The sequence below is a fragment of the Bacillus sp. G16 genome (assembly GCF_021282335.1).
Lineage (GTDB): Bacteria > Bacillota > Bacilli > Bacillales > Bacillaceae > Bacillus > Bacillus inaquosorum.
Genome location: NZ_JAJSOZ010000007.1, coordinates 111,492 through 225,974, shown reverse-complemented (window position 1 = coordinate 225,974; position 114,483 = coordinate 111,492). Strand labels below are relative to the sequence as shown.

122 protein-coding genes, 3 pseudogenes and 7 riboswitches (3 of these 132 only partly in view) are annotated in these 114,483 nt (G+C 43.8%); of the genes and pseudogenes, 37 read left to right on the top strand and 88 right to left on the bottom strand.

Annotated features, from left to right (window positions below):
• The 4 genes from ptsG to papB form a co-directional block, all read right to left on the bottom strand.
• Positions 1-1,612, bottom strand: partial view of a PTS glucose transporter subunit IIABC gene (gene ptsG, locus LWH95_RS11615; protein WP_232919637.1) — the 5' portion only. Its footprint begins 488 nt before the window's first position; only the first 1,612 of its 2,100 coding nucleotides appear in the window; it begins with the start codon at positions 1,610-1,612; the stop codon falls past the left edge of the window.
• Positions 1,613-1,840: 228 nt separating this feature from the next.
• Positions 1,841-2,686, bottom strand: a complete 846-nt coding sequence (glcT, locus tag LWH95_RS11610) for a glucose PTS transporter transcription antiterminator GlcT (RefSeq protein ID WP_003238961.1) — start codon at positions 2,684-2,686, stop codon at positions 1,841-1,843.
• Positions 2,687-2,770: 84 nt separating this feature from the next.
• Entirely contained in the window at positions 2,771-3,736 is a 966-nt protein-coding gene (locus LWH95_RS11605) for a LacI family DNA-binding transcriptional regulator (protein WP_232919636.1), read from the bottom strand.
• A gap of 281 nt (positions 3,737-4,017) precedes the next feature.
• Positions 4,018-5,112, bottom strand: coding sequence for a di/tri-peptidase (gene papB / locus LWH95_RS11600; RefSeq protein WP_003238963.1), 1,095 nt, complete (start codon positions 5,110-5,112; stop codon positions 4,018-4,020).
• Between the two features lie 164 nt (positions 5,113-5,276).
• On the opposite strand from papB, the gene LWH95_RS11595 reads away from it, so the two are divergent.
• Positions 5,277-5,480, top strand: a complete 204-nt coding sequence (locus LWH95_RS11595) for a hypothetical protein (protein ID WP_133487657.1) — start codon at positions 5,277-5,279, stop codon at positions 5,478-5,480.
• A gap of 37 nt (positions 5,481-5,517) precedes the next feature.
• Here LWH95_RS11595 and pfeT read toward each other — a convergent pair whose 3' ends face one another.
• The 5 genes from pfeT to LWH95_RS11570 all read right to left on the bottom strand — a co-directional run bounded on the left by pfeT (position 5,518) and on the right by LWH95_RS11570 (position 10,795).
• Entirely contained in the window at positions 5,518-7,431 is a 1,914-nt protein-coding gene (gene pfeT, locus LWH95_RS11590; protein WP_232919635.1) for a metal-transporting ATPase PfeT, read from the bottom strand.
• A gap of 238 nt (positions 7,432-7,669) precedes the next feature.
• The gene (stoA, locus tag LWH95_RS11585) at positions 7,670-8,167 is read right to left on the bottom strand and encodes an endospore biogenesis thiol-disulfide oxidoreductase StoA (protein WP_232919634.1); all 498 of its coding nucleotides are present in this window, start codon (positions 8,165-8,167) and stop codon (positions 7,670-7,672) included.
• Positions 8,168-8,217: 50 nt separating this feature from the next.
• A complete protein-coding gene (gene ykvU, locus LWH95_RS11580) occupies positions 8,218-9,555 on the bottom strand; it encodes a sporulation protein YkvU (RefSeq protein ID WP_019258247.1) in 1,338 nt (445 codons plus the stop codon).
• 117 nt (positions 9,556-9,672) lie between these two features.
• Complete coding sequence (locus tag LWH95_RS11575; RefSeq protein WP_019258246.1) at positions 9,673-10,302, bottom strand: cell wall hydrolase; 630 nt, start codon at positions 10,300-10,302, stop codon at positions 9,673-9,675.
• A 298-nt stretch (positions 10,303-10,600) separates the two neighbouring features.
• On the bottom strand, positions 10,601-10,795 hold the full coding sequence (locus LWH95_RS11570) for a hypothetical protein (protein ID WP_003238971.1): 195 nt from the start codon (positions 10,793-10,795) through the stop codon (positions 10,601-10,603).
• Positions 10,796-10,959: 164 nt separating this feature from the next.
• Between LWH95_RS11570 and LWH95_RS11565 the strand changes: the two genes are divergently transcribed.
• A complete protein-coding gene (locus LWH95_RS11565; RefSeq protein ID WP_003232446.1) occupies positions 10,960-11,145 on the top strand; it encodes a YkvS family protein in 186 nt (61 codons plus the stop codon).
• A 123-nt stretch (positions 11,146-11,268) separates the two neighbouring features.
• Here LWH95_RS11565 and LWH95_RS11560 read toward each other — a convergent pair whose 3' ends face one another.
• From LWH95_RS11560 to LWH95_RS11520, 9 genes are all read right to left on the bottom strand, one after another.
• Positions 11,269-11,559 (bottom strand): DUF3219 family protein, encoded by a 291-nt coding sequence (locus tag LWH95_RS11560; RefSeq protein WP_148981661.1) that lies wholly within the window; start codon positions 11,557-11,559, stop codon positions 11,269-11,271.
• A gap of 284 nt (positions 11,560-11,843) precedes the next feature.
• Positions 11,844-12,779 (bottom strand): glycosyl hydrolase family 18 protein, encoded by a 936-nt coding sequence (locus tag LWH95_RS11555; RefSeq protein ID WP_148981660.1) that lies wholly within the window; start codon positions 12,777-12,779, stop codon positions 11,844-11,846.
• 93 nt (positions 12,780-12,872) lie between these two features.
• A complete protein-coding gene (locus LWH95_RS11550; RefSeq protein WP_003238974.1) occupies positions 12,873-13,100 on the bottom strand; it encodes a LysM peptidoglycan-binding domain-containing protein in 228 nt (75 codons plus the stop codon).
• A gap of 15 nt (positions 13,101-13,115) precedes the next feature.
• Positions 13,116-14,315, bottom strand: coding sequence for a glycosyltransferase family protein (locus LWH95_RS11545; protein WP_060398503.1), 1,200 nt, complete (start codon positions 14,313-14,315; stop codon positions 13,116-13,118).
• Between the two features lie 348 nt (positions 14,316-14,663).
• On the bottom strand, positions 14,664-15,161 hold the full coding sequence (gene queF / locus LWH95_RS11540; RefSeq protein ID WP_133487669.1) for a preQ(1) synthase: 498 nt from the start codon (positions 15,159-15,161) through the stop codon (positions 14,664-14,666).
• A 17-nt stretch (positions 15,162-15,178) separates the two neighbouring features.
• Entirely contained in the window at positions 15,179-15,910 is a 732-nt protein-coding gene (gene queE, locus LWH95_RS11535) for a 7-carboxy-7-deazaguanine synthase QueE (protein ID WP_003238976.1), read from the bottom strand.
• The gene (gene queD / locus LWH95_RS11530) at positions 15,903-16,352 is read right to left on the bottom strand and encodes a 6-carboxytetrahydropterin synthase QueD (RefSeq protein ID WP_080010786.1); all 450 of its coding nucleotides are present in this window, start codon (positions 16,350-16,352) and stop codon (positions 15,903-15,905) included. Before queD ends, queE begins: the two co-directional genes overlap by 8 nt.
• The gene (gene queC / locus LWH95_RS11525) at positions 16,345-17,004 is read right to left on the bottom strand and encodes a 7-cyano-7-deazaguanine synthase QueC (RefSeq protein WP_232919633.1); all 660 of its coding nucleotides are present in this window, start codon (positions 17,002-17,004) and stop codon (positions 16,345-16,347) included. The genes queD and queC overlap by 8 nt, the downstream gene beginning before the upstream one ends.
• A 127-nt stretch (positions 17,005-17,131) precedes the next feature.
• Positions 17,132-17,176: riboswitch (PreQ1 riboswitch) on the bottom strand.
• A 140-nt stretch (positions 17,177-17,316) separates the two neighbouring features.
• On the bottom strand, positions 17,317-18,360 hold the full coding sequence (locus LWH95_RS11520; protein ID WP_133487672.1) for a YkvI family membrane protein: 1,044 nt from the start codon (positions 18,358-18,360) through the stop codon (positions 17,317-17,319).
• Positions 18,361-18,726: 366 nt separating this feature from the next.
• Here LWH95_RS11520 and clpE point away from each other — a divergent pair, with 366 nt between their 5' ends.
• From clpE to motB, 3 genes are all read left to right on the top strand, one after another.
• Positions 18,727-20,826: an ATP-dependent protease ATP-binding subunit ClpE gene (clpE, locus tag LWH95_RS11515; RefSeq protein WP_232919632.1), complete on the top strand. Its 2,100-nt coding sequence runs from the start codon at positions 18,727-18,729 to the stop codon at positions 20,824-20,826.
• 384 nt (positions 20,827-21,210) lie between these two features.
• The gene (gene motA, locus LWH95_RS11510; RefSeq protein WP_003238984.1) at positions 21,211-22,023 is read left to right on the top strand and encodes a flagellar motor stator protein MotA; all 813 of its coding nucleotides are present in this window, start codon (positions 21,211-21,213) and stop codon (positions 22,021-22,023) included.
• Positions 21,995-22,780: a flagellar motor protein MotB gene (gene motB, locus LWH95_RS11505; protein ID WP_019258238.1), complete on the top strand. Its 786-nt coding sequence runs from the start codon at positions 21,995-21,997 to the stop codon at positions 22,778-22,780. The genes motA and motB overlap by 29 nt, the downstream gene beginning before the upstream one ends.
• Before the next feature lie 39 nt (positions 22,781-22,819).
• Here the strand turns inward: motB and mhqR are convergent, their stop codons facing one another.
• Positions 22,820-23,257, bottom strand: a complete 438-nt coding sequence (gene mhqR, locus LWH95_RS11500; protein WP_003232475.1) for a MarR family transcriptional regulator MhqR — start codon at positions 23,255-23,257, stop codon at positions 22,820-22,822.
• Positions 23,258-23,449: 192 nt separating this feature from the next.
• Here mhqR and kinD point away from each other — a divergent pair, with 192 nt between their 5' ends.
• Complete coding sequence (gene kinD, locus LWH95_RS11495; protein ID WP_232919631.1) at positions 23,450-24,970, top strand: sporulation kinase KinD; 1,521 nt, start codon at positions 23,450-23,452, stop codon at positions 24,968-24,970.
• Positions 24,971-24,997: 27 nt separating this feature from the next.
• On the opposite strand, the gene LWH95_RS11490 is transcribed toward kinD, so the two are convergent.
• Both LWH95_RS11490 and spo0E read right to left on the bottom strand, forming a co-directional pair.
• The gene (locus tag LWH95_RS11490; protein ID WP_019258237.1) at positions 24,998-25,429 is read right to left on the bottom strand and encodes a hypothetical protein; all 432 of its coding nucleotides are present in this window, start codon (positions 25,427-25,429) and stop codon (positions 24,998-25,000) included.
• An 85-nt stretch (positions 25,430-25,514) separates the two neighbouring features.
• A complete protein-coding gene (gene spo0E / locus LWH95_RS11485) occupies positions 25,515-25,772 on the bottom strand; it encodes an aspartyl-phosphate phosphatase Spo0E (RefSeq protein WP_003218598.1) in 258 nt (85 codons plus the stop codon).
• A 202-nt stretch (positions 25,773-25,974) separates the two neighbouring features.
• Here spo0E and LWH95_RS11480 point away from each other — a divergent pair, with 202 nt between their 5' ends.
• Complete coding sequence (locus LWH95_RS11480) at positions 25,975-26,295, top strand: YkvA family protein (RefSeq protein WP_003238991.1); 321 nt, start codon at positions 25,975-25,977, stop codon at positions 26,293-26,295.
• Positions 26,296-26,335: 40 nt separating this feature from the next.
• On the opposite strand, the gene mtnD is transcribed toward LWH95_RS11480, so the two are convergent.
• From mtnD to mtnE, 5 genes are all read right to left on the bottom strand, one after another.
• Positions 26,336-26,872 carry an acireductone dioxygenase gene (gene mtnD, locus LWH95_RS11475; protein WP_232919630.1) on the bottom strand — a complete coding sequence of 179 codons (537 nt, stop codon included), beginning with the start codon at positions 26,870-26,872 and terminating at the stop codon, positions 26,336-26,338.
• A gap of 14 nt (positions 26,873-26,886) precedes the next feature.
• A complete protein-coding gene (locus LWH95_RS11470; RefSeq protein ID WP_232919629.1) occupies positions 26,887-27,516 on the bottom strand; it encodes a methylthioribulose 1-phosphate dehydratase in 630 nt (209 codons plus the stop codon).
• Positions 27,474-28,181, bottom strand: a complete 708-nt coding sequence (gene mtnX / locus LWH95_RS11465; RefSeq protein ID WP_232919628.1) for a 2-hydroxy-3-keto-5-methylthiopentenyl-1-phosphate phosphatase — start codon at positions 28,179-28,181, stop codon at positions 27,474-27,476. Before mtnX ends, LWH95_RS11470 begins: the two co-directional genes overlap by 43 nt.
• The gene (gene mtnW / locus LWH95_RS11460; RefSeq protein ID WP_232919627.1) at positions 28,178-29,395 is read right to left on the bottom strand and encodes a 2,3-diketo-5-methylthiopentyl-1-phosphate enolase; all 1,218 of its coding nucleotides are present in this window, start codon (positions 29,393-29,395) and stop codon (positions 28,178-28,180) included. The genes mtnX and mtnW overlap by 4 nt, the downstream gene beginning before the upstream one ends.
• Before the next feature lie 84 nt (positions 29,396-29,479).
• A riboswitch (SAM riboswitch) is annotated at positions 29,480-29,580 on the bottom strand.
• A 41-nt stretch (positions 29,581-29,621) separates the two neighbouring features.
• Positions 29,622-30,815 (bottom strand): methionine-glutamine aminotransferase, encoded by a 1,194-nt coding sequence (mtnE, locus tag LWH95_RS11455; protein ID WP_003238996.1) that lies wholly within the window; start codon positions 30,813-30,815, stop codon positions 29,622-29,624.
• 94 nt (positions 30,816-30,909) lie between these two features.
• Here mtnE and LWH95_RS11450 point away from each other — a divergent pair, with 94 nt between their 5' ends.
• From LWH95_RS11450 to mtnA, 3 genes are all read left to right on the top strand, one after another.
• Positions 30,910-31,689, top strand: coding sequence for a carbon-nitrogen family hydrolase (locus tag LWH95_RS11450; protein ID WP_232919626.1), 780 nt, complete (start codon positions 30,910-30,912; stop codon positions 31,687-31,689).
• Between the two features lie 83 nt (positions 31,690-31,772).
• A riboswitch (SAM riboswitch) is annotated at positions 31,773-31,928 on the top strand.
• Between the two features lie 105 nt (positions 31,929-32,033).
• The gene (gene mtnK / locus LWH95_RS11445; protein ID WP_232919625.1) at positions 32,034-33,227 is read left to right on the top strand and encodes an S-methyl-5-thioribose kinase; all 1,194 of its coding nucleotides are present in this window, start codon (positions 32,034-32,036) and stop codon (positions 33,225-33,227) included.
• 7 nt (positions 33,228-33,234) lie between these two features.
• Entirely contained in the window at positions 33,235-34,296 is a 1,062-nt protein-coding gene (gene mtnA, locus LWH95_RS11440) for an S-methyl-5-thioribose-1-phosphate isomerase (RefSeq protein ID WP_232919624.1), read from the top strand.
• A gap of 33 nt (positions 34,297-34,329) precedes the next feature.
• Here the strand turns inward: mtnA and LWH95_RS11435 are convergent, their stop codons facing one another.
• From LWH95_RS11435 to kinE, 3 genes are all read right to left on the bottom strand, one after another.
• Entirely contained in the window at positions 34,330-34,455 is a 126-nt protein-coding gene (locus LWH95_RS11435; RefSeq protein WP_003239001.1) for a hypothetical protein, read from the bottom strand.
• A gap of 89 nt (positions 34,456-34,544) precedes the next feature.
• Complete coding sequence (locus LWH95_RS11430) at positions 34,545-35,042, bottom strand: methylated-DNA--[protein]-cysteine S-methyltransferase (protein WP_232919623.1); 498 nt, start codon at positions 35,040-35,042, stop codon at positions 34,545-34,547.
• Entirely contained in the window at positions 35,039-37,255 is a 2,217-nt protein-coding gene (kinE, locus tag LWH95_RS11425; protein WP_232919622.1) for a sporulation two-component system sensor histidine kinase KinE, read from the bottom strand. The genes LWH95_RS11430 and kinE overlap by 4 nt, the downstream gene beginning before the upstream one ends.
• A 252-nt stretch (positions 37,256-37,507) precedes the next feature.
• On the opposite strand from kinE, the gene LWH95_RS11420 reads away from it, so the two are divergent.
• Complete coding sequence (locus tag LWH95_RS11420; protein WP_060398489.1) at positions 37,508-38,530, top strand: acyltransferase family protein; 1,023 nt, start codon at positions 37,508-37,510, stop codon at positions 38,528-38,530.
• Between the two features lie 42 nt (positions 38,531-38,572).
• Here LWH95_RS11420 and LWH95_RS11415 read toward each other — a convergent pair whose 3' ends face one another.
• From LWH95_RS11415 to htpX, 4 genes are all read right to left on the bottom strand, one after another.
• Positions 38,573-38,743 carry a hypothetical protein gene (locus tag LWH95_RS11415; RefSeq protein ID WP_003239006.1) on the bottom strand — a complete coding sequence of 57 codons (171 nt, stop codon included), beginning with the start codon at positions 38,741-38,743 and terminating at the stop codon, positions 38,573-38,575.
• 2 nt (positions 38,744-38,745) lie between these two features.
• A complete protein-coding gene (locus LWH95_RS11410) occupies positions 38,746-38,901 on the bottom strand; it encodes a hypothetical protein (RefSeq protein WP_232919621.1) in 156 nt (51 codons plus the stop codon).
• A gap of 155 nt (positions 38,902-39,056) precedes the next feature.
• Positions 39,057-40,406 (bottom strand): TrkH family potassium uptake protein, encoded by a 1,350-nt coding sequence (ktrD, locus tag LWH95_RS11405; RefSeq protein ID WP_232919620.1) that lies wholly within the window; start codon positions 40,404-40,406, stop codon positions 39,057-39,059.
• Positions 40,407-40,569: 163 nt separating this feature from the next.
• On the bottom strand, positions 40,570-41,466 hold the full coding sequence (htpX, locus tag LWH95_RS11400; RefSeq protein WP_148981558.1) for a protease HtpX: 897 nt from the start codon (positions 41,464-41,466) through the stop codon (positions 40,570-40,572).
• A 168-nt stretch (positions 41,467-41,634) separates the two neighbouring features.
• On the opposite strand from htpX, the gene htpK reads away from it, so the two are divergent.
• Complete coding sequence (gene htpK / locus LWH95_RS11395) at positions 41,635-42,336, top strand: transcriptional regulator HtpK (protein WP_003239009.1); 702 nt, start codon at positions 41,635-41,637, stop codon at positions 42,334-42,336.
• A gap of 121 nt (positions 42,337-42,457) precedes the next feature.
• Complete coding sequence (gene sspD / locus LWH95_RS11390; protein WP_003218568.1) at positions 42,458-42,652, top strand: acid-soluble spore protein SspD; 195 nt, start codon at positions 42,458-42,460, stop codon at positions 42,650-42,652.
• Positions 42,653-42,662: 10 nt separating this feature from the next.
• Here the strand turns inward: sspD and LWH95_RS11385 are convergent, their stop codons facing one another.
• The 4 genes from LWH95_RS11385 to LWH95_RS11370 form a co-directional block, all read right to left on the bottom strand.
• On the bottom strand, positions 42,663-43,808 hold the full coding sequence (locus LWH95_RS11385; RefSeq protein WP_232919619.1) for an anti-sigma factor domain-containing protein: 1,146 nt from the start codon (positions 43,806-43,808) through the stop codon (positions 42,663-42,665).
• Positions 43,805-44,560 carry an RNA polymerase sigma factor SigI gene (sigI, locus tag LWH95_RS11380; RefSeq protein WP_003239011.1) on the bottom strand — a complete coding sequence of 252 codons (756 nt, stop codon included), beginning with the start codon at positions 44,558-44,560 and terminating at the stop codon, positions 43,805-43,807. Before sigI ends, LWH95_RS11385 begins: the two co-directional genes overlap by 4 nt.
• 264 nt (positions 44,561-44,824) lie before the next feature.
• Entirely contained in the window at positions 44,825-45,619 is a 795-nt protein-coding gene (locus LWH95_RS11375) for a TerC family protein (protein WP_003239012.1), read from the bottom strand.
• Between the two features lie 259 nt (positions 45,620-45,878).
• A complete protein-coding gene (locus LWH95_RS11370) occupies positions 45,879-46,514 on the bottom strand; it encodes a DedA family protein (RefSeq protein ID WP_032732166.1) in 636 nt (211 codons plus the stop codon).
• Positions 46,515-46,729: 215 nt separating this feature from the next.
• Here LWH95_RS11370 and LWH95_RS11365 point away from each other — a divergent pair, with 215 nt between their 5' ends.
• From LWH95_RS11365 to LWH95_RS11355, 3 genes are all read left to right on the top strand, one after another.
• Entirely contained in the window at positions 46,730-49,132 is a 2,403-nt protein-coding gene (locus LWH95_RS11365; protein WP_232919618.1) for an EAL domain-containing protein, read from the top strand.
• A gap of 88 nt (positions 49,133-49,220) precedes the next feature.
• Positions 49,221-50,105: a non-homologous end joining protein Ku gene (ku, locus tag LWH95_RS11360; protein WP_442860842.1), complete on the top strand. Its 885-nt coding sequence runs from the start codon at positions 49,221-49,223 to the stop codon at positions 50,103-50,105.
• Positions 50,106-50,108: 3 nt separating this feature from the next.
• A complete protein-coding gene (locus LWH95_RS11355; RefSeq protein ID WP_232919616.1) occupies positions 50,109-51,944 on the top strand; it encodes a DNA ligase D in 1,836 nt (611 codons plus the stop codon).
• A 23-nt stretch (positions 51,945-51,967) separates the two neighbouring features.
• Here LWH95_RS11355 and LWH95_RS11350 read toward each other — a convergent pair whose 3' ends face one another.
• Positions 51,968-52,981, bottom strand: a complete 1,014-nt coding sequence (locus LWH95_RS11350) for a glycosyltransferase family 2 protein (RefSeq protein ID WP_133487702.1) — start codon at positions 52,979-52,981, stop codon at positions 51,968-51,970.
• A gap of 12 nt (positions 52,982-52,993) precedes the next feature.
• Positions 52,994-54,688 carry a DUF6044 family protein gene (locus LWH95_RS11345; protein WP_133487703.1) on the bottom strand — a complete coding sequence of 565 codons (1,695 nt, stop codon included), beginning with the start codon at positions 54,686-54,688 and terminating at the stop codon, positions 52,994-52,996.
• A 196-nt stretch (positions 54,689-54,884) separates the two neighbouring features.
• Between LWH95_RS11345 and LWH95_RS11340 the strand changes: the two genes are divergently transcribed.
• Entirely contained in the window at positions 54,885-55,697 is an 813-nt protein-coding gene (locus tag LWH95_RS11340) for a metallophosphoesterase (RefSeq protein ID WP_019258215.1), read from the top strand.
• Between the two features lie 27 nt (positions 55,698-55,724).
• Here the strand turns inward: LWH95_RS11340 and LWH95_RS11335 are convergent, their stop codons facing one another.
• A complete protein-coding gene (locus LWH95_RS11335; RefSeq protein WP_032732168.1) occupies positions 55,725-56,276 on the bottom strand; it encodes a YkoP family protein in 552 nt (183 codons plus the stop codon).
• Between the two features lie 91 nt (positions 56,277-56,367).
• On the opposite strand from LWH95_RS11335, the pseudogene LWH95_RS11330 reads away from it, so the two are divergent.
• Positions 56,368-57,497 (top strand): annotated as a pseudogene (locus tag LWH95_RS11330) (MGDG synthase family glycosyltransferase).
• A 4-nt stretch (positions 57,498-57,501) separates the two neighbouring features.
• Here the strand turns inward: LWH95_RS11330 and LWH95_RS11325 are convergent.
• The 3 genes from LWH95_RS11325 to LWH95_RS11315 form a co-directional block, all read right to left on the bottom strand.
• On the bottom strand, positions 57,502-57,966 hold the full coding sequence (locus LWH95_RS11325) for a MarR family winged helix-turn-helix transcriptional regulator (protein ID WP_003232536.1): 465 nt from the start codon (positions 57,964-57,966) through the stop codon (positions 57,502-57,504).
• A gap of 132 nt (positions 57,967-58,098) precedes the next feature.
• On the bottom strand, positions 58,099-58,281 hold the full coding sequence (locus LWH95_RS11320) for a hypothetical protein (protein ID WP_019258212.1): 183 nt from the start codon (positions 58,279-58,281) through the stop codon (positions 58,099-58,101).
• Between the two features lie 87 nt (positions 58,282-58,368).
• On the bottom strand, positions 58,369-58,524 hold the full coding sequence (locus LWH95_RS11315) for a hypothetical protein (RefSeq protein ID WP_003218545.1): 156 nt from the start codon (positions 58,522-58,524) through the stop codon (positions 58,369-58,371).
• A gap of 193 nt (positions 58,525-58,717) precedes the next feature.
• Between LWH95_RS11315 and tnrA the strand changes: the two genes are divergently transcribed.
• Entirely contained in the window at positions 58,718-59,050 is a 333-nt protein-coding gene (gene tnrA / locus LWH95_RS11310; protein WP_003239028.1) for a MerR family transcriptional regulator TnrA, read from the top strand.
• Positions 59,051-59,092: 42 nt separating this feature from the next.
• On the opposite strand, the gene mgtE is transcribed toward tnrA, so the two are convergent.
• The 7 genes from mgtE to ykoG all read right to left on the bottom strand — a co-directional run bounded on the left by mgtE (position 59,093) and on the right by ykoG (position 64,511).
• Positions 59,093-60,448, bottom strand: coding sequence for a magnesium transporter (mgtE, locus tag LWH95_RS11305; protein ID WP_003239029.1), 1,356 nt, complete (start codon positions 60,446-60,448; stop codon positions 59,093-59,095).
• 17 nt (positions 60,449-60,465) lie between these two features.
• The gene (locus tag LWH95_RS21615; protein WP_003239030.1) at positions 60,466-60,588 is read right to left on the bottom strand and encodes a hypothetical protein; all 123 of its coding nucleotides are present in this window, start codon (positions 60,586-60,588) and stop codon (positions 60,466-60,468) included.
• Between the two features lie 90 nt (positions 60,589-60,678).
• A riboswitch (M-box (ykoK) riboswitch) is annotated at positions 60,679-60,845 on the bottom strand.
• Between the two features lie 107 nt (positions 60,846-60,952).
• The gene (locus LWH95_RS11300) at positions 60,953-61,090 is read right to left on the bottom strand and encodes a transcriptional regulator SplA domain-containing protein (RefSeq protein WP_003218541.1); all 138 of its coding nucleotides are present in this window, start codon (positions 61,088-61,090) and stop codon (positions 60,953-60,955) included.
• Positions 61,091-61,171: 81 nt separating this feature from the next.
• Positions 61,172-61,687 carry a PepSY domain-containing protein gene (locus LWH95_RS11295; RefSeq protein ID WP_232919615.1) on the bottom strand — a complete coding sequence of 172 codons (516 nt, stop codon included), beginning with the start codon at positions 61,685-61,687 and terminating at the stop codon, positions 61,172-61,174.
• Between the two features lie 92 nt (positions 61,688-61,779).
• On the bottom strand, positions 61,780-62,460 hold the full coding sequence (locus tag LWH95_RS11290) for a PepSY domain-containing protein (RefSeq protein WP_133487705.1): 681 nt from the start codon (positions 62,458-62,460) through the stop codon (positions 61,780-61,782).
• Positions 62,457-63,821, bottom strand: coding sequence for a two-component system sensor histidine kinase YkoH (ykoH, locus tag LWH95_RS11285; RefSeq protein ID WP_003239033.1), 1,365 nt, complete (start codon positions 63,819-63,821; stop codon positions 62,457-62,459). The genes LWH95_RS11290 and ykoH overlap by 4 nt, the downstream gene beginning before the upstream one ends.
• A 3-nt stretch (positions 63,822-63,824) precedes the next feature.
• The gene (ykoG, locus tag LWH95_RS11280; protein WP_060398479.1) at positions 63,825-64,511 is read right to left on the bottom strand and encodes a two-component system response regulator YkoG; all 687 of its coding nucleotides are present in this window, start codon (positions 64,509-64,511) and stop codon (positions 63,825-63,827) included.
• Between the two features lie 102 nt (positions 64,512-64,613).
• A riboswitch (TPP riboswitch) is annotated at positions 64,614-64,725 on the top strand.
• A gap of 96 nt (positions 64,726-64,821) precedes the next feature.
• Here ykoG and LWH95_RS11275 point away from each other — a divergent pair.
• Genes LWH95_RS11275 through thiX form a run of 4 tightly spaced genes read left to right on the top strand, consistent with a single transcriptional unit; the run spans position 64,822 to position 68,394 of the window.
• Entirely contained in the window at positions 64,822-65,424 is a 603-nt protein-coding gene (locus LWH95_RS11275; protein WP_148981548.1) for a Ykof family thiamine-binding protein, read from the top strand.
• Position 65,425: 1 nt separating this feature from the next.
• Positions 65,426-66,025: an ECF transporter S component gene (locus LWH95_RS11270; protein ID WP_003239038.1), complete on the top strand. Its 600-nt coding sequence runs from the start codon at positions 65,426-65,428 to the stop codon at positions 66,023-66,025.
• Positions 66,012-67,655, top strand: coding sequence for an ABC transporter ATP-binding protein (locus LWH95_RS11265; RefSeq protein ID WP_232919614.1), 1,644 nt, complete (start codon positions 66,012-66,014; stop codon positions 67,653-67,655). The genes LWH95_RS11270 and LWH95_RS11265 overlap by 14 nt, the downstream gene beginning before the upstream one ends.
• The gene (gene thiX, locus LWH95_RS11260; RefSeq protein ID WP_232919613.1) at positions 67,630-68,394 is read left to right on the top strand and encodes a CbiQ family ECF transporter T component; all 765 of its coding nucleotides are present in this window, start codon (positions 67,630-67,632) and stop codon (positions 68,392-68,394) included. Before LWH95_RS11265 ends, thiX begins: the two co-directional genes overlap by 26 nt.
• A 32-nt stretch (positions 68,395-68,426) precedes the next feature.
• Here the strand turns inward: thiX and rsbRB are convergent, their stop codons facing one another.
• Positions 68,427-69,260, bottom strand: coding sequence for an RsbT co-antagonist RsbRB (gene rsbRB / locus LWH95_RS11255; protein WP_060398475.1), 834 nt, complete (start codon positions 69,258-69,260; stop codon positions 68,427-68,429).
• A 222-nt stretch (positions 69,261-69,482) separates the two neighbouring features.
• Here rsbRB and isp point away from each other — a divergent pair, with 222 nt between their 5' ends.
• Complete coding sequence (isp, locus tag LWH95_RS11250; protein WP_232919612.1) at positions 69,483-70,442, top strand: serine protease Isp; 960 nt, start codon at positions 69,483-69,485, stop codon at positions 70,440-70,442.
• A 131-nt stretch (positions 70,443-70,573) separates the two neighbouring features.
• Positions 70,574-70,729: riboswitch (SAM riboswitch) on the top strand.
• A 127-nt stretch (positions 70,730-70,856) separates the two neighbouring features.
• Positions 70,857-73,145 (top strand): 5-methyltetrahydropteroyltriglutamate--homocysteine S-methyltransferase, encoded by a 2,289-nt coding sequence (gene metE, locus LWH95_RS11245; protein ID WP_003239053.1) that lies wholly within the window; start codon positions 70,857-70,859, stop codon positions 73,143-73,145.
• 39 nt (positions 73,146-73,184) lie between these two features.
• Here metE and LWH95_RS11240 read toward each other — a convergent pair whose 3' ends face one another.
• Entirely contained in the window at positions 73,185-73,811 is a 627-nt protein-coding gene (locus tag LWH95_RS11240; RefSeq protein ID WP_232919611.1) for a histidine phosphatase family protein, read from the bottom strand.
• Between the two features lie 135 nt (positions 73,812-73,946).
• On the opposite strand from LWH95_RS11240, the gene LWH95_RS11235 reads away from it, so the two are divergent.
• On the top strand, positions 73,947-74,417 hold the full coding sequence (locus LWH95_RS11235) for a nucleoside deaminase (RefSeq protein ID WP_003239055.1): 471 nt from the start codon (positions 73,947-73,949) through the stop codon (positions 74,415-74,417).
• A gap of 5 nt (positions 74,418-74,422) precedes the next feature.
• Here the strand turns inward: LWH95_RS11235 and LWH95_RS11230 are convergent, their stop codons facing one another.
• Positions 74,423-75,526 carry a glycosyltransferase family 2 protein gene (locus tag LWH95_RS11230; protein WP_232919610.1) on the bottom strand — a complete coding sequence of 368 codons (1,104 nt, stop codon included), beginning with the start codon at positions 75,524-75,526 and terminating at the stop codon, positions 74,423-74,425.
• 124 nt (positions 75,527-75,650) lie between these two features.
• Entirely contained in the window at positions 75,651-76,061 is a 411-nt protein-coding gene (locus LWH95_RS11225; RefSeq protein ID WP_019258199.1) for an organic hydroperoxide resistance protein, read from the bottom strand.
• Positions 76,062-76,202: 141 nt separating this feature from the next.
• Between LWH95_RS11225 and LWH95_RS11220 the strand changes: the two genes are divergently transcribed.
• Entirely contained in the window at positions 76,203-76,646 is a 444-nt protein-coding gene (locus LWH95_RS11220; RefSeq protein ID WP_019258198.1) for a MarR family winged helix-turn-helix transcriptional regulator, read from the top strand.
• Positions 76,647-76,678: 32 nt separating this feature from the next.
• Here LWH95_RS11220 and LWH95_RS11215 read toward each other — a convergent pair whose 3' ends face one another.
• The 9 genes from LWH95_RS11215 to LWH95_RS11175 form a co-directional block, all read right to left on the bottom strand.
• A complete protein-coding gene (locus LWH95_RS11215; RefSeq protein ID WP_133487725.1) occupies positions 76,679-77,104 on the bottom strand; it encodes an organic hydroperoxide resistance protein in 426 nt (141 codons plus the stop codon).
• 128 nt (positions 77,105-77,232) lie between these two features.
• Positions 77,233-78,480: a glutamate-5-semialdehyde dehydrogenase gene (gene proA / locus LWH95_RS11210; RefSeq protein WP_232919609.1), complete on the bottom strand. Its 1,248-nt coding sequence runs from the start codon at positions 78,478-78,480 to the stop codon at positions 77,233-77,235.
• An 11-nt stretch (positions 78,481-78,491) separates the two neighbouring features.
• Complete coding sequence (gene proB / locus LWH95_RS11205) at positions 78,492-79,589, bottom strand: glutamate 5-kinase (RefSeq protein ID WP_232919608.1); 1,098 nt, start codon at positions 79,587-79,589, stop codon at positions 78,492-78,494.
• 361 nt (positions 79,590-79,950) lie between these two features.
• Positions 79,951-80,853, bottom strand: coding sequence for a formyltetrahydrofolate deformylase (gene purU, locus LWH95_RS11200; protein ID WP_003239062.1), 903 nt, complete (start codon positions 80,851-80,853; stop codon positions 79,951-79,953).
• 70 nt (positions 80,854-80,923) lie between these two features.
• On the bottom strand, positions 80,924-81,241 hold the full coding sequence (ykkD, locus tag LWH95_RS11195) for a multidrug efflux SMR transporter subunit YkkD (protein WP_003239063.1): 318 nt from the start codon (positions 81,239-81,241) through the stop codon (positions 80,924-80,926).
• Positions 81,241-81,579: a multidrug efflux SMR transporter subunit YkkC gene (ykkC, locus tag LWH95_RS11190; protein ID WP_003239065.1), complete on the bottom strand. Its 339-nt coding sequence runs from the start codon at positions 81,577-81,579 to the stop codon at positions 81,241-81,243. The genes ykkD and ykkC overlap by 1 nt, the downstream gene beginning before the upstream one ends.
• Positions 81,580-81,656: 77 nt before the next feature.
• Positions 81,657-81,768: riboswitch (guanidine-I (ykkC/yxkD leader) on the bottom strand.
• A gap of 33 nt (positions 81,769-81,801) precedes the next feature.
• On the bottom strand, positions 81,802-82,317 hold the full coding sequence (locus LWH95_RS11185) for a GNAT family N-acetyltransferase (protein ID WP_232919607.1): 516 nt from the start codon (positions 82,315-82,317) through the stop codon (positions 81,802-81,804).
• Positions 82,307-82,834 carry a DinB family protein gene (locus LWH95_RS11180; protein ID WP_232919606.1) on the bottom strand — a complete coding sequence of 176 codons (528 nt, stop codon included), beginning with the start codon at positions 82,832-82,834 and terminating at the stop codon, positions 82,307-82,309. Before LWH95_RS11180 ends, LWH95_RS11185 begins: the two co-directional genes overlap by 11 nt.
• Before the next feature lie 91 nt (positions 82,835-82,925).
• Positions 82,926-83,657 (bottom strand): DUF421 domain-containing protein, encoded by a 732-nt coding sequence (locus LWH95_RS11175; RefSeq protein ID WP_133487735.1) that lies wholly within the window; start codon positions 83,655-83,657, stop codon positions 82,926-82,928.
• 156 nt (positions 83,658-83,813) lie between these two features.
• On the opposite strand from LWH95_RS11175, the pseudogene LWH95_RS11170 reads away from it, so the two are divergent.
• A pseudogene (locus LWH95_RS11170) lies at positions 83,814-84,044 on the top strand (hypothetical protein).
• A 76-nt stretch (positions 84,045-84,120) separates the two neighbouring features.
• Here LWH95_RS11170 and hmpA read toward each other — a convergent pair.
• Positions 84,121-85,320: an NO-inducible flavohemoprotein gene (gene hmpA / locus LWH95_RS11165; RefSeq protein WP_232919605.1), complete on the bottom strand. Its 1,200-nt coding sequence runs from the start codon at positions 85,318-85,320 to the stop codon at positions 84,121-84,123.
• A gap of 247 nt (positions 85,321-85,567) precedes the next feature.
• Positions 85,568-86,086, bottom strand: a complete 519-nt coding sequence (locus tag LWH95_RS11160) for an acyl-CoA thioesterase (protein WP_032732170.1) — start codon at positions 86,084-86,086, stop codon at positions 85,568-85,570.
• 189 nt (positions 86,087-86,275) lie between these two features.
• On the opposite strand from LWH95_RS11160, the gene LWH95_RS11155 reads away from it, so the two are divergent.
• Together LWH95_RS11155 and pgl are read left to right on the top strand one after the other, a co-directional pair.
• Positions 86,276-87,136, top strand: a complete 861-nt coding sequence (locus LWH95_RS11155; protein WP_232919604.1) for a dimethylarginine dimethylaminohydrolase family protein — start codon at positions 86,276-86,278, stop codon at positions 87,134-87,136.
• Positions 87,137-87,225: 89 nt separating this feature from the next.
• Positions 87,226-88,275 (top strand): 6-phosphogluconolactonase, encoded by a 1,050-nt coding sequence (gene pgl / locus LWH95_RS11150; protein ID WP_003239074.1) that lies wholly within the window; start codon positions 87,226-87,228, stop codon positions 88,273-88,275.
• Between the two features lie 42 nt (positions 88,276-88,317).
• Here pgl and LWH95_RS11145 read toward each other — a convergent pair whose 3' ends face one another.
• The 10 genes from LWH95_RS11145 to proG all read right to left on the bottom strand — a co-directional run bounded on the left by LWH95_RS11145 (position 88,318) and on the right by proG (position 98,695).
• On the bottom strand, positions 88,318-89,307 hold the full coding sequence (locus LWH95_RS11145) for an ABC transporter ATP-binding protein (protein ID WP_148981533.1): 990 nt from the start codon (positions 89,305-89,307) through the stop codon (positions 88,318-88,320).
• 12 nt (positions 89,308-89,319) lie between these two features.
• The gene (locus LWH95_RS11140; protein WP_232919603.1) at positions 89,320-90,210 is read right to left on the bottom strand and encodes a C40 family peptidase; all 891 of its coding nucleotides are present in this window, start codon (positions 90,208-90,210) and stop codon (positions 89,320-89,322) included.
• Positions 90,207-91,307, bottom strand: coding sequence for a mandelate racemase/muconate lactonizing enzyme family protein (ykfB, locus tag LWH95_RS11135; RefSeq protein WP_232919602.1), 1,101 nt, complete (start codon positions 91,305-91,307; stop codon positions 90,207-90,209). The genes LWH95_RS11140 and ykfB overlap by 4 nt, the downstream gene beginning before the upstream one ends.
• Positions 91,304-92,263 carry a S66 peptidase family protein gene (locus tag LWH95_RS11130; RefSeq protein ID WP_232919601.1) on the bottom strand — a complete coding sequence of 320 codons (960 nt, stop codon included), beginning with the start codon at positions 92,261-92,263 and terminating at the stop codon, positions 91,304-91,306. The genes ykfB and LWH95_RS11130 overlap by 4 nt, the downstream gene beginning before the upstream one ends.
• Positions 92,264-92,350: 87 nt before the next feature.
• On the bottom strand, positions 92,351-94,000 hold the full coding sequence (gene dppE, locus LWH95_RS11125) for a dipeptide ABC transporter substrate-binding protein DppE (protein ID WP_232919600.1): 1,650 nt from the start codon (positions 93,998-94,000) through the stop codon (positions 92,351-92,353).
• Between the two features lie 2 nt (positions 94,001-94,002).
• Positions 94,003-95,010, bottom strand: coding sequence for a dipeptide ABC transporter ATP-binding subunit DppD (gene dppD / locus LWH95_RS11120; protein ID WP_084995051.1), 1,008 nt, complete (start codon positions 95,008-95,010; stop codon positions 94,003-94,005).
• A 4-nt stretch (positions 95,011-95,014) separates the two neighbouring features.
• Positions 95,015-95,977: a dipeptide ABC transporter permease DppC gene (gene dppC, locus LWH95_RS11115; protein ID WP_003239082.1), complete on the bottom strand. Its 963-nt coding sequence runs from the start codon at positions 95,975-95,977 to the stop codon at positions 95,015-95,017.
• A gap of 5 nt (positions 95,978-95,982) precedes the next feature.
• Positions 95,983-96,909, bottom strand: a complete 927-nt coding sequence (gene dppB, locus LWH95_RS11110; RefSeq protein ID WP_232919599.1) for a dipeptide ABC transporter permease DppB — start codon at positions 96,907-96,909, stop codon at positions 95,983-95,985.
• Positions 96,910-96,924: 15 nt separating this feature from the next.
• Entirely contained in the window at positions 96,925-97,749 is an 825-nt protein-coding gene (gene dppA, locus LWH95_RS11105) for a D-aminopeptidase DppA (protein WP_232919598.1), read from the bottom strand.
• A 127-nt stretch (positions 97,750-97,876) separates the two neighbouring features.
• Positions 97,877-98,695 carry a pyrroline-5-carboxylate reductase ProG gene (gene proG, locus LWH95_RS11100; RefSeq protein WP_232919597.1) on the bottom strand — a complete coding sequence of 273 codons (819 nt, stop codon included), beginning with the start codon at positions 98,693-98,695 and terminating at the stop codon, positions 97,877-97,879.
• Positions 98,696-98,866: 171 nt separating this feature from the next.
• On the opposite strand from proG, the gene htrA reads away from it, so the two are divergent.
• Positions 98,867-100,237 carry a serine protease HtrA gene (htrA, locus tag LWH95_RS11095; RefSeq protein WP_133487753.1) on the top strand — a complete coding sequence of 457 codons (1,371 nt, stop codon included), beginning with the start codon at positions 98,867-98,869 and terminating at the stop codon, positions 100,235-100,237.
• Positions 100,238-100,729: 492 nt separating this feature from the next.
• On the opposite strand, the gene LWH95_RS11090 is transcribed toward htrA, so the two are convergent.
• The 4 genes from LWH95_RS11090 to LWH95_RS11075 all read right to left on the bottom strand — a co-directional run bounded on the left by LWH95_RS11090 (position 100,730) and on the right by LWH95_RS11075 (position 105,101).
• Entirely contained in the window at positions 100,730-101,701 is a 972-nt protein-coding gene (locus LWH95_RS11090) for a glycosyltransferase family 2 protein (protein ID WP_133487755.1), read from the bottom strand.
• Positions 101,702-101,712: 11 nt separating this feature from the next.
• A complete protein-coding gene (locus tag LWH95_RS11085) occupies positions 101,713-103,896 on the bottom strand; it encodes a glycosyltransferase family 39 protein (protein WP_232919596.1) in 2,184 nt (727 codons plus the stop codon).
• Positions 103,897-103,903: 7 nt separating this feature from the next.
• Complete coding sequence (locus tag LWH95_RS11080; RefSeq protein ID WP_232919595.1) at positions 103,904-104,050, bottom strand: hypothetical protein; 147 nt, start codon at positions 104,048-104,050, stop codon at positions 103,904-103,906.
• 100 nt (positions 104,051-104,150) lie between these two features.
• The gene (locus LWH95_RS11075) at positions 104,151-105,101 is read right to left on the bottom strand and encodes a ring-cleaving dioxygenase (RefSeq protein ID WP_232919594.1); all 951 of its coding nucleotides are present in this window, start codon (positions 105,099-105,101) and stop codon (positions 104,151-104,153) included.
• Positions 105,102-105,486: 385 nt separating this feature from the next.
• On the opposite strand from LWH95_RS11075, the gene steT reads away from it, so the two are divergent.
• From steT to spoIISC, 6 genes are all read left to right on the top strand, one after another.
• Positions 105,487-106,803, top strand: a complete 1,317-nt coding sequence (gene steT, locus LWH95_RS11070; RefSeq protein ID WP_003239092.1) for a serine/threonine exchanger — start codon at positions 105,487-105,489, stop codon at positions 106,801-106,803.
• A gap of 275 nt (positions 106,804-107,078) precedes the next feature.
• The gene (locus LWH95_RS11065; RefSeq protein WP_003218470.1) at positions 107,079-107,696 is read left to right on the top strand and encodes a DUF47 domain-containing protein; all 618 of its coding nucleotides are present in this window, start codon (positions 107,079-107,081) and stop codon (positions 107,694-107,696) included.
• A gap of 12 nt (positions 107,697-107,708) precedes the next feature.
• The gene (locus LWH95_RS11060) at positions 107,709-108,710 is read left to right on the top strand and encodes an inorganic phosphate transporter (RefSeq protein WP_003239093.1); all 1,002 of its coding nucleotides are present in this window, start codon (positions 107,709-107,711) and stop codon (positions 108,708-108,710) included.
• Between the two features lie 109 nt (positions 108,711-108,819).
• Entirely contained in the window at positions 108,820-109,566 is a 747-nt protein-coding gene (spoIISA, locus tag LWH95_RS11055; RefSeq protein ID WP_232919593.1) for a toxin-antitoxin-antitoxin system toxin SpoIISA, read from the top strand.
• Positions 109,566-109,736 carry a three component toxin-antitoxin-antitoxin system antitoxin SpoIISB gene (spoIISB, locus tag LWH95_RS11050; protein ID WP_003239095.1) on the top strand — a complete coding sequence of 57 codons (171 nt, stop codon included), beginning with the start codon at positions 109,566-109,568 and terminating at the stop codon, positions 109,734-109,736. The genes spoIISA and spoIISB overlap by 1 nt, the downstream gene beginning before the upstream one ends.
• An 84-nt stretch (positions 109,737-109,820) precedes the next feature.
• Positions 109,821-109,958, top strand: coding sequence for a three component toxin-antitoxin-antitoxin system antitoxin SpoIISC (gene spoIISC, locus LWH95_RS11045; RefSeq protein ID WP_119913750.1), 138 nt, complete (start codon positions 109,821-109,823; stop codon positions 109,956-109,958).
• A gap of 36 nt (positions 109,959-109,994) precedes the next feature.
• Here the strand turns inward: spoIISC and LWH95_RS11040 are convergent, their stop codons facing one another.
• Positions 109,995-110,888, bottom strand: a complete 894-nt coding sequence (locus LWH95_RS11040; protein ID WP_232919587.1) for an N-acetylmuramoyl-L-alanine amidase — start codon at positions 110,886-110,888, stop codon at positions 109,995-109,997.
• A gap of 12 nt (positions 110,889-110,900) precedes the next feature.
• Positions 110,901-111,164 (bottom strand): phage holin, encoded by a 264-nt coding sequence (locus tag LWH95_RS11035; RefSeq protein ID WP_003239099.1) that lies wholly within the window; start codon positions 111,162-111,164, stop codon positions 110,901-110,903.
• Positions 111,165-111,176: 12 nt separating this feature from the next.
• Complete coding sequence (locus tag LWH95_RS11030) at positions 111,177-111,428, bottom strand: hemolysin XhlA family protein (protein ID WP_373695038.1); 252 nt, start codon at positions 111,426-111,428, stop codon at positions 111,177-111,179.
• Between the two features lie 89 nt (positions 111,429-111,517).
• Complete coding sequence (locus LWH95_RS11025) at positions 111,518-111,709, bottom strand: XkdX family protein (RefSeq protein WP_032732119.1); 192 nt, start codon at positions 111,707-111,709, stop codon at positions 111,518-111,520.
• Entirely contained in the window at positions 111,699-112,139 is a 441-nt protein-coding gene (locus tag LWH95_RS11020) for an XkdW family protein (protein WP_003239102.1), read from the bottom strand. The genes LWH95_RS11025 and LWH95_RS11020 overlap by 11 nt, the downstream gene beginning before the upstream one ends.
• A gap of 1,008 nt (positions 112,140-113,147) precedes the next feature.
• Positions 113,148-113,642: pseudogene (locus tag LWH95_RS11015) on the bottom strand (hypothetical protein); the annotation flags it as partial.
• 2 nt (positions 113,643-113,644) lie between these two features.
• Positions 113,645-113,917, bottom strand: coding sequence for a hypothetical protein (locus tag LWH95_RS11010; RefSeq protein ID WP_003239104.1), 273 nt, complete (start codon positions 113,915-113,917; stop codon positions 113,645-113,647).
• Positions 113,914-114,483, bottom strand: the 3' portion of a protein-coding gene (locus LWH95_RS11005) for a YmfQ family protein (RefSeq protein ID WP_003239106.1). It continues 9 nt past the right edge of the window; 570 of the gene's 579 nt are visible here — the last part of the coding sequence; its start codon lies beyond the right edge, outside the window — the gene reads right to left on this strand; its stop codon occupies positions 113,914-113,916. The genes LWH95_RS11010 and LWH95_RS11005 overlap by 4 nt, the downstream gene beginning before the upstream one ends.
• A protein-coding gene (locus LWH95_RS11000) for a baseplate J/gp47 family protein (RefSeq protein WP_232919575.1) crosses the window boundary here: on the bottom strand, positions 114,476-114,483 show its 3' end. The gene runs 1,039 nt beyond the window's last position; the window shows 8 of its 1,047 coding nt (coding positions 1,040-1,047); the start codon falls outside the window, past its right edge; its stop codon occupies positions 114,476-114,478. The genes LWH95_RS11005 and LWH95_RS11000 overlap by 17 nt, the downstream gene beginning before the upstream one ends.

Genomic DNA, 114,483 nt, shown 5'->3' with positions numbered 1-114,483 from the left:
CCTCCTCAACCTGCTGACCTACTTCCTCTTGAGCAGATGTTTTCGGTTCAGGTCTTGGTTTGCGTCCCGCAATGATGTCTTGCATTTGTGTTTTTAAACCGTCAGAACGCGGTCCGAAAATAGCCTGAATGTTGTTGCCGACTTCCAGTACCCCGGATGCCCCAAGCTGTTTCAGACGGTCTTTATCAACCTTTTTCTGATCGTTTACAGTCACACGCAGACGAGTGATACAAGCATCAAGGTGTTTGATGTTTTCCTGGTCACCCATTGCCTGAAGGATCTCATAAGGAAGATCTCCTGCTTCACCAGTTTTCCCAGATGCTGCTGTTTCTTCCGTAGCATCCTCGCGTCCAGGTGTTTTCAAATTAAATTTGCGGATGGCAAATCGGAATCCGAAGTAGTAAATGAGCGCCAGCCCTAAGCCGACAGGAATCACAAGCCACCATGCCGTCCGGTTCGGCAAAATACCGAATAGGAAGTAGTCAATTAAACCGCCGGAGAATGTCATACCAATCTTAACATTCAACAGCTGCATGACCATGAATGAAAGTCCCGCAAACACACAGTGAATCGCAAACAGGATAGGGGCAACGAATAAGAATGAGAATTCCAATGGCTCTGTGATCCCTGTTAAGAAGGATGTCAAGGCCGCTGAACCCATAATACCTGCAACGAGTTTTTTGTTTTGCGGCTTTGCTTCATGATAAATCGCAAGCGCCGCGGCAGGCAGACCAAACATCATAAATGGATATTTACCTGTCATAAACGTACCTGCTGTTAACTGTACGCCGTCTTTAATCTGCGCCATAAAGATACGCTGATCCCCGCGGATGATTTCCCCTGCTGCACTCTTATAGCTGAAGAATTCATACCAGAACGGCGAATAGAAAATGTGGTGCAAACCGAATGGGATAAGCGAACGTTCAATCACCCCGAAGATAAATGCAGCAAGGGTTGGATTCGCTTCCACTAATCCTGTTGAAAAGGCATTCAATCCATGCTGGATCGGAGGCCAGATCACTAACATAATAAGACCCAGAATCAGTGCAGAAATTGACGTAACAATTGGAACAAAACGTTTACCCGCAAAGAAACCAAGATATTGCGGCAGTTCAATTGTGTAAAATTTGTTGAACAATAATGCAGCTAACACACCGACGATAATACCGCCGAACACGCCTGTCGCCAAGGTAGGTATACCAAGCATGTTTACATATGCGGGATGGTTTTCCGTGAAGAACTTGGCTCTTTCGATTGAATCGGAAGGAATGGTTCCGTTTGCAAGAAGAACCGCACTCATGGACACGTTCATCACCAGATAACCGATAATCGCTGCAATCCCTGCAACTCCATCACCGTTGGCAAGCCCGATGGCTACACCTACTGCGAAAAGAAGCGGAAGGTTATCGAAAACAATCTGCCCAGCGCTTTCCATAACACCTGCTACGAGCTGAACATTGTCATTGCTCAAGAAATGCAGGACTTGAATCATGTCCTTATTTTGCATTGCATTTCCGATCGCAAGCAAAATACCCGCAGCCGGTAGGATCGCAACTGGAAGCATAAGCGCGCGCCCGATTTTTTGAAGAACGCCGAATAATGCTTTAAACATAAGAATTGACCTCCTCTTTTTACTAGTCTGACCTTACAGCTAAAAATCATGACAACGAATTCACAGGCGTAAGTCTTCCAGTTTAACCGTTTACATTTGCCCTTTTACACAACAAAAAAGGCATGAGCAAATTGGGTGCACAAAAGAACGAGAATAGACTTCCCGTTTTTTCCCCTCAATCACTCATGCCTGATCGGATCAGTAACACGTTATAAGGATAAACTGAATTTATGAAATTTTATTGGTTAATCGGTACAGATGAAGCGTTAGGTAAACCGCTTCCGCCTCATGAACTGGTTTCTTCAATGTTTGCTGCAAGATTTTAATCAATTTCCAAGCTGTATTGTAGCATAGTGGATATTCATTTTTCAATAACAACATTAATTTTTCTGGTTCTTTAGTCGGTTCTTCTTTTTTGATTCTCTCTATTGTAAATCTGATATGCCGGATCAGCCGCAAATAGTGGACACTTTCCTTATTTACTTTCATTTGAAATGAGTCTTCAATCACCTCAACAAGCTGCGCCATCAGCTGCGAGTGCTGATTGACTTCAGACAGCGGGCGGTTTGTCAGGGCTGAATGGATATGCAGGGCGATAAAACCGATTTCTCCTTCCGGAAGGCAAATTCCCGCTTTTTCATTAATCATATCGATAACTTCTTTGGCAATTTGGTATTCCTCCGGATACAGCGACTGAGTCTCCATTAAAAATGGATTTTTCATATCAAAGCCCTGCTGCTGCCTTTTGATCGCAAATGCGATATGGTCTGTCAGCGCAATGTGAATATGCTCATTTAATGAATGGTTTGTCCTATTGCTGATGTGGTAGATCACATCGTTTGAAATATCAACGAGCTTTTCATCAACATAGTCAAGGAGCTTTTTAAACTGCTTTTGTTCCTTCTCGTCCTTTAAAATGAACATTTTATCGTAGCCTTTATCTTCAATGACATCATCTTGTTTTTTTCCGAAACCAATACCTTTTCCGATTAAAACGACTTCGCTGTATTTATGATGAGAAGCAATTAATACGTTATTATTCAGTACCTTTTTCACTGTGAAGGACCCATTCACGATCCTCAGCTCCTTTTGTCATTCAATACCTCATATCGTACATAACGAACGGAATGCACGTCAAACCTTTTTTCGATGCTTTCACTAAACAGTCGATCTTTCGACGAGACGGTAATACAGAACTTTCCTTTCAATCGGCTGCCCTTGAATTCTTTTTTCCAGCATGGCAAATGCCTGCTTTCCCATTTCCTTTGTCTGAATATCGATTGTTGTGATACCAAGCGATTGGCTGATTTCATGGTTATCAACGCTTAAGATTGCAAGCTCATCCGGTACCGATACCCGCTGGGCTCTTGCTTCAAGTAAAAGCCCTGCTGACACTTGATCATTGGCAACAAAAATAGCTGTCGGCTTTTCCTTCCACTTTTGCCACTTATGAAAAAGCGCCTTGCCATCATTGATTGTAATCGCTTTCTCGATCACCCAGTCTTCACGAAATGCTTCTCCGATCTCTTCCAATGCTTCTTTATAGGCCTTGATTCGGAAATGGCTGTTCATGCCCTTTTTTCTTGCCAAACAGATGGCTATTTTTGTGTGTCCTTTGGCAATTAAATAGTCCAAGCCTTTCCGGAATGCTTGTTGGTGAGGAATGCTGATCGTTGGAAAACGGCTGATATCTGAATTCTGGCAAAGCAATATCGGTCCCTCCCATTCCATGAGTTTTTCATCAGCAAGCGCCTTTGAGCAAAAAATCAACCCGTCAACCTGACGCTGCTTTAATTGGGACAGCGCAAAGATTTCTTTCTGCACATCATAGTTTGTTTGGAATAAAGAGAGGTGAATCCCGGATTCCGCGGCTGCGTCAGCTATACCTGCGATCAGCTCTGCAAAATAAGGCAGATTAATCGTCGGCAAGACAACACCAATCATGTTTGAAAATCCTTTCGACAAATGAACAGCGTGGATATTTCTCGTGTACTCTAATGCTTCCATTGCCTCGAGCACTCTATTTCTTTTGTCTTCGCTGACGTAAGGATGATCGTTTATGACTCGGGAAACCGTTGTAACGGAGACACCGGCTTTTTCTGCAATGTCTTTAATATTAGCCATAGATTCCCTTCTTTCTAAATTCCCTTGATCTGGAATGCGTTTCATACAATATGATATGAGCGTACCAGACATATTTTGTGTTTTTAGCTGAAAGGAGAAGATCACATGGGTTTCTTCATTTTAATTGGATTATGTCTGACTGTTCTCGGCGGCAGCTGTCTTGCTGTAAAACCTCTCAACCAAAAACATGAAATTAAACCCTTTCGAACATTTGATGATTTTTTTATTTAATGCAGATAAAAAAGGACGATGTCGAGAACAAAGTCCTTTTTTATTTCCTGTTAAGGCAGTATGATTAATTCCTTCGGATATTGGGTCAGAGCAACCGCTCCGTCCTTTGTTACATGAACGTCATCCTCAATGCGCACGCCGCCGATCTCAGGCACATAAATACCCGGTTCGATCGTGTAGACCATGCCTTCCTGCAGCAGTGTATCGTTGGCTTGGCTCATAGATGGGTACTCATGGACGGAAATCCCGAGTCCGTGTCCCAGCCGGTGAGGAAAATAATCTCCGTATCCCGCTTTTTCAATGATCCCGCGGGCAGTTAAATCCAGATCTCCGATTCTGACACCGGGTTTGCTTGCCTCAATCGCAGCTTTTTCCGCTTGAAGAACGGTCTCATAAATCTCCTCTTGCTTCGGATTGATGGTCTTGTATGCAAACGTTCTTGTAATATCAGAGCAGTAGCCGTCAAGAATAACACCGAGATCAAATAAAACGAAATCACCTTTCTTCAATGTGGCTGTCCCTGGATTTCCATGAGGCTGGCCTGATTTTTCTCCGAATAGAACCATTGTGGAGAAAGACATGCCCTGAATTCCTTTTTTCTTCAGCTCATACTCGATTTGAGCGAGCACTTCCACTTCACTGATGCCTTCACGCAAAGCGGCTGTGCCGACTTCAACACCGAAATCAGCAAGCTTTGCCGCCTCTTTCAGCAAACGAATTTCATTGTCGTCTTTAATCAGGCGAAATTGATTGAGTGTTTCTTCTGCTGAAACAAATTGAGCCCCGCCCACCGAATGCTTCAGCTGTTCTGCGCGTGATAGTGAGATCGAATCTTTTTCTACCGCGAGTGTATGTATGCTGATATTTCGCTTTTTCAAGGCTTTCTCTATCAGCTCCCACGGATTTTCGTGATCGGCATAGCCAATGATTTCATGATTCCAGCCTGCGCTGCGTGCCTGACCTGCTTCCATTCCAGGACAAACAAAGAAAGGCTCCTCTTCTTGAAAAATAAATAAACCCATTAATCTTTCATGCGGCTCTGTGTAAAAACCGGTTAAGTAAAAAACATTTTCTTTCGTATGAATAAATGCGGCAGTATGCCCCGCTTCCTTCAGCCATGAAGAGACGCGTTGTATTCTATTCACTTCTTGTTCCTCCCTGCCATTTGCAATGCATTGTTCTGTCTTCCATTGTAACAGGTTTTACAGGTGTTTGCCTTTCGCGGCGCCTTCATTTTCAGATTCATTTTATTTCCTGCCCCCCATCCTGTATACTGACAGTAGAGTTCAATTGCAGGGAGTTGTTCCGTTTGCTGATGAATTTTTTCAGGCGAAAAGCAGTTATGCTCTTAACGATTTTGGGAATTTCCGCTCCTTTTATCGGTATGAAGATGGTCGGCTTTTATTATTACAGCTCTATCATCGGTTGTGCAGCAGGCTTCCTTTGCTGCATCCTCGCTCTCATCATGGTTACAAAAAGATCCGGTAAAGACAAAAAAGAAGAGAAAGCTTGATACATAAAAAACCAGCAGCCCGATTGGACTGCTGGTTTTATTTTAAAAGCCTTAACCCGTTTAATATTACTAAGATCGTACTTCCTTCATGACCGATCACGCCAAATGGCAATTCCATCACCTGCAAAAAGTTTGCACAAATCAGCAGGCAGATCACAGCTAGAGAGAACACGATATTTTGTTTGACAATCCTGTTCATTTTCCGAGACAAGCGGCACATGTTTACGAGTTTTTTCAAATCGTTTTGCATGAGTACCATATCAGCGGTCTCAAGAGCGACATCTGTTCCGCCGCCCATTGCAATGCCGACATCCGCCGCTTTAAGTGCCGGTGCATCATTGATTCCGTCACCGACCATTGCAATCGTTCCGAATTCTTCTTTTAACCGTTTGATTTCATTCACTTTTTGGTCAGGCAGGCATTCTGCCGCAACAGTTGTCATTCCGGCTTCCTTTGCTATCGCTTGAGCCGTGTCCTTATGATCTCCTGTCAGCATGGCCGTTTTAATCCCAAGCCGGTTCAATTCTTCCATGACCTCTTTTGCTTCGGGCCTGATTTGATCTTTCAGTGCGATACAGCCCGCTATTTGATCATCCTTTTTAACAAATACAATCGTATGGCCGCTTTGAATGACATCTGATGCTGTTTGTTTTATAAATTGTGCTGCCATTTCTTTGCCGATAAAATCTGCTTTACCAATCTTCCATTTCGCGCCAGAGACTTCTGCCATAACGCCAAATCCTGATGTTTCTTCTATAGATATGTAGCCTGACTGATTCACGCCGCGGCTTACAGCGTACGACGTTATAGCTTGAGCGAGCGGATGGCTTGATTGCGTTTCGATGGCGTAGACAGCCTCAAGAACCTCCGTTTCACTGAATCCTTCTGCGATTCTGACAGTCTCGACGGCAGGCTGGCCTTTTGTTACAGTGCCCGTTTTATCAAAGGCAATCATTTGCACAGAACCGAGCTGTTCAAGAAAGACGCTACCTTTTACAAGCATACCGTTGCGGGCGCCATTCGAAATCAAGGAAAGCGCCGCGGGCATAATAGAAGCGACAAGCGCACAAGGTGAAGCGACAACCATAAACACCATTGCGCGGTAGAAGGTTTCACTCCAGCTCCAGCCTAGCGCAAAGTGCGGCACGAATAACAAGAGCCCCACCGCAATCAGCACACCTTTTACATAAGCATTTTCAAATCGTTCAATGAAAGCCTGTGCGGGTGAAACACTGCTTTGCGCAGATTCAACCAGTTTGATAATTTTTCTGAATAACGAATCTTCATTTGCTTTCGTGACACGAACGGTCAAGGAGCCGTTGCGATTCACAGTTCCTGTAAATACAGCGTCGCCGGTGTTTTTTTCTACAGGCATTGATTCACCTGTTAATGCTGACTCGTCAAGGCTTGTTGAGCCCGATTCAATAACACCGTCAGCCGCTACGCGTTCTCCGGGTTTGATCACAATCATATCACCGGCCTGCAAGTCCGAAACCGGAACTCTTTTGGTTTCGCCATTGACCAACAGTGTTGCCTCTTCAGGCTCAAGCTGCATTAAAGATGTTAAATCTCTGCTGCTTTTATTCATCGTGTATGTTTCTAAAGCGCCGCTTAAAGAAAAAATAAATATTAAAATAGCACCCTCCGCCCAGTATCCGATCAAGGCGGAGCCGATAGCAGCAAAAATCATTAAAAGTTCTACATTCAGCGTTTTGGATTCGAGCGTTTCTTCGATTCCTTCCTTTGCTTTAGCAAATCCACCGATCACAAAAGCCAGCAAGTAAAGCGTTACTGATATTACTTGATGTCCGGATAAGAGCCAGCCTGCCAAAATAAGAGCGCCTGACACCAGTGCTGCGATAAGCTCAGCATGCTGTGCCCAGTTTTTATCTTTCTGTTCTGTTTTTAATGGCTTATGCGGATCGTGTTGAACGATAACTTGTTCATTCATATTTAATTCTCCCCTCTAATTGAGAACGTAAATCATCTTCATTTCCCTTATAAAAAACAAAATCGCCGCCCAAAAGGCAGCTTCATCGTTGTTATTTCATGATGTCTTCCTTAATTATAGCATGCGGGAAGAAAATTTCAATTATAATTATTTTAATTTCTTTTTGATAATAATTATCATTAACATCTGTTCACCTTTCATTATATGACAAAAAAAGCTGAAAGGCTACGCTCTCAGCTTATTCTTCCGTCCATTCTTTCAGTTGTTCCGCCGTCATCGGACCTATTTTTGTTTTTTCAATTTCTCCCTTTTCATTCAATAAAAACGAGGTTGGGATCGTGATGATGCGATACTCCTTCATTAATTCCCCTTTTGAGTCAAGAACAATCGGAAACGTCAGCTTGTTTGCTTTAATAAAGTCTTCAACGGCTTGCTGATTTTGTTCCGAGTTCACTAAATTCACCGTTACCAGCTTTACGTTCTCAGATTGATGGGCATCATAAAATGATTGAAATTGCGGAAGCTCTTTTTTGCAGGGCGGACACCATGATGTCCAAAAATGCAGGATGGTTTTTTGCCCTTTATTCGGGATCGAGATATCCTCCCCTTCTATCGTTTTCATAAGAAAAACAGCGGGAACGGCAGGCTGTTTATCGTCAGCAGCTGCCACATCAGGAGACCATGCAATCATCCCCAATAACATAAGGCATACAGTAAGCAAGCGCTTCGTCAACATGGAATCTTCCTTTCATGCTTTTCAATTAGCTTGCCCCTGCTTTTTCTTTATCATCCTTCAATTCGCGGCGTTCTGTTTCCTCCCGTAAGGAAAACTGATACCCCCAGCGCTTTGCAAATCTGTGTATAGTGAAGGCTCGTCAGCAAAATCATGCCGGTGTTCATCCCCAGGATGATCCCGAGCATTTGCAGATTCTCCATTGATCCCAGCACATACATCATACTTAGGGCAACGATATGGCTCCACACGTTGTGATAAAACGCTTCTTTCACAAACCCCATCCCGATTAAACACGCCTGCAGCGGCATGACAAACAGATGAAAGAGAAAGTAAGGCCATAACAGCTGCAAGTAATACTGCGCTTCAGGAGAGTGAAAAAACAGGTGGGTCAGAGGCTCCGCAAACTGGAACATGATCCAAACAGCCGGTATACCGTAACCAAATGTAATGAAAATCGACTGCTTCAGCCTTTTTAATACGATGTCATATTGTGAGAGCGCATAGGCTTCAGAAATACTCGGAATCATGACAACCATTAGCGAGTGGGCAATGAAAGCAGGAAACGATCCTATCGTCACAGCCACTCCGGCCAGCATTCCGTATTGATCGATCGCTGCCGTTCCGGCAACGCCCGCTGCCAAAAGCGCTCCTTTTACTAAAAAGGGTTCAATCGCGTTGACAACGGCATGAAAAATGCGCAGTCCTGTTGTAGGAATTGAAACGGCAAGCAGTCTTTTTCTTACATCCTTTCCGCGCAAATGAATGTGCTGCTGGCCGGACATAGCCCGCCTCGCCATGATAAATTGTGAATATAAATAAACAAGCACGACCACATCACTCACGACTAGGACAAACAAGGAAATCAGCACAGCCATGTCCAATTCAAATGAGTACCATTGAAAAAAGAGGAATAAGCACAAGAGCTGGATGATTTTTTTCAGCGCATTGGCGATTGCGATCTTCCCCATTTTTTGCACACCCATAAAGTAACCCCTGGCGATTGAAGTAAAGGCCACAACAGGAATTAAGCCGATGACAATCCCTTTAATAAACGGGTGGTATGTATCAAATACCGGAATAAACGGAAGCGCAATGCTGGCGGCGGCAGTAGAAAATGCTGTAAATATGGCTGTCATTCTGAAAGCGTGCCTCAGCATGCTTTCATGAAGCTTAGGATTTGATTCAGCAATGAATTTAGAAATCGAGATCGGCAGTTCCAGGCTTGCGATGACAATAATTAAAAAAATCGTGGGCAAAATACTCATGTAAAGCCCCATCCCATGCTCGCCAAGTTCCCGTGCCAAAATCATATTCACCACAAATTCAAGGCATTCAGCGAAAAAGGCGGCAATGGATAAAAGAATGATCCCTTTCACAAATCGATTCATGATGTCTCCCCTTGTCTCTTGTACTACCAACATCATATGAGACAAGTTCAAAAATTATTTTATTTTTACTCTTTATATGAAAAAAAGCACAGCTGAGACAAATTGTCTCTTCTATGCTTAGATGGCAAAAACGTGCCCGCCGATTCTTTCTACGATTTTTCTTGAGCGAATCCAATCATCCGACGCTGTTTTCGGATTATAAAAGAATATAGCATCTGTTTCTCTATTTTTTGAAGACAGCGCTTCTTCGGCAGCAGCAATTGATTCTTTATCAGGCTTTTGATTAATGCTTCCGTTTGCGACCGGTTCAAAGGCGTTTTTCTGATAAATAACCCCTCTTATTGTATCAGGAAAACCTTTTTTCTCCGTCCTGTTCAGCACAACGCTTGCAACAGCGACCTTTCCTTCATAGGATTCTCCCTTAGCCTCTGCGTGAACAAGACGGGAAAGCAATTCTTTTTCAGACTGTGAATATGTTTCTTCCTTATCATTCGTTTTCTTTGGTTTTTCTTCTTCTTTCTTTTCAGTGTTCGCTGATAGCTTGATCGGTTTTATTTTTTTCTTGTCCTTATCAGCAGACAGTGAAGAGAAAGATGTGTCTGTATCTTGATTTATATGTGTAAGCAGCTTAGCTTCTTCATGTTTAGTCTTCTTTGTGCTCAGTAGTGAAGCTTGTGTATGTTCAATTTTCGAAGCAGGCATGAAACAAAGAAGAAAAACAGCCAGAGCAGTAAATTTTGTCGTCATACAGTTTCCTCCTTAAAGTGCTCAAAAAACACTTCATAACCTTAACAAGAGAACAAATCATTTTCACGGAAAAAGATTTTCCAACTCTCCCAAACAGGTACCAGGATGGAATATACCGGGTGACGCGCTGGTTACTGGCAAAAAAACAGGCTGTTTTTCTATAAATCTTGTCAACAAAAAGCATATTTATCCATTTTTTCCGATTTACATTTTATTTACGAATGTTACAGCCAATGTAATAAAAGGATGTTTTTCTGTCATATATGATAACAAGGCTTCTCACTCATGAGAAACCTTGTTAACTTCTTGGCTGTTCTAAATATTGAAACACCACATCCCCGCCTTGCTGGGCTATGCCGCGGAAATACTTAAAATCGTCTTGTTTAGATAAAACGGCCCTGAAATCAAGAAAGTCTTCTTTTTGGACTCTCAGTTCCTTTATTTCGCCAGTGCGCAGCTGCTCAATCTGTTCTGTTATGTCTTCGGGACGCAATCAAAACTCCCCCTTTTTATTCTTTGGACGAAAAACAATATATCATCTTTATAGCGCCAGGACAAATCCTTAGGGAGATAAAACTCCTTATCGCTTTACTTCTCAATGAAAATACTGCAAAATACTTTCAAAAGGAATAATTATGTTTAAAGGAGAGGAAGCTTGTGAAAATCGCTAAGGTCGGAAACGTAATTGAATTTAAAAACGGGTTAACCGGTGTTGTAGAAAAAGTAAATGAGAATTCTGTTATCGTAGATGTTACCATTATGGATAACTATCGGGATCTTGAGCTAGATTCACTGACGGTTGTCAATCATAAAAATTACAAGATCATCAGAGACTCCTATTAAAACCTCCTTTCATCCACACACTTTCGCAAAAACTGCAAGACGAGAAATTAAACACCTTACATATCAAATTTAGCTTTCTCAAAAGCTGCCGCCCGGCAGCTTTTTCACATAAAAAAACACCGATTATGAATCGGCGCTCCCGTCTGTTTCCGTTATTTCGATATGGAACTCACTGACGGTTCCCGCTTCGTACAGGTTGGTCAATGACGTTGAATAATTTGTGATTTCCCCGCGGAAGGCAAGATTCTCGTCAGGAACCTCGACTTTAAACGTTTTTTCATATAACAGGACAGCGATATCATGATAAGTCTCACTTGTGACGTGTAAGGTGAAGGCAATTTTCCTCTTCGGCTCACTCTCTTCTTGATATGCAGCCATTTCTAACGTTACATCGTTTAAACGCAATGTTTTCACTCTGTACCACTCCTTATCAGTTCATGCATCTTAACATAACTTAGCTAACGTTTACAATGAATCTGTTCGGAGCAGTTATTTTAACCATTTCTTTAAAAAAGACGCCTTTACAAACATACGTTCGATGTTTTATAATGAAACAGACGAGCTGCCATCCAGCATCCCGTCTTTTCATTAGAAGGTGGCGAGTGGCATTCCCCCCGGATTCACTCGTCTTTTTTATGTATATAATCCCCTGCATTTTCGCAGGAGAAACTATATTAACGATTATCAGTCGTCTCCGCCTATATATTTTTAAACACTTTATTCCAGAATGACGAATCCTCTTGTCCAAGACTCCAGCTGCCAAGGCCTTTCAGATTATATTTTTGAATGAGTTTTATTTTTGCTCTGAGTGACTGTTCATTTTCAAACCATAATGTATATGCTCCTGGCGGTAATGGATCCTTCTTATCGTGTTTGATCGTAAAAACAGCTTTTGGAGATTGACTCTTTGTGTCAAAAATAATTGTCCCGTTATGCCTTTTTACTAGTGAGTTAACAAGGTAAAGGGAAATGGCTTGGGAGTTAGATTGGCCTTGCATCCAGCAACGGCCGTAGAATGGCAATCCTAAAACTAGTTTTTGGGGAGAGATGTTTTGGGTTAGAGCATATTGAATGGACTTTTCCACCCATCCTACACTTGCAGTAGGCCCAGCAAGGCGGCTTTCATCATAGGCCATAACCATTAGATAGTCCGCATGTTTAGCTAAATTCTCATAATCATATGATCCGTGCCAGCCCTTCGTCCAGCCAAAAGGATTTGCCGCCACTGCAACCGATACCTCTTTACGCTTAGGAATACCTTTTCTCACCAGTCTAACAAAATCCGTAAATGCCTGCCGATCTTTCTCTGTAAGGTTTTCTATATCGATATTGACTCCGTCTAGATCTAGTTCTTCTATTACATTAGAAATTTGTTGAGCCAAAAGCACTCGGTTCTTTAATGCAGATCGTCCCAAATCCTTATCCCAATGATTGCTTAGAAAAGGAACTACTTTTAATTTTCTTCTATGAAGAGCTTTAATTACATCGGGATTAGCTGAACGGAGAAGCAATGATCCATCTTTTCTGATATAGAAAAAGTCAGGAGACACGACATTTAATACTCCGTTCGTTTGATCAACGTGTTGAATAAAATCGCAACCTAATCCAGAATAGAAATAGCTCATTTGAAACATCTCATAACCCCTTATCCCCAAAAATATCAAGTTCCCAACAAATAAAAAAATGATTGATCATTTCAATTTGTTTCGATTCCGAAACTTCATAGATTACCTCTCTCTTATCTTTATCATTTGTCCAGGGTAAATAATATCTGAAGAAAGCTTATTAAGATTCATAAGTTGTTGTACCGGAATATTAAAGGATTTGGAAATCGTCCATAGTGTATCACCAGATTCCACATGATACACTTCGTATGTCACGGGAAATTCCATATAACGAGGCGTTCTTTTTACTTTATTCGCTTGGTTTCTTGTTTTAGGTATTTTCCCCTTCATTCTTATTACTCTCCTTTAGAAAAATTTATTTTTCACATCTCTAGACCGTTTCTGTCTTATTTTAATAATTTGTCCAGCATATATTTGATCTGATTTGAAATGATTAAGCTCCATGATTTGCTGCAGAGAAACTTTATACTTCATGGCAATTTTCAATAATGTTTCACCGGGAGTAACATGATGAATCTCGTATTTTTCTTTGAGAACATCTACGTAATGTATGGTTTCCCCTACGTTCCTTATGATTCCTCTTCTTTTTAGCACCTCAATCATTCTCTCAGCTCTATGCCGATAGGAGTCATTCTTCACTGCCTTTTTACCGTTTATCTGAATCTTTTTTCTTTCGCTATCATGATTCAAATAGTATTTCACCTTTTCAAATGTTTCTTTTGGGGAGGAAGAGACGATGAGATCGCGGCCAGGTTTGAATTTACCTCGAACTGCCGGTGTATCCGATGTCAATAAAACCCCGCCGGAACCAAGAATTTCATAGGTGCGCTGCGTAAGTTGGCTTTCACAGTTTTGCAAACCGATAATGATTTTTGCTGAACTGTAAACTTTATATGCTTCAGTATAATCGAGGTATCCATGAATCCAATTGCGGGGAATTTCTTTTCCTATATGTTTACTCATTTTTTCCCAATTTTTTCCCCAAAAATCTATGCGAATCCCTTTTCGTATAAGAGGGCGAATAAGCGTTTTTAAAGAGGACGAACGAAACACTTCCGGATGTTCTTCAAGATAATTAGGGTAAGCATTAGCCACCACTGCTATATCACAACTGTATTTCTCCAATGGTTTAATCTGATGATGTATACTTTCGTGATATGCAAAGTCTAAGTGAGCTGCTTTAATCCCCATGCTTTCATAAATTTTACACAGAGAAGGTGTAACGGTGAAAACAAAATCCGGTTTCATCTTTTTAATTAACGGGATGGTAAAGTTTTGAGTGTGCAGTGGGTCTTCAGTTGCCCAATAAACGAGTGGGATATTCACCTTTTTAGTTGCGTTGCGAATCCAGGCTTGCTTTTCTCTTGAATGCTCTGGTGTCCATCCCATAGATACTATTAGATCCGGTTTAAATTCGTCTATCATTTCAGTAATATTTTCCCGGCTCACAGGACCCGAAATCATTACGGTATGGCCTGCTTCCCTAAACCCATTCGGTAAACCATAGAGCCACATGGGATGACTCTCAAGAAAAAGAATTTTCACACGTTTTCGTCCTCTCTTTCACTATTTAATGTCTACTTTATTGGTATGTATTTGTAATATAACTTGTCGCGGTACTAGTCTATAAAAAACGTTTAGGTGCGAGATGACATGATAGCTTGTGCAGATGCCCCACAAAAAAAAGCGATCTGCAACATATTTGCCTTTGATTTTGCTAGCCTTTCTGCCAAAATATTTACGTTAATAAATTGTTTTTGTGCATAAAAGAAAAAGACGTACACATTTGTACGTCTTAAATTACCTCTGCAATATCAATTTTTCACTGCATTAAGTTACACTTCAGGTTGCACCTCAGGTCACAATTTTATTGTAACTGAGTGTGACTTCTCATTAACGATTATCAATTGTCTCCGGATACAAGTCATGATTCATCATACGGTACTCGGCCATTTTCTCATACTTCGTGCCCGGCTTTCCGTAGTTTGTGTACGGATCAATGGAAATTCCGCCTCTTGGCGTGAATTTGCCCCATACTTCAATGTAGCGCGGGTCCATTAATTCAATCAAGTCGTTCATAATAATGTTCATGCAGTCTTCGTGGAAGTCTCCATGGTTTCTGAAGCTGAACAGGTACAGCTTTAATGATTTGCTTTCAACCATTTTTTCATCAGGAATGTAGCTGATGTAGATTGTCGCAAAGTCAGGCTGTCCTGTTTTCGGGCATAAAGATGTGAATTCAGGACAGTTGAATTTTACAAAGTAATCACGGTTTACATGTTTGTTCGGGAAGGATTCAAGCACCTCCGGCGCATATTCGAACAAATAATTTGTTCCTTGGTTGCCAAGCAGTGTGACACCTTCTAATTCTGATTCTTTTCTTGTCGTCATATTTATCTTCCTTTCTATTATACTCCGCGTTTGTTGCCCCATAACAGGGTGTGCAGCTGCGGAAGCACTCTGACCAGATTCAGCTCCGCATCGACAGCTACCTTATCAACAAGGGCTTCATATTTTCCAAGCAAATGTGCAATCAATGTCTGATCATCTGTCGTATGCACGTCATCATTACCGACTTGTAAATAAAACGGGATTCCTGGGTAACGCTTGTGGACCGTTTTGGCAAACTCCAAATCCTCATCATTAAAAATGACTACCTTCAAGCTGACAGCATGCTGTCTATTATTCTCTTTAAGTGAAGTCAAAATGTGATCAAGCTTTTGGAAGTTCGTCACCATTTTTGAGCTTGGCGGTTTTGGAGAAATCGTCAGATCATCGATCAGTGTAAACCAGTCTTGATAAACGGTCCCCTGGGTTTCAAGCGCTGCACGGATGTCATTTTCTTTTAGCAGTTCAATAAAAGCATCCAGCTGCTTTAACAGGGCCGGGTTGCCGCCTGAGATCGTCACGTGGGAAAACGCGTCTCCCCCAATTTCCTTAAGCTCTGCAAAAATCTCCTCAGCCGTCATCCAGCGAATATCTTTTTTAGCAGACCCGTCCCAAGTGAAGGCGGAGTCACACCAGCTGCAGGAATAATCACAGCCGGCTGTCCGGACGAACATCGTTTTCTGTCCGATCACCATGCCCTCCCCTTGAATCGTCGGGCCGAAAATTTCTAATACAGGAATTCCTTTAGCCATTCAAACCACCCTTTTTCGGACGGTAGACACAATAACTTGTCGGTGTTTCACGGACAAACACCTGTACACAGCTTGGCTTATTCTCCAATGTGTCTAAGTAAGCCTGCACCTTGTCATAAATCGTTTTCGCCACGACTTCAGTTGTCGGCAGCGAATACCGGTCGTCCTGAGAAAATTCTTCATGATCATTTAAAAGCGTATGATCATAGTTTCCGTGCACCAGTTTTTTGAGCACGCTGAAATTGACAAGGAAGCCGGAATCGTCAAGTTCGTCGCCGGCAACGGTTATATTTACGGTATACGTATGCCCGTGAACCCTGCTGCACGCTCCCGCACTTTCCCGAGGGATAAAATGAGCAGCTGAGATGTGCATGTCCTTATTCAGTTCAAATGAGTAAGGATGCTGGGCCTGCGGATAAATTTGAGATAACAATTTATGCACGCTCTCCTTTCATCGCTATATATTCTTCATAACCTTTTGAACGAAGGTGGCATGCCGGACATTCGCCGCAGCCGTCCGCGATGATGCCGTTATAGCAGGTCAGCGTGTTGTTTTTTACAAAATCAAGCGCGCCAAGCTCATCTGCAAGCTTCCACGTTTCCGCCTTATTGAGCCACATGAGCGGTGTATGAATCACAAACGGCTTCTCCATCGCCAGGTTTACCGTTACATTGCAAGATTTTACGAATTCATCACGGCAATCAGGATAACCGCTGAAGTCTGTCTCGCAAACTCCTGTAATAATGTGGCGCGCGCCAATTTGGTATGCCAGGATAGATGCAAAAGATAAGAATACCAAATTGCGGCCTGGAACGAATGTGGATGGCAGTTCACCATCTTTTGCTTCTATTTCAATATCATTTCTTGTCAGGGCATTCGGTGCAAGCTGATTTAAAAGTGACATATCAAGCAAATGGTTTTTCACACCAAGCTTTTCTGCGATAGATTTTGCCACTTCAATTTCTTGCGAATGACGCTGATTATAATGAAAAGTCACCGTTTCGACTTCTTCGAATTCCTTTAGAGCCCACAGTAAGCATGTGGTGCTGTCTTGACCGCCGCTGAATACGACAATTGCTTTTTCTTTTTTCATGATTCCTCTCCTTCTCCGCAATAAAAACGTCGGCGAGAGACATCGCTACAGCTGATTCACACAAAAAAACACCTTTTCGGAAGGTGCTCTAGAAAAACATAAAAAAGGCCGTATCCAAGGATACAGCTCGTCCTTAGTTTTTTATAGAGGGTGTAGCTAGAACCTCTCCCGCATATCGCACGGATTTTCTTCAATTTTTCACTTCTGCTATCTTACCATAATGTTGTTTTTCTTGACAATAAAAAAGTCAGCCCCTAGCTTCCCGACCAAGCACCGTTCTGCAATGACGGCTCGCTTTATTTATATATGTAATTATAAACTGCGCCGCCGGGGAGCCTTTTTGCAAATCAGGGCGCCTATGAAGGCCAGACTCACATAACCAAACAATGGATAAATCGTTGAAATGAGCTTGCCGTACCCGATTTGGCTCGTAATATAAGCCGTGGTCATAATAGCTGCAAAGATATATTTGCTTTTGATTGGAAGAAAGCTCTGCACTTGTTTTTCCAATCCATATAGATTGCCGATAACCGATGTGAACACTTCGCCGAAAATAATGAGCAAATAAATCAAATGGACAGATCGTGCAAAGAGATAAACCACTTGAGCCATCGGTATATCATACAAAAATACATCCGGGAGCATCGACAAAGACAGAAAACTCGCGGACAGCACAATCGTCAGTATCGTGCCTCCGATTAAAGCGCCTTTTTTTATCACTTTTTCCGATGACATTTCATTCGCAAGCGGAACCAAAACCGCTTGGGCAAGCGATAAATTCAAAGCGCCGTAAGAAAACGCTGATAAGAGCCAGTCCCAGCGATGCGGCCATACCCACTGAGCTATGTTCCGCGACTCGCTGAAAATAAAAGAGTCGGCCACCACAACCATAGAAAAGATGATCAAAAGAGGAACAACAAACACGTTGACACCGAAAATGCCTTTTACACCTCTAGTCATCACAATTAAGCTCAACCCAATTGTAATCAGCATCCCAATTTGAGCGGACATCCCCAGCTGCTCCTCAAAAAGCGCCCCTGCCCCAGAAAGCATAACAGATGTGACGCCGAGGAGAACAAACAGCATAAACACATTGATAATCCGGCCAGCCGTCGCCCCAAACAAGAATATGTTCATTTCTTGATATGACTTGGCATTGATTCGCTTTGAAATGATCATCAGCTTGGCTCCCAGTAACGTAAACATCCCGCCGCTGACGATAATGCCGAATAAACCGAACCAGCCGAACTTCAGAAAAAACTCAACAATTTCCCTGCCAGTCGCAAATCCAGCTCCAACTACTGTGCCGATATACACGAAAGCAAGCTGACTTGCTGATCCTTTTGATTGTTCCATTTCTCCCCTCCGAACGAACCACAGTTTTGTCCATATATGCCTTTTTATAACCTATGAGACAAGTTCCTTGAAAAGACGAAGAAAACATGTTTTACTGTGTAAACAAATCAAAAATTTTTTACGCAAATGACTTGAAAGTCAAAGATAGTCAGAGTATACTATTAATCAAAGTTGGTCAAACAAACCGACCTTTTTTAAAAATCAATTGGTCAAAGTTAGTCAAATAGTCAGACTGCTCTGAGCATATTGTTTTGAAAGCCGATAAGTTTGCCGTATACTAATAGTCAAAGAAGGTCAAATTCAAACGGCCTTTTTATTCACATCCATTGGTCAAAGAAGATCAAACTTTTAAGGAGGTTTTGGCAAATGCGTTGTCAACATTGTCATAAAAACGAGGCGACGATTCGCCTTAACATGCAAATAAATTCTGTTCATAAACATATGGTTCTATGTGAAACTTGCTATAACGAGCTGACCCGCAAACCTTCAATGAGCATGGGTCCTCAATCTTTCGGTTTTCCGTTTGAACAAGCATTCCAGCCGAAAGAACAAAACGCAGCAAAACAAAGCGAGAAAAAAGGATTGCTTGATGAGCTGGCTCAAAATATTACAAACGGTGCAAAAGCCGGTCTCATAGATCCCGTCATCGGCCGTGATGAAGAAGTAGCGCGCGTGATCGAAATTCTGAACCGCCGCAACAAAAACAATCCGGTTCTCATTGGTGAGCCGGGTGTAGGGAAAACCGCAATCGCCGAAGGGCTCGCTTTAAAAATTGCTGAAGGTGATGTTCCAAACAAACTGAAAAACAAAGAGCTTTACTTGCTTGATGTTGCATCCCTCGTTGCAAACACAGGGATCAGAGGCCAATTTGAAGAGAGAATGAAACAGCTGATCACTGAGCTGAAAGAACGAAAAAATGTCATACTGTTCATTGATGAAATTCATCTTCTCGTTGGCGCAGGCTCTGCAGAAGGTTCAATGGACGCAGGCAATATTCTCAAGCCTGCCCTTGCCAGAGGCGAACTGCAAGTCATCGGTGCGACAACACTGAAAGAGTACCGTCAAATCGAAAAAGATGCCGCACTGGAAAGACGTTTTCAGCCTGTCATGGTGCAGGAGCCTTCTATTGAACAGGCCATCCTCATTCTGCAAGGGATTAAAGACAAATATGAAGCTTACCATGGCGTGACATTCAGCGATGAAGCAATCAAAGCATGTGTGACTTTATCATCCCGCTACATTCAGGACAGACACCTGCCGGATAAAGCGATTGACTTATTGGATGAAGCTGGTTCAAAAGCCAACCTGTTAATTGATGAGCTGAATGATGAGGATGCGGCTAAACGATTAACTGCGATTGAAGCTGAAAAAACAAAAGCCCTGGAAGAAGAAAATTACGAACTGGCGGCAAAACTCCGTGATGAAGAAATCGCATTGGAGAAAAAACTGAACAGCTCTTCCGCTCATTCCGCTGTCACTGTGGAAGCTGAGCACATTCAGGATATCGTTGAACAAAAAACAGGCATCCCTGTCGGCAAACTGCAGGCAGATGAACAAACAAAAATGAAAGAGCTTGAAGCAAAACTTCATGAACGTGTGATCGGACAAGAAGCCGCTGTTCAAAAAGTGGCAAAAGCGGTAAGACGAAGCCGCGCCGGATTAAAATCCAAAAACAGACCAGTCGGCTCCTTCCTCTTTGTCGGTCCTACCGGCGTAGGGAAAACAGAGCTTTCTAAAACGCTGGCAGATGAATTATTCGGCACCAAAGACTCTATTATCCGCCTCGATATGAGCGAATACATGGAGAAACACGCCGTATCTAAAATCATCGGTTCACCGCCTGGATATGTCGGCCATGAGGAAGCTGGACAATTAACAGAAAAAGTGCGCCGCAATCCTTACAGCATCGTGTTGCTGGATGAGATTGAAAAAGCACACCCTGACGTTCAGCATATGTTCCTGCAAATCATGGAGGACGGCCGTCTGACAGACAGCCAAGGCAGAACCGTAAGCTTTAAAGACACTGTGATTATCATGACAAGCAACGCGGGTACCGGCGAAAAACAAACGAAAGTCGGTTTCCAATCAGATGACAGTGTAATCGAAGAACAAACATTGATTGATTCACTGAGCATGTTCTTTAAACCTGAGTTCCTCAACCGTTTTGACGGCATTATTGAATTTCGCTCACTGGAAAAAGAACATCTGGTCAAAATCGTCACCCTGCTGCTTGGAGAACTTGAAGAAACATTGGCAGAACGCGGCATCAGCTTGAGTGTAACAGACGAAGCGAAAGAAAAAATCGCTGAGCTGGGCTACCACCCTTCATTCGGTGCACGTCCGCTCAGAAGAACCATCCAAGAATGGGTGGAGGATGAAATGACCGATCTGCTGCTTGACAATAGCGAGATCACAAGTTTTCACGTCACTGCAGAGGATAATAAAATCAAAGTACAAGCGAAATAACGATCAGCGGTTTCCTATTTAGGAAGCCGTTTTTTTATGCATTCATACTCTTGGCTGAGAAAATACCGTCCCTTCCCCTGAAGCGCTACTCCCCTTCATCCTTTACCCTTTTCTTAAGGAGGGATGGAGCTTGTTTATATACAGTGAATATTTGTTTCTATTATTATATGAAGACCGCCTGAGGAACAGCTTGCAATCAAGCTGTCAATTTCAATACCGTTAAGAGGGCTTTTCAATTTTGAAAAGTCCGGTTTTGTTTATTTCTCCCTTCTATGCCTCTTCCTTGAATATTTCATGAACAAATTCACAATGTCCCTAAAGTTCCGGGCACCGAAACCGATATTAACCATAGACAAGCTAGTAAAAAAGGATTTGGTGAAAACTATGGATAAAACTTCGTTAATCGGTATTATTCTTGCTTTTGTGGCATTGAGCGTCGGGATGGTTCTGAAAGGCGTCAGTTTCAGCGCGCTTGCAAACCCCGCTGCCATCTTAATTATTATCGCCGGGACAATCTCAGCAGTCGTTATTGCGTTCCCAACTAAAGAAATTAAAAAAGTGCCTGCACTGTTCCGAGTGTTATTTAAGGAAAACAAACAGCTGACAATAGAGGAGCTTATTCCTATGTTCTCAGAATGGGCCCAGCTTGCGCGCCGCGAAGGCCTGCTTGCTTTAGAAGCAAGCATTGAGGATGTAGATGACGCTTTCCTGAAAAACGGGCTCAGCATGGCTGTTGACGGGCAAAGCGCGGAATTTATCAGAGATATCATGACAGAGGAAGTTGAAGCGATGGAGGACAGGCACCAAGCCGGAGCCGCTATTTTTACACAGGCGGGAACTTACGCGCCGACCCTTGGAGTACTCGGCGCAGTAATCGGACTGATTGCCGCCCTCTCTCATATGGACAATACAGATGAGCTTGGACACGCCATCAGTGCAGCCTTTGTCGCCACCCTTCTCGGTATCTTTACGGGATATGTGTTATGGCATCCTTTCGCAAATAAATTAAAGCGAAAATCAAAACAAGAAGTAAAACTGCGTGAGGTTATGATTGAAGGCGTTCTGTCCGTATTAGAAGGACAAGCACCGAAAGTCATCGAACAAAAGCTTTTAATGTACCTTCCTGCGAAGGACCGCTTGAAATTTGCAGAACAAGGAGAGGCGCAAAATGGCGAGAAAAAAGAAGAAGAAGCATGAGGACGAGCACGTTGATGAATCATGGCTGGTTCCTTACGCCGATATCCTTACTCTTCTCCTGGCATTATTTATTGTGCTGTACGCAAGCAGCTCAATTGACGCAGCTAAGTTTCAAATGCTTTCAAAATCATTTAATGAAGTCTTTACAGGCGGCACCGGTGTACTGGACTACTCCAGTGTCACCCCTCCTGAAAACGAGTCAGACGGAATCGATGAAGTGAAAAAGGAAAAAGAAGAGAAAGAGAAAAACAAGAAAGAAAGAGAAAAAGCAGCTGATCAAGAAGAGCTTAAAAATGTAAAAAGCCAGGTGGAAAAGTTCATCAAAGATAAAAAGCTGGAACATCAGCTGGAAACAAAGATGACTAGTGAAGGCCTGCTGATTACGATTAAAGACAGCATTTTCTTTGATTCTGGAAAAGCGACCATACGTAAAGTAGATGTACCGCTTGCAAAAGAGATTTCTAATCTTCTTGTGATTAATCCGCCGAGAAATATCATTATCAGCGGACATACTGATAATATGCCAATTAAAAATTCTGAATTCCAATCAAACTGGCATTTAAGTGTCATGAGAGCGGTAAACTTTATGGGGCTTCTGATTGAAAACCCTAAGCTAGACGCAAAAGTGTTCAGTGCCAAGGGCTACGGTGAGTATAAACCGGTGGCTTCCAACAAAACAGCGGAAGGCCGCAGCAAAAACCGGCGCGTTGAAGTTCTCATCTTGCCGAGAGGCGCAGCGGAAACAAATGAAAAATAGTAAAAAAGGAAGCCTTGTGACATATCAGGCTTCCTTTTTTTACTTATTATGAAATTGTTTTGCGTTTAATCCTACTCTTTTTAACATTTCTGTGCACATCTCTACCTCTTCTTCGCTTAATACGCTGATCATTTCATCAATTTCAGCAGCGTGATCAGGGAAAATATCATTCAAAAGACCGATGCCTTTTTCAGTGATTTGTGCAAATGTCACTCGTCTGTCTGTAGGAGACGCTTTCCGAATGAGGAGTTCTTTTTGCTCCAGCTTATCTACAACATATGTGATGCTCCCGCTAGCCAAGAGAATTTTATCCCCTATCTGCTGCAGCGGCTGATCGCCTTTATGGTACAACAGCTCAAGCACAGCAAATTCAGTCGGATTCAGTCCATGCTTATGAATATGTTTATTCATATGATCGTTAATAGACCGATACGCGCGCGACAGCACGATAAATAACTTCAGTGATTTTTCTGTCATGTCTCAATCATCCTTTTAGAAACCGTTACAGAGAAACATTAATAAACAAAGACCAAAATGTCAATAAAAATCTTTCCAATATTTCTCTTCTTTTTTATCATGTAAGCTGCTCAACATCTTTTTCTAATTTTTTTGGTTATTTTTTCTTATTAAAGAAGAAGAAACAATGATATAATACCTCTAATCAGGTGTATGTTGGAGCGATGCAAATTGAAAATACTAAAAGGCGCCTGCGGGAGAGTCAAACTTTATATTATACTGGTCGTGATTCCGGCAATCGTCATAAGCTTTTTCGTATATGAAAAAGAAAAAGATACAATAGCTGCAGAACATAAGCAAGAAGCGAGTGTCCTGCTGAACCTTCACCGCAACAAAATCAATTATTTAATCGGAGAAACAAAGGCGAGAATGACCTCCTTGTCCATCGCCATTGACAGACCGGTTGATATAAAGAAAATGCAGTCGATTTTGGAAAAAACCTTTGATTCAGAACCGAGATTTTCGGGTCTCTATTTTCTGAACGCCAAAGGAGACGTTACCGTAAGCACAACGGAATTAAAAACGAAAGTAAACCTGGCCGACAGATCTTTTTTTACAAAAGCGAAGGAAACAAAAAAGACAGTCATTTCAGATAGTTATTCGAGCAGAATTACAGGCCAGCCGATTTTTACCATTTGTGTTCCTGTTTTGGACTCAAAGGAAAATGTAACAGATTATCTTGTCGCAGCTATCCAAATTGATTATTTGAAAAACCTCATTAACTTGCTGAGCCCTGATGTTTATATTGAAGTGATAAACCAAGGCGGGAAAATGATTTTTACAAGCGGACAGGCCTCTCATGTAAAAGATCAGAAACCAGTCAGCGGATATCTGGATGATATCAGTTGGAATATGAAAGTATATCCGAATCCCGTCACAATAGAAGAACTGACGAAAAGCCTTGTGCTTCCACTTTCATGTATTATTGTTCTGCTGAATATCCTTTTTATTCTCGTGCTGTATTATTTGCTGAAGCGGCAAACCCAGCTTGAGCGGTCAGAAAATGAGGCGCAAAAATTAGAACTGATCGGGACGCTTGCTGCCAGCACGGCTCATGAAATCCGTAACCCGCTCACCGGCATAAGCGGCTTTATTCAGCTGTTGCAAAAGAAATATAAAGGTGAAGAAGATCAGCTTTACTTCTCCATTATTGAACAGGAGATAAAGCGCATTAATCAAATTGTGAGTGAGTTCCTCGTTCTCGGCAAGCCGACAGCTGAAAAATGGGAGCTGAACTCGCTTCAGGATATTATCGGTGAAATTATGCCGATCATCTATTCTGAGGGCAACCTATACAATGTTGAAGTTGAATTACAGTATTTAACCGAGCAGCCCTTACTCGTAAAATGTACAAAAGATCATATTAAACAAGTGATTTTAAATGTAGCAAAAAATGGCCTCGAGTCAATGCCTGAAGGAGGCAAACTGACGATCTCCTTAGGAGCTTTGGATAAAAAGGCCATTATCAAAGTCGTGGATAACGGTGAAGGGATTTCTCAGGAAATGCTCGATCATATCTTCCTTCCCTTTGTCACTTCTAAAGAAAAAGGAACCGGTCTCGGCCTTGTCGTATGTAAACGGATCGTGCTGATGTACGGAGGCTCCATTCATATCGAAAGTGAAGTGCGAAGAGGCACGGAGGTGACGATCACCCTCCCCGTATCCGCTTCATAACCCCCCTGACCGTGTCAGGAGGGGTTTTTATCTTCTTGAACGTGAATTGCCATTCGACTTGCTTGCTGTTCTGCCAGAAAAGAGTATTTTGATGAAACGCAACAGCAGTTTCAGAACCAAAAAAAACATAAAGAATACCAAAAAACCCTTTAAACCCTCAGTGGCATCTAAAAACTCCATATTCCCTCTCCCCGTTACTTTTTGCTGAATTTCAATAGCAAATACGATGACAATGATGACTGTAACGGTATAGATAAAGGACAAGGCTGTCATGCTCCACTTAGAAAGCCATGTAAACACAGCGTGAGTGACGCCGAAAAAGAAAATGCCAAAAATGCCGATCACCCAAAAATGCATCTCTTTGTCGGTTAAATGAATGCCAAACATTCCGCATAATGAAATAAAAGCATCATGAAATTGATTGACCATTTCAGTAATGATAATCGCCAGTTCTTTCATCAGTTCCCTCTTTCATATGAATTTTTCCAGAAAAAAAGAGCGCTTCTGAAAAGCTCTCTCTTTATATATGCATCTGATAGCGCCGCTATTTATTTGCATCATATGCAGGCATAACATCTCTGCGGGGCCACAAGCCTAATTTCTTTACAAGGCCTTGAATCCCTTGGGAATGTTCGTTTTCTTGCATGAGCTGGTGATATTCATTTATTAAACAATCCAGCTCCTGACTGTGTCTGATCGTGTCATGCCCTGTAAATCCCTGCTTTCTAGCGGCATCTATCATTAACTTTCTTTTTTCATCAATAGACACCAACAATCTTTCTTGTTCAGAAGAACCGCCCATTCACTTCACCCCTCGCCGCTAAGAAATAGGAAACAAGTTTGATTGGGTTATTGTGCATTATTACAGATTATACTTTATTTGTAAACATATTTTCATTAAATAAGTTAATTTTTCAGGTATAATAGATATATTGATAGGATTAGAAGAACAATACCCAGGTGAAGAATATCTTAAACACACCGCCAGGCAGGAGGTATGCCCGATGAAGAAAAAGAAAGCAATAATGCTCGGAGCGGCAGGCGGAAAAGCGATTTTAAAAAGGAAAAACCGAAAAAAATGTATCCAGCACATCACTGTTTTTTTTCAAATGCTTCGCGATTGGAGAAACGGCGACTACCCCCGTTCACAGGTTAAAACACTTTTGCTTCTAAGTGCTGCCATCTTGTATATCGCCATGCCGCTCGATATCATTCCAGACGTTATCCTTGGTCTTGGGATCATTGACGATGCAGCTGTTCTAGGTTTGATTTGGACACTGATTAAAAAAGAAATGTCACAATATGAAAAGTGGCGTTTGCAATAAATATAAAAAGCCCCGTTCGATTGAACGGGGCTTTTCCTGCTTATTGATTCACGCTGTCTTTTTCATAAATCGGAACCCAGCCTTCAGTTGTGACAAAGATTCTCACAGCAACAACTTTGCGGTCCTCCTGAAGCGTGAAGTAATGGCGGATATTCTCAGGCACTGAGATTAAATCTCCAGGGTTTAAACGGACATCAAAAAACGTTCCGTCTTTGCCTTGAATAACAAAAATGCCGTGTCCGCTTACGATAAAACGGACCTCATCGTCTGTATGGTGATGCTCTCTTTTAAAGTTCTCAAGCAGTTCATCAAGTTTCGGATTGCTGTCTGACAAGGAGATAACATCCTGTGCTTTATAGCCGCGTCGGGCTGAGATATCTTTAATTTCAGTTTCAAAGGTATCGAGGATTTGCTGTTTTTCTTCTTCTGTCAGATCATATTTCTCTGAAAGCTGTTCAGGAAGCTTTGCGATATCCCATTGCTCATAAATAACCTCTTGACTGTCGAGAAAGCTTGCAACTTCCTCTTGTTTTACAATCGTTGTATTCGCCTCATCATGCATTCGAATTGTTGCCATTTCAGTTCCTCCTTTTATTTAACCAGCTGATGCTGGAGTGTTTTCAATTTCAAATGGTAGCTGAACAAAAATTCATATGCTTCAAGCACTCTTTTTGCTTCAAATACCGTTCTGCCCCAAGCGGTAATACCGTGGTTTCGGATCAGAACAGCTCCTGAATCTTCTGAAACCTCTTCGGCAAACAGTGCCGCGAGTGTCGGAATATGAGCCGGATTTTCAATGATCGGAACGGTCACTTCTGCATTCTCTTCCCACAGGCCGAGCGCTTTTATAATTTCCTGGCCTCTGAATGTGATTTTCTTTTGGTCCCCGTATAGCTCTGAAATCACATTATTGTTTACCGTATGGACGTGCAGGCAGCATCCGGCATTGGTTTTATTGTACAAATGTGTATGCAAGAGCGTTTCTGCTGACGGTTTCAAAGAATGTCCGCTTTCGGCAGGCTCTCCGTTTTGATCTACTAGCAGAAAATCTTCATCCGTTTCTTTTCGTTTATCTTTACCGCTTGCGGTTACGAGAAATGTTAAAGGCTCATCAGTAACCTTAATAGACAGATTGCCGCTAGTCGCCGGAAACCAATCTCGTTCGGCCAATTCCCGTTTTACTTCAGCGAGCTCTCGCCAGCGTTGTTGTTTTGCAGCCATTCCTGTACCTCCGTTACATTCTCAATATCTTTTCTTATCTCAGTAAAATCTTGATACGGAAGATGATTCAGGTTCCGTTCCCGGCATTCGTTTAATAAGTAATCCCTTGCAAAGCAAAGGTCAGACAGCTTTGCCGCCTCCACATCTGTAACCGAATCACCGATCATGATGATATATTGGTTTGGCTCAGAAAGTTCATGTATCACCGACGGCTTGCAGCAGCCGCATTGGTTGCTGCATGTTCCCTTGCAAGAATGAGGCCAGTCAATATGAATATAGTCACTGTCAAATGACGCATGGTTGCAATAAATACGATCTTTCTCCACAATGCCTTCAAGCAATGGATACACAAAAAAGTCCATTCCTCCGCTAACCACATAAAACGGAAGCTCATGCTCCTTGACAAACGCTACAAATTCCCGAAAGCCTTCCCTGATTTTTGCATCTTCCAATACAAACCTTGTAATCTCTTCTTTTAAACTGCTTGGCAGAAGGCCGAACATCCGCCCGACACCTTCCTTGATCGACAGCGTTTTGGAAAGTACGCCGTCTTTTAATGCCGTCCACTCCGGCGGAGCAAAAGTTTTCATGATACTTATAATGTTATCGTTCATTGTGATGGTTCCGTCAAAATCACAAATAATTAAAGGCTTTCGAGTCGTCATACGGCTTCAACCTTTCCCCATTTATCAAGCGCAAGCCTCAGATCCTTACATTGTTCGGCTTTTTCATCAATCGGCTGAGCTTCTAAGACCGCATCAATAATGGCTCTGAATGCTTTACCCCCGCCTTGGGCGCCGTTCGGATGTCCGTGTACGCCTCCCCCGGCGTTAATAATATGATCTATACCGAAATCCCGCATTAAAAGCGGAACCATACCGGGATGAATGCCGGCTGACGGAACGGCAAATGTTTGATGAAAGGCATCCTCTCTCACACATTCTTCGTGAATTGCCAGCGCATCTTCTTTTGGAAGCGCAACCGAACCGTATGGAGATGGGAAGAGACTGAAGTCAGCACCGCAATACCGGTTTAATTTTCCGAGCAAAAGAGCGTGAGAAAAGCCGTAGAACGGTGAAGACGTAAACGCCCCGCTGACCGCTGGATGTGCCATAATCGGGATTGCGATTTCGGGATCTTCCGCTAGGCTTTGCATGACGTCCAAACCGTAAGCGAAGACATTAAACAAAAGCGCATCCGCTCCTAATTCGGCAGCGCGTCTCGCTTTGTCTTTCAGATCAGCCGTACGTCCAGTCAAATTGACAGCATACAGCGTTTTATGCCCGGTTTGCTCATACGTTTCTTTCAATATTTGCTTTCCTTCTGTAATTCTTGTTTCAAAAGGCGCCAGACCTGTCTCAAAGAAAATTTCATCGTCCTTAATCAAGTCAACTCCGCCAAGCGCCTGCTGTCTGAGCTGTTCTATAATATCACTCAGGTCCCTTCCGATAACCCCTTTAAATATGCTCATTAACAGCGGTCTCTCAAACTCTCCCAGCAGCTTCCGAATACCATATACGCCAAACTTCGGTCCCGGCAGTGTGCACTTAAATGCTTCAGAGAAGTGAAGATCGATTAATTTGATTTTCCCGTCCAGCGACAGCTTGCCAAACACTGTTGTCAGCAAAGCCGGAATATCCTGAGAGAAATTCATTTCAGGATAGGCAATTGTGATCACCGCTTGTTTTCCTGATGCAAGAGTTCCCTCTCTCTCCTCGACCTTTATCACCCGTCCCTTGTGCTTTTGCATTTGCTCCTGTTTTACCAGGGGCAGATCAGTCCAGGAGCCTACTGTCAATCCTGTTGCGATTTGTTCTGCTTTTTTCTCTGCATCGGCTCCCGGTTCTGTCAGGAGATATGTTGCTAATAACTCACTCATGCCAGAGCTCCTTTCATTTTCATCCATATAAAAAAACCTCTTCAAACAGCAATCGCGTCTAAAGAGGTTTCGTTTCTCGTCCGAATCTTATCTCTCAGCCGCCAGCTGCAAGAATTAGCACCGTGCTTTACAAGTCGGTTGCCGGGCTTCATCGGGCTCGTCCCTCTGCCTGCTCTTGATAAGAAAATATAGATTTTATAAATTATTTTGAATTATCCCATCGTTATCAGATCTTGTCAATGCTTTTTTGGGTAAACAGGTTCAGTTTCCCAATTCGATAAGCGGCTTCCTTGAGTCTTTCTTCACTTGTCAGCAGTCCGACTCTGACGTAACCCTCACCATATGCACCAAAGCCGTTTCCAGCTGCAACCGCCACATTCGCTTTTTCCAGCAAAAGGTCTGAGAACTGCTCGGAAGTATACCCTTCAGGCACAGGCAGCCATGCAAAAAATGAACCTGCCGGGGCTGTCACATCCCAGCCGATTTCCCGGCATGCCGTGATCCAAGCGTTTCGCCTGCTTTCATATCGGGCATTTTGCTCCGCCACACATGCCTGATCAGCTAACAGTGCCGCCGCTGCAGCTTCCTGAGTCGCTCTGAAAAGGCTGACAAACATATGGTCTTGATAAAGATTAATCGCTTCAATGACCGAAGCGTTTCCGACGGCAAAGCCGACCCGCCACCCTGCCATATTATACGTTTTTGACAGCGTGTAAATTTCAATCCCGATATCCTTCGCACCCTCAGTCTGCAAAAAGCTTAAAGGCTTGCAGCCGTCAAACCCTACAGCGCCGTAAGCAAAATCGTGAACGACACAGATCCCGTTTTCTTTCGCAAAACTCACGGTTTCTTCAAAAAATTCAGAGGTAGCAACAGCTCCGGTCGGATTATTCGGATAATTTAAATACATCAATTTCGCCTGATCCCTCACTTCAGCGGCGATGCTGCTGTAATCAGGAAGAAACGCCCTGTCCTTTACGAGCGGCATCATTTCCATCTTCGCTTTCGCGAGTGTGACACCTGACCAATAATCAGGATAGCCCGGGTCCGGAACTAAAATCGTATCACCAGGATTCAGCAAGCATTGCGGGAGCTCGACCAGACCGGCTTTCCCGCCGAATAATACAGCGACTTCAGTTTCAGGATCAAGATCAATGCCGTATTCTCTTTTATAAAATGCTGCCGCTGCCGACTTCAGACTGTATGAGCCGCGAAAAGACGAATATTTATGATTTTCTGGATCAGCAACGGCTCGTTTCATTTCCTCAACGATATGTTCCGGAGTCGGCTGATCCGGATTTCCCTGTCCGAGGTTAATGACGTCGTGTCCTTCTGCGAGCTTTCGGTTCACTTTCTGCACCAGAGAAGCGAAGAATTGTTTAGGCAATTCCTTCAATACATGAGACTGTTCAAATTTCATCTATTCTCACCTTCTAAAAAATTCTTGAAATAATAGTCCATCATCATATATGGTTAAATGAAAAAAGTAAAGAAAAATTTGGGGTGTTAAAAAGATGAAATGGACGATATCTTGTCTTCAATTTGATATTTCATACGGTAAACCTTCGGAAAATATAAAAAAGGCTGAATTTTTAATCGAAAAAGAAAGTAAACATGCTGATGTTCTTGTTCTTCCTGAATTATGGACGACCGGATATGACCTGTCCAACCTTGATGAGCTCGCTGATGAAGACGGGCGTTCTGCTCAGAACTGGCTGAAGAAAACGGCAAAGAAACATGGCGTTCATATTGTCGCCGGATCGGTCGCTGTCAGAAAGGATTCTGATGTTTATAATACAATGTACATCGCGGATAAGGAAGGACAAATTATTAAAGAGTACAGAAAAGTCCATCTTTTTCAGCTGATGGATGAGCATGTGTATTTATCAGCCGGTTCCGAAGACGGCTACTTTGAGCTAGATGGCGTCAAAAGCTCAGGACTGATCTGTTACGATATCCGTTTTCCGGAGTGGATCAGAAAACATACGACAAAAGGAGCCAACGTGCTGTTTATTTCTGCGGAATGGCCCCTTCTCCGCCTTGATCATTGGAAAAGCCTGCTTATTGCGCGGGCCATTGAGAATCAATGCTTTGTCGCTGCCTGCAATTGTACCGGTTCAAATCCAGATAATGAATTTGCCGGGCATAGCCTGATTATTGATCCATGGGGGCGTATACTTGCTGAAGGCGGCCTGGAAGAAGGCATAGTACGTGCGGAAATCGACCTTCAGGAAAGCGTTGAAGTGCGGGAGAGCATTCCTGTTTTCGATGATATCAGAAAAGATTTATATTAAAAAATATATTGACAACTTAATAAAACACCTGTTACTATGTTCATCAACTGATAAATTAGAATTGTTTAACAAGTGAATATATTCTCTTATCGAGAGTTGGGCGAGGGATTTGGCCTTTTGACCCCAACAGCAACCGACCGTAATTCCATTGTGAAATGGGGCGCATCTTTTTCGCGCCGAGACGCTCGTCTCTTAAGGCACGGTGCTAATTCCTTCAGATCTGATCTGAGAGATAAGAGAGGCGGACATAGATGTTAAGCCTCCTTCTCTCTGAGAAGGAGGCTTTTTTACGGCCATTCAGCTGCAAACATATCAAAGAGATTACATAATTGGAGGTTATGACAATGGCAGTCACAAAAACACCTTTATACGAAACGTTAAATGAAAGCTCCGCTGTGGCACTTGCGGTGAAGCTTGGCTTATTTCCAAGCAAAAGCACGCTGACATGCCAGGAGATCGGCGACGGCAATTTAAATTACGTTTTTCATATTTATGATCAAGAACATGACAGAGCGTTGATCATTAAACAGGCAGTTCCTTATGCAAAAGTGGTCGGAGAAAGCTGGCCGCTGACAATCGATCGCGCAAGAATTGAAAGCAGTGCTCTCATACGCCAGGGCGAGCATGTCCCTCATCTGGTTCCAAGAGTGTTTTATTCTGATACAGAATTGGCGGTTACCGTTATGGAGGATCTTTCTCACCTGAAAATCGCAAGAAAAGGACTCATTGAGGGGGAATATTATCCGCACCTGTCACAGCACATCGGTGAATTTTTAGGAAAAACACTTTTCTACTCATCAGATTACGCGCTTGAACCCAAGGTGAAAAAACAGCTTGTTAAACAATTTACAAATCCGGAGCTGTGCGACATAACGGAAAGACTTGTCTTTACAGATCCTTTCTTTGATCATGACACAAATGACTTTGAAGAAGAGCTTCGGCCTTTTGTCGAGAAGCTGTGGAATAATGACAACGTCAAAATCGAAGCCGCTAAGCTGAAAAAGTCGTTTTTAACATCTGCAGAAACATTGATTCATGGTGATTTGCATACAGGAAGCATTTTCGCCAGCGAACATGAAACAAAGGTGATTGATCCTGAATTTGCTTTTTACGGACCGATCGGCTTTGATGTAGGCCAATTTATTGCCAACTTATTCTTGAACGCACTCGGCCGTGACGGGGCTGACAGAGGGCCGTTATATGAACATGTTAAGCAGGTCTGGGAAACGTTTAAAGAGACGTTTAGTGTAGCCTGGGAGAAGGACAGTCTGGATGTTTACGCCAAAATCGACGGTTACCTTACTGATACGCTCAGTCATATTTTTGAAGAGGCGATCGGGTTTGCGGGCTGCGAGCTGATACGCCGCGCGATCGGACTTGCGCATGTGGCTGATCTGGATACGATCGTGCCGTTTGATAAACGAATCGGCAGAAAACGGCTGGCGCTCGAAACCGGCACAGCTTTTATCGAAAAACGTTCGGAATTCAAAACGATAACGGATGTTATTGAATTATTTAAGTTACTTGTAAAGGAATGATCCATTCATGACCCATTCATTTGCTGTTCCGCGTTCTGTTGAATGGAAAGAAACAGCCATTACCATTTTAAATCAGCAAAAGCTTCCTGATGTGACGGAATATCTGGAGCTGACGACGAAAGAGGATGTATTTGACGCCATTGTCACGCTCAAAGTAAGAGGCGCTCCGGCCATCGGCATTACAGCTGCCTTCGGACTTGCGCTTGCTGCAAAAGACATCGAAACAGATGATGTCACGGAATTCCGCCGCAGACTGGATGACATCAAACAGTATTTAAACAGCTCACGGCCTACCGCCATTAATTTATCATGGGCGCTTGAGAGACTGAGTCATTCGATCGAAAACGCCATTTCCGTAAATGAAGCAAAAACAAACCTTGTCCATGAAGCGATTCAGATTCAGGTCGAAGATGAGGAAACGTGCCGAATGATCGGCCAAAACGCCCTGCAGCTTTTCAAAAAAGGCGACCGGATTATGACGATCTGCAATGCCGGCTCTATCGCGACAAGCCGTTATGGAACGGCACTCGCTCCATTTTACTTAGCCAAACAAAAGGATTTGGGATTGCATATTTATGCTTGTGAAACAAGACCTGTCCTTCAAGGTTCACGCCTTACTGCGTGGGAGCTGATGCAGGGAGGCATTGATGTCACTCTAATCACAGACAGCATGGCCGCCCATACGATGAAGGAAAAACAAATTTCCGCTGTCATCGTCGGAGCTGATCGAATTGCAAAGAACGGTGATACGGCAAATAAAATCGGAACATACGGTCTCGCGATTTTAGCAAACGCCTTTGATATTCCGTTTTTTGTCGCCGCACCATTATCTACATTTGATACGAAAGTGAAAAGCGGCGCTGATATCCCGATAGAGGAACGGGATCCCGAGGAAGTAAGGCAGATTTCCGGAGTCCGGACCGCACCAACCGACGTGCCTGTCTTTAATCCTGCTTTTGACATTACGCCCCATGATCTCATTTCAGGAATCATCACAGAAAAAGGGATTATGACCGGTTCGTATGAAGAAGAAATTGAACAGCTGTTCAGAGGCGAAAAGGTTTACTAAAAAACCGCTGCACTTTGCTCATTTTGGGCCGAGTCAGCGGTTTTTTTGTTTGTTTTTATTCATATTGATGATTTCATCTTTTTGAGCGCTTGATAAGATATGCAGTTTCACAAACAGTTTGGCAAAAACGGCAATTTTCTCAGAGCGGCTCGGCTTCAATTGCTTTGTCCTCCTTTTTCATCAGACCAACTTTTTTAACTTAATAAAATGATATGTCGGCCGTGAAAAAAGGGAACGTGCCATATGTTTTATTTTTCTTTGTAGGAGATTTGCTCGATGTTCAGCAAAAATGCTTTGATATCAGTTTTGCTCCCAGCGTACCCTGTTAACGCACTGTTTTTGCCGATCACTCTGTGGCATGGGACAAAAATCGGCAGGTCGTTTCGTTTATTAGCCTGTCCGACTGCGCGCACCGCTTTCGGACTGCCGACCGCAGCGGCGATGTCAGCATAGCTTCGGGATTCTCCGTATGGTATCATCGCCAGCGCTTCCCACACTTTTTGCTGAAAAGGAGTGCCCTTTTGGCTGAGCGGCAGTGAGAATCTCTTTCTTTCGCCGGCGAAATATTCATGAAGCTGTTTTTTGGCCTCTGCCAGATAAGGTGTTTCCATGTGCTCTGTATTCTGAACGCTTTCTTTCCAATCCATCCAATCTTCCTGACTGAGAAATAGACGGGTGATATGTCCATCCTCCTCAGCAATTATAAGTTCCCCGAGCGGCGTTTCCGCTGATGTATAGTAGTTCATTCATCAATCCTTCTTTCTTCAGCATTCTGTCTGACGGGAAGCGTAAGATGGAAAACGGTGCCCTTCCCTTCTTCACTTTCTACCATGATTTCGCCTTGATGCTCTTCAATAATTTTATAGCTTACCATAAGCCCAAGTCCAGTTCCCCGTTCCTTTGTCGTATAAAACGGTTCACCAAGGCGCTTTAATTTATCTTCTGTCATTCCGATTCCCTCGTCTTTTAAGGAGATGAGAACATGATCTTGATCCAATGTCCTTATCGTCACAAAAATGTTTCCGCCGTCAGGCATCACTTCGATGGCATTTTTTAATATATTGATAAATACTTGTTTCAGCTGATTCGGTTCACAGTAGATCGGTGGGATGTCGCCAATTAGCTCAAGATGCATTTGCACGTTGCTAAGATTTGCTTGCGCGTTGAGAAGGTCTATGGTGTCTCTCATAATTTGGGTAACATGTTTTTCTTCATACATAATGGCCTGGGGCTTGGCTAAAATCAAGAATTCGGTGATGATGGATTCGATGCGCTTTAGTTCTGAGGTGATCACATTGAAGTAAAGGGCGTAGTCTCCCTCCACACTTCCTTTCAGGAGCTGAATGAAGCCTTTAAGAGCTGTCATCGGATTTCTGATTTCATGAGCGATGCCTGCAGCGAGTTCGCCGACAACATGAAGGGTATCTGACTTGCGCAGGCGTTCCTCCAGTTCTTTTCGCTCTGTTACGTCTTTAAAGATGGCCAGGTTCATATTTTGAATAATATTTCGTTTAAATGAGAATTCCAATTTTCTGTTGTCATTGCTGCTCAGCAAAAACGGAATTTCGTTGTCCATTTCATCAAAATTAATCTGCCTTGCCGGCGAAGCAAGGTTTTCTATTTCATATGAAGAAATAATATCTAATAGGCTGTGCTGTTTAATCTCTTCATGTGACAGGCCTAAAATATGGCTTGCTAACGGGTTGGCGTCGATGATCCGGTATTGATTGTCGAACAATACATTGCCGTCCATTGAGCCGTTGAACACTTTTCTGAATTTCAGCTCGCTTTCCCGAAGCTCCTTTTCCATCCGCTTTCTGTCGCTGACATTTCTTAAAATCGTTAAATGCTGGTTTTCAAGTATTGTCCGCTTTGAAGTAAATTCGAGTTCTTTGAACTGCCCGTTCCCCATTTGAAACAGCAGCTCTTCTCTGATCTCTCCGTATTTTGCGTATTTCCTCTTTGTTATGCTGTATTTCTGCTGTGAGTCAACGAGAAAATCACACAGCCTTCGTTTCAACAGCAGATTCATCGGCAGCTCAAAGATTTTACAGGCTGACTGATTCGCCTTTACGATTCTTCCGTCATTCGACCAGATGATAATGGCGTCCATCGCATTTTCAAATATTTCTCTAAATCGCTCCTCACTTTTAAAGAGCTGCAGCTCCATAGACCGCTTCTCTGTGATATCCCTCATAATGGACATGTAAAAACCGCTGATGATGTTTGAAGTAATCGTGAATTCAAATAGCTTTTGGACTCCTGAACGAAGCTTGACGGGCAGCTCACCCTTCGCTTTTCCCTTGCGGTTGAGCGCCTTCCATATATTATCAAAGTCTTTTCGTGAGCCGCTGTCTATGAACTCATACAACGATAAATGAGACAGCTCATTTTGATTGATTTCAAAGCTTTTACAGAAGGACAAATTGGCATCAATAAAACCGCCATCTTTATCAAAAAGGACGATTCCGTCAACAGCTCTGTCAAACAAGTCCTTAAAAAGCTGTTCATTCATAGAGAATTCCCGCTCCAGAATCTTCTTGGAAGATATGTCTCTCATGACAACAAAAAAGAAATCCTCGCCTATCCCTCTTTTGGCCAGAAACTCTATGTATTTTGTCGCCCCGCCATCAAGCCTGATCGGAACCTCCTTCCACAGGAAACCTTTCTTAAAAAACTTCTTTACGGCAAGATTCAGCTCATCCTTTGGGATTGAAAACAAAAAATCCAAAACGGAACGCTTTTTCAAATCTTCCGAATCAACTTGAAGCATCCTCTCCGTCGCTTCATTCGCCTGAACGATCCGCATTTCATTATCACATATAAAAATAGCATCGAGCGTATTGTTGACAATCACTTGATGCTGATTCAATTCCTTTTTCAGCTGGACATTTTCTTCTTTGAGACGCTTCAGTTCTTCCTGCAGCTCTGAATTTGTCTGGACACCAAGAGTTTCCATACGTGTACACTCCTTCTTCAAAACCTATCCCTCAATATTTCTACAAAATGCGGGAACTTCCTTCATTTGCCCTATAAATTTCAGAAAATTTCAGCGCGGTTACATAACGAAGACATTTTCTACGATCCTTACCGTCACTTTACATCGTCCTAACAATCAGCGGTTTTTTAGATTCCTTTTTCATCTTTTATTTTAAAATATATACCAACAGGGAATAATCTCTTAGTGACTGATTAAAGAGAAGGTGATGCTATGAGTAAATCGCGGGACAGTTATTTCGATAATGCAAAATTCTTATTGATATTCCTTGTTGTATTCGGTCATATTCTTCGATCTTTTATTAATGATAACAACTTTATGCTCTACCTCTACAAGTTCATTTACACATTCCACATGCCTGCCTTTATTCTCGTATCCGGATATTTCGCGAAAGGCTTTAAACGCGCGGGATATGTGAAAAAGCTGGCGGTCAAGCTGATTATTCCGTATTTGATTTTCCAAATCATTTATTCCGTCTTTTATTACATTATGCAAGACGAAAGTATGGCAAATGTGAATCCGATTGATCCGCAATGGTCGTTATGGTTTCTCGTCAGCTTATTCTTTTGGAATCTGCTGCTTTATCCTTTTTCAAAGCTTTCTAAGCTGTGGGCGCTGTTTGTCAGCTGCGGAATTGCCGTGCTGATCGGCTATCTTGACTTTGTCAGCAGCACGCTGAGCTTGTCGCGGACATTTGTATTCTTACCGATGTTCCTTGTCGGGTTTTATTTAAATAAACATCATTTTGATTTACTGAGATCAAAACGAGGCAAACAAATTGCGACCGGGGTGCTTGCCGCCGTATTCGTCATCTGCTGGGGCATTGATTTTGACTATTCTTTTCTGTTCGGCTCTAAACCGTATTCTTCATTTGGAGACGTTACCCTGGCTAGCGGCCTGATCAGGATCGGCTGGTATGTACTCGCCTTCGCATCTACTTTCAGCTTTTTAGCGCTCGTTCCGCAAAAACGCTATTTCTTTACAAAATGGGGCACGCGGACCTTTTACGTCTATCTGCTTCATGGGTTTATTATTAAAACGCTGCGGCAGGTCGGTCTTGAGGATCAGCTTACTGACTATCAGAACTTAGTCATTCTATTACTTTTAACCGCTGCCCTTACGTCCGTTCTCTCCAGCAATTTTGTTAAGACAGTTGCTCAGCCCTTCATTGAGCTGCGAATGACCAGCTTATTGCAATTCGTCAGGGGAAGCAGCAAAAATGCTTATTTAAAATAGAAAAGCACCTCTTAAGCGGAACGCCGCCTAAGAGGTCTTTTTTTATTTTTGTTTTTTCTCTTTTTTCTTTTTAGGCTTTGTGACTTCTAGCGTTTCGATGATTTTTCCGGCATTGTAATCCCCAAATTCACTTGAGAATTCTTCCTCCAGCACCTTCTTATTCATAGGCTTTTTATGATTTTGCATATCTTTGCTATGACGGTTTTTCTTCAAAATCACATGCCTCCTTGCTGACCCTGTTTGGAATTGCGGTTTGCACCCCTAAAATTCGGTTCGTCATGATACTGTGTCTTATATGAATTTGGGTCCATGCTCTCGGTAGGTGTATTGTTATTTTTAATGGCTTCATTCACTTCAGCTTTGCGCTTCATACGAATCCTCCTCGCCAGTTTTCAGACATTTTATTTCATTAAAGGTACAAGATCCTTAAGCTGCACCTGTTGATGTTAGGTTCTCCAACTGAAACGGCGTCACACATCTTTTTTTTGGCAATCAAAAAAACACCGCAAAACATGCGGTGTTTTTTCTATCCGATAATCACTCTTTCCTTCGGATAATGATAATTCGCTTCGATTTCCTTTCTTCCGATCAGGTACAGGAAGGTCAGGATGCCGATTCGCCCGATAAACATCACAATCATAATGACGCATTTTCCAACGTTGCTCAAATCAGCAGTAATGCCAAGCGACAGTCCGGTTGTGCCGAATGCCGAACACACTTCAAACAACAGCTCCGGCAGAGAATGCTTTTCTGTGATGGTCAGGATAAGTGTCGCGCCAAAAACGAGCAGGATTGCCATCATCGTGACAACAAGCGACTTCATGAGATCTGCAGGGTGGAGCTCCCGCTTGAATACCTTTACCGCTTTATTGCCGCGGGCAAAATGAAACAGCGCAAGAAGGTTCAGAGCGAAAGTCGTTGTCCGTATGCCTCCCCCGACTGAGCTTGGCGACGCTCCGATAAACATCAGCGCGCAAACAAAAAATATTGTAGCATCTGATAATTGGCTGATATCAATGGTTGCCAGCCCCCCGCTTCGGGTTGCCGTTGATTGAAACAGGGACAGAAACAAAATGTCATGCCATGACTTTCCCGCAAACGCGTGGTTTGCTTCCAGGATATAAATGCCGATGGCTCCAAACAAGACGAGTGAGCCGAACGTAACGGTCGTGATTTTCGTAAAAAGTGTAAACGGGTATCTCCGATGCTTTGAAAACAAGAAATCCTTTACTTCGACAAGCACGGGAAATCCAATTGCTCCAAATACAATTAAAAGCATTGTAATAAACTGCACAAAATAATCGTGGCGGAATGGAATCATGGAACTGCCGGTAATATCAAATCCGCCATTTGTGGTTGCGCTGATACTGGCAAAAAATCCGTGTAAATAAGCTTCCTGATAGGAATCATAGTAGGTTAAGAAATAGGTGCCGAGTATGAGCCCGCCAAAAAATTCAATCCACAAGATCAGAAAAAGAACCTGCTTCATGAGATTGACAATCCCTGAAAACTGGGATTGGTTTTGGTCAACCATAATCAATTTACGTTCTTTCAGCCCGATTCGTTTTCCCATGATCAGCCAAATAAACGTTCCGAGCGTCATAATCCCGATTCCGCCAAATTGCAGAACAAATGCCAATATAAAAATACCTATTGTGCTGAATGTGTCAGCTGTATCAACTACCGTCAGCCCCGTCACGCTGACTGAACTGACAGCCGTAAACAGCGCATCAATAAACGTCCAGTCCGCCCCCGGTTTATGGGCCGCCGGCAGACTCAGCAATATAACGGCCACAGTAACTGCAAGAAAATAATATAATGCAATCAGCTGGGCTGGAGATAGTGCCTGTATCAGTTTTCCAAGCTTAAATTTCATGTAAAATCCTTCTGCCTCTCTTTTTAGATACGGTAATTATTCTAAAGATATTAGGTCCATTTTTAAAGGCTTTTACGAAACATTTTCTTAACTTGCTTCATTTTTTATCGTTTTAGTCAAAGGAATAAAAAAAACCTCTGAGGATTGTCTCAGAGGAATGTTGTTATTTCGCTTCTAACCGTCTGATTCGCTCATCTAAATCAGGGTGAGTAGAGAAAAGCGAAGATCGCTTCTTGCCATTAATCTTTAATGTTTGGACAGCTGTCTGATCGTCTTCCATAATGCGGGAAGAATAGCTCTTAAGCGTCCGGAGCGCATGAATCATCTTATCCTTGCCGGCAAGATCCGCTCCTCCCCTGTCAGCATGGAATTCACGATGGCGTGAGTACGCAAACACAACCAGGCTGCCGAGAATGGAAAAGACAATCTGAAAGACAATCATTGCAATAAAATGAACGATCGGCGCAAGATCTTCTTTGACAAAACGGCTCGCAATCCATGCTGCGATACGCGATAAAAAGACGACAAAGGTATTGACGATACCTTGTAAAAGCGTCATTGTCACCATATCACCATTAGCGATATGCGCGACCTCGTGTGCAAGCACACCTTCAACAGCGGCATCATCCATTTGCTCCAGCAGCCCTGACGACACTGCCACGAGGGAACGGCGTTTTGACGGTCCAGTCGCAAACGCGTTCACTTCAGGTGAACGGTAAATTCCGACCTCCGGCATTTTGGTTAAACCGGCAGAGCGGCTTAATCGGTGTACGCGATCAACCAATTGCTGTTCCTCATAACTGAGTGTGTGCTTGTTCGGGTTCAGCACTCTGACACCCATCATCGTCTTTGCCATCCATCTGGACATCGCAAGAGATGTAAAGGAACCGACAAAACCAACGACTAAACTGAACACAAGGAGCGCCATTGGATCGATACCGCCGTCAGCTGTAAAGTACGTTCCGACACCAGTAACAGAGCTTAAAACAGACAAAACGATCCCGATTGTTGTAAGCACCAAAATATTCGTTAAAATAAACAGAAAAATTCTTTTCGCCATAATAACCTCCGTTATTTTAAGATCAAAAGAACCTGTATATTTAATTATAAAACAACCGTTTGAAAATGCAAGTAATTAGACGTATGATGTTAATGTATTGATGACGCTTTAATTTTGAATTCATACATAAACTTATATCTGCGTCAAATTGTTTTGAAGAGGTGAACAATGAACATCTTTAAACTCACTCGAACCGATATGGTGCGGCTGCTATATTCCCTAAAAGGACAAGGAGAAATAAGCCCGCTCGACATTCTCGTCCAATCAGCGAACATGTCAGCAGACAATGCAGCCAATCATCTTGAAATTCCTGAATTTCTTACAAGATACGAACGAAAAAAACAGAAAAAAGAATACGGTCTCTCTACAAACGAAATCGTAGAACTTGGCAACTTATGCGAGCTGACTTCGTTAAAGTCAACCGCGATCCAAAACTGGGTAAAGCGTGATATCAAAGATCTGATCGGACATCCTGAACTGGGCAAAAAATATTCAGTTGAACAGGCAGTCATTCTTTTAATTGTACGTGATTTAAAATCCATTTATGACTTTGAACACATACGGGCTATTTTAAAAGTGGCCTTTAACACCATCTCAGACAGATCCGATGATGTCATCAGCCCGATTGATTATTATGAAAGCTGTGCATATGTGCTTGATGCCATTTATCACCAAGACACGCCTTCTATGAAAGAATCCAATCTGCAGGAGATCGTCGAACAGGAGACAAATCGTCTTCGCCACCGTTTTGAAGAACTGAATGACAGCCAATGGCTTAAAATCAGACAGATCATCGCCATTACAGTACTCTCCATTTTGACTTTCCATATTCAGGCAACTGCACATAAAATGACAGCTGACATTCTATAGTCCCCGGCTAAAGGCCGGGGTTTTCTTATTCTCCACAACAATTGCCAGCATAAATAAACCCCGTACATTTCAAACTAAATACGCGTTAAGAATTTCTTTATAGAAAAAGGAGATGAAAAAGATGGCGAGCAGAAATAAACTCGTTGTTCCAGGGGTGGAGCAGGCACTAGACCAATTTAAACTCGAAGTGGCTCAAGAATTCGGTGTGAACCTTGGTTCTGATACCGTCGCACGCGCTAACGGCTCTGTAGGCGGGGAAATGACAAAGCGTCTGGTACAGCAAGCACAATCACAATTAAATGGCACAACTAAATAAATTCAGGTCATTATTCGCCGGGGTCACTCGGCGAATCTTCAGTTTGAGCTGAATTATTATTACTGCTGTAGCCGTTTGGATTACGGCGGTCAGAAGCGTTATTCCCGCCGGACGAAGAACGATTCTTTCCTTTGTCACCGTTATTCCAGTCCCTGTGATACTGGCTTTGGCCCTTTTCAGCGCTATTTTCCTCATTTCCTTTATCTTGAGGATCTTGTATTGGGGTTTGCTCATGATCCCCATCTTTTTCAGTATTTGTGTTTTCATCTGATTCCTTTACATCTTTATCTTTGTCACTATCATCTGTCTGGTCATCCGTTGTGTCTTCATTCTGTTCACCGGAATCCGTATCATCCAGCCGTTCATTATCTCCTTGCTTGCTGTCCTCGCCATCTGTTTGATCGATGGTTTCATCCTCATTTCCGGCACTCTTTTGATCCTCTTCCCCGGATGGTTTGCTGGAGTCTTCTTTTGAATCTTTATGATTATTCTTTTCATTTGATTTGATGTAGCTGCCTGTTGAAACGCCTTCCTTCTTCGCTTTTTCCCTCGTTTGCATATCTGACTCGAGAGATTCCATGCGGTATGTCGTTTTATATTTTTCCGTCACATCATTCAGCTGCTTTTTCACAGCGGTTTTATATGTATTATCTTCCGTATTTTCATAAACAGTGGAAATCAATATTTCTTTCGATTCCTTTACATATCCGTGCTCACTGCAGTCGGTTATAATATCGTCAATCACCTTTTTAAAATCAGTCTTCTCCCAATCATCTATATCATTCACGACCTTCTTCCCCTCATCGTTCAGAGGCGTCAGTTCAATCACTTCGTAATCGCTGTTTAACGCCATTTCGAAGCTTGGATTGATATCAATTGTCATATACGCATAGGCTTTATTATTAGAAAAAACGGGGAGAACTATAAAAATAAAAAGCATAATAGCAGTCATCGTAAAAATCCCCATTTTGAAAGGGCGCAGTTTTAAAAAATCAAAAAAGCTGGCCCTTCTGCCCATGCGTGACTCACTCGGAAGCATGATTTCTTCTCCGATTTCATAGCTGTGGCGATCATTTTTGGCTTTTAAAAATTGTCCGTCAGGGGTCAGCAACGTGACGAATTTTCTATTTTTCTCTACTATAATCCCTCTTCTCATGAGTGCAGCACCCCTTTAAGATAATCTTTTAAATAAATATAATCACCTGTAATGATAATACACATCGCAATAATATATTTTCTGTTTCTCTCAATCGTTTTTCGGCTTACAGAGACAAGCTGTTCGAGCTGTTTCACCGGAAGCTGTTTCTTTGTATACAAGATAGCGGCCAATTCTTCATGTTCAACGAGGGTAATCGCCACCTTTATGGCGTTTTGCCTTGCGTCCGCATGTTTTGGAGAGTTTTCAAGCAGCTCCTTAAATGATAAACCATAATCTTTGAGCTGCTTCTGAAAATAGAGAATTTCCTCCCGCCTCTGCTCCTGTTCAATCTGACGGCGGTATTCATCAATGGAAAGCTCGGCTTCAATCAGGCTTTGTGATGACTCCTGATCGTCTCCTTCCTGTAAATCGATGTTTATATTTTGTGCGCTTCTAGCTTCTTTTCTGATGTAATCAATGACTTTTCTTTTTATAATAAGCTCAGCAAATGCGAGCAGAGAATTGCCTTTTTCAGGTGAGTATTTTTCAATAGCTTCATTAAACGCGATCAGTCCGATGCTGAACTCATCGTCTTTTTCATCTATATATCGTTTACAAACGGATGAAACCGTCTTTGCGATAAATGGCTTATATTGCTGTATTAATTCATTTTGCAGATCTTTATTGCCTTTTTGTATACTTTCAACAGTTTTTTCAAGCGTTTGCTTCTTTTTACCCAATTTAAACAAAAGGCTAAGCACTGGTTTCACCTCAGTTCCTCCCTATAACTACTCATTAATGATAGCTAATTTGATAGGGATTCGCAAAGGAGAAAAAGAAATATTAATTTCCAATGTCTCAATTATGACAAACCATTCTGACGTACTATACATGATTTCGTGCCTTTCTAGAGAATTAAGGGGGTTTTATCCGTGTTTTTTGTAACAAAGCTGTTATAAAAATGTTATTTTATTTCGTCCATGAAAACGTTTTAAACATGAAAAGACTCTGCTTTTCAAGCAGAGTCTTTAAGATTACGCCCTTTCCCGGCTGCTGTTTTTTTGTTCGATTTGTGCGCCCTCCGGCTGTTTTTTTGCACCTGACATGAACCAGCCGCAAACCGCGATTGCCGCTAATACACCCCAGAATATCAACTTCCATGTTCCAGAATGGATAAAGTGCTCGGAAACAACCGCTATATCTTGATGAGCAAGTGTATATAAAGCCAGCTTCACTCCGACCCAGCCGACAATCACAAAGGCTGCTGTTTCTAGGCTTGGACGTTCCTTTAATAATTTAACAAACATTGAAGCCGCAAACCGCATAATCACCAGGCCGATGATACCTCCGGCCAAAATGACGATGAATTGTCCTCCGTCAAGTCCGCCGATCTTCGGAAGCGATGTTCCAGGAAGCGTAACCGCCAGCGCTACTGCCGCTAAGATGGAATCAACCGCAAACGCGATATCTGCCAGTTCAACTTTTAAAACAGTCGGCCAAAAGCCGCTTTGTTTCGTCTCTTTATGCGTGTCTTCTTTCTTAAATACATACCTTTTCAATAGGTGGCTTGCTGAGATATACAGTAAGTAGATCGCGCCAATCGCTTGGACCTGCCATACGTTGACCAAAAAAGAAATCGCGAATAAAGAGCCAAACCGCAGAACAAAAGCCCCTGCCAATCCATAAAATAAAGCCTTTTTTCTTTTTTCCTCAGGCAAATGTTTTACCATTACCGCCATAACCAACGCGTTATCGGCGGCTAAAATGCCTTCCAGCCCGATCAAGACGAGAAGAACCCAACCATACTCTAATAATAATGCTGCATCCATAAATGATACCCTCCCAAAAAAGTTGTTTTCTTTCTCTTCATCCGATCTTATGCCGGCCGGACCATGCAAAAAAGACCTTTGCCGACATAAGGCAAAGGTCTTGCTAGACATGAATTCAGGCATGCCAACAAAGCCGATGGATATGACAATCCATGAAATGACGACTTTGTTTCCGGAAAGCATTCCGGACGCTACTCCCCTTTGGGATTTCAAGAAATATGATATTATACGTCAATGATATGCGCAGTGCGATTATTTGTCAACGTTTATTTTTTAAAAATACAGATAAATGTTCGGAGTGCGTGCGTTTTTTCCTCTTTTTCAACAGCAAGTAAAACACAAACAGCACCAAAATCGCTATCCCGATCGGAAGCATATATTGATCGAGAATAGAGCCGACTTCCTTCCAATTTTCACCGAGTTTCACACCGAGATAAACATATACAAATGTTATCGGGACCATAGCGATGAACGTATAAAGCGAAAACACCCAAACGTTCATTTTTGCAATTCCGCACGGTATGGAGATCAATGTGCGGATGCCTGGCAAGAAACGGCCGCTGAAGGCTACAAAGCCCCCATGCTTTTTGAAAAATTCATCCGACTTATCGAGAGCCTCAGGTTTAATAAAGAGGTACTTCCCAAAACGCTCAAGAAACGGCCTTCCTCCGTATCGCCCTATCCAATACAGCGTGAGCGGGCCGGCCACTCCCCCAAGCGACCCCGCCAAAACGGCGCCGGCAAGCGTCATATCACCTTTAGATACCCAATAACCCGCAAGCGGCAGGACGATTTCAGCAGGGATAAACTCAATACAGAGCGCTAGAAATATTCCAAAATAAGATAAGCTTTTAAATGCTTCTATCCAAGACATAATCAGCTCTTCGATATCCATCACTTCCCCTTTGTCCAAATTTATGTAAAATACATTTTGTTTTTTCGGAAAACGTCAACATGATTTTAACACATTTTTCACGGTCAGCTGAACTAAAAATAAATCTCACATGTATTTCTTGCAATTTCTATAGTCTTAAAGGCTGAAACTCTGCGGTTAAGCAGCCGATATTAAGGAGAGTCAACTAGACTGGAACACACGGGGGGAATCTCCATTTGGAAATACACGTAACGTATAATATAACACTCATATGTTTATCTATTCTAATTGCCTGTGCCGCATCGTACACTTCCCTTGAATTGTCAAGGAAAGTCACCATCAATACAGGTTTAAAAAGCAAAGTTTGGCTGATCAGCGGCTCACTTATTATGGGATTCGGTATTTGGGCAATGCATTTTGTCGGGATGATGGCCATGCATATGGAGATGCCGATGCAATATGAATTCATGCCTTTAATGGCATCCATTGGCGCAGCTGTTTCCGGATCATTTGTATCATTATATTTTGTCAGCCGACACATTCTTACATATTACAGATTGCTTACCGGATCAGTAGTGCTTGGCGCATCTATTGCATCTATGCACTATATCGGAATGTCTTCCATTTCCCGGGTAATGATTATGTACGAACCGATTCTTTTTACAGTTTCAATAATTATTGCAATTGTAGCATCTTTCGTCTCGTTAAAAATATTCTTTGATTTGGCTGTAAAAAAACATTCTGATCATCTTATGTTCTATAAAGTCATCAGTTCGATTGTAATGGGTATAGGGATTTCAGGCATGCACTATACGGGGATGCTTGCGGCGACTTTCCACATGGACATGGCACCACCCGGAAGCCATATGGAGGTCCATACGTTTCATTGGTCGATTTTTGTTACGTTACTCATTTTCTGTATACAAACGCTATTATTATTCAGTTCCCATGCCGACCGAAAGTTTATTAAACAGAGCGAACGCATAAAAGATAACGAACAGAGGTTTCAGTCTTTAATCATTCACAATATTGATGCCATTTTTATTTTGTCATTAGAAGGAGAGATTATATCATCCAATCATGCTGGTGAGGACATGGTCAGCAAATTTGGATTTAGCATGCACGATTGGAGAAACTATACATCGCAGAAGATTAAGCTCCTTTTTGAGCAAGTCAAAAAAGAGAAACAAGCCATTAACAGCGATAGCGACCTTACCACTGAAAAAGGCCAGTTCCACTTAAATATTACGCTCATACCCGTTGAGGTCAATCAAGAGCTGGACAGCATTTATGTCATCTGCAAGGACATGACAAAGCAGTATAGAGCAGAAAAAGAAATCCATAGAATGGCTCATTACGATTCGCTAACAGATTTACCCAACAGACGGCACGCCATCTCGCACTTAACAGAGGTGCTGAATCGTGAGTATACCTTAAATTATAACACCGTTGTATTCTTTCTGGACTTAAACCGCTTTAAAGTGATTAACGATGCACTAGGACATAATGTCGGCGATCAGCTGCTTCAGCTGGCAGCTAGACGTCTGTCTTCTGTTGTCCCTGATAATGGATTTATCGCCCGCCTTGGCGGAGATGAATTTATTATCATATTGACGGACGCCAATACCAGAACAGGCGAAGCAGATGTTTTAGCAAGAAAAATTATCCAAAAATTCAAAAAGCCATTTAAAATCCAGGATCACACGCTTGTCACATCTGTCAGTATCGGGATTGCGATATCACCGAAAGACGGGACGGACGGCCTTGAATTGATGAAAAAAGCAGATATGGCGATGTATGCCGCTAAAGAACGAAACAAAAGCAAATACAGATACTATTCTTTTTCAATCGGCAACAAAGAAACCGTCAAGCTTAACCAAGAGATGGTGCTCAGAGAAGCCATAGAAAACAATCGATTTGTCTTGCATTATCAGCCTCAATTCAGTACAAAAAATCAAAGAATGACGGGTGCCGAAGCACTAATACGCCTTGTCACCCCCGATGGGCAGCTGTGTCCGCCCGGAGAATTCATTGGTGTTGCTGAAGAGACGGGTCTCATTATTGATATCGGAAAGTGGATAATAGATGAAGCCTGCAAGCAGGCAAGGGCTTGGTATGACAAAGGCTTTGATCTTTCTGTCGCTATTAATATTTCCGCCAGACAGTTTCAATCCGAAGATCTGATTCCCCTGATCAAGGACACGCTAATGAAATACCAGCTTCCTCCGCAGCTTCTTGAAGTTGAAGTGACAGAAAGCATGACAATGGACAATCTCGATCACTCCAAAAAGGTTTTGTCGTCTTTAACGGAATTAGGAATCAGAATCAGTATTGACGATTTCGGAACGGGGCACAGTTCTCTTAGCTATTTGAAGGATTTTCCGATTCACAGGCTGAAAATCGACAAATCGTTTATCGATGATATTCAAACCCATCCGAAATCAGAGCAAATTACCGGGGCTATTATTGCCATGGGCCATCAGCTGTCTTTGCAGGTGATTGCTGAAGGCGTGGAAAATTCAGCTCAAAAACAGCTTCTTTACGAAAAAGGCTGTGACCATTTACAGGGCTTCTATTTCAGCAAGCCGATACCGCCGGAACAACTCGAACAATTAATTCTCGAACAGCCGCCGCAATAACAGTGCCGGCTGTTTTTTTACCCATAAGTTGCTACACATGAATCGTACTCCTCCTCTTCACACTAAAGAAAAAAAGGGGTTTATCGATATGCATACAATGTGGAAGGGATCGATCAGTTTCGGATTAGTAAACATTCCCATCAAGCTATATGCGGCCACAGAGGATAAAGACATTAAGCTGCGAAGCCTTCATAAAGAGGATCACGCGCCAATCAAATACGAAAAAATTTGCACGAATTGCGAAAAAACACTCAGTCCTGATGAAATTGTAAAGGGTTACGAATATGTAAAAGGAAAATATGTGGTGCTGACGGACGATGATCTAAAAAGCTTAAAGCAGGAGCATGAGGAGAAAGCCGTTGAGATTGTTGATTTTGTTCAGCTTCAGGAAATTGACCCGATTTATTTTAACCGCTCCTACTTTGTCGGCCCCGGGGATAACGGCACGAAAGCCTATACCCTGCTGCGTGAGGCGCTGCGCTCTACCGGAAAGATCGGCATCGCCAATATGACAATCAGGTCGAAGCAGCAGCTTGCCATTCTTCGCGTTTATGAAAATTGTATCATTATGGAGTCTATCCATTATCCGGATGAGGTCAGAAGCGCTGCCCATGTCCCAGGTGTACCTGATCAATCGAATGTAAACGATAAGGAACTGCAAACCGCTATCACATTAATAGATGAGCTGACGACTGAGTTTGAGCCTGAGAAATATGAAGATACGTACCGGCACGCCCTGCTGCAAAGAGTCAATGACAAGCTCGAAAATAAAGAAACAGCCGTCACTCCTGATAAAGCGCCTCCTCGTGAAGATGTCATCGACCTTGTCAGCGCCCTGCAAGCCAGCATCGACCGCACGAGAAAGCCGAACCGGGAAACCCCGGCAGCCGCACCAGAACAGGCCGCTGAACCAAAAGGAGCCGGAGATAAAAAACAAAAAACGACTAGAAAAAAAGCCTCCGGCACGTCATAACACATGGCGTTTACGATGCAGCCCGTCCTTACTTCGTCACCGCCAAAAGGAGCAGAATGGCGCTACGAAGTAAAATATGATGGATACCGCTGCATTCTCCGCATCCATTCAGCAGGTGTGACTTTAACTAGCAGAAATGGCTTGGAGCTTAACAGCACCTTCCCTGAAATCACTCAATTCGCCAAGACAGCCTTTCAGCACATGGAAAAAGCTCTTCCGCTGACACTCGATGGCGAAATTGTATGTTTGGTGAACCCTTGTCGTGCAGATTTTGAACACCTTCAAGTGCGGGGGCGTTTGAAAAGACCAGACAAAATTCAGGAATCGGCAAACGCGCGGCCGTGCTGCTTTCTCGCCTTTGATCTGTTAGAGCGAAGCGGAGAAGATGTATCATCTCTTTCGTATCTGGATCGGAAAAAATCGCTGTACGATCTCATGTCTGCTGCAAAGCTTCCTGCGTCTCCAGACCCTTACGCTAAGGAAACCATTCAGTATATCCCCTACTATGATCATTTCGATCCGATGTGGGAGATGGTTACAAAATATGACGGTGAAGGAATTGTAGCGAAGAAAACAAACAGCAAATGGCTTGAAAAAAAGCGGTCGTCCGATTGGCTCAAATATAAAAATTTTAAACAAGCTTATGTTTGTATAACAGGTTTCAACCCCAACAATGGCTTTCTGACGGTGTCTGTGTTAAAAAACGGCGTAATGACACCTATTGCCTCTGTCTCACACGGAATGCGCGATGAGGAAAAAAGCGCCATACGCGAGATTATGGAACAGCACGGACATAAAACATCATCAGGTGAATTTACGCTTGAACCGTCGATTTGTGCAACCGTTCAATACTTAACGATTCTCCAAGGTACATTAAGAGAGGTATCGTTTGTCAGCTTTGAATTCCATATGGACTGGACTGAATGCACGTATGCGCAAGTCATACGCCACTCAAAACCGGTTCATCCAAAGCTTCAGTTCACAAGCCTGGATAAAATCATATTTGAAAAGAATAAAAAAACAAAGGAAGATTTTATTCAGTACATGATCGAAGTCAGTGACTACCTGTTCCCATTTCTGAAAAACCGTGCTGTCACCGTCATCCGCTATCCGCATGGATCAAGGAGCGAATCGTTTTTTCAAAAAAATAAGCCAGACTATGCGCCAGATTTTGTTCAATCTTTCAATGATGGAAGCCATGAGCACATCATCTGCGAGGACATGTCCACTTTATTATGGCTTGCCAACCAGCTTGCTTTGGAGTTTCATGTTCCTTTTCAAACCATTAAAAGCAGACGTCCGGCTGAGATTGTCATTGATTTGGACCCGCCTTCACGAGATGACTTTCTCATGGCCGTGCAGGCCGCAAATGAACTGAAGCGGCTGTTTGACTCCTTTGGCATCACATCGTATCCGAAGCTGTCCGGCAACAAAGGCATCCAGCTTTATATTCCCTTGTCTCCTGAGGCATTTACGTATGAAGAAACACGCCAATTTACACAGCTGATCGCAGAGTACTGCACCAATGCATTTCCCGAGCTCTTTACAACAGAACGCTTGATTAAAAACAGGCACGGCAAATTGTATCTTGATTATTTGCAGCATGCAGAAGGTAAAACGATTATCTGTCCTTATTCGACAAGAGGGAACGACCTTGGCACTGTCGCGGCACCGCTCTATTGGCATGAGGTACAAACATCCTTAACACCCGCCCTGTTTACGATTGATACTGTCGTTGATCGTATTAAGAAGCAGGGCTGCCCATTTTTTGATTTTTACCGTTACCCGCAAGACGAGCCTCTTAGCGCCATTTTACATCAGTTGCAGAAAAAGAGCTGACTAATTAAGTCAGCTCTTTCCGTTCAACTGTACTTTTTTTCCAACCGTTCTTTTTCCTGGCGCTGGAGCGGGCTCAGCGGCTCATTATATAAATCGATATCAATTGCATATTTCGGCCGTCTTTTCACTTCAGAAAAAATCGTACCGATATACTCTCCGATGATCCCGATTCCCATTAATTGCAGCCCGCCCAAAAACCAAATGGAAATGATGAGCGACGCCCAGCCTGCATTTGTATGGCCGAGCAGCTTTTGAATGAACGCGCCGATTCCCGCCACAGCACTGACGAAAAGTAAAACAAAACCTAAAAGCGTAAAGAATCGAATTGGCGCAACACTGAATGATGTAATCCCGTTAAAAGCGAATGATAGCATTTTTTTGAGCGGATATTTCGTTTTACCGGCAAAGCGTTCCTTACGGTCATACAAAACTTCGGCTGATTTAAAGCCGATCATAGGAACAATGCCTCTTAAAAACAAATTCGCTTCCGGATAGCGCGCGAGCTCTTCAAGCGATCTTTTATTCATTAAACGAAAATCCGCATGATTATAAATTAATTTAATCCCAAGCTTATTCATAAGGCGATAAAACCCTAAAGCGGTCGTGCGCTTGAAAAAGGTATCAGTTTTTCTGCTCCGGCGAACACCGTAAACGATCTCGCAGCCCTCATGATATTTCAGCATAAAATCCCGGATCACAGAGATGTCGTCCTGAAGATCAGCATCAATCGAAATGACGCAGTCTGATCTGTTCTTCGCTTTATGGAGTCCGGCTAAAAGCGCTTTTTGGTGTCCGACATTGCAGGCTAATTTTAAGCCGGTAATCTTCTTGTTTCTTATGCTTTCCATGGCAATCAAGGCCCAGGTTCTGTCTTTGCTGCCGTCATCGACAAACAGAATTTTACTGTCTTCAGCAATTAATTTTTCTTCAATTAAGCCGTCTACAACCTCTGTCAGCTGACGGCTTGTCTCTTGAAACACTTCCTCTTCATTGAAACACGGAACGACGATGGTTAACACTGGCTGTGGCTGTTTCAATCGATATCCTCCTTATCTTGTTTCATATAAATAAATGCGCCAGGCGGAATCTTTATGGTCAAACGTCTTGACGAGCGCGAGATGGTTTTGGTCAGCATTCATGATCGGAACTGAAGAAAAAATGTAACGTCCGCCCATTTTTTTAAATACATCTGTATTTAATTCCAGATTGTTGATCGTTTTCTTCGAGTTCTTCTTAAAATCATAACGTTTACCGAGCTCGTCGACGAAAAGGTAGCAGCGGCTGCCCCATTCATCAAAATATTGTTTCAGCCGAGCGTTTTTTTCCAGCTCTTTTTCGATGATTTTCCTAAATTCATATTTATATGAGAGCGGGTACAGGTTGTTATACGTATCTAACGTGTAAAACCCGTTATATTGGGCGATAGACGGATGCAGTCCGATGCTCGCCACCCTGTATGAATCTTGCGGACGCCCGATGTACTCCTTAATCTCTTTGAATTGCTCGGATGCATAAAACTCCCGGAATGTCGGCGCATTGTAGTGAACGCCATACGTATATTCTTCATTAAAAGGCGCCAACACCATCAGCTGTGCAGCCACAGCGGCATATACAAGCCATTTCCACCCTCTTCCCATTCGCCAAATGAGATATAAAGCAAGCGCAAAGCTCACATATATGACAAGCGGCCGCAGGAAATGAAAACGGGCAAAATTAAATTCAGCTAAAAAGGCAAATTTCTGCTTTGGCACCGCCCATATTTTGTTGAACCAAAACGCATACCATAAAGACAGTCCGTAATTAAGTACACATAAAAACAGATACACATTTTCCGGCTTTGTCCGGTTTCGCTTGAACAGCAAAGCTGCAAATAAAAGCAGCAGGATCGGGAGGATGACAACGGTGTGAACGGTCATCACATGATTATGGCCATAGACAAAGTTTTTTACGGATAGGCGGAGAGAATGCCAAACGTCATGCCTGGATGAAATAAATTCAATCCGATGCATCGGTGCGTGCGAGAACAGCATCGAATAAACGAGCCGGTACTCTACGAAAAGATAAATACTGGTCATAAAAGCAATACTGCCTAAGAACATCAAATTCCATCTTCTTTTTGTGATAGCATCATACAGCCAAAAGCACACCATTCCTGCCAAGAAAAAGAAGAAGCCTAAGACAAAGCTTGAATATAAAGGAAGCAAACCGAGCGTCAGCCACTCTCTCCATGAGATATCCCCTTTTCGGATATTCAAAAAAGCCCACAATGCCAAAGGATATCCAAGCGTACTCAGCATTCCCGAAGGCCAGAAAGGTGTTAAGGCAAATGCCAGCGATACGCCAATTCGGATGAAAGCCGCCTTTGGCTCTGGGATCACGTGCTTCTTCAGCAGCACATACATTCCAAAAAAAGCGACAACCCTTGTAATTGTCTGGCTTATTGCATAGGCAGTCATGGAAGAAAAGAAAGCATGCAGCCAAACAATTCCGCTCAACTCGGTGCCAAAGGCATCCCGCGGCAGCCCGTTAATGATTTGCGGAATGGCCGCGTCAACCTTGCCGACGATTTCTCCGCTATCAGCCAGCACCTTGTACCAAGCGATATTGGAATCTAAATTATCGTGGACGCGAATATGGGCATCTTCCTTTAAAATAAAAAGCGGAGATACATACAGCAAAAGAAGAAATAATGCGATCCAGAGATAATATGTTTCTTTTTTGTGTTGTCTCATCAATCGTAACATCGCTTACACATCCATCTGTTATTCTGACTCCATATCCGGCATGTTCTGCCTCATGTGTCAAAATTTATTATCCCTTTTCCCTTCTAAAACATTCATCAGATGACAATCCGTTTTTCAACCTGTCTCTTACCCATTAATTCCCGCTATCCAAAAGGCCCGATCACTTACTATACTGATAGGAGGGAGGGGATATATTTTGTTTACAATCTTACTTTCATTGGCCATACTCGTATGTGTGCCATTTATATATAAAGCGAAACGCAATACAAAAGATGTGAAGGTCAACACCATTTCAATTGATCAAAAAGACGGTCTTCCAGCCAGAAAAAAATTAAATATCCTTCATTTATCAGATCTTCACTTAGAAAACATTTCTGTTTCACCTGAAGAGCTGTATCATTTAACAAAAAATCAGCCTGTAGACATCATTGCGCTTACCGGGGATTTTCTAGATCGGAAACGTAATATTCCGAAGCTGGCAGGTTACCTGAACGCATTGCAAAAGCTGAAGCCTGCATATGGAATGTACGCGGTGTTCGGTAACCATGATTATGTATTGAAAGAAAAGGACTTTCAGAGATTGAAGCGTGTTTTAGAGGAAAACGGCTGTATCACGCTGCAAAATGAACATGTTCAAATCGAGACGGCTGCAGGGCCTGTCAATATTATCGGCATTGATGATTACAGCACGAATCGCAGTAATATTATCGGCTCTTATCAAAATCTAGACAACGGCTATCATCTTGTTTTAACACATGACCCTAACATTATTCTGGATATGAAAGATGTTCATTTTGACTACCTACTGTCAGGCCATTTTCACGGCGGCCAAATCCACTGGCCAAAACCGTATCATTTGGTGAAAATGGGCAAGCTCGTGCGCATGAACATGATTAAAGGGCTTCATTATCACCACGATAAGCCGTTTTATATCAGCGAAGGCTTAGGACAAACCGGTGTGAATATCCGTGTCGGAAGCCGCCCTGAAGTGACATTTCATCAGATATAATCAAAAAAGACTGTGCTGACCAAGGCATCAGTCTTTTTTTTGATAGGTTTTCTGAAGCTTTTCTTTTGAAATAAACAAATAGGATGTATTCGGTAAATGCCGCAGGCCCACTTGCTTTGACGTTAAATATAAAATGGGCATATGGGTTATCTTTTTAAAGCATCTGTAAAAAGGATTGACAGGGGTGACCACATCAAAGCCGAGCCTTTCTACACCTTTGTCAAGCATTGTAATTCCCACGATTCCTTTAATTTTTTCACTTTTTTTATGATTATTGATGTATTCCAATAATATCGGCATTGATTGATATACTTTTTGATAGATAATGATCCCCTTTCTGACTGCACTCTCAATGCCTTGCAGCTCCCTGATCAGCTTAATATTGTGCAAATGGATTTTAACGAGCACATCATTTTTTCTTATATGCGTTCCGTCGCTCAGCACGACATGATGCCCTTTGTACTTCGTCAGCCTGACTCGAAAGACACTTTTTCGATCTTTGTCAATCAAGGTCAGCCTTGAAAAAAAGAAATAAAACGGGTCAATCACTCTCCAAATGGAAAGGAAACAGGTTTTCATCTCTTCACCTTCCTTATGATCAAAAATACCCTTATATTTTGTCATCGTTCTCCCCAAAATATAGTTGCCATATTTTTTAAGGAGGACCGTCATGAAAAACATTCTCATTTTTCCTTTTTTAAGCATTTCCACCGGACATCATCATGTCGCCGATGCCCTGCAGGCTGAACTGGAGTCACAAGGACTGGCATCTGAAAAAATTGATATCTTTTCACATGCGTATAGACGGTTAGAAAAACTATCCTCTGAGACGTATTTAAAATGGATTCAATATTTCCCGAAAACGTACAGCGGCATTTACAGGCTCCTTGCCTGCGGAGAATATCAGAATGACAAACGCTATACCATGTACGAATGGCTGTTCACACAACAAATGAGGCACATTCTCAAAGAAAAACAGCCTGATATCGCCTTCTGCACGCATGCGCTGCCTTCTTATCTGCTGAACCGGCTTAAGCCGGAATTTCCGAATCTGACGGTTGTGAATGTATACACTGATTTTTTTGTGAATCAATTATGGGGGCGGGAAAACATTGATTACCATTTTGTTCCGATCATGGATGTCAAGAAGCAGCTCGTGTCTGAAGGAATCAATCAGAAAAACATATACTTGACCGGCATTCCCGTTCACCGGATGTTTGAAATGGGATCTGCAGACACCTGTCAGCATCATCCGCCATATACCATCATTATCACAGGCGGCAGTATGGGGGTCGGGGGGATTTTAAAATGGGTTCAGGAGCTGTCGCCAGGCGGAAACATCTTATACAAAATATTATGCGGCAGGAACGAAAAGCTCTACTGCTATGTCAAAAGTTTAGGCCACCCTTTTATTGAGGCGATACCCTACCTTCACAGCAAAGCAGAGATGAACCGTTTATACGAACAGGCGTCAGGCATTATGACAAAACCCGGAGGCGTGACCATCAGCGAATGCTTACAGAAACGGCTTCCGGTATTTATTTATCATGCGCTGCCGGGCCAGGAGGAGATGAATTTAAACCTTCTAAAGGAACGAAAGCTTGTCACAGATATGAGAAACTGGGACATGCAAAAGGCAGAAGAACAGATTGCGGCATTTTTCCAATCGAATGAACAGGTGAACGAATACGAAAAACAAGTCAATCAATATCTTGGTGAAATATCTGATCGGAAGATTGAAGATATTTTAAAAAGGATCATATAAAACAAAAAAACACTCTCCTGAAACAGAGAGTGTAACATGTTAACGAAACAGCAAATGCTGGCTGTGAATGCCTGCTTTCTTCAGCAGGACGATCAGCTGGTCCTGTTCATCAGGTGAAAGGCCTGAAAATGCTCTCGCAATACGCAGCGCATGAATCGGATAAATTTTATCCAAATACTCATTTCCCTTGTCAGTTAAATGCGCGTAAACGGAGCGTTTATCTTTCGGGTCTTGCTCCCTTACTAAAAACCCGTTTCTTTCTAATTTGTCAATGACATATGTGACGTTTCCGCTCACAAGCAGAAGTCTCGACCCAATTTGCTGTAATTTTTGCGGGCCTCTTGTGTACAGGAGCTCCAGTACAGCAAATTCAGTCGGATTAAAGCCGTGCTCTTTACTGTCACGGATACTATGTTCAGACACACTTTTGAAAGCCCTTGCAAAAACTCTGTACAAATTCATCGCACGCTCAACTTCTTCTTCGTTAAACGATAATCTCATCATATCTACCTCGTATATAGGATTTTTATAAAAAAATAATGAAAACCCTTACATATAATAAGAGTTCAGTCCCTTACTATATGTATTCGCTATAATTCGAGAAATTCCTTCTGAAAGCAAAAAAATCCTTATACATTATCTTGTATAAGGATATTTTTTGTGATTTGCAATGTTGCGGAAGAAATATGCGTATTCCTTTCGCAGTTCGGAAATCGTCATTTTGTTCATTATTTCTTTATTATAAACTCCGATTTGAAAGAGTTTTTCAGAATAATGGCTTCGTTCTTTTTCTAAAGCGGATTTCAATAAATTACTCATAGCGTCCTCCTTCATTTTGAGGTATCCTATACACAAGATACTCTATTTAAATGAACGTGGTATGAATCTAATGTAAAGAATTTATGTTTACGAAGATTTTCGGTACAGTCCGTTTTGAACCGATCTTAATAGCTGAAAAGCATGTTCTCCGGCAAGCTGCATAAACGTCTCCAGCATTTCATCACGTTTGATATCCAACTCTATAATTTCTTTTGCCAGTGAGACCGCTTTTTCTTCCTCCATGATTATCCTTCCTCCTCATTTATTCGTTACATAAAGGATAAAACGCGCTTGTGTGTTACGCATTATTCTTGTTAATTTTTCTTCCGTATTTTTTCAAAAATCTTCTAATTCATGTTAGAAAATATGACAAGCGTCAGGTTTTTTCTCTTTGTTTTTTATATACTATTATCAAAAGACATCCAGGGGTGGAAAAATGACCACAGAAGATCATTCTTATAAAGACAAAAAAGTGATTTCAATCGGGATTGTCAGTGAATTGACAGGATTGTCCGTAAGACAGATCAGGTACTATGAGGAACGGAAGCTCATTTATCCGCAACGTTCTTCAAGGGGAACGAGAAAATATTCTTTCGCCGATGTGGAGCGGCTGATGGATATCGCCAATAAGCGTGAAGACGGCGTACAGACGGCAGAGATTTTAAAGGATATGCGCAAAAAAGAGCAGATGGTAAAAAACGATCCGCAAGTGCGGAAAAAAATGCTGGAGGGGCAGCTTAATGCTCACTTTCGGTACAAAAACCGTTAAATGATAAAAGTCCGACTCGCAATTGAGACGGACTTTTTACTTTTATAATGAGTGTATGAATGCAGTGGCAATGCCAAAGTAAATTAATAAAGACAAAATATCGTTTAACGTTGTAATCAGCGGTCCTGAAGCGATCGCCGGGTCTACTTTCAGCTTGTGCAAAATAATAGGGATAATGGTTCCTGACATCGTGCCGATAATTAAAGTAAAGAGCAGTGAAGAGGCGACAACAAATCCCAGAAGTGCGTTCCCCTGCCATAAGATGGCGATAATCGCAATCAGAACAGAACAGACCGCTCCGATATAAATACTTGTTCTGAACTCCCGGAGGATCAGGCGTACAATCGTTTTTTTGTTCATTTCTTCTTTAGACAAACCTCTGATGACAACCGCGAGAGATTGTGTTCCCGTATTTCCTGTCATCCCTGACACCATCGGCATGAAAAACGCCAGCGCGACAACCTGCTGCAGCGCATCTTCAAAATAACTGATAATGCTTCCTGAAATCAGTCCGATAAACAAGAGTAAAATCAGCCACGGCAGACGCCGGTATGCCGCCACGTAAGCCTTTGTGTCAAAGGTGATGTCTTTACCGGAAGCGGCAAATTTTTCGTAATCCTCATCAGCTTCCCGAATGACGACGTCGATAATATCATCGACCGTTACAATGCCGACAAGCACGTTGTTTTCCTCAACTACCGGAATCGCCAAGAAATCGTAACGTTCAATCAGGCGAGCAACTTCTTCCTGATCCTGAAGAGCGCCTGCTGAGATGACGCGGGTAAACATTAAATCCTGCACCTTTTCTTCAGGTTCGCCTAAAATCAAATCGCGGTAGGAAAGTACGCCCACCAGCTGTTTGCTTTCATTGATGACATATAAGTAGTTGATCGATTCAGCTATTTCAGCAAAGCTTTTCAGTTTGACGACCGCGTCTTTTACCGTATAATGCTGAGGAATCCACACATATCGGTTTGTCATCATGCGCCCCGCTGAATCAGCCGGATAATTCATCAAAAGCTGTACAGCCTTAGACTCTGATGCTTCCATGCTGGACAATAGCTGTTCCTTCAGTTCTTCGTCCATTTCTTCAAGCAATTGAGCGAGGTCATCGTTGTCCATTTTGTTCATCGCTAGTGTTGCTCTGGTTTTTCCGACTTTATTTAAGACGGCAAGCTGAAATTCGCGTTCCAGCTCCCCGATCATATCAGTGATATCATCTACAGTTAAATAAGATAAATAGCGGGCGCGGTGTTTTTCCGGCATTTCTTTAAAAATAAATGCCATATCATAGGGCTGAAGCTCATCAATAACGCTTCTGAAATCCCTGATTTTCCCGTCTCGCAATAAAATAATGATGCGTAAAATGAGTTCGTCATAGGTCATGTTTTGAACCATCGGGACTCGTACCTCCTCTACGGAGACGTGCCGGCCTCGCCTGAAGGTGCGGCAGATCGTCTCCTCATCGTGTAATCAGTTGCCTTGCTGTCATAGTATATGGGTACTTCTTCAGATTGACTCGAATGGGGAGAATCCATACTCCGCACCTCCTTTGGTAAAATTCGTTTTAAAGGCATAAAAAAAGCCTTCGGGATTGAAGGAGAAAGAAGCACGGCAAAAAAGCGTGCGGGCGCCTTCAATCGTAGAGCTTTAGCACTGTATGGCATAGGATCAATCATCCAGCTGCGTTAAAAATCACCTTATGTCGATGATTTCTGTTGACCCATTGGCGTCTTTGGACATTTTTGGGCAGCAGCGTATCTCCATACAGGAGCCTCACCTAACGAAGTTCCTAATTGAATTGACACACTGAGATTACAGAAAAAAACAAGCTATGTCAACTCAAAAAAGTAATAAATGCGCTTTCATCACAAATACGGAACAAAACAAGGGCCTAAGCCCTTATTCTGTTGTTTGCGTCTCATCATCTTCAGAGAGCAAATGATACGTTTCATGAAGAAATAAGGCGTACTCTCCTTCCTTCGTCGGATGAGGGACATATTCAGCCTGATTGATGTATTGCTCCTCTTTCTTTTCCATGCGTTTCGCCTCCTTTTCTATTTAGATTGTCCAAAAGAAGGTTTCTTATCATGAAAAAACCCCGCTCTAGCGGGGTTTTGATTAGTCGTCTATCTCCTGCTTAATGATATGTCCATCCTTTGCGGAAATCTCAAATTCCGCCTCAGTTCCTTGTTTCGTTTTGATCTCAATTTCATAGTTGTAAGCACCGTCGTCTTCGTCAAGCTTGCTTTCTGTTACGGTTCCATCTGTTTGCTTTAAGGCAATCTCTTCAGCCTCTTCTTTTGTTATGGCAACTTGTTCTGCTTTCTCTTTTAACGGGTCATTGAGCGCTTGTTTTGTATTGATATCTACATAAACGTCGTAGTCTTCACCGTCTTTTTGGATCTCGACTTCATAGACTTCTTTGCCGTTGTAAATGTCTCTGTCGATATCATCCACCGTGCCGTCAACAACCGTTTTGGCAATCGATTCTGCTTCCTGTTCAGTGAGTGCACCAGTCTTGAACGAAGCAGTCTGTGTGTTTTCATTGTTTTCTTTCGCAAACGCGTTGTAGCTGAATCCGCCGGCCGCTACACAGCCTGCTAATAGGCCAACCATCCATCTTTTCTTTAGCATATGTGATTCCTCCTTTGTTTTCGTATGAGTACAGTTTACACACTCAACATGAAAGGAAAACGAGAGAAAGATGAGAATTTGATGAGAAACCGTCAGTCTTCATACACAATGTTTGCAACTTTTCCGGTGTAGGCATTGATTTTCACTGTCGCTTCCTTATCATCCGGAAGATCAACATCCACTTCAAAGATGAGAGTGCCCTCATTTTCTTCGAGATCTGCGTCATCCGCTGTCCCGCCCGTTTCTCGCTCTGCAATTGTTTTGGCTTCTTTTTTCGTAATCGGTGTTTTTTGTTGATCTTCACTGCTGATCTGATCAGCCGACACGACTGCTTTTGCCTGCATATCTACCTTCACTTCGTATGTTTTTCCGTCTTCTTTTTGTATGGTATATGTGGCAACACGATTCTGTTGTGTTTGTTTTTTGACGGTTCCCGGCACCCGCTCAAGCGCGAGATGCTCAGCTTCTTTTTCTGTCATGGCAGATGGATTCATCGCTTTTACTCTGTTTATCGAAAGAATATCAGCCGATTTTGCGTCAGCTTTTATAAAATAAGTTCCCTTTGGATTTTCAAGGGTCATATCATATGTTCTTTTATTCTTTGATTGCGTTACTTTCGTGACCTCGCCTTCATAGGAGGCCTCGATTTTTTTTACGACAGCCTCCTTTGACAGGACGTCCTCGTGGGTTTGCCGAATGATAAGAACCGCACAGATGATGACGGCTAAAACCGCTGCTGCCGCAGCAGATACTGCTTTTATTGTTTTTTTCATCGGCCTCCCCCATTCTGTTCTCTGAATTGCATGGTGACAGCTGTTCCTTGGTCCGGCTTGCTTTTTACAGACAGCTCAATGCCGTGCTCATCGGCGATTTGCTTGGCAATGGAAAGGCCTAAACCCGTCCCGCCTGTTTTTCTGTTTCGTGCCTCATCCGCCCGGTAGAACCGTTCGAACAGGTGCGGGATATGCTCCTCGGGTATTCCGATGCCTTCATCCCTTACTGACAGAAACGGCTGTCCATTCCTCGTTCCGGCTGTCATTACAATGGCTTTTTCACTATACTTTATGGCATTATCGAGCAAAATGGTCAGCAGCTGCTTGATGCGTTCTTCATCAGCTGTTACAAGCAGGCTCTCCTTATCTGTTTCAAGCAAAATGTCACGCTGATAGACGGGCTGGAGCGTTTGCATGACGGCGCGTGACACTTCAATCAGATCGATTGTTTTCAGGTCAAGCTCAAGACCTTTATGGCTTTTGGCCAGTGCCAGCAGCTGGTTGGTCAGTTTTTTCATATGCACCGCTTCTGAATGAATGGCTTCAATCGATTCCTCAAGCACTTCCGGCTTTTTTGCCCCCCACCGCTTCATTAGGCTGCTGTAGCTTTCTATAATCGTGAGCGGGGTTTTCAATTCATGTGAAGCGTCTTGAACGAATTGCTGCTGTTTATCGTAGTGCTCTTTCAGCATCATCGCCATCTCATTAAATGTCAGCCCCATCTGATATAACTCGTCGTGCGACTGTCCTTCCAAGGAAATCGTTTTGAATGCTTTCTCCCGCTGTATATCTTTCATTGTCATCATTAATCGTCTGATCGGATTAATGATACGGCGGGCGAGCAAGCTGCCGGCAAAAAAAGAAGCGATACAGACAGCAGCACTTGCAGCGATTAAGATGATTTTCAAAAGAAACAGACTCTCCTCTGTGTTCTCGAGCCTTTCAACCAGCTGAAGAGATACCACTTGCCCATCGGTCCAAATAACCGGAACAGCGGCTTCAGCAAACAGTTTGCCGTCATGTTTCCTTACATCTGCCGTTTCCCCGCTGTGAAATGAAAGAGGAAAATCTTTAAACTCTTTTTCTTTTGTAATGGTCATGACGGCTTTTTGATCACCATTCACTACACGGACCATGCCGTTTGCCGGAAGATAGGCCTGCAGCATGTCCTGCAAAGCCACTCCTTCTGTTTCAGCAGCATGCAGCGCTTCGGCAATGTTATCCGTCTCATCTGCAAGCCGGGCTGCATCCTTTGATGTCAGCGCGGATGAAAAAATGAGATAGACTGCGGTATGGACCAAAATTAATAAAACCAGCAGCGATATTGATGTGTACAGATGAATCTTGGTCTTCAGCTTCATCGTTTACCCCTTAATGGCATAGCCGACCCCGCGAACGGTATGGATCAGCTGTTTTTCGTATGGATAGTCCAGTTTTTTTCTGATGTATCTTATGTACACGTCCACGACATTTGTATCACCAATGTAATCAAATCCCCATACCGAGTTTAAAATCTGCTCCCGTGTCAGCACTTGCTGCGGATGTTTCAGCATATAGACGAGCAAATCAAATTCCCGCGGCGTTAATTCCACCTCTTTGTTTCCCCGTCTCACTTCACGGGTTTTTTCGTTCACCCGCAAGTCGTCATATGTAAGAAAGGTGCCGATATCTTCTGTTTTTGGTCCATTTTGGCGCAGCGCCGCCCTGATTCTCGCAAGCAATTCCTCAATTTCAAACGGCTTTGTGACATAGTCGTTCGCACCGATGTCCAGCCCTGTTACCTTATCAGGAATACTGTCTCGCGCCGTTAATAAAATGACAGGTGTCTGCTGATCCGTTTTTCTTAATCGGCGCAGTACCTCCAGGCCGCTAAGCCCCGGAAGCATGACATCAAGAAGCACCAAAGAATACCCGCCTTCCGCGGCCGCATTCAGACCTTCTGTGCCATCTTGTTTGATGATGACGCTGTATCCTTCATATTCCAATTCAAGCTGAAGCACCCTGGCGATTTTTTCTTCATCTTCCACAATTAATATGTGCCCTTTTTCCAAAATCGATCATCCTCTCCTGTCCCAAATATGAAAAAAATGATTTCATTGTTTACAAAATGATTCTTATCATCTATTATGATGTCAAAATAAAAAATTGTATACGGAAAGCACTAGGGGTGCTGTTTTGGCTGAGATAAAGCGCGCAAAAACGCGCTTTGATCCCTTATGACCCGATCTGGATAATACCAGCGTGGGGAAGTGCAGGTTGACCGAATGGTGTATTTTTTTGTGCGCTTAATCGATCTATGACTGCATATTCCCTTAGGATATGCAGTTTTTTATTTTACCAAAAAAACAGGAGGTCGGAAAAATGGATCCTATTTGCGGTACAAGCAGAATCGCTGGTTTTCGCTTCTCTTTATACCCGATGACAGATGATTTTATCAGTGTGATCAAGTCTGCGCTGAAAAAAACCGACACATCTAAGGTTTGGACGAAAACCGACCATATCAGCACAGTCTTGCGCGGATCGATTGATCATGTATTCGATGCTGCCAAAGCCATTTATCTTTATGCGGCGAACAGCGAAAAACACATCGTCATGAACGGCACGTTTTCCATCGGGTGCCCGGGCGATACCCAAGGAGATACATATCTTTCCGCAGACGGCAAGCGTGTCAATGAAGATGCTGTCGGAAGCCTGAACGCGGAAGCACCATGCCAATTTGCGCTTTACCCGATGAATGAGCCGGATTATATGGGTTTGATCATCGAAGCTGTCGACATTGCGAAAGCAGAAGGCACCTTCGTACAGGGAGTCCATTACGCGAGCGAGCTTGACGGGGACGCGCATGACGTATTCAGAACACTGGAAGCCGTTTTCCGTATGGCTGAACAGCAAACAAACCACGTAACCATGACTGTGAATGTCTCGGCTAACAGTCCATCAAGAAAAAACAGAAAGCAGGGATAAAATGAAAAGCTGGAAAGTAAAAGAAATTGTCATCATGTCCGTTATCAGTATCGTTTTTGCCGTTGTTTATTTATTATTCACGCATTTTGGAAACGTACTTGCCGGTATGTTCGGTCCAATCGCTTATGAACCGATTTACGGCATTTGGTTTATCGTTTCTGTCATCGCCGCGTACATTATTCGAAAACCGGGTGCGGCGCTTGTTTCTGAAATCATTGCCGCTCTCGTTGAATGCCTGCTGGGAAATCCATCTGGCCCAATGGTCATCGTCATCGGCATTGTTCAAGGTCTCGGGGCTGAAGCTGTATTTCTCGCGACACGCTGGAAAGCATACTCTCTGCCTGTACTTTTGCTGGCAGGAATGGGATCTTCAGTAGCCAGCTTTATCTATGATCTCTTTGTTTCTGGCTATGCAGCATATTCACCTGGTTATCTTCTCATTTCGCTTGTCATCCGTCTGATTTCCGGCGCGCTTCTTGCGGGGCTCCTCGGAAAAGCTGTCAGCGACTCTCTCGCTTATACGGGTGTGTTAAACGGAATGGCACTCGGAAAGGAACTGAAAAAGAAACGAAAACAGGTATCAGACAATGCAAGCCTTTGATGAGCTCCTAACGGTTGACCAGCTCAGCTTCACTTATGAAGAAGACGAGAAACCGGTTTTTCAAAACATTTCGTTTGAGCTTCAAAAAGGAGAATGCGCTTTATTACTAGGGCCGAGCGGGTGCGGAAAAAGCTCGCTCGCCCTATGTTTAAACGGTCTTTACCCGGAGGCTTGCGACGGCATACAGTCCGGACATGTTTTTTTATGTCAGAAGCCGGTCACAGACCCTGAAACCTCCGAAACGATTGCTCAGCATGTCGGAATCGTTTTTCAAGATCCTGATCAGCAGTTTTGCATGCTGACGGTGGAGGACGAAATCGCTTTCGGGCTGGAAAATCTGCAGATTCCGAAAAAAGAGATGACAGAAAAAATTGATGCGGTTTTAGAAAAATTACGCATTACTTCTTTAAAAGAAAAAACGATATCCACTCTGTCAGGAGGACAAAAGCAGAAAGTCGCTCTCGCCTGTATTTTGGCGATGGAGCCTGAGCTTATTATGTTGGATGAGCCAACTTCTCTGTTAGATCCTTATTCAGCGCGGGAGTTCGTTCACATGATGAAAGACCTTCAGAGGGAAAAAGGCTTCAGCCTCCTCGTCATTGAGCACCAGCTTGATGAATGGACGCCTTGGATTGAGAGGACAATTGTGCTGGACAAAGCAGGAAAAAAAGCGCTGGACGGCCGGACAGAAGATCTATTTCAGTACGAAGCGGAGACCCTAAAGGAACTAGGCATCGCGATTCCAAAAGTGTGCGGCCTGCAGGAAAAACTCAGTATGCCGTTTACTCTATCAAAAGAAACGCTGTTTAAAGAACCTTTTCCTGCCGGGCATGCTGAAAAGAAGAAAGCTCCTTCTGGGGAAAGTGTGCTGGAAGTCAGCAGCCTTTCGTTCGCAAGAGGACAGCAGACGATTTTCAAAGACATCAGCTTTTCAATACGCGAAGGCTCTTTAACGGCGCTTGTCGGCCCGAACGGCACCGGAAAATCGACGCTCTTATCCGTCCTCGCCCGTCTGATGAAGCCGAAAAGCGGAAAGATTCTTCTATATGATAAGCCGCTGCAATCGTATAAAGAAAATGAACTGCGAAAACGAATGGGATTTGTTTTTCAAAACCCGGAGCATCAGTTTGTCACCGATACAGTATATGACGAGCTGCTGTTCGGCCAGAAAGCAGATGCTGAAACCGAGAAAAAAGCGCAGCACCTGCTGAATCGTTTCGGTCTTGTGCATTTGGCTGATCATCATCCGTTTGCAATCAGCCAAGGACAAAAACGGCGCCTGAGCGTCGCTACCATGCTCATGCATGACGTAAAGGTTTTATTATTAGACGAACCAACCTTTGGCCAGGACGCCCGCACGGCGGCTGAATGCATGGATATGATTCAGCGTATCAAGGCAGAAGGAACCGCTGTCCTTATGATCACACACGATATGGAGCTAGTCTCTTCGTATGCCGACAGCGTGCTTGTGCTTCACGATACGGGTCTGGCCTTTGACGGATCTCCAGCGCAGTTATTTTCTCAGGAAACAAGGCTTGTCAAAAACGCAAAGCTCACCCTTCCCCTTCTATATGAATGGATGGCATATCAAGAGGAGGTGCGTGATGATGCAGCCGTTACATCTCATTAATCCGACAGTGAAAGCAGCGGCGGTTTTTTGCTGTGTTGTCATGCTGTCGTTTATTTACAATCCCTACACCCCTGCGTGTTTTTATATCATCATCGTGGCGAGTGTCCTATTAGCAGCCAGAATCCCATTGAAAAAATGGTTTTTGTTTACGATTCCGTTTTTGATTTTGGCATTCGGATGCGTATGGACAGCCGCTGTTTTTGGAAAGGTTCCGACAACCCCGGATAATTTCTTGTTTCAAGCCGGCCCTTTTTCGATCAACAGTGACAATGTGTCTGTCGGCATCTCTCTCGGGTTTCGTATTTTATGCTTTTCCGCCTTATCGATGATGTTTGTTTTTACGACCGATCCGATTTTATTTATGCTGAGCCTTGTCCAGCAGTGCAAGCTCTCACCAAAGCTCGCATATGGCGTCATTGCAGGCTTTCGTTTTCTTCCGTTGTTAAAGGATGAGGTCCAGCTGATCCAGCAGGCTCATAAAATCAGAGGAGGAGCGGCGGAGAACGGCTTCAAAGAGAAAATCAGCGCGCTAAAGCGGTATACCATCCCGCTTTTGGCAAGTGCCATCAGAAAAGCGGAACGGACGGCGCTTGCGATGGAATCGAAAGGTTTTACAGGAAGCAGAAATCGGACATATTACCGGACGCTGACCGTAAACCGCCGCGACTGGCTGTTCTTTTGCCTCGTTCTCTTGTTATTCGCAGGATCTTTTCTCGTATCTTTATATTTTACCTCATAAAAAGCCGCTATTGTCAATAGCGGCTTTTTTTCTTATTGATGATAGTTTAATGCCTGGGCAAGATTGGTTTTAATTATAATGTTCGAAAAATCAATCCCAAGCTGTACAGCGGTTTGCGCGATTTCAGGCCTGATTCCTGACAGGGTTGATCGGACACCGATTAAGTTGAGCGCTTCAATTAATTTAAAGATTTGGTGCGCCACCATCGTATCGACCACCACAACACCTGACAGATCGATTAACAGATGCTCCACGCGTCTTTTGGCACAAGCATGAAGCGTGTTTTCCAGAATAAACTTTGCCCGTTCGGTATCAATGTCACCGACAAGCGGAAGCAGAGCTGTTGATTTGCTCAGGGTAATGACAGGCGAGCTTAATTCCAATATCATTTCTCTCTGGGCGTTTAATTGCTGTTTGGCATTCGTTTCTGCGTGATCGACAAATGTATAAATGGTAAAATCAAAGACTCTTACAATCAAATCGGCCCATTTTTGTTTCTCTCCCGGTTCAAACGCCGACTCGTTTTCTTCTGCGAACTTCTCAAAATACTTCGTATATAATTTCCGATTTCTCATAAACTCCCGAATGACGTACTGAACCGGCGTGTCGAGATGCTTTTGATCGTTTGTCAGCTCAATGACCCACTCTTGAAATTCTTCGAGAAATTGTTTTTCAGGTAAAACATACATGTAATTCAGATGCCGGTAAAATTCCCTGTCCTGCTCTTTCAATTCTTCCGTTACAGATGCATTATGTAAGGCGTAAAGCGAATTCGGATCACTTTCCTCCATCGTTTCAATCCATTCCTCGGCCATTTGTTCCACATGCTCTGAAAAAAACGCATATAATTTTTCATTCAGTTTCATCACACTGCTCCTTTCCCCAACACTATTATAACTTGACTGACAGCTGAATCCCAGTCAGACACGCTGAAACCATCCAATATTTTGAAAATTACTAATTCTTTGGGTTGTATCCCATTTTTTCAAAATGCTTCAAATGGCTCTGTCCGAGCGGTTGTTTTTTTCATATAATATGAGGCAACACCCTTGAATCCACTTGAAAGCATAAAAAAGGAGGGCTTTTTTATGAATGGTGAAATCCGCTTGATCCCGTATGTGACGAATGAGCAGATCATGGATGTAAACGAGCTTCCTGAGGGCATTAAAGTGATTAAGGCGCCAGAAATGTGGGCAAAAGGGGTAAAAGGCAAAGATGTAAAAATTGCTGTATTGGACACTGGCTGCGACGCAAGCCATCCTGATTTAAAAAAACAAATCATCGGCGGAAAGAACTTCACGGATGATGACGGCGGCAAGGAAGATGCGATTTCCGACTACAACGGACACGGCACACACGTCGCCGGAACAATTGCAGCTAATGATTCAAGCGGCGGCATTGCCGGAGTCGCGCCTGAGGCAAGCCTATTGATTGTGAAGGTTCTTGGCGGTGAAAACGGCAGCGGACAATACGAATGGATTATTAACGGCATTAACTACGCTGTGGAACAGAAAGTCGATATCATCTCAATGTCTCTTGGCGGACCGAGCGATGTGCCAGAGCTTGAAGAAGCGGTGAAAAACGCCGTAAAAAATGGAGTGCTTGTCGTTTGCGCAGCGGGAAATGAAGGTGACGGCGACGAACGTACAGAGGAGCTTTCCTACCCTGCGGCTTATAATGATGTAATCGCGGTTGGTTCTGTTTCCGTAGCTCGAGAATCGTCAGAATTTTCTAACGCAAATAAAGAAATTGATCTCGTTGCACCGGGAGAAAATATATTATCCACCCTTCCTAATAAGAAATACGGTAAGCTGACGGGCACTTCAATGGCTGCCCCTCATGTCAGCGGAGCACTTGCTTTAATTAAAAGCTTTGAAGAAGAATCGTTTCAAAGAGATCTAACTGAACCTGAGGTTTATGCGCAGCTGGTCCGCAGGACACTCCCGCTTGATATCGCAAAAACACTGGCAGGTAATGGATTCCTTTATTTAACTGCTCCTGATGAGCTGGCAGAAAAAGCAGAGCAATCACATTTGATGACCCTATAAAATTATTTTTCTCATATAATTTATGTCGTAATTTGTAAATAAAATTTCAAATTCTATGTTGACAACGAATTTGAATTACTGTTAAGATTACCAACAAATGATTCAACTTTTCAAAAAATTAATAACATTTTCTCTTATCGAGAGTTGGGCGAGGGATTGGCCTTTTGACCCCAACAGCAACCGACCGTAATTCCATTGTGAAATGGGGCGCACTGCTTTTCGCGCCGAGACTGATGTCTCATAAGGCACGGTGCTAATTCCATCAGATTGTGTCTGAGAGATGAGAGAGGCAGTGTTTTACGCAGAAAAGCCTCTTTCTCTCATGGGAAAGAGGCTTTTTATTGTGAGAAAACCTCTTAGCAGCCTGTATCCGCGGGTTAACGAGAGTGTTTTACATATAAAGGAGGAGAAACAATGACAACCATCAAAACATCAAATTTAGGATTTCCGAGAATCGGACTGAACAGAGAATGGAAAAAAGCACTTGAAGCGTATTGGAAAGGCAGCACTGATAAAGATACGTTTTTAAAGCAAATCGACGAACTATTTTTATCCGCAGTAAAAACACAAATTGACCAGCAGATTGATGTTGTGCCTGTTTCTGATTTCACCCAGTATGACCATGTACTCGACACAGCAGTCAGCTTCAACTGGATTCCAAAACGGTTCAGACATTTGACTGACGCTACCGATACATACTTCGCTATCGCCCGCGGAATTAAAGACGCTGTATCTAGTGAAATGACAAAATGGTTTAATACAAATTACCATTACATCGTTCCGGAATATGACGAGAGCATTGAATTCCGCCTGACAAGAAACAAACAGCTCGAAGATTATCGCCGGATCAAACAGGAATACGGCGTTGAAACAAAACCTGTGATTGTCGGCCCTTATACGTTCGTTACGCTTGCCAAAGGCTATGAGCCGTCTGAAGCTAAAGCAATCCAAAAACGCCTTGTGCCGTTATATGTACAGCTTTTGAAAGAGCTTGAAGAAGAAGGCGTAAAATGGGTTCAAATCGATGAGCCAGCGCTTGTTACAGCTTCTGCCGAAGATGTCCGCGGCGCAAAAGAATTATTTGAAAACATTACAAGCGAGCTTTCCTCCTTGAATGTGCTTTTGCAAACGTATTTTGATTCTGTGGATGCTTATGAAGAGCTGATCTCTTACCCGGTACAGGGAATTGGCCTTGATTTCGTTCACGATAAAGGAAGAAACCTGGAACAGCTGAAAACACACGGCTTCCCAACAGACAAAGTGCTGGCAGCCGGTGTAATCGACGGACGCAACATTTGGAAAGCAGATCTTGAAGAACGTCTCGATGCCGTTCTCGATATTCTCAGCATTGCAAAAGTTGAGGAACTGTGGATTCAGCCTTCCAGCAGCCTGCTGCACGTTCCTGTAGCAAAACACCCTGACGAGCATTTGGAAAAGGATCTGCTTAACGGATTATCCTACGCAAAAGAAAAACTAGCCGAGCTGACAGCTTTGAAAGAAGGCTTAGTTTCAGGAAAAGCGGCGATCAGCGAACAAATTCAGCAGGCTAAAACTGATATTCAGGCGCTCAAACAGTTTGCAACAGGCGCGAATTCTGAACAGAAGAAAGAGCTTGAGCAATTAGCCGATAAAGACTTCAAGCGCCCGATTCCGTTTGAAGAACGTTTAGCCCTGCAAAATAAATCTCTCGGCCTTCCGCTTTTGCCGACGACTACGATCGGGAGCTTCCCGCAGTCTGCTGAAGTGCGGAGCGCACGCCAAAAATGGCGGAAAAATGAGTGGTCTGATGAACAGTATCAAAACTTTATCAATGCAGAAACAAAAAGATGGATTGATATTCAGGAAGAATTGGAACTTGATGTCCTTGTTCACGGTGAATTTGAACGGACCGACATGGTCGAATACTTCGGTGAGAAGCTGGCCGGCTTTGCCTTCACAAAATACGCTTGGGTTCAATCATACGGCTCACGCTGTGTCCGCCCGCCAGTCATTTACGGAGATGTTGAATTTATTGAACCGATGACAGTAAAAGATACTGTGTATGCACAGTCATTGACTTCAAAGCATGTGAAAGGAATGCTGACGGGCCCTGTTACGATCTTAAACTGGTCTTTCCCTCGAAACGACATTTCGAGAAAAGAAATCGCCTTCCAAATTGGGCTTGCTCTTCGCAAAGAAGTAAAAGCGCTTGAAGACGCAGGCATTCAAATCATTCAAGTCGATGAACCAGCGCTGCGTGAAGGTCTTCCATTAAAAACCCAAGATTGGGATGAATATTTGACTTGGGCGGCAGAAGCATTCAGATTAACCACTTCTTCCGTGAAAAACGAGACGCAAATTCATACGCATATGTGCTACAGCAACTTTGAAGACATCGTCGATACGATTAATGATCTTGACGCGGATGTTATTACGATCGAGCACAGCAGAAGCCACGGAGGATTTTTGGATTACTTAAGAGAGCATCCGTATCTGAAGGGTCTAGGCCTTGGTGTATATGACATTCACAGCCCACGTGTGCCGTCAACTGAAGAAATGTACAACATTATCGTTGATGCGCTTGCCGTCTGTCCGACTGACCGCTTCTGGGTAAATCCAGACTGCGGATTGAAAACAAGACAGCAGGAAGAAACGGTTGCAGCATTGAAAAACATGGTTGAAGCCGCAAAACAGGCAAGAGCTCAGCAGACACAGCTTGTATAAATATAGAAACCATCTGCCTTCGGCAGATGGTTTTTTCTATTAGAAAGCGGGAATCGGTTTTCGATGCTCCCCATCCCCTTCTTTTACTATTTTGGCTGCTCCATTTTCATCAAATTCCACAAGGCTCAATGAAGTATCATGTATGTAAGCAGAATTCCATATGTCATTAATGCGTCTTCCCTTTATGATATTTAACAGCATTAATATAAAGACGGAATGGGTAACCAAGAGAACATTACCAGAAGTATGGCTGTCTAAAATCGTTTGGAGAGCCAGCCTTACCCGGCTTTCAAGGTCAAAAAACGTTTCACATCCCGGCTGGCGATAAGCTTCGGGATGATGAAAATAAGCATGAAAAAGATCAGGTTCGTCTCTTTCAATATCCTCTTGTTTTTTCCCTTCCCATGAGCCCAGTGACATTTCTCTGAACATATAATCTTTAACCAGCGGGAGCCGGCGCGATCCCAGTATGGTTTTTGCCGTCTCTTCTGTCCGCTTGCTCGGGCTGATGTAAACCTGATTCAATTCAATATCTTTCAGACGCTTCCCAAGAGCGCGGGCGTTGTACAGTCCAAGTTCTGTTAAATCAGAATCCAGCCAGCCCTGCATCCGTTTTTCCACATTCCATTGAGTCTGTCCGTGCCTAGCAATATATAAATGCAGCATGATCACCCCTCCTCTTTTCTCCTCTTATCTTAGCAAATCCCCCAAATATTTTGTTTACTTTTCACTTTTTTGAGAATGTTCTTTGCACTTCTTTTCGGCTATACTTATAACACTCAATTGACAGGAGGGTTTAGGATGAATCATGAAAAGTTCTTAAAACGGGCTGTCGATCTTGCTCGTGAAGGAGTGAATGCGGGAGTTGGCGGGCCTTTCGGAGCCGTTATCGTGAAAGACGGAGCCATTATTGCCGAGGGACAGAACAACGTCACAACAAGCAATGACCCGACTGCCCATGCAGAAGTGACGGCTATTCGAAACGCCTGCCGGGCACTTGACACCTATCAGCTTGATGATTGCATTTTATATGCGAGCTGCGAGCCGTGTCCCATGTGCTTAGGCGCCATCTACTGGGCCAGGCCGAAAGCCGTTTACTATGCAGCGGAGCACACAGACGCTGCTGAAGCCGGATTTGATGATTCATTCATATATGAAGAAATTGATAAACCGGCAGAAAAAAGAAACATACCTTTTTATCAGGTGACCCTGAAGGAGCATTTATCCCCATTCCAGGCATGGAGGGATTTTGCCAATAAGAAAGAATATTAAATGGATCAGGCATGTGCGGCCTGATCCTTTGTTAATTCGGTGAGAAGCCGCTGTGCCCGTGCGCACTTCGGATTGACTTTCAGCGCTTTTTGCAAATACAAAACAGCGGTCATATGCTGATGCAATTCAGCATGGCAGACACCGAGCCAGCAGCTTGATCTAAAATCGGCTGCTCCTTTCACCTGTACGTACTGAAGATTTTCACTATCGGTTTGCAGGCAAGCTTCGAACGCTGTGATCGCTTCTCTTACTTTTTTAGACTGATACATAATAATCCCTTTATAATAGTGAAGCGTGCAGTAATCGGGATAATGCCCCAGCGCTTCATTGATATCCCGTTTCGCTTCTTCGTACCGTTCTGCGTCAATCAATAATTTATACTTTAAATAATAGAAAGCAGGCGGCGGAATTTGCTGTTTTCTTTTACATTTATTAATACAATCCATTGCCAGCCGGAAGGCTTTATCATGTTCGTTTCCTCTGTCATATTCAGCTGCTTTCTGATAAATGAGAGACGGGTCAGCACAGAATGTCAGCAATTCCGTATCCAATAAGTTCATGTTGCGTTGATGCTTTTGCTGTGCCTCCTGCTCTAAATAACCGTAATGGTGAATGATACATGGAAGCGAGAAAGGGCTGCTTTCCTCTCTTCCCTCTGGTCTTTCCCCAATACTTCCCGTAAACCTTATGTTTTGCTGATTGCGGATCAGCCTGATCTGCCTTTGTTCAAACGCTTCATTTTCATTCCATTGCTTCCCGGTGTAGTTCACGACCTTCACGCAACCGAGAGACGGCAGGCTGTCAGTCAGCAGCGAAGGCAATAGGCTGCCCGTATCCGAGTCTAGTTCTTCGTCGGCATCCAAGATCAAGATCCACTCTCCCTTGGCATGCTGTAAACTGGCATTTCTCGCCTTTGAAAAATCCTGTTCCCATTTATGATGATAAACTTGGGCATGAAAGCTTTTGCAAATGTCTTCCGTACGATCGTTCGAACCGGTATCAACCACAATGATTTCATCAGCAATACGCTGCACACTCTCCAAACAGCGTGCGATATGGCGTTCTTCATTCTTCACAATCATACAAACTGACAGCTTTGGTCTTTTCATGTGCTCACCTTTTCTCTAGTCTGAATTCACCTATACTACATGTATTCACACTTCGAAAAGATCATGCCCGCTCCGCGTGCTTCCGCACAAAAAAACATCCTGAGAACCCTCAGGATGCCGGTCATTATTTTAATTCTAATTTTACATCAATATTTCCTCTGGTTGCCTTCGAATAAGGGCAGAATTCATGAGCAGCATTGACAAGCTCTTGTGCCTTGTCCCGATCCAAATCTTTGGTGTTCACAACAAGTGTGACGCCGATTTTAAACCCGTCGTCGCTCTCATCCTTCATGAGGCTGACCTGCCCTTCAATTTCGGAATCGATTTTAATATTTTGCTCTTTGGCCACGTGTTCGAGCGCGCCGCCGAAGCATGCAGCGTATCCTGCCGCAAAGAGCTGTTCCGGGTTTGTTCCGGTTTGTCCTTCTTTTTTTGCATTAGGCATCACAATATCAAAATCAAGAACGCCGTCATCTGAAGTAATATGTCCGGCCCGTCCGCCGCGTGCGGTTGCTTTTGCTGTAAATAGTGCCATTTTTTCCATCCTCCTTGTTTGTATCTAGTTGTTATATTTCCCTTTCTGATCTTTTTAAACATGCTATGTTTGCCGAGAATAGGAAAAGTGATGTTTTTCAGATACAATAGAATGGAATGTCAGAAAGAGTTGGTGAACAAGATGGAAAATGAATTTGACCATATGAAGTTGGAGAATCAGCTTTGTTTTTTGCTATATGCGAGTTCGCGGGAAATGACAAAGCAATACAAGCCGCTGCTTGAAAAGCTGAATGTGACGTACCCTCAATATTTGGCTTTGCTTTTGTTATGGGAACACGAAACGCTTACTGTCAAAAAAATGGGCGAGCTGCTGTATTTAGATTCAGGGACACTCACTCCGATGCTGAAACGAATGGAACAGCAAGGTTTGATTACGAGAAAAAGATCTGAAGAGGATGAGCGGTCCGTATTGATCAGCCTGACAGAGAACGGGGAGTCATTAAAAGAAAAAGCGGCTGACATACCAAGGACGATCTTGGGGCTCTCAAAGCAGTCCGGAGAGGACCTGAAACAGTTAAAATCCGCTCTATATACATTGCTGGAAACGCTTCATCAAAAAAGTTGAGGATGCCTTATACGAGGCATCCTCTTAATATTTTATTCAGCTACTTCCAGCGTAACATCGATATTTCCGGAGGTTGCTTTTGAATACGGACAAACGCCGTGCGCTTTTTGCACAAGTGTCTGTAATTCTGATGCACTGACTCCTTTCCCTTTCACCTGCAGCGTCACACCTAATTTATAGCCTTGATCTTCTTCATCCTTTAACAGGCTGACATGCGCTGTAACCTCTGTCTCTACTTTCACTCGTTCTGTTCTTGCTACCAGCTGCAGTGCGCTGTCAAAGCAAGCTGCGTAACCTGCTGCAAACAGTTGCTCCGGATTTGTCGCTTTTTCTAATTTCTTTGCTCTCGGTGTTCCCGGCATTGCGACATCGAGTTCGAGAACGCGATCTGATGATATCACCTTTCCTTCTCTTCCTCCTACCGCTGATACTGATGCTGTAAATAATGGCTGACTCATGTTTCATTCCCCCTGAATATATTTTATACAATTAAATTGTACAAAATCTAATTTGTAGTGTCAATTTTTTGGCGCATAAAAAAAGCTTATCCCTTTACGAGATAAGCTTTTCATCGAACATTGTCCCGCTATTCGCGGATTTGCCCAGTTCCTTTAATGATGTATTTTGTAGAAGTCAGTGCAGGAAGCCCCATTGGCCCTCTTGCATGAAGCTTTTGCGTGCTGATGCCGATTTCGGCTCCGTAGCCGAATTCAAAGCCGTCGGTAAAACGGGTTGATGCGTTATGATAGACCGCAGCAGCATCGACAGCGGTTTGAAAATAAGCCGCGTGCTTGTCATCTTCAGTTAAAATCGCTTCAGAATGATTGGTGCCGTATTGTTGGATATGCTTCACAGCTTCTTGGACGTTCTCAACCGTCTTTACGCTGAGGACAGGCGCTAAAAATTCAGTTTCCCAATCTTCTTCTGACGCTTGTTTGCTTGAAGGATGAAGTTCACATACAAATTCATCACCGCGAATTTCAACTCCCGCGTTTTCCAGCTGGGCAAGCAATTCTTTCCCGTGCTGCTTCGCCCACGCTTTGTGAATAAGCAATGATTCAATTGCATTACACACGGAAGGGCGCTGCGTTTTGGCGTTTATGACAACCTTTTCTGCCATTTGCGGTTTGGCCGTTTCGTCAATGAATATGTGGCAGTTTCCTGCTCCGGTTTCTAACACAGGCACTGTTGATTCTCTCACGACGAGATCAATCAGCTTTTTGCCTCCACGCGGGATTAATACGTCAAGACCGTCGTTCAGCGTAAAGAGTTCTTTCGCTGTTTCCCTGTTTGTATCCTCAATCAGCTGTATGGCGTTAATTGGAAGCGATGACTGCTCAAGCGCTCTGTGAATCACGCTGACGAGTGCTTTGTTGCTGTGAATGGCAGAGGAGCTTCCCCGCAGAACAACCGCGTTACCCGTCTTTAAGCAGAGGGTTGCTGCGTCGACTGTAACGTTCGGTCTCGCTTCATAGATCATTCCGACAACACCTAGCGGAACACGGATTTTTTCGATAAACAGTCCGTTCTCTTTTTCAATCGTTTCAAGAGATTCACCGACCGGGTCTGCCAAATCAATTAAAAGCTCTACTGCATCCGCTATATCACGAATGCGTTTCTCATCAAGTGTCAGGCGATCAATGATATCAGGTGTTAAGCCATTGTTCGTTCCGTTCTCAATATCTTTGGCGTTTTCCATTAAGAGAAAATCTATTTCTTTTCGGAGCCCGTTTGCGATGAGGCTGAGCGCCTCATTTTTTTCAGCCGTTGTTTTCATGATCAGTTCAGCTGCTGCTTCGTTTGCCAGCTTCGCTTTTACAGAAACTTCACTCATTTTTCCGCCTCCTAGTCTTTTAAATTGACCCAGTCATTCCTGTGGATCACCTCAAACGTTTTCTCAAAATCAAGTTCATCACTTCGTTTGCCTTTGGCCTCCATAATCTCCTCGGAGGAGTAATGAGTTTGGCCTTTGCCGATCACGCCGCCCGGCCCCTTGACTTCCACAACCGCCCCTTTCGGAAAGCTTCCGTTCACGCCCACTACGCCAGCCGGCAGCAGGCTGCTCCCGTTATGGATCATCGCCTCCTCGGCACCAGCATCAATGAGGATTTCACCTGATATCGGCGAGTGGAACTGAATCCACTGTCTCGTGTTGTTAACCGAAGATAGTTCTTTGTCTCCGATATAAGTGCCGTCTCCCCTGCCGTCCAAAATGTCCGCCAGCTTTTGCTCTCCGCTGCCTGTTCCAATGAACACTTTCACTCCAAGAGACAGCGCGGTTTGCGCGGCTAACAGCTTTGATTTCATGCCGCCGGTGCCGACCTTTGATCCGGCTGAACTGGCATACCCCAGCAATTCAGGCGTGATCTCCGGCAAATAATCAAATCGTTTCGCCTCAGGATTTTCATTCGGATTGGCATCATACAGCCCGTTGATGTCAGTGAGAATCATGAGCTGGTCCGCATGAATCAATCCGCTGACTAACGCAGAAAGCATGTCATTATCCCCGAATGTCAATTCTTCAACAGATGTAGAATCGTTTTCATTGATAATCGGAATGACGCCGCGCTCCAGTAATTCCATAATCGTTGCGTACGCGTTTCGATACCGTTCTCTTTTCGAAAAATCATTTCTCGTTAACAGGATTTGTCCCGGAGTCAGTGCGTATTGTTTGAATTGAGTCATATATTGCTGCATTAACAGTGTTTGTCCGACCGCGGCCGCCGCCTGTTTTCCTTTAATGGTAACGGGACGGGACGGATAACCGAGGCTGGAAAACCCCGCCGCTACGGCTCCCGAGGTAATCAGAATCATTTCATGTCCCGCTTTCTTCAACAGGGAAATGGCCTGAACATGCTCTCTGATTTTTGCCTCATCAATGCTTCCGTTGCTATTCGTGAGCGAACTGCTTCCTATTTTCACTACTATTCTTTGTTTTTTCATTTATTCTCCTCCGCGGCTCTTCGCCAGCCAACTTCCAATAAAAAAACCCATTTCATCCTGATTCATAAGGACGAAATGGGTTTCCGTGGTACCACCTTGATTGAACGCGCTTATGCACGCTCCGCTTTCCTGTAACGCCAGGTTACGCGCCTAGGTTTTCCCCCTAAGACTCCAAGGCAGGTTCGGCAGGTTTCATGCGGCAAAATGTTTCAGCGATTCATTTTGCTCTCTGTCACAGAAAGGTCTGCTTACTAATCCTCTTCAACGCTCAATGATTTTTTTATATTATGCAAAGAAAAAGGACACTTGTCAAGGATTTTTATCATCAAAAAGAGCCCGCATGGCGCGGGCATCTTGCCGTCTAGTTAAAGACGATTGTTTTGTTTTCATGAACGATGACGCGGTCTTCCAAATGCCATTTTACAGCACGTGCAAGCACGCTGCGCTCAATCGTTCTGCCGATATTTTTAAGGGCGTCCGTGTTGTCACGGTGATCCACACGCTCAATATCCTGTTCAATGATCGGCCCTTCGTCTAAATCGTTTGTGACGTAGTGAGATGTCGCTCCGATCAGTTTCACGCCGCGCTCGTAAGCCCGTTTGTACGGATTCGCACCGATAAAAGCAGGCAGGAACGAATGATGGATATTGATGATGCGATTCGGATGAGCCGAAACAAAATCAGGAGTTAAGATCTGCATATAGCGTGCAAGAACGATCACATCAATATTGTATTGCTCAAGCAGTTCAAGCTGCTTCTTTTCGACTTCCGCTCTGATGTCTTTGTTCGCTTTCATATAGTGGAATGGAATGTTCAGCCGCTCAACCAGCTCTCTCGCCTCTTCATGGTTGCTGATGACAACAGCGATTTCCGCCATAAGGTTGCCGGTTTGCCATTCCCAAATCAGCTCATGCAGACAGTGAAGCTCCTTTGAGACAAAAATGGCGACACGCTTCAGCTCGCTTGCCAATGTTAAGCTCCATGTCATGTCGAATTTTTCCGCAATTGACGCAAACGCCTCCTGCAGTGTGTCTTTTTTCTCACGAATGCCCGCACAGTCGAATTCGATTCTCAGGAAGAAACGGCCGCCTTCAGGATCTGTCGTATATTGATTGGATTCTATAATATTGGCGCCGTGTTCAAATAAAAACGCGGAAACCGCAGAAACGATACCAGGCTGATCGGGACAGCTGACCAAAAGGCGACCTTTATCCTCATTCCCGTCACGGTATTCGTTTAACCGCTGAGTCATATATGATTTCATGAATAATCCCTCTTATCTTTGTAAGTCTAAACTATTTATCCATTATACTGAAGATTTGATAAAAATCAATTTATGACAGAATTTTTAAACCAACGGCTGAGCATAAGATCAAAGCGATAAAGAAGATCCGTTTGGCGTCTTTCGGCTCCTTGTAAAAGAGGATGCCGACAAGCGCTCCGCCGGCGGTGCCAATGCCAGTCCAGACAGCATAAGCGGTACCCATCGGAATGGTTTCCATTGCATACGACAGCAAGGAAAATGATGCGGCAAAACCAACAATGATCAACAGCACCCATTTCACGTTTTTTTCTTTCGCATATTGATTCATAAGGGCCACGCCGGCCATCTCCAAACAGCCCGCGCACAATAAACTGATCCAGTGCAGCATTATGCCTCGCCTCCTTTTTCGTCTGTCTCATCCTGTGTCACAAGCTTCAATCCGATTACACCGATTAAGAGCACGCCGATTAACAAAAGCTTTGGCCATCCGATCGGCTCATGAAACAGAATGATTTCACTCAGCACTGTTCCAGCTGTTCCGAGTCCGGTAAAGACGGCATACACGGTTCCGACAGGCAGACTGTTTGTCGCCTTCATTAAAAGATAAAAGCTGACTATGATGCCGACGGCTGTGCCGCTCCATGTTAAAGCTGAGTCAGCATGCTTTAAGCCTACCACCCAAACAACCTCGAAAACGGCGGCAAGCACGACTAATCCCCATTTCATTACAAGTCATTCCTTTCTTTCCAGTAAGATTCTCCGAAAACAAAAAAACCCCGGACAGTCGTCTCACATGAGATTGACTCTCCCGGGCTTTTTTCCCTCCGTGTGCATACGCGTTTCTATTTACGCGTATGTGTTTTCTCTCGGACCAGTCCATGTCCATTGACATGCGGAACCCTAGAAAACTTTATCTGACACTATGATACTACAACTTCACACTTTCTTTCAAATGTAAGATTTTCTTTCATATACCGCGATTGGTTTGTTCCACTTTCTGATCGTTCTGCTGTATAGCATGCCGATTTTCTCAGCTACCCGTATGGACGCTTTGTTATCCGGGTCAATTATAGCCGCCACTTTGCCGAACTGCCGCTCGTTGAAGCCGTAGTCCAGGCAGGCTCGAGCCGCTTCTTGCGCATAGCCGTTCCCCCAGTGGCGGCGTGCAAACATATAGCCGATTTCCATTACTGTCTGATTTTCGATCTGCTGGGGCACGATGCCGCATTGACCCAAAAAATCCCCTGCCCGTATGTCTTCGGCGATCCACAGACTGACGCCGTACCCTTTTTCATTTCTTTTGTTCCAATTAATCCACTCGCGGGTTTGCCTTTTATCTTTTAAACCGGAATAATATTTCATGACGTCAGGATCGTTAAAAAGCTCGAGCAAAGAAGCATGATCCCGATCTTCCATACAGCGCAAACGAATGCGATCGGTCACAAGCTTCGTTTTAGCGCTCATATTCCGCCAAATCCTGCTTCCATTCTTTTTTGAGGGCTTCAATATGTGCTTGATGATAGCGGTTATGATCCGCCATGTGCCAAATGCCCCACCTTACAGTCACGGTGTCATTATCGTAAGAAAGCGGCTTGTGCAAATCATCTTCAGTTAAGGTGAAACATATCGATTTCAGCTCTTTTACCACATGTTGATGTCTTCTCAGGAGTTCATCTAAACCGGGCTGGTTCTCCGGTTCAGGGAGCCGTCCGTTTTCATCTGTCATCGGGCCGTATGCCTGTTCAATATGATCCGGTATCCGGTTTTCCTTGATACGCCAGACCCATCTGATGTCAACATTTGCGATATGGTGCAAAAGCTGAGCCGTGCTGTTTTTTGTTTGGCAGCGCCCCCTATAATACAGTTCACTGTGTGTCATGCGGCTTACGATAGAAGCCAGACGGAGAGTGTTTTCTTCCACTGCGGAATACAGTAGACTGACCGTTGGCGCCATGTCGTTTCTAATGAATAAGTCCTTCATGTTTGTTCCCCCCCTAACTAGGTACATTTGACGCCAAACAAAAATTCCCTTTAAAAAAGAAAAAAGCTCTCGTTAAAAATAGAGAGCAATCTTAATTGTTATTTCCCGGTTTATATAAATACGGATCATGCCGCGGTTCGTTTGAAGTATTCAAATCAAGCGATATATCGCCGCGGTCATTCATCGTGCCAAGTGTGATCGAGGACAGCTGTTTGGAGCTGTATCCTTTTTCCTCAAGCTTCTCAAACAGCCATGCTCGGTTTTTTTGGAGGTACTTCAAATTATGATCAAGGATTTCACCGTCCAGTATGAGGGGGATCGGGATAAAATTCCGTTCAGCTTCCATATTCAAATCCCGCACCTGCACCGCTCTCGCTTCCTCTTTTGGAATGACGCTCACTTCTCCCGTTTCTTCAATGATGGCAAGATCAATGTCAGCCGGATCGGCATAGCCCTTTTCCCTTAGCTTTCCGAGCAGTTCATTAACAGTCAGCCTTTCTTTACGCAGTCCGCGTTCATCAATATCCCCGTTTCGGATTAAGACAGTCGGACTTACGACCAGCAGCCATCGCCATTTATTAGAAAGAGCAAGCTTGCTCATCAGAAGATAAAGCACCAAAAAAGTGCCCGCGTAATAAATCGACATCGGCAGCCTGGATGTAAGAATCGGCTCACTGATAATGGTTCCGATTGCGAAGGTCAAAAGCAGATCAAAATTGTTCATTTGTGATACGGCTTTTTTACCGGCAAGCCGAAACAGAATATACGCAATCGAAAATACGATAACTGGCTTCAGTAAAAATGCCCATACGATCCACAACACCGGTCTTTACCTCCATCACGCTAGTCATATTGAGCCTATTTTGCCCTGAGGCAGAAGCGCTATGCATCACACCCTTTTATTCGGTGTTTAAATAGGCGAACGTGCACTTCCCTGGCACATACCATAATAGAAAGCAACATAGATTGGAGGCACAATATGAAGTATCAGAAGACGAATACCCATTGGCCCTATGATCTTCCATCGGCTTCTCATTCCGCGGGCTATCAGCAACAGCAGACAATCGACAGACTAGCCGGTTAAGAGCTAAGAATGGAGCAGCTAATCAGAGCGATTGAGGTAAATAATGAATTGCTGAGAATGATGCAAGAACAGCAAAACCGTGTATGCACAAGCGGCAGCAGCGGATCAGTGATTGTCCGAATGTAGAAGCAGGCGCTTGTCCGCCTTCTTCTATCTCAATAAAAAACTCTTCTCAGAAAGGAGAAGAGTTTCATGTATGTGTTCAAACGGACTGTGCCATACTTAATTGCGGGCCGAACAGCTCGTAATGGATAGAGTCCGGTGCTGATCCAAGCCCTGACACAAGTTTATGCATTGCTGTAATAAAAGACTGTGATCCGCAAATATAATAATCCGCATCTGTATTGGCAATCAGTTTTTTGAGGAACTGCTGATCAATTTGTCCTTCGTGAAATTGAAGATCACCTGCACGGTCTTCCTCTGTTGGCTCACGATACACAAATGCTGTCTTGACAGAAGAATGGTTTGCCGCTTCTTCCACCTCATGACGCAATGCGTGATATTCACTGTTTTTCGCGGCATGAATGAACAGAATCTGCCGTTCAGGCTGCTTGGAAACAGACGTTTTCAGCATGCTGATCATTGGTGTAATGCCAACTCCGGCACTGATCAGAACGAGATCTTTTTGTGATGAAGGATCTAAAACAAAGTCTCCTGCCGGTGCGCTGATCTCTATTGAATCTCCCTCATGCAGCCCATCGTGTAAATAGGAAGATACGGCACCGTCTTTCTTCACTGAGATTCGATAATAGTCTTTTCCTGGCATATCAGACAGGCTGTATTGACGAATATGCGTATATTTAGAGTCAGGAATCCGTACTTTGATGCTGATATACTGCCCTGCTTGAAATTCAGGTAACGGCTTGCCGTCTTCCGGCTTCAAATAGAAGGATGTAATTTCTTTGCTTTCCTGCTCTTTTTTCGCGATGACGAACGGCTTATACTCCTTCCAGCCGCCAGCTTGCTGCTCCGCCTCCTCATACATTTCTTTTTCAATTCCGATGAACGCGTCAGCGATTACTCCGTACGCTTTCTCCCATGCCTCCATAATATCAGGTGTCGCAGCATCTCCCAGAACATCTTTAATCGCAATCAGCAAATATTTGCCGACGATCGGATAATGTTCAGCCTTAATTCCGATAGAGCGGTGCTTATGGCCGATTTGTTTCACGACCGGAATGATATTTCCGAGCTGATCAATATTTGCCGCAGCTGCAATAACGGCATTTGCAAGTGCAGTGCGCTGTGTTTTTTTCTTTTGGTTTGTTTGATTAAAAATGTTCAAAAGTTCTGGATGATCTTGGAACATCAGATCGTAAAAACGGCCAGTGATCGCTTCTCCATGCTGTTGTAATACGGGTACAGTGCTTTTAATAATTTCGATTGTTTTATTATCTAACATCGTTTAAACAATCCTTTCAAAAAGATGTATTTAAAATATATCTTTAAAATACATGATGTCACGAACAAAAGATATATTCAAAATGAATCTTTAATAAAATTGTCACAAAATTATCAATTTAACGTGACAAATGTTGCTTTTTTATAGAATCCCCTAGCAAAAACGGACTAACCGCTGTAATTATCACCATCGGAAAGATGAACAGCACAAAAAAACCCAAAACAACATCATGTTTTGGGTTTAACGATTACCAAGGCTTATCAGTTCCGAGCGCATTTGCAAGCGCCTGGCTGTGTTTTTTGCGGTTCTTTCGTTCATTAGCTCGCTGAACTGCTGTATTGTGCAGCATGATTTCTTCTTCTGTTTCCGGTACAACTCTCGGTACAGGCACCGGCTTGCCATTTGAATCTAATGCGACAAATGTCAAAAAGGATGTCGCGGCAAGTTCCCGTTCGCCAGTCATCAGATGCTCCTTAATGACTTTTACAAACACCTCCATGGAAGATGTGCCGACCCATGTCACATATGACTCCAGGCAGACAGAATCCTTTTGCCCGATCGGCTTCAGAAAATCTACAGAGTCCATCGAAGCTGTTACTGTTTCCCGTCTGCAATGGCGCGCAGCGGAAATAGAGGCAATATCGTCGATGTAGCTCATTAATTTTCCGCCAAACAGCGTATTATGGTTGTTTGTATCAAGCGGGAACACCCTGCTGGTTTTTACAACCTTTGACTCTTTACAAAATTTTGTTTCCGGTGTTTCCATACCTTTCTCCCCTTTGATGTCTGATCGTTTAGCTAAATGCACTCATATTCTCCTATTAAACAATATTCTCTGCTATTTGTCTAAAATTTAAAATGGTTTGTCTGTCAGGTTTTCTTTCCAAAACGTTTAATGATTTTCATGATGAGGGAATAATAAATGTATTCTTCACACGGTCAGGAGGAGAAACAAATGGACGTATCCATCCCGAAACACCAGTACAAAACGGTATGCCAAACAGAATACGGCACACTTCAGAAAGTGATTTTATGCAGACCGGAGCATATGACCATAAAAGATGTCATAAACGAAACACAAAAACATTTTGAAAATGACAATATTCATGTCAAAACCGCCACCGACCAGCACAGCCGATTGGTTGAAGCACTCAGGTCACACAACATCGAGGTCATCCTTTTGCCCGTCCGCGACGGACTCCCCGAGCAGGTCTTCACCCGGGACATAGGGTTTGTCATCGGAGAAAAAGCCTGCCTCTCGAGCATGACTGAACCGATTCGCCAAGGGGAAGAAGCCGTCATAAAAGAGTTTTTTCACAGTCAAGGCATTTCTTACACCTGTATGCTTGATACCAGCATTGAAGGCGGTGACGTCATCATCGATGGTGATACAGTCTACGTCGGAATCAGCCAGCGCACGGACATGTCAGCCATCGGCCAGCTGGAAGAGGCGCTTCCTGAATATACGGTCATTCCAGTACAGCTGCATGAAAAATTTTTGCATTTGGACTGCGTATTTAACATCGTATCTGAAAGCGAAGCACTAATTTATCCTAAAGCCCTTGAGCCAGAGGAAGTTGAAATGCTGGCAAAACGTTATGATCTCATCGAGGTGCCCGAGGACGAACAATTTACGCTTGGCACCAACGTTCTTTCTATCGGGAGAAAAACGATCATCAGCCTCCCTTGCAACCGCCATGTCAATCAACAGTTATCGAAAAGAGGCTATCACATCATCGAAATCGACCTGTCAGAAATTATTAAATCAGGCGGCTCCTTCAGATGCTGTACGATGCCGCTGATTCGCGGTGAATGAAGAATATTCCCCTTTTTCATGTTTTGAACAGCTTATTTTATCAAGATACGTTAATATAAAGGTGACATCATTTTTAAGGGGGAAATCGCATGACAAAGTACATAGGATATGTCGGAACATATACAAAAGGCGGAAGCGAAGGGATTTATTCATTTGAGCTTGATACTGAGAAAAAAACACTCAGCGAGCCAAAGCTTGCCGCTAAGCTGGGCAACCCGACATATGTGACGCCGAATAAAGACAACACCATTCTTTATTCAATTGAAAAAGCAGACGGCCAAGGCGGAGTTGCTGCCTATCAAATCGATAAAAACAGCGGTGAATTAACATTTCTGAATCATCAGTTAATTGACGGCCCATCACCATGCCACGTAAGCGTCGATGATCAAAATCAATTCGTATTGACTGCCAATTATCACAGCGGAAAGGTACACGCTTTTCCTGTCCAAGGCGACGGAAGTTTACAAGCTCCTGCTGCAGAAGCTGCCCACACAGGAAAAGGGCCGCACGAAAGACAGGAAAAGCCGCATACACACTACGCGGGATTCACACCTGAACACAACTATGTCGTAGCGGTTGATTTAGGAACAGATAAGCTTTACACCTATAAGCTGAAAGACGGCGTATTGACTGAATCCGGAACCCATTCTTTCGCTCCCGGCGCAGGACCTCGCCATATTGCTTTTCATCCCAAAGAAAAATATGCTTATGTGATGACAGAATTAAGCAATGAAGTGATTGCGCTTGAATACAATCCGACTGCCGGCGAATTCCGAGAAATCCATGTCGTCTCTGCCATCCCTGATGATTTTACAGATAACAGCCAGGGAAGTGCCATTCATGTCACACAGGACGGCCGTTTTGTTTACGTCGCAAACCGCGGCCATGACAGTATCGCTGTATTTGAAGTGAATCAATACTCAGGCGAGCTGGCTTTCGTGGAAAGAGTCTCAACAGAAGGCAACTGGCCTCGTGACTTTGTATTTGATCCAACGGAAGCGTTCCTTGTTGCATCAAATGAAGAAACAGGCAACCTTGTACTGTTTGAAAGAGACAAAGAAACCGGCCGATTGACAGTGCTTCCATCAACTGTTTCTGTCCCTTACCCGGTTTGCGTGAAATTTTTACATCAATCATAAAAGCAAAGAGTGGCTCTGCAAAAAACAGAGCCACTCTTGCTTTTATCTCACCTTTTCTGTCGTCTCAGCATTTCGATACAAATGGCAAGCGACAAATCGGCCGGCTTCGATTTCTTGAAGCTGGGGACGGGATTCCCCGCATTCAGGCATTGCCTCCGGACAGCGGGTCCGAAACACGCAGCCGCTCGGCGGATTGACCGGGCTCGGCAGCTCCCCTTTTAAAAGGATACGCTCACGCTTGTCCTCCAATTCAGGATCTGGAATCGGAATCGAGGACAAAAGCGCCTTTGTATAGGGGTGCAGCGGTTCACGATACAGTGTTCCGCTCTCTGTAATTTCCATCATGTGCCCTAAGTACATGACACCGATCCTGTCACTGATATGCTTCACCATCGAAAGATCATGGGCAATAAATAAAAACGTGAGTCCTTTCTCTTTTTGAAGCCGCTTCAGCAGGTTGACCACCTGCGCCTGAACCGAGACATCAAGTGCAGAAATCGGCTCGTCTGCCACGATAAATTCAGGATTCAGCGACAGTGCTCTTGCAATCCCAATCCTCTGTCTTTGTCCGCCGCTGAATTCATGGGGATAACGGCTGCCAAAATCGGGATGAAGCCCCACTGCCTCAAGCAGCTCGTCCACAACGAGAAGCCGCGCTTTATGGGTATTATATAGATTGTGAATTTCCATCGGCTCCAAAATAATTTCTCGAACGGTCATGCGCGGGTTAAGTGAAGCATAAGGATCCTGAAAAATCATCTGCAGCTTGCGGTTGAAGGCAAACTGCTCTTTTTCACTCAGTGCGTGAAGATTTGTGCCGCGGTATGTCACACTTCCATCTGTCGGCTGATAAAGGCGCATCAGCACTCTCCCCAAGGTTGATTTCCCGCACCCTGATTCACCGACTAGCCCGAACGTTTCTCCTTCATGAATCTGAAAGGTGACCCCGTCGACGGCTTTGACTGTCCGCTTTTTCCCTGCGTCAAAATGCATTTTCAGCTGGCTGACCTCTAACAAAGGCAGTGGCGTCATTTGTCTCCCTCCTTATTCTGAAAAACAGCGGCGCACCGCACATCGTTCTTTTTCATAGATGGTCTCTTTTAATGTAAGGATTTCGATTGATTTCCCTGTCTTTGGAGAATGAAGCATTTTCCCGCCGCCTACATACAAACCGACGTGATGAATCGCTCCTTTTCCTTCTTCATAAGCAAAAAATAGCAGATCACCGGCTTTCATATTATCAAGCGGGACATCCTCCCCCGCCTTTGCCTGATCTCCAGCATCACGGGGGATACAGTATCCATTGGCCTTAAATATACTGTACATAAACCCTGAGCAATCGAACCCAAACCCGCTGATCCCTCCCCACAGGTAGGGAAGTCCGAGAAAAACCGCCCCCGTTTGAATGATGTCTTCAGCGGTTCCTTTCTGTTCGCGGACAGGCACTGCATCAGTCAGCTTCACAAACCTTTCCCCAAAAGCGGTTGAAACTTTAAAATATCCGTTTTCTTCTGCAATGAAGGGCAGGACAGTTAAAAAGCTCAATTCGATCTCCTTTTCTCCATTGCTTTTGTACAAAAAGGCAGCAGGTTTGCTAATCATGACATTGTTTTGTGTATGGATCGGATCTGTTTTTTTCAGTTGGTTCTTTTTCATCCAGCCCGGATATCCGCGTGGATCCTTTCGGGATGGCTGGCTCGGCACGATCACAGAAACCCATTCACCCTGTTCCGCCGTCACCAGTACCTTTTCGCCAAAGAGAACCTGAGTTTGGATCACATTGTCTGTACATAATCCAAGCCGCTCATCATATGTCATGCGCTCCAGCCAATCTCTGATCAATACGGTCGGACGGATCATCACTTGATCTGATGGACGCGGAGAATCAGGCGATGTCCAGATGTTGGCCACAGCTGATATGACAGTTTGCATCATTGCTCTATTTCCCCTTTCAAATGCGCAGCTCCGGTGATTCCGAGACCTGGTCTGTCAGGCATCGCAATCGTGCTGGCGCTGTATGTTATGCCGCCTTTGATTACATCTGTTTTCAGCATCAGCGGCGCGTCAAAATCAAAGCGTGTGATGTTTTTTTTGCTTGCCGCGAAATGTGCCGCGGCCGTAATGCCCAGCTTTGTTTCGATCATGCTGCCGACCATGCACTCCACCCCGCACGCCTCAGCCATGGCATTGATTTTCTCCGCTCCGCTGATGCCGCCCGCTTTCATCAATTTAATATTAATCAAGTCAGCGCTCCTGGTTTGAAGAACTTCGAATGCCTGCCGCGGCGTAAAAACACTTTCATCGGCCATAATCGGCGTGTCTGTCGCATCTGTTACCTTTTTAAGCCCAGCGAGGTCATCTTTATGGACAGGCTGCTCGACAAGCTCAATCCCTAGACCGGTATCCTCCATTTTCCGAATCGCTGTTACTGCTTCCTTCGGCGTCCACCCCTGATTGGCGTCTAAACGAAGTTTTACGCCGGGCCCGACACGTTTTCTGATTTCCTGGATACGGGCGATATCTGTTGCGATATCCTCTTTGCCGACCTTTATTTTCAGCGTTTGAAAGCCTTGTTTGAGATAATTCCCGGCATCCGCTGCCATCTCTTCAGGTGAGTTGACACTGACGGTATAATCCGTTTCCAGCTTATCTCGGTATCCGCCGAGCATTTGGTAAAGCGGCAATCCGCACATCTGCGCCCAGCCGTCGTATACCGCCATTTCCACAGCCGCCTTAGCGCTCATATTTCCTGTAAGGAGATGCTGTATGTCATGCAAAATGGCCTCACAGCCGGACAGGCTTTTTCCAAGCAGTGCCGGCTTCAAGACATTGTGAATTGCACTTTCAATGCTATCCATGCTGTCTCCTGTAATCACCATCGTCGGAGGCGCCTCCCCCCATCCGATTGCGCCGCTGTCATAAGTGATCCTTACAATGACAGATTCAGCCGTATACACAGTGCGAAGCGCGGTTTTAAACGGCTTTATGAGCGGAACGGCGATTCGGCTTGTTTCTATTTGAGTGATTTTCATGTCTTCAGCGCTCCTTCTGAAACGCCCGCCTCGATGACGACAGTTTTTTGTGCTGTATTCATTGCAGCTTGCACACCGATCGGAACGGCGAAACTCGGTGAGCAGTGGCCGATTTTAAATCCTCTCAGAGCAGGCTTGCCCGCCGATACAATATAGTCTTCGAGCACTTGCTCAAGTGAGAGGGACTTCTCCCTCTTCACCGGGACACAGTTATGAAAATCACAAACAAGAATGCCGGCGGCGTCCGTCAGCTTTCCTGCCATTTTTAGCTGATTCAGCATCCGGTCGATTTGATATGGCTCCTCGTCAATATCTTCAATAAACAGAAGCTTTCCTCTCGTATCAATTTCAAACGGCGTGCCCAGTGTAGACGTCAGCAAAGACAGATTTCCCCCGACAAGCTCGCCTTCCGCTTTTCCGGGAACAAGAACCGTCAGCGGAGAAACCTCTTCTGTATAGGTGAATGCCGTCTCTTGGAAAAGCTGCTCATACGACGCTTTTGTCAGCGGGTGGACGTCGTCGAGGCCAATATCTGAGCTGAGCATCGGGCCATGGAAGGTAACAAGGCCTGTGTTTTGATAGATAGCAGTATGTAAAAACGTAATATCGCTGTATCCCCAGAAGATTTTGGGATGTTTGCGGATTAAGCTGAAATCAATGCCGGCGGCGATACGTCCTGTCCCAAAACCCCCGCATGCGCACAGCACTGCATTTACCTCCTCGTCTCTGAACATCTCATGGAGATCAGCCAGCCGCTCATCATCCTGTCCCGCTAAATAGCCGTGCTGGTTTTTCAGTGCCTTGCCCAGTTTCACCTGAAGACCGAGCTCTTCTAAAAATAAAAGCGCGGTTTCAAGCTTTTTTGGATCCGGCGGGCTTGCGGGCGCGATTACTCCGACTGTATCACCCTTTTTCAGCGCTTTCGGCTTGTGATTCAACTGAATCACTCCTTTCATTTGCTCTGCTCCCTACGTATACGTGCAGGAAAGAGAAAAAATACCGCTCCTTCGCATAAAGAAGCAGTATTTTCTTAATCGCCGTTGTTAGTTTTTATCTGCCCACTTTAAATCGATATAGCCGACAGGATGCCGGACGATTCCCTTCACATTTTCGTTTTGCAGGTTGACCTGGTTATAGAAATAAACCGGGATGATCGGGGCTTCATTGATCAATAGCTTTTCCGCTTGATGCATCAGGGAGAAACGCGTTTTTTCATCGCCTTCATGTTTCGCCTGCTTGATCAGCTGATCGTATTCTTTATTGGCCCAGCCTGTGCGGTTCATCGAATTTCCTGTTTGGAAGGCTTCCAGAAAACTGATAGGGTCCGCGTAGTCAGGCAAAAATGAGCTTTGAGAGAATTGGAATTTCAGTGCTTTTTGATCCTCTAAAAATACGTTCCATTCCATATTGGCCAGCTTCACGTCGACCCCAAGGGTATTTTTTAATTTTTGCTGGATAGCCTCGGCAATCTTTTTATGCTCCGGCTTCGTGCTGTAAGTAAGGGTGATCGCAGGAAGCTTATCGTAGTTTTCTTCCTTCATGCCCTTTTCCAGCAGCTGCTTCGCTTTGCTTTCATTTGGCGTGATCAGATCTCCGCCCGCTTCACGGAAATCCTTGCCGTCAGGCTGCGTAAATCCGGGCGATACAAACGCACGCGCCGGTTTTTCATTGTTTTTCGTGACGTACTTTACAATTTCCTTTTGATCCACAGCCATCGCAAAGGCTTTTCTGATGTTTTCATTTTGGAACGGCTCCATGTTTACATTAAACCGGTAGAAATATAGGCCCGCCTGGTCAACAATGCTGACGTTATCCTGATCCAGCAGCTGATCGCTTAATTCAGCAGGAACATAAGCGGTATCCAGTTCCCCAGACTGAAACATCTGGTAATCTGTATTTCTGTCACTGACCATCGCCCATTTCACCTTATCTAGCTTCACCGTATCTTTATCCCAATACGTATCGCTTTTCTCCATTGTGATGCTGTCATCATGCTTCCATTCCGTCAGCTTAAACGGACCGTTCCCGACAAATGTATCCGCCTCAGCAAACCATTTTGGATTTTCTTTATCGACCTTTTCGTTTACCGGAAAATACGCCGGATTGGACACGACGCTTAGAAAATATTTTTGCGGTGCTTCAAGCGTTACTTCAAGGGTTCGATCATCCTTTGCCGTCACCTTCACATCGTCTTTCTTCCCTTTTCCGCTGTTATACGCTTCGCCGCCTTCAATAAAATAGCCCAGAAACGCGGATGAAGCGCCTTTTTTCGGGTCAAGCATCCGTTTCCACGCGTATTCAAAGTCTCCGGCAGTTACCGGATCTCCGTTTGTCCATTTCGCATTTTCCCGTATCGTAAATGTGTAGGTTTTTTTATCTTTTGATACAGACCACTTTTCCGCCATTGCCGGTTCAGGCTCATTTTCTTTTCCAAGACGCGTCAGCCCCTCCATGATGTTATTTAGCGGCTGCCACGACACATTATTAAAACCGATCGGCGGATCGAACGAAGTCGGTTCATTTTCGTTATTTACATACAGCACCTTTTCTCCGCTTGTTTTTGCCTTATCATTTCCGCTTTCTTTTCCGGCCTGTTCGTTTGCTGTACATCCCATCAGCGCAAGCGAGAGTCCTAATGCAAGACTCATCCCCCATAGCTTTTTCACTCGTTTCATCCTCTTCCCCCTTTTCATGTTCAATCCTTCGCATCTCCGGACAGCACCGCATGCTCGGCCCGCTGATCCTGCAGCCAGCAGTTGACGGTGTGCGTGTCAGATCTGATGGTCTGGCCCGGGTATACCCTGTCACATACGATCATCCTGTTCGGACAGCGGGCGGCAAATGGGCAGCCTGGCGGAGGTGAAAATAAATCCGGCGGCGTTCCGTCGATCGGAATCAGCTCCGCGCCATCCAAATCCAGCCGCGGGACAGAGTTCAGCAGCCCTTTTGTGTATGGATGCTGCGGCTGATAAAAAATATCTTTTCTCGTGCCGATTTCCGCTATTTTTCCGGCATACATGACTGCGACTCTGTCAGCAACCTGGGCAACGACCCCTAAATCATGTGTAATCAGAATGACAGACACATTGGTTTTTCTCTGAATCTCTTTAAACAGCTCCAAAATCTGCGCCTGAATGGTCACGTCAAGGGCAGTGGTCGGTTCATCTGCGATTAAGATGTCTGGCTCGCAAATTAGCGCCATTGCAATGACAATCCGCTGTCTCATGCCGCCGCTAAATTGGTGGGGATACTGCTTCAGGCGCTCTTTGGGATCGGGAATGCCGACCAATGACAGCATAGAAAGCACCTCTTCCCGTACCGCCTTTTTGCTCATTTTTTTGTGGCGCAGGAGCGCTTCCCCCAGCTGGTCTCCGACAGTCAGCGTCGGGTTTAACGCCGTCATCGGGTCTTGAAAAATCATAGAAATGTCGGCTCCCCTTATGCTTCTCATTGCTTTGTCAGAGAGACGGCAAAGGTCTTTGTTTTTAAATAAAATGCTGCCGTCTGTCACCTTCGCCGAATAAGGCGGAAGCAGTCCCATAATGCTTTGGGAGGTAACGCTTTTGCCGCAGCCTGATTCGCCGACGATTGCAAAGGTTTCACCTTGATACAAATCAAAGCTCACCCCTCTGACCGCCTGAACCGTCCCGCCGTAAGTCGTAAACGAAACGTGCAGATTTTTGACTGACAGAACTTTTTCCATACAGCTACCTCCTCAGCTTAGGGTCGAGCGCATCCTGCAATCCGTCCCCCAGTACGTTAAACGCATACATCGTTAAGGAAATGAAAAAGGCCGGAAAAAACAGGCGCCACCAATGCCCAGACAAAATCGTAGGCAGACCGTCATTCGCCATCACACCCCAACTGGCAAACGGAGCCTGTATGCCGAGGCCGAGAAAGCTTAAAAATGATTCTGCGAATATAGCGGCAGGTACGGTTAATGTCATTTGTACGATAATCGCTCCCATCGTATTCGGCAGCAGATTCTTCCGGATGATGCGAAAGGTTTTCGCACCAAAGGTTTTCGAGGCGAGTACATATTCATAATTTTTAATTTGAAGCACCTGGCCTCTAACAATTCTCGCCATGCCGACCCATCCGGTTACAGTCAGCGCCACAATAATAGTGCCCAGCCCCGGCCCCATCAGCACCATCAGCAAAATGACAACGAGCAGATACGGCAGCCCGTACAGTACTTCGATAATCCGCATCATGATACTGTCAGTCCTGCCGCCTTTATAGCCGGCAACGCCCCCGTAAATGACACCGATCACAAAATCAATCAGCGCTGCCATCACTCCGACAAATAACGAAATCCTCGCTCCATACCATGTTCGGGTAAACACATCCCGGCCGAGCTCATCGGTGCCGAACCAATGATCGGCTGAGGGCGGGAGATTTTGTTCGGTCAGCGATTGGCGCGCGACACTATGGGGTGATAAAAAGGGTCCGATAACTGCCATGACAAAAAGAAATAAAAGAATAAAAAGTCCAGCCATCGCTAATTTATTTTTCTTCAGCCTCCTCCAAGCATCCTGCGTGTATGACAAACTCGGCCGCTTAACCGAATCGGCTTCTCGATTTTTTTCCTGATTCGAGACAAACCATTCATCCGGCACCTGAATGTGCTGCTCTGGCTGGCGTTCATCTGTTTGTACAGGGAGATTCACACGCTTCACCCTTTCTTATGCAGTTTAATGCGCGGGTCCAGCAGACCGTAGGCCAAGTCGACCAAAAACAGCATGATGATCAGAATGACGCTGTAAAAAACGGTCGTTCCCATAATCACGGGATAGTCCCGCTGATTAATGCTTTCAACAAAATATTTTCCCATTCCCGGAATGGCAAAGATTTTTTCAATAACAAAGCTTCCTGTTAGGATGCTGGCAACGAGTGTGCCCAGAACGGTAATGACGGGCATAAGTGCATTTCTGAGTGCGTGTTTTACGATAATTTTGAACGGAGAAAGCCCTTTTGCTTTTGCTGTGCGGATATAATCCTGCGTCAGGACTTCGACCATGCTTGACCGTGTCAGCCTGGCGATAATTGCCATTGGCCCTACTGCAAGCGCTGCGGTCGGAAGCACCATATGGATCGGACTCGTCCATGTGGCAGCGGGAAATAGTTTGAGATTGACAGCAAATTGCTGAATGAGCAATGTTGCCAGAATAAAATTCGGGATGGAGATGCCGAGTACCGCCAAACTCATCGCGGCGTAGTCCAAAAAGCCATTGCGGCGGAGCGCAGCGATTACGCCCAGCACGAGCCCGGAGATCACAGCAATGACAATCGCTGTCATTCCAAGCTCAAAGGAAACGGGAAATCCGCGTTCCAGCATATCATTTACGCTGTCTGACGGTTTTTTAATTGAAGGTCCGAAATCGAATGTAATGATGGATTTTAGGTAGATGATGTATTGGAAAATGAGAGGATCGTCTAAGTGATAGTAGGCTTCGAGATTTTTTTGAACGACTTCATTTGTGCCTCGCTCCTCGTTAAAAGGAGATCCGGGAATGACCTTCATGAGAACAAAAGTCAGGGTGGTAATCACCAAAATCGTAGCTGCCATTGCCCAAAAACGCTTCATCATGTATCGCGCCAAAGCCTCAACACCCCTTTAGCAGAATGATGTCCGCATCGCAAGCTCAGTCATGACAAGCATCGCCTGATAGGCTTCAAGCATGTCCTTCGCCTGAAATTGAACGGTTGTGGTTCCCGGCTTGAGTTCAGTTCCCGGCATCAGATTCGCCCATTCTGCCTGTCCGTAATTGGCGAATTCAATGCTCAAAACCGGTCTGTCCGGCGGTGTGAGCGGTTTGACTTTGTATTTGTTTTGCAGGGCAAATGCGGTTTTTTCTGTCAGCAGCCGGCCGGCTTTCGCAGGAGACAAACACTTCACTGCAGATCTTGAAATGGTTTGTTTGACAGCGGCTGTCGTAATATTCGGAATGAGCTCTTCCGCTTCCTTCGCCGCCCGGTCATCTCCGGCTACCATTAACACCGGGACATCATAATAACCGGCAACGTATGCATTTAACCCAAGCTCACCGACAGGCCGATCGTTTATGTAAAAATGACGGACGCCGAAAATCATGCTGTGTGACATCACACCGGGAGTGGAAGCTCTCGCATGATAACCGAGAAACAAAGCGCCTGTAAACGTATCATCCAGCCCCTCTACCATTGAAAATGGTTTGACGTCACCGGAAATCAAGTCTGCTTCAGGGTGAAGCTTTTCAACCATCAGATTATTCATCTTCGAATGGCTGTCATTGACCAGCACCTCAGTACACCCGCTGTTAAACGCTTCGGCAATACAGTAGTTTGCTTCTTCAGTCATGATTAGCCGTCCGCGTTCATAATTGCGCTTGCCGGAATCAACAAAGGTATCGTCCGGAAGACCCGAAATACCTTCCATATCTACTGACATATACAGTTTCATAACGCTCCTCCTTTTTTACTAAATTATGAATATTCTAACAAATTATATTAAAAAAAGAGGAAAAATGCAATATAACTGGGGAAAATCACAACGATTCAATGATAAAAAAGAATCCTCTTTCAAGGATTCATTTCTGTTTCTCTGTCTGTTCTGTAAGCAGCTTATATTTTTTCAGGGTTCTTTCAAACACCTGATCAAAAACTTCCGGCACTGAGGCGCGTATGACCTCAGCACCCTCCCCTGTAATTCCGCCTTTCGTTGCGACACGCCCCAGCGTTTCCTCGAAAGACATATTCTTTTCGATCAGCAGTTTGCCAGTACCGTATAGAGAATGAATCAGAAAATCAAAGGCTTCTTCTTTGGACAGGCTGCTGTTTCTCACCGCAGACAGCGCCAGTTCTTCGAAGACGGCAGCTATGAACCCGGGTGCAGAGCTCGTCAAATTGCTGGCGGCATCCAAATTTGATTCTTTGATTTCTCGTACACTGCTGAAAGCCGATAACAATTCATTCAGACGTTCTTTTTTATCCGCTGTCAATACCTCACTGTGAACGACAAGTGAGATGCCTGCTTCTGCTTCGGACGTAATAGCAGGAATGACACGTGATATACCGGCTTCTGTTTCAGCCTCCAAAAGGCGCAGCGGCACGCCGGCGGCAATGGATACGATATGAGTATTCCTGTTCACATACGGGTGCAGACGGCGCAATGTTTCGATGACATGGAGCGGCGGGACACATATAAAAATCAAACGGCACGTTTCCGCCCAGCTCTCAAGCGAATCAGCCGATACGTTTGGATAATCTGAGATCAGCGCCTTAAGCCGCTCCCCCTTCGTTCTAGTTTCAATAAAAAGCTCATTCTCCTTTATTTTTCCATACTTCAACAGCTTCCTGGCGATCATATCGGCCATGCTGCCATATCCAATCAATCCAATCTGTTCCATCGACTCAGTCCTTTCATATACAATAAAGAGTGTACCGTTTTCCGCCCTTTTTCACAATTTCCCATAATCTTTTCATTTTTATCCCACAGTTTTTGTTTATGATAAACTCAAGTCATAAAACTATCATAATCAAATAGAAATTAGTGAAAATAGAGAAACGGAGTGAACATGATGGATAACAATCGTGACGAAAACAGAACGGAAGGAAATGAGAATGAGGTCTTTCTAGCGAAAGAGAACGATCAGAGCACCTCCTACTCAGCCCGCAATGTCATGCATGATCAGGAGAAGAAAAAACGAGGGTTCGGATGGTTCAGACCGCTGCTTGGCGGAGTGATCGGCGGCAGTATCGCCCTTGGGATTTACACGTTTACACCGCTTGGCGACCATGATTCTCAGGACACTGTAAAACAGTCATCCAGCCAACAGCAAACGCAATCTGTTACAGCTAAAAGCACGTCCTCTGAATCTAGCAAAAGCTCATCAAGCTCAAGCAGCTCATCTGCATTCAAAAGCGAAGATTCTTCTAAAATCTCAGATATGGTGGAAGACCTTTCACCGGCAATTGTCGGCATCACAAATCTTCAGGCTCAGTCAAACAGTTCTTTGTTCGGCTCTGACTCATCCGGTTCCAGCTCTGATTCCAGCGAAGATACAGAAAGCGGTTCAGGATCGGGTGTCATTTTCAAAAAAGAGAACGGCAAGGCTTATATCATTACGAATAACCACGTTGTAGAAGGAGCATCTTCACTGAAGGTATCATTATATGACGGCACTGCGGTGACAGCAAAGCTCGTAGGCAGTGACTCGTTAACAGATTTAGCGGTCCTTCAAATCAGTGATGACCACGTAACAAAAGTGGCAAGCTTCGGCGATTCATCTGATCTCAGAACTGGCGAGACCGTCATTGCGATTGGAGATCCGCTCGGAAAAGACCTGTCCCGCACAGTAACACAGGGAATTGTAAGCGGCGTGGACAGAACGGTTTCGATGTCAACATCAGCTGGTCAAACAAGCATTAACGTGATTCAAACTGACGCCGCGATTAACCCAGGTAACAGCGGCGGTCCGTTGTTAAATACAGACGGCAAAATTGTCGGCATTAACAGTATGAAAATCAGTGAGGATGATGTAGAGGGCATCGGATTTGCAATTCCAAGCAATGACGTAAAACCGATTGCAGAAGAATTGCTGTCTAAAGGGCAAATTGAACGTCCGTATATCGGTGTCAGCATGCTTGATTTAGAACAAGTGCCGCAAAACTACCAAGAAGGCACACTCGGCCTGTTCGGCAGCCAGCTGAATAAGGGCGTGTACATCCGTGAGGTCGCTTCAGGCTCTCCTGCTGAAAAGGCTGGGTTGAAAGCGGAAGATATTATCATCAGCCTGAAGGGCAAAGAAATTGATACAGGCAGTGAGTTGCGCAATATCTTATATAAAGACGCAAACATCGGTGATACCGTTGAAGTAAAAATTCTCAGAAACGGCAAAGAAATGACAAAAAAAATCAAACTCGATCAAAAAGAAGAAACCACTTCTTAAGAAATAACGCCTCAGGCCGCAAAAGGCCTGAGGCTTTTTATTAGACAAAAGACCTGTTGCTCTATGAAACTTTCTACTGAGACATCTGTATATCATTCAGACTGACATCATTCTAATCAGATGCATGTTTGAGAAAGAGATATGAACATGAAAACCGTGGGATTGAGCATGATCTGGGCAGGATTAGCTTTTCTGTGCTAAGCTTTCTCCTTCCTGAATCGACATTGGCATGGGAAATTACACTGGGTGCCAGTATTCTATTAAACATCACTGGTACGGCTGTGATCATGCGTTTCTTAAAAGCCCCTCAATATAACAGCTGACATACAGCAAAGCCTAAGACGAAAGCTTTTAGGCTTTGCCGTTTTTATTTCATCATGCCTGAACCGCAGTGCAAGTTCTCAATCCCTTCTTCCCATAAATCTATCAGCTTCTTTTACTTTGATTACTGGAGAATAAAAACCCCTGTCCGTAACGGACAGGGGTTTCAGGTTATGACATATGCTGGTCTCTATAGAGTCTTTTATTTTCAATTCCATATGATTTCTGAACGATGTAAAGCGGCCTGTCTTTAGCTTCATCGTAGATTCTGCCGATATATTCGCCGATCATCCCTAGAATCAGAAGGACGATGCCGCTGAACAGGAGCTGGATCACAATAAGTGATGACCAGCCGGTAATGGTGCTGTCTGTGAATAGCTTTAGATACAGCACGATAAACATATACAGAAATCCTGCACCTGACATTAACATCCCCGCATAGCTTGCCAGCTTCAGCGGTTTGTGTGAAAATGTCGTGATGCCATCCATTGACAGCTTCAGCATTTTCTTCAGCGGGTACTTTGTTTCTCCGGCGAGCCTTTCATCACGTACGTACTCGACCGCTGTCTGTTTGAAGCCCACCCAGCTGACGAGCCCTCTGACAAAAGGATTTTTTTCTTTTAATCTCTTCATTTCATCACAGACTTTTCTGTCCATGAGGCGGAAATCCCCCGTATCAATCGGGATATCAATATCTGTCATGCTGCTGAGGAGCCGGTAAAACATAGCCGCAGTTTGTTTCTTAAAAAAGGTTTCCCCTTTTCGTTTTGTTCGTACGGCGTACACGACCTCATAGCCTTCCTTCCACTTTTCAATCATATCTAAAATCAATTCAGGAGGGTCCTGCAAATCGGCGTCAATGACGACGATTGCATTCCCCTGTGCATAATCCATACCCGCTGTAATGGCGATCTGGTGCCCAAAGTTCCTTGAAAAATCAATGATTTTCACTCTCGGATCGATTAGGCTGTGCTCTCTTAAAATCTCAATACTGCGATCTTTGCTCCCATCGTTGACAAAAAGCAGCTCGTAGTTTTCCTTCGTTTGATCCATGACCTCTTTTAAGCGCTGATAGGTTTCATGAATGACAAGCTCTTCGTTATACACAGGTACAACAATTGAATATTGAATATGTCTGCTCATGTTTTTTCCTCCTATTCATCAGCATTTAGTTCATATAATGAAGCTGACTGATTCATTCCGCCAGGTCCGCCGCCCATTTGACCGTTTTCGCCTGAAGACTTGCTGTTGCTTGATGTATCAGCTGAATCAGTATTTTCTGTTTTCTGATCAGATGATGATTGTTGATCAGAGCTTGATTGCCATTTATCTGAAGACACTTCTTTCCCGTTTTTCTGAACCCATTCAATAATGTCATTGTTTCCGCCTCTTCCCATTCCAGAAGCTAAGAAGTATTTCACTTTTCCTTCTTTTACAAGCTTTTTAAATTGAGTCAGCGTAATAGCCGGGTCAGAACCGCTGAATCCGCCAATTGTCATAACAGCTTTTTTCGTTTTAATAATATATGGCGCCGCTGTGTTCGAGTCGGTTGTGGCGAATAGGTATTCAGCTCCGGAGTTATTTTCCTCTAGATATTTGATCAGTTTTTCATTTACAGTTGCATCAGACATTCCCATGCCTTTTCCGCTCATTGATGCAAGCTGTGGCCCTGTTTCAGGCTGTGAGCTGTTGCCTCCGTACAGAAGCGGTGTGCTTGCCCAATAAATCGGCATCACCAGCAATGCAAGAAGAGCTGCAAGTGATACATAATAACTGATCGGTTTTTGGCGCTGTTTGAACAGCAGCAGAGCAATTGCAGATAACGCGCCGATAACCCCTACACCGATGCTCCATCCTGCTCCGATTTGATCGTTGTAGTTTCTGAGAATGAACAATTCAAATCCAGTTGTCGCAATAATCGCTGCCGGCAGAAGCCATGATTTCCAGCCTGTCTGAATGCGATACAGATGAACAAGGGCTACCCAACCCGCACCGACAAGAGCCGCAATCGGCGGTGCCAGCATAATGAGATAATAATGATGGAAAAATTCTGCGACACTGAAGAATCCGGCAATCGGTACAAGCCATGCAACCCAGAAAACCGTTTCCTTCTGCTCTGCAGATAGTCTTCTTCTTTCTCTCGCGCCTGCGATCAGTAAGCCTGCAATTCCAAAAATCGCAAATGGCAGAAGCCAGCTGATTTGATCAGATAATTCTTGTTGGAAAAGCCGCAGCGGACCAGGTGTTCCCGTCCCGAACATTCCTGAACCTGATTGCATTTTTGAACCGGTTCCTGTACCGCCTTTCCCTCCGTCTCCGCCAGGTCCGCCTTGGCCGCGATCTCCTCCGCTTGGAGGGCCTCCTTGACCGCCGCTAGGCATTTGACCATTGGATGGAGGTGCCGTCATATTGCCATTTGATGATTTATCATCGCTTGATGAGCTGCTGCTTGATGACTGATTAGGCGGTGCTTGAGTTTGCGATGAACTGTTATCGGAAGAAGACATTTCTTTTGAAGCGTCTCCGTTTGATCCGCCCTGGCCGCCGGAATTTTGGCCTGTCAGCCGCTGAATCCCGTTATATCCGAAAGCCAATTCCAAAACAGAGTTGGTCTGGCTGCTTCCGATATAAGGCCGCTTGCTTGCAGGGATATTGTCAACAATGAGCGGCCATGATAACGAAACGGCTGCCAATACAGCTAAAGCACTTACCAATGAAACGATTTTTTTCTTGATTGTGGCGTTTGCCGCAATCAGATAGAACAATAAGAAAGCCGGTAAAATCATGTAAGCCTGTAGCATTTTTGTATTGAAACCTACTCCAACAACGAAAAATGCTGCTAACAGCCAGATTAGCTTTCCTTTTCTGATGGCTTTAAAGAGAAGCCAAGTAGCCAGCAATAAGAAAAATACCAGTAATGCATCAACATTGTTTGTACGTGCTACAGCTACAGCAATCGGCGTACATGCCATAACAAATGAGGCAATGCGTGCCGCCGTTTTTCCGAATGTCGGCTTAATCAGCAAGTACATAAGAAGTACTGAACCTACACCCGCCAATGCTTGAGGGAGAATGACGCTCCACCCGTGCATACCGAATATCAGTGCACTGATCGTTTGGATTTGGTATGTAACAGGCGGTTTATCAACTGTTATAAAGCCGGCAGCATCGAACGAAGCATAAAAGAAATTATGAAAGCTTTGCATCATACTTGTAACTGCCGCGGTGTAATAAGGATTCACCGTGTCGTCCTTCCAAATGTTATAGATATTTAAGAATGCAGATGCGAGCAAAATGAGGATGAGGAAAATATCCAGCTCGCGTTTTTTCTTTTCCACGTGTTTTTCACTCCTTTTTGTCTAACTTTGAAATAGTGTAACAAGCAAATATGAATAAACTATTAATAAACAAAGACAATATTTTTGCCGAGTCTATTTCATACCAATCGTCCATATATGCAAAGGGTTTTAAGCCATTTCTCCCAATCAGCATCTGATATTTCCTCCCTAATAAGGCATGCTGTTTAGGTCAAAATTAATTATGGTAATAAAAAAAGCCTTCCGGCGGCGCCGGAAGGCAAATGAATCACAATTTATTGAATCGGTTTTAGTTTTGCTTCAATTTCAGGTCTTCGATGCTCAAGATACGGCGGAAGAGCAATCGTTTGGCCAAGCTCATCAAGGTTTTCATCAACCATAAAGCCTGGTCCGTCTGTTGATAACTCGAACAAGATGCCGTTCGGCTCTCTGAAATACAGCGCCTTGAAGTAGTAGCGTTCAACGATGCCGGAATTGCTATAGCCTTCCCGGCTGATGATCTGGTGCCACCCGGCAAGTTCTTCTTCATCTCTTACCCGAAACGCGACATGGTGAACACTTCCTTTGCCTTGGCGCTCTCGTGGAAGATCGTTTCTTTCTATTAAATGGATTTCTGTTGCCGCACCGCCTTCTCCAGATTCCAAAATAACGGCGGTTCCTTGCCCTTCGACTGCTTCACGGCTGATTTCTGTAAATCCAAGAATATTCGTCAATACGTGTAAGGTTGATTCAGCGTATGGCACAGTCAGTTCAACCGGCCCTAACCCGCGAAACGAAAATTCTTCCGGAATGCCGCTTTGTTTAACAGGCAAACCATATCCTTTGCCTTTCTCATCAGCAGTCAGCACAAGGCGCTGTCCTTCATGATCTTGGAATGCCAATATGTCACGTCCGGCTCTTTTGGCAATGCCGCTGTGCGCCACCTGATGCTCTTCAAAACGTTCTTTCCAGTAATGCAGGGCTTCTGTGCTTGGAACGCGCAAACCAATAGAAGAAATACTGTTTGTTCCCGCATGAAACGGCGCAATACGGGGAATCTCGAAAAACGTCAGCTCAGTTCCCGGATTTGCCACTTCATCTCCGTAGAACAGATGGTACATTGTCGGTTCATCCTGGTTGACGGATTTTTTGACGAGCTTTAATCCTAATACTTTTTTATAAAAATCTAAGTTTTTTTGTGCGTCGGCTGTTAATGCCGACACGTGGTGTATGCCGTTGACTTTCATATGCTGTCCCTCCAGGTCATTTTATCTCGATTTCGAGATATCGCATCATAGTTATATATTTATTGTTCTAATTACAAGGTATTTTATTCGCACGGGAAAGTCAACATATCAGCTTCTCTGAAGGTTCGTTATTTTCCTTCGTTCTCACAGCACCCTCCGTACCGGCAAAAAACCGCCTACAAAACACGAACTTTATAATCTGATAATCATACATTTATTCGTTTATAACTCATTAAATCATGCGTTTTCACAGTTTTATCAGGCATATACATGCAAATATCGAAAATCAGAAAATTTATTTTATTCCACTTTTCTAAAATAGGGTTTACAATATGAAAAATAGATTCTTCATTATGAAGCTTCAACATCATAGGAGGTTAAGGACATGCATACTGAAGACAACGGTTTAAAAAAAGAGATAGGCCTCTTGTTTGCCCTTACTCTTGTCATCGGAACCATTATCGGTTCAGGTGTTTTTATGAAGCCTGGCGCTGTGCTCGCTTATTCAGGTGATTCAAAAACAGCGCTTTTCGCCTGGCTGTTAGGCGGTATTTTAACTCTGGCGGGCGGTTTGACAATCGCGGAAATCGGAACGCAGATTCCAAAAACCGGCGGGCTTTATACGTACCTTGAAGAAGTGTACGGCGAGTTTTGGGGATTTTTGTGCGGCTGGGTGCAGATTATCATTTACGGTCCGGCGATTATTGGCGCACTGGGTTTATATTTTGGATCTTTAATGGCGAATCTTTTCGGCTGGGGATCTGGCCTATCAAAAGTAATCGGAATTATAGCAGTTCTCTTTTTATGCGTCATTAATATTATCGGTACAAAATACGGCGGCTTTGTCCAAACGCTGACAACGATCGGAAAGCTGATTCCGATTGCATGCATCATCATCTTTGGCCTTTGGAAAGGCGATCAGCACATCTTCACAGCAGTAAACGAAAGCATTTCCGATATGAACTTCGGAGCAGCCATTTTGGCTACACTGTTTGCTTACGACGGATGGATTCTTCTGGCCGCTCTCGGCGGAGAAATGAAAAACCCCGAAAAGCTGCTGCCGCGTGCTATGACAGGCGGATTATTAATTGTAACAGCAATCTATATCTTCATTAATTTTGCATTGCTTCACATCCTGTCTGCGAACGAAATTGTCACACTTGGTGAAAATGCGACGAGCACGGCTGCCACCATGCTGTTCGGTTCAATTGGCGGAAAGCTGATCAGTGTCGGGATTATTGTCAGCATCTTCGGCTGCTTAAACGGTAAGGTCCTTTCTTTCCCGCGTGTGTCATTTGCAATGGCGGAACGCAAGCAGCTTCCATTTGCTGAAAAACTGTCACATGTGCACCCGACGTTCCGCACACCATGGATTGCGATATCCTTCCAAATTGCCGTGTCTTTGATTATGATGCTGATCAGCAACCCTGATAAGCTCTCAGAAATCTCGATTTTCATGATCTACATTTTTTATGTGATGGCCTTTTTTGCGGTGTTTATCCTCCGCAAGCAAACAAAGGGAGAAAAGCGCGCCTACAGTGTTCCGCTTTACCCATTCATGCCGATTTTGGCCATCGCAGGCTCACTCTTTGTATTAGGCAGCACACTCATTACAGATACACTGAGCTGCGGATTATCCATCCTCATCGGACTTGCCGGGCTGCCTGTTTATTACTGGATAAAAAAACGAAAAGCAAGCTGATAAAACGGTTCCCTTGTTTAGGGAACCGTTTTTTGGTGAAACAGAAGATAAAAGTTGACAGGAAAAACACAACTTTTGATATACTTTTTACGTTAAGCAGAAAGTTTTTGCAAACTTGGGTCGTTTTTTTAAAGGGAAGTAGGTCAAAATAAGGAGACACGATTTATCGAAAAAGTCAAGATACGTTTTTTTCGACTTTACCTGTTTTTTTTCGACAAAAGGCTATATAATAATTTGATGTGTGCATTGTTCATTCAAACTATGGAGGGTTTTTAATGATAAGAAGAAAAAAAGATAAGTTCTCACTCCTTTTAACAGAAATTGCAAAGAACATAGACGAAACTGCAGAGTATTTTGTGAATTTTAAGGTTACTAACCAAACGACGCTTAAAGAATTTGCAGATACGTTAAAGGAATATGAAACAAAAGGTGACAATCATGTTCATGTCATGATTAAAGAGCTTAACAAAGCGTTCATCACTCCTATTGAGCGCGAAGATATTCTTCAGCTGACAAACAGCCTGGATGATGTGCTTGACGGAATTGAACATTTCTCTGCCATGATGGAGATTTTCTCAATCACTTCATCAGACGAGCATATCGATAAGTTCAGCGGATACATCAGAGAATGTGCGAAAGAAATTTTGATTACAATTGAGCTGCTGGCAGAAAACCGCTTAAAGGATATTCAGCCTCACGCGATTAAAATTAAAGAGTATGAGCACAGTTGTGACAACCTGCACAGAAAATCATTAAAAAATCTTTTCGGAAATGAAACAGATCCGATCAAAGTCATTCAATATCGTGAAATTTACGAAACGCTTGAAGAAATTGCCGACTCTTGCCAAAGTGTTGCCAATAATCTTGAAACCATCATTATGAAAAACGCGTAACGAGGGGTAAAAATGGATATTCTATTAATATTAACAATACTAATAGTCATTTGTGCTCTGGCGTTTGATTTCATCAACGGGTTTCATGATACGGCGAACGCAATTGCGACTTCGGTATCGACAAAAGCGCTGAAACCGCGCCATGCCATCATATTGGCGGCTGTGATGAACTTTATCGGAGCAATGACATTTACAGGTGTTGCCAAAACCATTACGAAAGACATTGTAGATCCTTATACGTTAGAGAATGGCTCTGTCGTGATTTTGGCTGCGCTAATCGCTGCGATTGCCTGGAACCTTATCACATGGTACTACGGCATCCCAAGCAGCTCATCCCATGCCATCATCGGGGCAATTGCCGGTGCAGCAGTTGCGGCAGCCGGATTTACTGCGTTAAATTATAAGGGCTTCATTAAAATCATTGAAGCACTGCTCTTATCACCAATTATTGCCTTTGTCCTTGGTTTTATTCTTTACAGCATCGTCAAGCTGATTTTCAAAGACAGCAATTTGGCGAAAACGAACAAGCAATTCCGCAGAGTGCAGATTGTAACAGCTGCCCTGCAATCATATACACACGGAACAAACGATGCGCAAAAAGCAATGGGAATTATCACAATGGCTCTCATCACAGCGAATTTACATACTTCTGCTAATGATATTCCAACTTGGGTGCAATTCGCCTGCGCGACAGCCATGGGTCTCGGAACTTCAATCGGCGGATGGAAAATCATCAAAACCGTTGGCGGAAAGATCATGAAGATTCGTCCGGTAAACGGTGTATCCGCTGACTTAACCGGGGCAGCCATTATTTTCGGCGCCACATTTATTCATTTGCCGGTCAGCACAACCCACGTCATTTCTTCATCAATCCTTGGCGTCGGTGCGTCACACCGGGTAAAAGGCGTAAACTGGGGCACAGCTAAGCGGATGCTCATTACATGGGTCATCACGCTTCCGATTTCAGCGACACTTGGTGCCATCGCCTACTTTATTTTAAATATGATTTTTTAAGGTTACACCGCTTCTGTCAAAGGAGCGGTTTTTTTGATGAAACAGGAAAACCAGCCGTATCTCTCGAATACAATAAGCAGAACCTATTTCAGATGTGAGGGATTGCTGTATGCTTTTATTCTTTCAGATCATGGTCTGGTGCGTCATGGCCGGATTAGGCTTATACGTGTACGCCACGTGGCGGTTCGAAGCGAAGGTCAAAGAAAAAATGTCCGCCATCCGGAAAACATGGTACTTGCTGTTTGTTCTGGGCGCTATGGTATACTGGACATATGAGCCCTCTTCCCTATTTACCCACTGGGAACGGTACCTCATTGTCGCTGTCAGTTTCGCTTTAATTGACGCTTTCATCTTCTTAAGCGCATACGTCAAAAAATTGGCCGGCAGCGAACTGGAAACAGACACAAGAGAAATCCTTGAAGAAAACAACGAAATGCTCCACATGTATCTCAATCGGCTGAAAACATACCAATACCTATTGAAAAACGAACCGATCCATGTTTATTATGGAAGTATAGATGCATATGCTGAAGGTATTGATAAGCTGCTGAAAACCTATGCCGATAAAATGAATTTAACAGCCTCCCTTTGTCACTATTCGACACAGGCTGATAAAGACCGGTTAACCGAGCATATGGACGATCCGACAGACGTGCAAACCCGGCTTGATCGAAAGGATGTTTATTACGACCAATACGGAAAAATGGTTCTCATTCCTTTTACCATCGAGACACAGAGCTATGTCATCAAGCTGACGTCTGACAGCATTGTCACTGAATTTGATTATTTGCTTTTCACATCATTAACGAGCATATATGATTTGGTGCTGCCAATTGAGGAGGAAGGTGAAGGATAATGGAACGCGCGTTTCAAAACGGATGCGAGCCCCGAGCGGCGAAGCCGTTTAAAATCCTGAAAAAACGTTCAACCACCAGTGTTGCAAGCTATCAAGTCAGTCCGCATACAGCAAGAATCTTTAAAGAAAACGAACGGCTGATTGACGAGTATAAACGAAAAAAAGCATGATCACACTAAAAGGACAAGGGAAAACAGCTCTTGTCCTTATTCCTTTTCTTAAAGGGTTACATATACTAAAACAAACAGAGGATATTGTCAGGTGATACAGTGAAAAAATTGGTGAGGCGTGTGAAGTTTGTTGATTACGGAAGGTTTGGACTTTCCGGGTATTCGCTTCGTGTGAGGGAGCGGAGTGCAGGAATTTTAAAAAAGTTGAAGAAGAAAAAGTAAATCCCGGAGCAGCTCCGGGATTTTTGTGTTCTGTGATCAGCTTAGTTGAGCTGCGATTTTCGCTTTAGTCGCAGGCCCGTATATACCGTCGGCGGTTAAACCGTTAACAGACTGAAAACGGGCAACCGCGTCAGCTGTTTTCGGTCCGTAAATGCCGTCAATTCCGTTGTTGACAGCCGCTTTATCAGGGTAAAAATAGAGAGCGGCCAGTGCTCGTTGCACCTGAAAGACGTGTTCTCCTGAGGTATATGGTGTTGTCAATTGAATGATGCCATCTGGAAGCGGATAGAGCTCGGGTTCTGCAGCGTACGACGGAGCACTGACAATTAACACTTGACCGACCTGAATAAAATTCGGATCTTCGATATTGTTCCACTCTTGCAGCTGAGCTACAGTAACACCGAACATTCTCGCTATGGATGTAAGCGTGTCACCTTGTTTCACGACGTAAGTTTGGCTGCCGCCTCCCCCAATCCCTGCTTTAAACGTATCCCACGTATCCAACAGCTTGCGGGGACATTCCTTGCCAGACCAATACTTATGGGGTACAACGTTAGCAAGGCTGATACCGTGCTCAGCCATCAATGTTTTGATCAGCCACTGGGCATTTGCTGTAGCTTGCGCAAAATCCCCATCGACATTTTCACAAATTTCAATCCCGATCGAAGCCCGGTTGCCGCTGCCGTTTCCGTCTCCCGCATGCCAGCCGTTTTCATTTAAAGGCAGATGCTGATAAATTTCTGTATCATCAACAGTAAAATGCCAGCTTGTTGTGGTATCAGGATTTTTCAAATAGCGGGCATGAGCCTCAGCATCCGCTCCGACTGCGGTGTTCGCTGTATTGTGCACTGTAATGTAAAGAGGTGTCATTGCGTAGCCTGGTCGGTTATTTGCACCGACTGGGATAAAGTCTTGAATAATGTTAACCATTTTCATCTCTCCTTATTTCGTCAAATTATTTTCCTTTAACAAGTCACGCTGTTTTTTCCCTTTTTCTGTTACATAATTGTTTTTAAACCAAGCGGCAAGTGTCGTTCCAATTGTGAAAATGACAGATCCGGCCGAATAAAGAGCGTCAGCAAGCTGATTGACCTGCTCCTCCTGAATGTCCAATGGTGATTTGCCAAGCATCATCATGGTCTGGTTGATTAATGCAACCAAAAGAAGCACCGTCCTGATGACCGTACCTTTGTCATACGTTTTCATGAAAATCCCCCTTTAATGCTGCAGCAGGTTGTACATAATGGCGATCGCTCCGCCAATGATCCCTGTGCACACTGCTGTAATGATGGCACCTGTGATGGTGCGTTTAATCCATGTTGTATTTTCTTCAATTTTGTTTAATTTTTCGTTCAGCGTCATGATTTGCTGATCTTGCCGGTCCGATGACCTCTCTAGAACACTGACTCGCTGCTCAAGCGTTTTTTGTTCTGTTTTTATTTCTGTTATCTCTTTTTCAAGTGAATTCATGTCAGGTACCTCAGACAATTCTGACATATAAACTACCTCCTTACTTCTTTCATACATTCACCTCCTTTGAGGCAAAATAAAAAAGCCTTTTAGTTGGCTTTCATCGTTTCCTCATATGTTTGACCTGTTATTTCTTTATATTGATCATGTGTCACGTATTCAGCAGCAACACCTTGCTTTAAATCATCAATTGAACAGTCATTGTACGTCATTGCGTCCTTTATCATCGATGTTGTAGCCCATTTATAAAACAGGGCATATACCCAGAAATTAAGATTCACTTGTCATCCCTCCCTTTAAACTCAGTATATCTAATTTCAAAATCGCCATTTGTTCACCTAAAGATTGATTCCAAGCCTCCGCTTCTTTCCTTGCCAACACTTCCTCAGTCAGTTGTATACCTAAAGTATTTTGAGCCTTCTCGGCTTGTTTTCTTGCAAGTTTTTCGTCTGCTAGTTGTTGACCCAGTGTTACGAGTTGCTCCATGATAGGATTTGGCTCAAGTTCATCCTGATATTTGTTTTTTTGAAAATCCTTATATTCTTGATCAGCAGATTCATTCCATACATTATTCGCCTTATCAAACTGTGGCCTCCATAAGCCATCAGGAGGCTTTACTGTCGTTGAGTTATCCGGCATCTGACTTTGAGGACTGGATAAAATTTTTGGTCTTAAAAAATAGAAATTATCATCATACAAAAAAACTTGCACATTCTCCCCTCCCTATAGAGTAAAATTATTATCTAGAGAAACTCCAGAAATGTTTGCCTCAATGTTGGCATGTTTTCCAACCAATCTTAATTCACCGTTTGTTTCAGCAATATATTTTGATGTGCCAGTCGTTCCAAATAGAGTTGCAGCCATCGATTTTTGTGTTGAAGGACGGGCTTCAGCTGGAAGTATAGCAAAAACACTATTGAAGTCTGGCGAAACTACTTCACCTCGAGTAAATACCTGGTTGCCCCATACAGCATACTGTGGTTTTCTTCCGCCTACCTTATTTCCATTAATGAGTGTTAAGTCATACCAAGTCATTGAATTTAAATCAACTGGAGTGATAAGACGCTTCCAACCCTGCCATCCCCCAGTATTTCCATCCCAATAATTTGTAAAAAAATTATTTCTGTAATCTGTAGCATGTACCCATCCAAACATACCTTTACCATCCGTTGAAAGACTTGTCAGATGAAATACCCCTCTAATAGAGTATGGTGAAGGGGAATTAATAGCCTTTCCATGCGAATAGAAAGTCCCCATAGATCGTCCCTGATCAACTATTTTTTGAAGTATATCCTCTCCTTCATTAGCTGCAATTGTTACTCCACCATGATCAGCTGTTATTTTAGTAAGTTGTGCTCCATTCCACTTTGATCTTTCTGATGAAGTAATATGAAGAATCGAATCTTTAGCGTGATCATTTACTTTTGTTTGTGCTCCTGTTGTAGACTCAATAGGGTACCAATTGATTGCAGTATGATTCGCATTATAGTAGAACCACCATGCGTCTCCAGAGGTATCTACAGCATAACCGATTCCAATCCCTGGTTGACCTACCAATTGCATACCTCTCAGACTTCCTTCAGAAGGGTTATCAGTAACTGCATTTGTCCCATAGAAAGACACAGATCCTAAATCTTTTAAGGCTTCATAAAATGAGCCAGAAGTTAGATTGATTTTTTGCGTACCATTGTCGGCTGTTATTTTGAATAGTTGTGAATTATTCCACTTAGTACGCTCATCTGATGTAATGTGGCGGGTTGAATCATTCGTATGTGAATTAAATTCAGCTTTTGCAGCTTGCTGTACATTATCTACATTGCCAAGCCCGACTTGCTCCTTCGTGACTTGGTTTGGATTATCTCTTCTTGCAGCCAGTTCATCAGTATATGCTTTTGCATTCCTCTCAGCTGTATCAGCCTTACTTTGAGAACCAGCTGGTGTTTCTTTTGCATTCCAATTTGATCGCTCTGTAGACGTGATATGCCGGGTTGAATCATTATTATGTTCATTAAATTCCGTCTTTGAAGCCTGCTGCACATTATCCACATTCCCCAGCCCGACTTGCGCCTTTGTTGTGTTGTGGGGGTTGTTCATGTCGTTTTTGTGGGCAGCCAAGTCTGTGTGGGCGTCTTTTATTCCTTTTTCCCAGCGGTTGACGTCGTCTTCGTTGATCGGGTCGTCGGGGAGCCAGTCTGTTTTTTCTTCATATGCCATGTTTACACCACCTCAAAGGTAAATCTGAAATCGAGTGTTCTGTTTTCGCTGACGTCCAGGTCTGTTTTTCTTTCTGTAATGATGTTGCCCAGCTCGTCAAAAATTTGTACCGTTTCGATATGCTTGATGTCTTCCTCACGTTTTGTCAGAACGGTGACTGTCGCTCCGTCAATGGCAAGTTCCACTATTTCTGTTTCTTGGCCGTTGAGCAGTACGTGATGAATCCTGCTTTTCAGATCGGCAGCTGTGCGTTCTCTGTATATGGTTGAAATCAAGGTAAAACCACCTCATTGTTGTTAAGAGTGACAGAATAACCGACCTTAAGCTCACTGGCTGTTCGGTATCTGCGGTGATTCAGGATCACTGTATCTTTGATTTGAAGCGTCTCATTTAATCCGCCTCTGAGCGTATACGCCAAATGAGCGGGCTTCATGTTTTCTATGGCTTCAATCAGCTCATTCATGTGCTGAAGGTCATCAACATTGATATCCACGTTAAAGCGGTATTCGCCGGGAAGCAGGCGGACTTGTGCAGACGGGTTTTTCAAGAAACGGTTCACCGCCTGCTCAATGGCCCTGTAGGTGATTGGCGGGATGTTCGACATTTTGGAAATGAGCCGCAATCGTCTGATCTCATCGGTGTCGCCTGATTCCCGCGGCACATTTAAAATCTTTTCCCAGCGGCTGAGCCCCCATGTCGCTGTCGGCACGAATAACTGATCCGTCAGATCAAATATGCTGTTATTCTGTTTATCAAACTCAGGCGCTTCCGCTTTCAGCAGCTCAGCCATTTCTTTAAGGCTGGTGAGAAACGGGGGCAGATACGCTGTCATGTCATCTAG

Excerpts from the sequence above, each read along its gene's own strand:
- LWH95_RS11605 (WP_232919636.1), bottom strand. The coding sequence starts at position 3,736 with ATGGCTAATATTAAAGACATTGCAGAAAAAGCCGGTGTCTCCGTTACA.
- pfeT (WP_232919635.1), bottom strand. The coding sequence starts at position 7,431 with ATGAATGAACAAGTTATCGTTCAACACGATCCGCATAAGCCATTAAAA.
- stoA (WP_232919634.1), bottom strand. The coding sequence starts at position 8,167 with ATGTTGACGAAGCGCTTGCTTACTGTATGCCTTATGTTATTGGGGATG.
- ykvU (WP_019258247.1), bottom strand. The coding sequence starts at position 9,555 with ATGAATCGATTTGTGAAAGGGATCATTCTTTTATCCATTGCCGCCTTT.
- LWH95_RS11575 (WP_019258246.1), bottom strand. The coding sequence starts at position 10,302 with ATGACGACAAAATTTACTGCTCTGGCTGTTTTTCTTCTTTGTTTCATG.
- LWH95_RS11555 (WP_148981660.1), bottom strand. The coding sequence starts at position 12,779 with ATGTTTCAAATGAGCTATTTCTATTCTGGATTAGGTTGCGATTTTATT.
- LWH95_RS11550 (WP_003238974.1), bottom strand. The coding sequence starts at position 13,100 with ATGAAGGGGAAAATACCTAAAACAAGAAACCAAGCGAATAAAGTAAAA.
- queF (WP_133487669.1), bottom strand. The coding sequence starts at position 15,161 with ATGACGACAAGAAAAGAATCAGAATTAGAAGGTGTCACACTGCTTGGC.
- queE (WP_003238976.1), bottom strand. The coding sequence starts at position 15,910 with ATGGCTAAAGGAATTCCTGTATTAGAAATTTTCGGCCCGACGATTCAA.
- queC (WP_232919633.1), bottom strand. The coding sequence starts at position 17,004 with ATGAAAAAAGAAAAAGCAATTGTCGTATTCAGCGGCGGTCAAGACAGC.
- LWH95_RS11520 (WP_133487672.1), bottom strand. The coding sequence starts at position 18,360 with ATGGAACAATCAAAAGGATCAGCAAGTCAGCTTGCTTTCGTGTATATC.
- clpE (WP_232919632.1), top strand. The coding sequence starts at position 18,727 with ATGCGTTGTCAACATTGTCATAAAAACGAGGCGACGATTCGCCTTAAC.
- motA (WP_003238984.1), top strand. The coding sequence starts at position 21,211 with ATGGATAAAACTTCGTTAATCGGTATTATTCTTGCTTTTGTGGCATTG.
- motB (WP_019258238.1), top strand. The coding sequence starts at position 21,995 with ATGGCGAGAAAAAAGAAGAAGAAGCATGAGGACGAGCACGTTGATGAA.
- mhqR (WP_003232475.1), bottom strand. The coding sequence starts at position 23,257 with ATGACAGAAAAATCACTGAAGTTATTTATCGTGCTGTCGCGCGCGTAT.
- kinD (WP_232919631.1), top strand. The coding sequence starts at position 23,450 with ATGTTGGAGCGATGCAAATTGAAAATACTAAAAGGCGCCTGCGGGAGA.
- LWH95_RS11490 (WP_019258237.1), bottom strand. The coding sequence starts at position 25,429 with ATGAAAGAACTGGCGATTATCATTACTGAAATGGTCAATCAATTTCAT.
- spo0E (WP_003218598.1), bottom strand. The coding sequence starts at position 25,772 with ATGGGCGGTTCTTCTGAACAAGAAAGATTGTTGGTGTCTATTGATGAA.
- LWH95_RS11480 (WP_003238991.1), top strand. The coding sequence starts at position 25,975 with ATGAAGAAAAAGAAAGCAATAATGCTCGGAGCGGCAGGCGGAAAAGCG.
- mtnD (WP_232919630.1), bottom strand. The coding sequence starts at position 26,872 with ATGGCAACAATTCGAATGCATGATGAGGCGAATACAACGATTGTAAAA.
- LWH95_RS11470 (WP_232919629.1), bottom strand. The coding sequence starts at position 27,516 with ATGGCTGCAAAACAACAACGCTGGCGAGAGCTCGCTGAAGTAAAACGG.
- mtnX (WP_232919628.1), bottom strand. The coding sequence starts at position 28,181 with ATGACGACTCGAAAGCCTTTAATTATTTGTGATTTTGACGGAACCATC.
- mtnW (WP_232919627.1), bottom strand. The coding sequence starts at position 29,395 with ATGAGTGAGTTATTAGCAACATATCTCCTGACAGAACCGGGAGCCGAT.
- mtnE (WP_003238996.1), bottom strand. The coding sequence starts at position 30,815 with ATGAAATTTGAACAGTCTCATGTATTGAAGGAATTGCCTAAACAATTC.
- LWH95_RS11450 (WP_232919626.1), top strand. The coding sequence starts at position 30,910 with ATGAAATGGACGATATCTTGTCTTCAATTTGATATTTCATACGGTAAA.
- mtnK (WP_232919625.1), top strand. The coding sequence starts at position 32,034 with ATGGCAGTCACAAAAACACCTTTATACGAAACGTTAAATGAAAGCTCC.
- mtnA (WP_232919624.1), top strand. The coding sequence starts at position 33,235 with ATGACCCATTCATTTGCTGTTCCGCGTTCTGTTGAATGGAAAGAAACA.
- LWH95_RS11430 (WP_232919623.1), bottom strand. The coding sequence starts at position 35,042 with ATGAACTACTATACATCAGCGGAAACGCCGCTCGGGGAACTTATAATT.
- kinE (WP_232919622.1), bottom strand. The coding sequence starts at position 37,255 with ATGGAAACTCTTGGTGTCCAGACAAATTCAGAGCTGCAGGAAGAACTG.
- LWH95_RS11420 (WP_060398489.1), top strand. The coding sequence starts at position 37,508 with ATGAGTAAATCGCGGGACAGTTATTTCGATAATGCAAAATTCTTATTG.
- LWH95_RS11410 (WP_232919621.1), bottom strand. The coding sequence starts at position 38,901 with ATGAAGCGCAAAGCTGAAGTGAATGAAGCCATTAAAAATAACAATACA.
- ktrD (WP_232919620.1), bottom strand. The coding sequence starts at position 40,406 with ATGAAATTTAAGCTTGGAAAACTGATACAGGCACTATCTCCAGCCCAG.
- htpX (WP_148981558.1), bottom strand. The coding sequence starts at position 41,466 with ATGGCGAAAAGAATTTTTCTGTTTATTTTAACGAATATTTTGGTGCTT.
- htpK (WP_003239009.1), top strand. The coding sequence starts at position 41,635 with ATGAACATCTTTAAACTCACTCGAACCGATATGGTGCGGCTGCTATAT.
- sspD (WP_003218568.1), top strand. The coding sequence starts at position 42,458 with ATGGCGAGCAGAAATAAACTCGTTGTTCCAGGGGTGGAGCAGGCACTA.
- LWH95_RS11385 (WP_232919619.1), bottom strand. The coding sequence starts at position 43,808 with ATGAGAAGAGGGATTATAGTAGAGAAAAATAGAAAATTCGTCACGTTG.
- LWH95_RS11375 (WP_003239012.1), bottom strand. The coding sequence starts at position 45,619 with ATGGATGCAGCATTATTATTAGAGTATGGTTGGGTTCTTCTCGTCTTG.
- LWH95_RS11370 (WP_032732166.1), bottom strand. The coding sequence starts at position 46,514 with ATGGATATCGAAGAGCTGATTATGTCTTGGATAGAAGCATTTAAAAGC.
- ku (WP_442860842.1), top strand. The coding sequence starts at position 49,221 with ATGCATACAATGTGGAAGGGATCGATCAGTTTCGGATTAGTAAACATT.
- LWH95_RS11355 (WP_232919616.1), top strand. The coding sequence starts at position 50,109 with ATGGCGTTTACGATGCAGCCCGTCCTTACTTCGTCACCGCCAAAAGGA.
- LWH95_RS11345 (WP_133487703.1), bottom strand. The coding sequence starts at position 54,688 with ATGTTACGATTGATGAGACAACACAAAAAAGAAACATATTATCTCTGG.
- LWH95_RS11335 (WP_032732168.1), bottom strand. The coding sequence starts at position 56,276 with ATGAAAACCTGTTTCCTTTCCATTTGGAGAGTGATTGACCCGTTTTAT.
- LWH95_RS11325 (WP_003232536.1), bottom strand. The coding sequence starts at position 57,966 with ATGATGAGATTATCGTTTAACGAAGAAGAAGTTGAGCGTGCGATGAAT.
- LWH95_RS11320 (WP_019258212.1), bottom strand. The coding sequence starts at position 58,281 with ATGAGTAATTTATTGAAATCCGCTTTAGAAAAAGAACGAAGCCATTAT.
- LWH95_RS11315 (WP_003218545.1), bottom strand. The coding sequence starts at position 58,524 with ATGGAGGAAGAAAAAGCGGTCTCACTGGCAAAAGAAATTATAGAGTTG.
- tnrA (WP_003239028.1), top strand. The coding sequence starts at position 58,718 with ATGACCACAGAAGATCATTCTTATAAAGACAAAAAAGTGATTTCAATC.
- mgtE (WP_003239029.1), bottom strand. The coding sequence starts at position 60,448 with ATGGTTCAAAACATGACCTATGACGAACTCATTTTACGCATCATTATT.
- LWH95_RS21615 (WP_003239030.1), bottom strand. The coding sequence starts at position 60,588 with ATGGATTCTCCCCATTCGAGTCAATCTGAAGAAGTACCCATATACTAT.
- LWH95_RS11300 (WP_003218541.1), bottom strand. The coding sequence starts at position 61,090 with ATGGAAAAGAAAGAGGAGCAATACATCAATCAGGCTGAATATGTCCCT.
- LWH95_RS11295 (WP_232919615.1), bottom strand. The coding sequence starts at position 61,687 with ATGCTAAAGAAAAGATGGATGGTTGGCCTATTAGCAGGCTGTGTAGCG.
- LWH95_RS11290 (WP_133487705.1), bottom strand. The coding sequence starts at position 62,460 with ATGAAAAAAACAATAAAAGCAGTATCTGCTGCGGCAGCAGCGGTTTTA.
- ykoH (WP_003239033.1), bottom strand. The coding sequence starts at position 63,821 with ATGAAGCTGAAGACCAAGATTCATCTGTACACATCAATATCGCTGCTG.
- LWH95_RS11275 (WP_148981548.1), top strand. The coding sequence starts at position 64,822 with ATGGATCCTATTTGCGGTACAAGCAGAATCGCTGGTTTTCGCTTCTCT.
- LWH95_RS11270 (WP_003239038.1), top strand. The coding sequence starts at position 65,426 with ATGAAAAGCTGGAAAGTAAAAGAAATTGTCATCATGTCCGTTATCAGT.
- LWH95_RS11265 (WP_232919614.1), top strand. The coding sequence starts at position 66,012 with ATGCAAGCCTTTGATGAGCTCCTAACGGTTGACCAGCTCAGCTTCACT.
- thiX (WP_232919613.1), top strand. The coding sequence starts at position 67,630 with ATGATGCAGCCGTTACATCTCATTAATCCGACAGTGAAAGCAGCGGCG.
- rsbRB (WP_060398475.1), bottom strand. The coding sequence starts at position 69,260 with ATGAAACTGAATGAAAAATTATATGCGTTTTTTTCAGAGCATGTGGAA.
- isp (WP_232919612.1), top strand. The coding sequence starts at position 69,483 with ATGAATGGTGAAATCCGCTTGATCCCGTATGTGACGAATGAGCAGATC.
- metE (WP_003239053.1), top strand. The coding sequence starts at position 70,857 with ATGACAACCATCAAAACATCAAATTTAGGATTTCCGAGAATCGGACTG.
- LWH95_RS11240 (WP_232919611.1), bottom strand. The coding sequence starts at position 73,811 with ATGCTGCATTTATATATTGCTAGGCACGGACAGACTCAATGGAATGTG.
- LWH95_RS11235 (WP_003239055.1), top strand. The coding sequence starts at position 73,947 with ATGAATCATGAAAAGTTCTTAAAACGGGCTGTCGATCTTGCTCGTGAA.
- LWH95_RS11230 (WP_232919610.1), bottom strand. The coding sequence starts at position 75,526 with ATGAAAAGACCAAAGCTGTCAGTTTGTATGATTGTGAAGAATGAAGAA.
- LWH95_RS11225 (WP_019258199.1), bottom strand. The coding sequence starts at position 76,061 with ATGGCACTATTTACAGCAAAAGCAACCGCACGCGGCGGACGGGCCGGA.
- LWH95_RS11220 (WP_019258198.1), top strand. The coding sequence starts at position 76,203 with ATGGAAAATGAATTTGACCATATGAAGTTGGAGAATCAGCTTTGTTTT.
- LWH95_RS11215 (WP_133487725.1), bottom strand. The coding sequence starts at position 77,104 with ATGAGTCAGCCATTATTTACAGCATCAGTATCAGCGGTAGGAGGAAGA.
- proA (WP_232919609.1), bottom strand. The coding sequence starts at position 78,480 with ATGAGTGAAGTTTCTGTAAAAGCGAAGCTGGCAAACGAAGCAGCAGCT.
- proB (WP_232919608.1), bottom strand. The coding sequence starts at position 79,589 with ATGAAAAAACAAAGAATAGTAGTGAAAATAGGAAGCAGTTCGCTCACG.
- purU (WP_003239062.1), bottom strand. The coding sequence starts at position 80,853 with ATGAAATCATATATGACTCAGCGGTTAAACGAATACCGTGACGGGAAT.
- ykkD (WP_003239063.1), bottom strand. The coding sequence starts at position 81,241 with ATGCTGCACTGGATCAGTTTATTGTGCGCGGGCTGTTTGGAGATGGCC.
- ykkC (WP_003239065.1), bottom strand. The coding sequence starts at position 81,579 with ATGAAATGGGGATTAGTCGTGCTTGCCGCCGTTTTCGAGGTTGTTTGG.
- LWH95_RS11185 (WP_232919607.1), bottom strand. The coding sequence starts at position 82,317 with ATGAGCGCTAAAACGAAGCTTGTGACCGATCGCATTCGTTTGCGCTGT.
- LWH95_RS11180 (WP_232919606.1), bottom strand. The coding sequence starts at position 82,834 with ATGAAGGACTTATTCATTAGAAACGACATGGCGCCAACGGTCAGTCTA.
- hmpA (WP_232919605.1), bottom strand. The coding sequence starts at position 85,320 with ATGTTAGATAATAAAACAATCGAAATTATTAAAAGCACTGTACCCGTA.
- LWH95_RS11160 (WP_032732170.1), bottom strand. The coding sequence starts at position 86,086 with ATGGAAACACCGGAAACAAAATTTTGTAAAGAGTCAAAGGTTGTAAAA.
- LWH95_RS11155 (WP_232919604.1), top strand. The coding sequence starts at position 86,276 with ATGGACGTATCCATCCCGAAACACCAGTACAAAACGGTATGCCAAACA.
- pgl (WP_003239074.1), top strand. The coding sequence starts at position 87,226 with ATGACAAAGTACATAGGATATGTCGGAACATATACAAAAGGCGGAAGC.
- LWH95_RS11145 (WP_148981533.1), bottom strand. The coding sequence starts at position 89,307 with ATGACGCCACTGCCTTTGTTAGAGGTCAGCCAGCTGAAAATGCATTTT.
- LWH95_RS11140 (WP_232919603.1), bottom strand. The coding sequence starts at position 90,210 with ATGATGCAAACTGTCATATCAGCTGTGGCCAACATCTGGACATCGCCT.
- ykfB (WP_232919602.1), bottom strand. The coding sequence starts at position 91,307 with ATGAAAATCACTCAAATAGAAACAAGCCGAATCGCCGTTCCGCTCATA.
- LWH95_RS11130 (WP_232919601.1), bottom strand. The coding sequence starts at position 92,263 with ATGAAAGGAGTGATTCAGTTGAATCACAAGCCGAAAGCGCTGAAAAAG.
- dppE (WP_232919600.1), bottom strand. The coding sequence starts at position 94,000 with ATGAAAAGGGGGAAGAGGATGAAACGAGTGAAAAAGCTATGGGGGATG.
- dppD (WP_084995051.1), bottom strand. The coding sequence starts at position 95,010 with ATGGAAAAAGTTCTGTCAGTCAAAAATCTGCACGTTTCGTTTACGACT.
- dppA (WP_232919598.1), bottom strand. The coding sequence starts at position 97,749 with ATGAAACTGTATATGTCAGTAGATATGGAAGGTATTTCGGGTCTTCCG.
- proG (WP_232919597.1), bottom strand. The coding sequence starts at position 98,695 with ATGGAACAGATTGGATTGATTGGATATGGCAGCATGGCCGATATGATC.
- htrA (WP_133487753.1), top strand. The coding sequence starts at position 98,867 with ATGGATAACAATCGTGACGAAAACAGAACGGAAGGAAATGAGAATGAG.
- LWH95_RS11090 (WP_133487755.1), bottom strand. The coding sequence starts at position 101,701 with ATGAGCAGACATATTCAATATTCAATTGTTGTACCTGTGTATAACGAA.
- LWH95_RS11080 (WP_232919595.1), bottom strand. The coding sequence starts at position 104,050 with ATGCTGATTGGGAGAAATGGCTTAAAACCCTTTGCATATATGGACGAT.
- LWH95_RS11075 (WP_232919594.1), bottom strand. The coding sequence starts at position 105,101 with ATGAAAGTCAACGGCATACACCACGTGTCGGCATTAACAGCCGACGCA.
- steT (WP_003239092.1), top strand. The coding sequence starts at position 105,487 with ATGCATACTGAAGACAACGGTTTAAAAAAAGAGATAGGCCTCTTGTTT.
- LWH95_RS11065 (WP_003218470.1), top strand. The coding sequence starts at position 107,079 with ATGATAAGAAGAAAAAAAGATAAGTTCTCACTCCTTTTAACAGAAATT.
- LWH95_RS11060 (WP_003239093.1), top strand. The coding sequence starts at position 107,709 with ATGGATATTCTATTAATATTAACAATACTAATAGTCATTTGTGCTCTG.
- spoIISA (WP_232919593.1), top strand. The coding sequence starts at position 108,820 with ATGCTTTTATTCTTTCAGATCATGGTCTGGTGCGTCATGGCCGGATTA.
- spoIISB (WP_003239095.1), top strand. The coding sequence starts at position 109,566 with ATGGAACGCGCGTTTCAAAACGGATGCGAGCCCCGAGCGGCGAAGCCG.
- LWH95_RS11040 (WP_232919587.1), bottom strand. The coding sequence starts at position 110,888 with ATGGTTAACATTATTCAAGACTTTATCCCAGTCGGTGCAAATAACCGA.
- LWH95_RS11035 (WP_003239099.1), bottom strand. The coding sequence starts at position 111,164 with ATGAAAACGTATGACAAAGGTACGGTCATCAGGACGGTGCTTCTTTTG.
- LWH95_RS11030 (WP_373695038.1), bottom strand. The coding sequence starts at position 111,428 with ATGAATTCACTTGAAAAAGAGATAACAGAAATAAAAACAGAACAAAAA.